Here is a 115,343-nt window from a genome sequence, read left to right as displayed (position 1 = left end):
CCAGTGTCGTGGGTTTTCTCCTCACCGATTATCAGGCCGATTAAGTTGCTCGCCAAAGAAAATGAAAAAATCAGAAACCGCCAATATGATGATGTGATTAAAGTCGATTCCAATATTACCGAGCTTGATGAATTAGCCCACTCTATGATGGATATGTCATGTTCAATTAAAGAGTATGAAGAGAATCAAAAGGAGCTAATGGAGTCCTTTATCAAGCTTATTGCACAAGCGATTGATGATAAGTCTCCCTATACTGCAGGGCACTGTAATCGAGTACCAGAGCTAGGTTTAATGTTGGCCGATGCTGTTGAAGAGTCAGATTTGGCGCCATTTAAAGACTTTAAGTTTAATTCTGCAGATGAACATCGTGAGTTCAGAATTGCGGCCTGGTTACATGATTGCGGCAAGATCACCACGCCTGAGTATATTGTGGACAAAGGCACTAAGCTCGAAGCCGTATATAACCGTATTCATGAAGTGAGAATGCGCTTTGAGGTCTTGTTACGTGATGCCGAAATATATCATTTGAAGCAGATAACTAAAGATGCTGGGGCGCTAGACTTTCATACTGCAGAGTTGGCGAAAAAGCAGCAGCAGCTTAGAGAAGATTTTGAATTTATTGCCAAGGCTAATATCGGCGGTGAATTTATGGGGCAAGAGGCTAAAGATCGTTTGGCTGAACTGGCGAATATTACTTGGCAGCGTCATTTTGACGATAGATTAGGTTTGTCGCCTGTTGAAGAACTCAATCTGAGTGAGCGAGAACCACAGGAAACTTACCCGGTTACAGAGCCGCTTTTACGTGACAAGCCAGAGCACATAATTAAACGCATTAATGAAGTTAAATTTGACCCTAAATTTGGCATTAAGATGACGATCCCAGAAGATCAATATAACCATGGTGAGTTGTATAATTTATCTATTTCACGAGGGACGTTAACTGCTGAGGATAGATTTAAGATCAACGAGCACATCACCAGCACCATTAAGATGCTGGAGAATCTACCATTTCCACCAGAACTTGCTCGAGTGCCACGTTACGCATCGACTCACCATGAAACCTTAAAGGGCACAGGTTATCCACGTAAGCTTAGTGCGGAAGACTTATCGATCCCTGAGAGGATCTTGGTTATCGCCGATATTTTTGAGGCGTTAACCGCTGCTGATAGACCATATAAAAAGGCGAAGCCGCTAAGCGTTGCGATTGATATTTTATATAAGATGGCACTTGATGAGCACTTAGATATGGATCTTTTTAAGTTGTTTCTATCAAGCGGAATTTATTTGCAATATGCCAATAAATTCCTCGACCCGGCGCAGATTAATGAAGTGGATATTGCTAAATATATAAACTGTAAAGCGATGGAAAAAAGAGCATAAGTTATTCTAGTCATAACAGTAGAGCTGGCTGGAATCCTAGGATACACAAGTGAGTCAACTCGTCGCATTTTTGCATAGCTTAACAGATAGTTGTTTAGCTGAAGGTCGCAATAGCGACTGTTTAACGCCTTGGATCCCCCTAGATCCAGATGGTCTGCGTCTTGAAGCGGTTATGCAATAAGCCATGCTGCCTATGCTAAAGAGTAAACCAATCGGTTTACTCCTTTTTCTTTGTACATGACACAAAGTCATTGTTGAATAGTGCTCAAATGGTAGAATGCGCAGCTCGGTGAGCAGCAGGCAGAATTATCACTTTTCTTTCACAGCATATCGCCTACAACACTCCATTATTCTTCACTATTAATTCGAGCATTTATGAAACGGATTTTACTGTTAACCTTCTTAGCACTTTCTAATCAGGCGATTGCCGTTGAGCCACTGTTTGAAACACCAAAAGATATGCAGCCGACTTGGGTTGATGAGATCTTGTCAGTGTTTGGCGCCGATGGTGAGTTTGATGAAACTAAGCCTATCGATATGAGCTACCTACCTACGGCGTATTACACACCAGAGAAGAAGTTTGGTGTGGGCTTACTTATGGTTGGCCTATATAAAACCGATGGTTCATCGGGTGAAGAGCAGCCTTCATCTATCGTGCTTAATTCGTTTGTGTCGATGAATAATTCTTACGGCGTTGAAGTGGAAAATATGACATTTTTCAACGGTGGTAAGCAGCGTCTGCAACTTGGTCTAGAGCTGCATAATGAGGCGGCAGTGTATTATGGTCAAGGCATTGAGCAGGGCAACATTGATGCCAACCATCATGAGTTTGAAGAGCAAGTTTATAGCTTTAAACCCGTTTATATGACTGAAGTTGCTGATAACTACTTTCTGGGGATCGGAGCAGACTTAACCTATGCCAGTGCTGAAAAACTTGAGCTAGTGGAAACTGGTTTGCCGATTGATTCTACAGATATTCTGCCAAATAACTTCAGTACCGGTGTGAAGCTAACTAGCATCTATGATTCGCGCGATTATCGCTTGAATGCCACCAAAGGTTGGTTATTTCAAATCGATGCCGGTCTTTATCACAATAGTGAGTATTCATCGTTTTCGACTTACGATGTCGAGCTCGCTAACTATATCGATTTAAGCTCAACGTCTTTGTTAAGTAATGCACCAGGCCTTATTGCATGGCAGGTGCAAGGTCACTTTACTGAAGGGGATGTGCCATGGAATATGCTGCCCGATTTAGGCGGTTCAGGTGCGATGCGCGGTTACATTAAAGGGCGTTACCGTGATAAGCAAATGATGATGGGGCAGGTTGAATATCGTCTGCCTATTTTCCAGCGTTATGGCATGGTGTTTTGGGGCGGCGTTGGCAGTGTTGCCTCTAAGATGAGCGACTTAAATGAAGAGTTGCTGACCTCTTACGGCACAGGCTTTCGCTTTAAAATTAAAGATAACATCAATTTACGTCTCGATATTGGCGTGGGCGAAAATGAAACTAACTTTTACCTCAACGTGAATGAAGTATTCTAATCATGGCTGGTTTATCGCGCGCAGTTGTTAGCCTTGTGGGGCTTGGATTGGCTTTTAGTACAAGTGCTTTAGCAAGTGATGCTGAGCTGGCTAGTGCTGAAACTGTGTCTAGCACTACGTCTCAGCTACAAACGGTTACATCTGAGCGATTAACTGAGCGTCAGTGTCGTCGTAATGCCCAGTACGATATTTACCTAAGCGGTATTCATACTGGCACTATGGATCGCACTGAAATCTGGCAAGGCAACACGGCGGTGGTGACCACTAAGAGTGAGGCGAGTATTTTAGGTATTGGCACTCAGTACCAGCAAACGGCTGAGCTTGCTTGGTCGAATGCGAGCGAGCAATGGTTGACGCAAAAATTTCACCAAAAAGTCACCGGTTTTCGGGCCCGCGATATGTACGCCAGCTTTAGTGACAATGGCTTAGTGTCTCAGGTGGATATTGATGGCGATGTCGAAGATTATCGCTCTGATGATATCCCGTTACGAGATGTAGACACTTTAGCCATTCAAATGCGTGAGTTTTTGCTGCGAGGGCGACAGCAGTTTCGTTTAATTAGGCAGGCATCAGATGCGATTGAGCCTTACCAGTATTATGTGCAACAGCCGATAACTAAAAAGATTGCCCCATGGGGTGAGCTTAATCTTATTCCTGTAGAACAAAGCGGTGCAGAAGAGGTGACCTATTATTTTGCGCCTGAAATGGATTACCAGCTTATTCAAGCGCGCTACCACGGCATTATATTACGCGGACTCATTGAGCTAAATAAATACAGCTCATCTTGTGACTAACACGCTCTTCGGCGACAAATACCTTAGTTTTATGGCGGTGATTAACGGCAAAAACATAAGGCGGTCGCTGCTGGATTAGTTGGATTATGTGTATAGCGAAAAAGATAAATGGGCTCATCTTACCTGTTATTAGGTCGACACTTTCCAAAGTTAAAGTTTAATTAATTATTGTTTTTTGCGATTCTCCAATATAAATGCATTTAACTCTTATTAATGCGTTATATTTTGGAGCTATTGACCAAGCTGATATTAACAATATCGGTATTTGGAAAATGAACACACGATGGAATTTCTGCTTGAACCCCAAATTTGGATTGGTTTAATTACCTTAATTATTATCGAAATCGTACTCGGTATCGATAACCTCGTTTTTATTGCCATTCTAGTTAAAAAGCTTCCGCCAGAACAAAGAGACAAGGCAAGAACCATCGGATTGTCGCTCGCGCTTATTATGCGATTAGGCTTACTGAGTATTGTGTCTTGGTTAGTCACATTAACCCAGCCTCTGTTCAGTATTTACGATCTCAGCTTCTCAACCCGAGATCTGATTTTAATCACAGGTGGTCTATTCCTATTATTTAAAGCGACTCATGAATTGCATGAACGCTTTGAAGGCGATATGAATCAACAGCAAGGCACTAATGTTTATGCCAGTTTTGGTGTGATCATCGCGCAGATCTTAGCGCTAGATGCTGTATTCTCACTCGATTCAATTATTACCGCTGTAGGTATGGTCGATAGTTTAACTGTGATGATGATTGCGGTTATCGTGTCTATGATTGTGATGCTATTAGCGTCTAAGTCGATCACTAACTTCGTTAACGCGCACCCAACCGTTATCGTATTGTGTTTAAGCTTCTTGTTGATGATTGGCTTTATTCTGGTAGCAGAAGGCTTTGGGGTCCATATTCCTAAAGGCTACTTATACGCAGCAATTGGTTTCTCAATTTTAATTGAAATGTTTAACCAAATGATCAGCTCAAGCCATGCAAAGCATGCTGAGCGAGTGCCACTGCGCCAACGTACTACAGAAGCTATTTTCCGCTTGATGGGAAATAAGCATTACAACGTCCATGATGACGAAGGCGCAGAGCCTGCGCCAGTCAGCTTTGGAGATGCAGAGCGTGAGATGGTCACCGGTGTATTATCACTATCAGAGCGTAATGTGCGCACTGTGATGACTCAAAGAAGTGAGACGGTTTGGTTAAATACAGAGGACTGCACTGATAAGATTAAACAAACGATTAAAGACAGTCGCCACCAAAACTTCCCAGTATGCAGTGGCTCGTTAGATAATTTAGTCGGTATCGTGCGTAGTAAAGATTTACTACTAGGCATTGAAGCGGGTGAAAACCTAGCGGATATCGCAGCGGCTTATCCTGCCTATATCGTGCCAGATAGCATTAACGTGATTCGTTTACTCGATGGCTTTAGAGAATCAAGAGCAGGCATGGCAGTGCTTGCTGATGAGTTTGGTAGCATTCAAGGTATTGTCACTTTACATGACTTGCTTGAGTCGATTGTGGGTGAGTTCCCTGATATTGGTGAGATCCCTGAGATCAGTGTGTGTCACGATGGCTGGTTAGTTAAAGGCTCGACTTCACTGCATGACTTAGAGTCGCGTTTAGAGACCATAGGCTTAATCGATAAGCAGCAAGAGTACATTACTGTTGCTGGTCTATTGTTAGCGGTGAACTCAACCATTCCTAAGGTGAGTGATGTGGTTGAGTTTGCTAAGCTAAAATTTGAAATCGTCGAAGCTGATGACTTCAAAGTATCAATGGTCAAAGTGAGTCATATTCAAGCGAACTAATCAGTTTTACCTAAAGAAAAGGGTCTGCATTGCAGACCCTTTTTATTGGCTGTAACAAGCTTAAAGCATCAACAAGTAAGCGATAAAGATCAGTGATAGGGCATAGATGATCGGGTGTACTTCACGGCCTTTGCCAGCCACTACCATAGCAAATGCATAGCTGATAAAGCCCATCGCCATACCGTTAGCCGGTGAGAAGCTTAAAATGGTGAACATAATGGTAAAGAAGGCGGCGATACACGAAGGCTTATGGTCCCAATTGATATGACCTAAGCGGCCAACCATGTATATACCGACCACTATCATCGCTGGCGCGACAATAGCGGTAGAAAACATCGAGAACACTGGGTAGCAAAATAGTGCCAGCAAGAATAAACAGGCAGTTGCCACCGCGGCTAAACCGGTTTTAGCCCCTTGGGCTGAGGCAATACCCGACTCAGAAAACGCAGTAATGGAAGTTGTGCCTAATACGCTACCAATCACGGTGCCGCCCGCATCAGCAACCAGTGCTGAACGTGCGTTTGGTACCTTGCCATCTTTATCGATAATACCTGCGTCTTTACCCACACCCACAATGGTCGATAAACCATCGAAGAAGTCGACGATAAAGAAAATGATCACGATAAATAGCAGATCAAATAGCTTATCGACGGTGAGAAACTCAAAGTTAAATACCTTACCAAAGCTCGGCTCAATGCTTGGTGGTACGCTAAACCAGTTTTCAGGAATTGGCGCATATTGGGTACCTAGCACCGCATCGCTAATAAGCGTTAAGGTAATTGAAGTCATAAAGGCGATAAAAGTGGCGAGCTTAATATTGCGCACCATGCAGCCTACTGCGACAAATAAACTGATAAAGGCAATGGCAACTTGCGGTTGGCTAATATCTCCCATGCTCACCAGCACCACTGGGTTCGCAACAATAATCCCGGCATTCTTTAAACCTAAAAAGGCGATAAACAGGCCTAAAGACACTGTGATAGCGAGTTTAAGATCCTCTGGGATCGACTCAATCATCTGCTTGCGAATTTTGGTCATCGAGAAGATTAAATACACGATACCCGACAAGAAAATGCCGAATAGTGCCTCGTGCCAAATCAGCGCCACAGAGCTTGATGCTAGCATGCCTTTGAAGAAACCATTCATGCTCATGCCAGGGGCTAGCATCACTGGGTAGTTGCCGAAAAAGCCCATTATCAAGGTGGCGAGTGCTGCGGCTAATGCTGTGGAGGTAAAGATGGCGCCTTTATCCATGCCATCAATGCTACCTAAAATCGCCGGGTTCACCGCCAAAATATAGCTCATAGCCAAAAAGGTAATAAAGCCTGCGTAAAGCTCGGTGCCAACATTGGCATTGCGCTTAGAAAGTTGGAAAGTGTTTTCCATAAAGCGGGACTGTCCCGCACGTCGAAGTAAGCTAGAGATTGCCACAGTGGTGCCTTATTAATGTTTATTGATGCGCTTATTTTTAAGCGCAGAGAGTTCAATACATTTATTGGCAGATACCACTGGGCTGCCAAGTGTTGTAGACGTTTGGCAACAGACGGTGATTGGGCTGTAGTCACAAGATTAGGTCTTGTGGTAGAGACTTCTGGACCAAATTTCCAGCGATATACAGCACAATAAATTGTTGGCGCGGATTGTACGCAAGCACGGAGGTTGCGCAAACAATTACAAGAGAAGTGTGCTGTGGATCAATGTTTTGCGTTGACTGAAAAGCATTAATTTGGCTCAGTCGATATAGACTGAGCCGGAGTTGTAAGAGGTCGCTTTAGCACACTTAGTCTAGGCGTTGGCGTATAAGCTGGATAAGCGCTGGCGTAACAGAAGCTAAGATCATGCCTGCCATTAGCAGGTATTGCTGCGCTGTAAATGATTCGCCGAGTAAAATCATACCGCTGATGATCCCGGCTATAGGGTTTGCAATACCGCCAAAGGCAAAGTCGACCACACTCATCCGCTGCAATAACCATACATATAGGCCGTAACCCAGTGCCGTATTGAGTAGGACGATCCAAGCGATCCCCATCGCATTGCGCCAGTCAATGTGCTGCACTGCTGCCACATATGCCTCGGGGGCGTAGCTAGCGTGGATCCCTGCAACTACCAGTAACAAGCTGCCACCTATAATCAGTTGCCAAGTGAGCACTGTCCACCAGTGAATGCGGCTGCCTAGTGCTTTTGTCATGGTACTGCCAACAATAATGCAGCTAATTGCAGCGAGCATAGCGGCTAAGCCAAGCGGATTTAAGCTGATCGATTTTGGATCAAACAATAACCAAGCAAGGGCAATAATGACCGCACCTGATATTGCTTGCAGCGAGTTGGGGCGCTTTTTACTGACAACCCAATGAAACAACATGGCAAACACGGGGACGGAAACCATACCGACGCCAGAGATCGCTGATGGTAGCGTTAATGCCATAACAAAAATCAGGCTGAAGAAGATGGCGATATTGATCGCACCAAGTTTAATTAGAATCGGCCAGTCAGCTTTATTCGGCAAACTTGGTTTAATCGCCAATAAAATTAACCCCGCCGGTAACGCGCGGATCGCACCTAATAGCATTGGTGGCCAGTCAGGTAAGCTGAACTGAGTAACCGCGTAGGTGGTGCCCCAAAAAAATGCAGTGATCATGGCGAGGAAAATATTCATAAACTACCTTGCTGTTAAGTATCTTTACGTGAAGATAGATTTTATTGTTGATCGATAATTTATTTTTGTAAAGTATCTTTCTGTGAAGTATCTTTACATTAAGTTTATTGCTGGTGGGTTAGCTTGAGGCAAAATAAAGGTGACAAATGGAAGATATTGATAAGGTTATAGCGCAGTGGGGGCGAGAAAAGCCGCATCTGGATACCCTGCCAATGGCTATTTTTGGGCGGATTATGCGTTTGCAAAAACATGTTGAAGCGCAGATTGCTGCCTGCCATAAACAATATGGCCTAACCATGGGCGAGTTTGATGTACTAGCAACATTAAGGCGTTCAGGTGAGCCGTTTAATCTTACGCCATCAGCATTGTTGTCATCGATGATGTTAACGTCTGGGGCAATGACTAATCGTTTAGATAAGCTAGAGTCCAAAGGCTTAATTGAGCGAGTGCACAGTAAAGAAGATCGCCGCAGTGTCTCGGTGGGCTTAACTGATGCAGGTTTTAATACCATAGATAAAGCGATCGAAGATCATGTGCGTATTCAGCATCAACTGGTTGAGCAACTATCTGCTACTGAGAAACCGGAGTTGAACCAATTACTCAAAACCTGGTTAGCAGGTTTTGAGGGGGAATCTAGTATTTTGAGCTAGCCTAGCATTTTCGATCTAGCTTGGTCACTCATAGTGTAAATCAGTCATTAAGGGTCAGCAGTTTGCTGGCCCTTTTTATTTTGGTTTTGTGGCAGTTGAAAATAATGGCTTCCATAGCTGCTGTTGAGCTTCTCACGGTTTGGAATTGATTCCTAGCGTATAAGTCTAAGCATATATTGCAATCTTGCTCGATGAGTTAAATGACTGCATAGGACATTTAGACAAGGAATTAGCCACCATGAAAGCGCTTGGATTTAAACACACTATTACATTGGCAATCATTGCATTGGTATCGTGCAGCTTATTGATTGCAAATTGGATTTCATATCAGTCACTAAAGCAAGACACCATTGATTATGTGCAAGCCAGCTCGAAAGCAATGACTCACAATGAAGCCAATACAATATCGCAATGGTTTAATAATAAGGCTACGGCGATAGTGACATTAGCGCAGCAATATAAGCGAGGAGAGGTGCATCAATATGTCGATTTTGCACGCTTTACCAAGCAAGCGAGTGTTCTGTACTCTGTGTTTTGGGGATTTGAAGACGGTAGTTCCTACGCTAGTGTTAGTGACAGTGATGTTTGGCGCGATGGTGTTGCAGACCCTTTGCAATATGATCCTAGACCGCGTGGCTGGTATCAGCTCGCTCGTGCTAATTCTGAAGCTGTGCTGACGGATATTTATACCGATGTTGTGACAAAACAGCCTGTGATTTCGGTTGTTACCAACATCGGAGATGGTGTGCTGTCGGGTGATATTGGGTTAGAAATCTTAGCCAGTACGGTTGAACAGGTTGAATTTCCTGGAGCCGTTGCCGCGATTATTGATCAGCAAGGTAAAGTGCTTGCTTCGTCATCAAAGTTATTCAATGTCGGTCAAACATTAGCTGATTCAGGGCTCAGTGAGTTGCAGCGCAATATTGTGGCAAACCAAACATTTAGTGGTGATTATTATAGTGACGGCCAACAAAATCTAGTATTCAGTGAGTCGATCCCTTTACTGGGTGAGCAAAATTGGTATCTATTTATTAGCGTGGATGAAAGTGTTGCTTATGCTGGATTAAACGAATCGCTGCAAGATTCTATTTTGGTCTCGATAGTGATGTTATTAGCGAGTATCGCTTTCGCTTTAGCTATTTTGAATCGATTATATCGTCCAATTTTAAGCCTCAAAGATGTCGTGATTGCATTATCGCAAGGTCAGGCTGATTTAACTCATCGCTTACCGGTAACAAGCAAAGATGATTTAGGAGAAATCGCAGCAGGGATCAACCGCTTTGTCGGCAATCTGCAGACATTAATGCAAGAGGTTTCCGTTGGCTCACAAGAAATTGGTCAAAGTATTGTGCATTTACATCAACGTACAGATGAAAACAGCCATGTTTTGCAGCAACACGTTATGGAAACAGAGCAAGTCGTCACCGCTGTTGAAGAGATGAGTGCCACAGCGATTGATGTTGCTAATAATACCTCTAATGCATCTCATGCAGCAGTAGTCACCAACAATCAAGTTACTGATACCAATGATATTGTAGCTAGTACTAAGCAAACGGTTGATAGACTTATCCAAGATGTAGAAGAGACCGAGACAAACATCAGTAATGTGGCGCAGGATGCTGTCAGTATTACTAAAGTTTTACAGGTGATTGGCGAAATAGCTGAGCAGACTAACTTGTTAGCCTTAAACGCAGCGATTGAGGCTGCTAGAGCTGGAGAGCAAGGGCGAGGTTTTGCTGTTGTTGCAGACGAAGTACGGGCATTAGCTGCAAGAACACAAATAAGTACTACAGAAATTGAGCAGACTTTAGATAAATTACAGCAGGGAGTGCATAGCGCGGTAAATGCTATGAAGCAAACTAAGCTAACCTGTGAGCAAGCTAGTCAGGCAACCATTAAAGTGACTGATAATTTAGAGAAGGTGGTGACTTCTATAACTGAAGTTAACGATCTTAATACTCAGATAGCAACTGCTGCCGAAGAGCAAAGTGCAGTATCAGAAGAGGTCAGCCGTAATATGAATGCTATTCGCGATATGGTGGTCGTGTTAGATGATAATGGTAAATCGACCCAGGAAGAAGCCAATAGACTCACGACTGCGAATCAAAAACTGATAGCGGTTGTTGATAAATTTACCATTGCTTAAAATTAGTTAATTTTATTTAATACAACCTTTTAGCTGGTTATCTTGATTGTTTTACGTTGCCGGTTTCTGCGTTGAATAGCGTTATAAGGGAGCAATCATTCTTTCAGTCATTTGAGTTCTGACTAGATCAATGTCTTACACTGATGGGTAATAAGTCCACAGATATCAAAATTCAGATAAAAAAATGCCTTATAGCTGTGTTGCTACAAGGCATTTAGGTATGCGGAAAAGCGGTGGCTTTGCTGGGATTGAGTCGCTATCTACTTCTGTAGTTGGGCTTTAGCCGCTTCAACTTTAGAAAAGTCTAAACCTAGCTCTTCAACCGCTTCTTTAATCAATGCAGGGTTTTGCATCACAAGACCCATAAGTTGCTGTAGCTTCTCTGGTGGAATGCCCAGCTGACCAATAACAGCCATCGCCATCATTGGGTTTTCAGTTAGCGTTTGGAACAGCTCTTTAGCTTGTTCATCACTGACGTTGTGTTCTTTTAAGATCGCAAGAATCGGGTTCATTGCCTTACCTTTGTGAGTATGTAAATTTTCAATAGTGACTAATTCTAACACTCATCCCTGCCCAAGGTGGAGTGAGTTTTATTGTTGTGTGTGCTGTAGGCATACCTGTAACTGACAGTTGTTAACCTTAGAATAGGTTTAGCTTAAAATGTAGTCATTTAACTCTCTGTTTATTGACGAGTTTTGCAAAATTAGCTTTTAGTGATGTAGCCGAATTTAAACCTTAGTTAAGCTGCGCAACAGTTGGCGTGTAACGTCGTATTATTGCTAGGAAATAGCTTACATGGAAAAGTCACAAGCAGGCCTGAGTCATTACTTATCTGGGCTGTTTTTAAAAGATAGGCAGGTTAGCAAACGGGTATTCAACTTAGTGATTGGTTTAGTGCTAATTTGGGGATTTAGTCTTAATTATCTAGCTGTTGCGTATTTTCCGGTTGAAATACTGCATTGGATAAATCCATGGGTTTTGCTAGTAGTTGTGTTTGGCTCATTAATGGGCGGCTGCTTGATTATGCTGCAGTATCCGCTGCCGCTGGTGAGCTTTTTGGGCTACAACCTGATGACTTTGAGCCTTTGCATTACTTTAAGCCTACTGCTACAAGGGTTTAGGGCGGCTGAGGTCGCGTTAGCCGTGGAATATACCGCTGGCATTACCTTGTTAATGATCATTACTTCAACCTTAGTACCTAAGCTTTTTTTGAGCTTTGGCAAGGTGTTATGTGTGATTGGTGGATGGATAGTGCTGGTTGAGTTTACTTGGCTGCTGCTCTTCGGTCATAGTCACGATATGATCCATTTACTTGTTGCAATGAGTAGCTGTGGTTACATTGGTTATACTTGGGCAGTTGCTTGTGAGTATGGTGAAACCTTAGATGAAGCGATCGATTTTGGTGGTATGTTGTATATCCATATCATGAATTTATTTATGCGTATTCTTAATCTTATTTCATCGCTGCGATCGTAATTGATAGCCAATGAGATGAAGCAAAAGCACAGCCTAGGCTATGCTTTTTTCGTTTAGGCGTTATTACTTAGTAGAAACACTAAAATGCAAAAACTAAAAAGTTATAGCGGATTAAGGTAGGCTTTTACTGCCGTTAATCTTACCGTCGCGCCGCCGATAATATCTAGAAAGCCTAATATCGACATTGGCTTGTCGGCACTGACCCATGCTGAGCCAGTTGCGCCAATGGGGAGCATCTCCATTGTGGCTTCATCCACCTCTAGCACCACGGTTCGGCCTACTGGCATAGCCCCTAAGTTGATATGACGCGACACCATTTGCTCGCGTGGTAAGATATCGCCCTGAGCTTCACCTGTGGCTTCGACCTTACTGTGCACTCTGGCTCTAAATATCTGCCCTGGATAAGCATCAATATAAAACTCGGCAAATTGACCCGGTTGAATATAGGCAAATGATTGATCGGGGATACGCATTTCGACAAATTTGCGCTTGATATCCCATAGGTGCATGGCACCGACACGTGAGCCATCGGCGATATAAACATGGGTTACCATACCGTCAAACGGTGCGCGCACCTCTAGACGTTTGAGCTCAAACTCTTGTTTACGCAGCTGCGCATATTGCACCTCAAGTTGTGCGTGTTGTACCTTGAGTTCAGCTTTGATGATCTCAACGTTATCTTCAGCGTTTTCTAAGTCACGCTCACTAACATGCTGACCTAGTTCGGCTTTACGTTTATGGGTGCGCTTAGCTTGGGCAAGCTTTACTTCAGTTGCCTCGATGCTGCGCTCAACCTCGTTAATGCGCGCATTGATCTCATCAATGGCACTGCTCACCTTGTCATCGACCAAGGTGTAGATAAGCTCTCCCTTTTTGACTTGTTGATTATGATCGACTTTGATTGATTCTATCTGCTGACCAATGGCGGGTGACAGAATCGCATGGGGTGCTCTGACTGTGGTGGAGTTGGTTAAATCCGCAGGTGAATAAAAGCGGTGAGCCAAAAACAGCGCACTAGCAATTAAACAACCGACAAATACGCTAATAAAATAATTGCGCGGTCTGGTTTTTATCACTTTGAATTTAAACAGTAACCAAACGATAAAAATGTACGGCAGCATGATCTCTTTCATTAGCGTGTCCCCCTAATCCATTCTTGCGCTCTGTCCCAGTCGGTGACGATGGCGATAACGGCCAGTACCCATAAAGGTTTCCAAAATAGACCTAACATACATAGCCAAAACACCAGTTTTGCTTGCTGCATGCCTTGTTCTTTAGCGAGGTACTTAGGCAAAGAGTGCAGGTGCCAAAGTTTTAGAGCGACCCAACTGAAGATGCCGATAGTGATTAAGGTGACGACCCACATAAAGGCCACGGAATCGAGCAGTACCATCACACTAGGTAAGTGTTCATAAACTAGGTCTGTATTGTGGATTTTCATTCAACTCTCTTAATCAATGTTTGATCACTTAAGGCTTAAAACACATGCAATATTAGCGTTTGCTAGCTGAACCAAAGTTGAACTCCTTATTCAGTTATTTGTTAGATAACGTCAATAAACTGTGTTTTGAGACAAGCACTGCAAAAAGTCGACTAATTTGATTTTATGTAAGTTTTTTGGCATTTCTTTTTAAAAATATATTTTGTTGGTTGTTTTTATTGGTTAGAAAAGGGTTTTACTGGTGTTAGTGCTAGTTAGATTTTAATTTTGTTTATTTTTATCTGTTTTTTATCAATATGTTGGTTGTCAATATTTTGTCTTTGATGGTTTTGTGTTTTTTATATTTATAAGTTGGTGATTAATCGATATATTTCGATTTACAATATTAGGATTGTAGATAATAATCCGCAAGATCTTACAAGTTGCACTATGTGCACTTGATGATAAAGGCAAAGCCTGTGAAAGCAGGTGACGCAAAGCATCCAGTCTAAGGGGCAACCTATGGCAGTGGCGCTACCACAAGTGACACAGACTGCAGCCTCTGCATGCCTGTTTGTTGCTTTTCGATATCTAATGAAAAGGGATAAATACATGAAATCAATAAAAATAAACCTATTAGGTGCCAGTGTTGCGTTAGCTATGGGCGCGTTATCTACTCCAACTATGGCTAACGGTAGCGATATGGTTAATCCACAAGCGGGTGTTGTTGTGGGCTATTGGCATAACTGGTGTGCGGGTGGTGGTTACAAAGGTGGCGTAGCGCCATGTGTGACATTAGCAGAAGTCGATCCGCAATATAACGTTGTTGATGTGTCATTTATGAAGGTTTATGGCGCTGTAGGCACAATTCCTACCTTTAAATTAGATCCTGCAGTGGGCTTGTCGGAAGCGCAGTTTATTGAGCAAATCAGTGAGCTAAACCGTCAAGGACGTTCTGTATTAATCGCATTGGGCGGCGCAGATGCGCACATTGAGCTGCGTAATGGTCAAGAGCAAGCATTGGCTGATGAAATCATTCGTTTAGTCGAAATATATGGCTTTGATGGTTTGGATATCGACCTTGAGCAAGCGGCTGTTACCGCTGCAGACAATCAAACTGTTATTCCTGCTGCGCTGCGTATCGTTAAGGATTACTACCGTGAGCAAGGTAAAAACTTCTTGATCACTATGGCACCAGAATTCCCATACCTAACAACCGGTGGCAAGTACGTGCCTTATATCACGGCACTAGAAGGTTACTACGATTGGATTAACCCACAGTTTTATAACCAAGGCGGTGACGGTATTTATATCGAAGGCCTAGGTTGGATTGCCCAAAACAACGATAACTTAAAGCAAGAGTTTATTTATCATATCGCTGACGCGCTAGCGAACGGCAACAATGGTTTTACCAAAATCCCGCATGACAAACTTGTGTTTGGTATTCCTACTAACATCGATGCCGCAGCAACGGGCTATGTTAAAGATCCACAAAAACTGTACGCGGCTTTTGAACAACTAAAAGCACAAGGTCAGCCACTACGTGGTGTGATGACTTGGTCAGTTAACTGGGATATGGGGCAAAACTCAGCGGGTCAGGCTTACAATGAGTCATTCATTAAGGCATACGGTCCGTTTATTCATGGCCAAGATATTTTGCCGCCAGAGCCTGATAACGGTAAACCCATTTTTAGTGGGATCAGTAATACTCGGGTTAAGTTAGGCGGTGAATTTAACTCACTAGCTGGCGTAACCGCCAATGATATGGAAGATGGTGACTTAACATCGTCAATTGAAGTTGAAGGTAACGTAAACACTGACGCTCTGGGTTTGTATCCACTAACCTACCGCGTGTCTGATAGCGATGATAATCTGACTGAACAAGTGCGTAGTGTTGAAGTGTATAACACCAAGCCAGAAATCAAAGGCGTAACTAACGCCAGTGTATTCGTTGGTAGTGAGTTTTACCCTATGGCAGGTGTTAGCGCACTTGATGCCGAAGATGGTGACTTAACTGACCATATCGTTATTGAAGGTGATGTTGATACAGATACATTAGGTCAGTATTCACTCACTTACCGGGTAACAGACAGTGCGGGGCAGCAAACCGTTGCATTGCGTAAAGTTACTGTTAAAGAGCAAGGCGCTGTGTGTGAAAACGCATGGGATAAAACCACTGTTTATCTAGGCGGAGAGACAGTAAGCCATGGCGGAAAAAGTTGGTTAGCTGGCTGGTGGACTCAAGGTGATGAGCCTGGTACTACTGGCGAGTGGGGCGTTTGGAAAGCACAAGGCGATAGCGACTGTGACGGTGGCTTGCCACCAGTGGTTAAACCTACTCTTGATGTAACAGGTATTGCACCACGTTATGTGCTTGATCAAGGTAGTGTCACTATCGAGTTTAGCGCTAGCGTTAACCAAACTATGGTGATTAAAGCTAGCTTAGTGCAAGGCAATAACGTATTTGCGAGCACTGAAGTTAATAGCGCAAACACGGCAGCTATGGCTCTGACTGCGACAGATTTAGTCGCGGGTAGCTATGAAGTCGTGGTTAGCGCACCAGAGCAAGAGCTAACTCGCCGTACTAGCGTGAGCTTAGTTGAAGAAGATGAAGGTGGTGACTACCCAGCTTACGCTGCAGGCACTCAGTACCAAGCTGGTGATGTTGTGACTAACGCCGGTGGTGTTTATGAGTGTCTACCATGGCCAAACAGCGGCTGGTGTAGCGGTTCAGCAAGTCATTATGCTCCAGGTGTGGGCAGCGCTTGGGCAGATGCCTGGTTCGCTCGTTAATGTTCTTAATACATTAAGCTAATCGGCTAACCTTATATCGATAAGCTTTAAAGCCCTATCAATTTGATAGGGCTTTTTTGTATCAGTTGTCTGATGTTTGATCTCAATTGCCTCTAGGCTAATTTATGCTTTATTTATATACGCTTACGGCTATATTTAAATGTGATCTAGTTAGCAAATCAGCTTTGAAACACTAGCGATAGTGAGCAATTAATATGAATATCTATTCATATTAATTCAATAACTATAAATGAATATGCAATCAAATTCTGTTGAGTCAAACTCTTTCAAGTTAAGCCGTCGTCAATTTCTTTATGCTGGTGCGGCTGCATCGAGTTTAGCCACTCTAGGTTGTAGCTCAAACTCGTTGTCTACAGCCTCTACGACGGCGAGCCCTTTAGCATCGCTCGCTAATAATCCTGCAGAGGCGATACCGCTTAACTTTAATGAAAATCCACTTGGATTAGCACCTAAAGCACAGCAAGCGGTGCTTGATGCACTACCTAACGCTTGGCGTTATCCCGATGCGGCACGTAGCGATTTGATGGGGGCTATTGCGGCAAACTTATCGGTTGCGGAGTCACAGCTTATCTACGGTAATGGTTCATCAGAAGTGCTAAAAATGGCATTAGATGCACTAGTGCAAACCAATACCCAGTTAGTGATGCCAGATCCTAGCTATGGTGTGATTATTGATTACGCTATGGCACGTGGTGTACCTGTGGTGAAGGTAAAGCTTGATGGCAATTGGCAAACTGATCTTGGCGCGATGAAAGCCAAAGTCGCAGCCCATAATGGTCCGTCAATCGTGTATCTGTGCAATCCGAATAATCCAACTGGAGTGTTATTGCCGCAAAGCCAACTCAATCAGTGGTTAGATCAAGCATCGAGCCAATTAAGCTTTATTGTTGATGAAGCGTACGTGGAATATGTGGCACAAGCTGGCTTTGTGTCAGCAGTTGCGAGAGTTAAGCAAGGGCAAAAGCATATTGTGGTGTGTCGTACTTTCTCAAAAATCTATGCTCTAGCGGGTTTACGTGTGGGTTATGGTGTGGCGCATGCTGAGTTAATCAAACAGATGCAGGCGCAAGCGAGTATTGATAACGCTAATTTAATTGGTTGTGTGGCGGCTAAAGCTAGTCTTGAAAGTCAGCAATGGCTGGAGTTGAGTCTTAAGTCAAATAGCCAAGCTAAAGAGTTAGTTTATAAGCAGCTCGAAGCGCTAGGTTTAGATTATCTACCAAGTGAAACAAACTTTATCTTCCATAAAGTTAATGGCGACAGCGAGCTGTATATGCAGCGTATGGGCAAGGCAGGGATCTTAGTTGGCCGTCCATTTAATCACGGCGAGGGTTGGAACCGTCTCTCAATCGGCACGCCTGCACAAATGCAGTATTTTTGTAAGACTTTAGCCAAGTTTAGAGAGCTTGGCTGGGTGTAAAGGAATATTAAAAATTGCATCCCATTAGTTAGACTCGCTTATGGGCTTGCTTCACTCTTGCCGAGGCTTGGCTTTAGTGTTTTCTGTGGCTACTATTGTAGAAATTAATATTGTAAAAATTAAGACCATAAAGAGTCCATTCCTATGCCTACTGTAACTAAATCCAATCCTAGCGTTCCAACAAGCCCACCGGTTATTTCTAATCATGTTACCGATCTTATTGGCAATACCGATCTGCTTAAGATCAATAGTTTAAGTGAGATTAGTGGCTGTGAGATCTTACTTAAGTGTGAGCAGCAAAATCCTGGCGGTTCGATTAAAGATCGCGCGGCGCTGCAGATGGTACAAGATGCGATCGCCAGTGGTAAATTAACAGCGGGAATGACAATAGTTGAAGGGACGGCTGGCAACACGGGCATAGGTTTAGTCTTAGTGGCTAAAGCATTAGGTTTTAAGATGCTAGTGGTGATGCCAAGAGGTCAAGCTATTGAAAAAGAGCAGATGATCTCCCTTTATGGTGCTGAGCTTAAATTGGTTGATGCTTGTCCTTTTGCTAATCCGGATCATTTTTATCACACTGCTAAACGTTTAGGCGCGACGAATGAGGACTATTGGTGGGCAGATCAGTTTGAGAACACCAGTAACTTTAACGCCCACTATCTTAATACCGGCCCTGAGATCTGGCAGCAGACTCAAGGGAGAATCGATGCTCTGGTCTCTGTCGCGGGTACAGGTGGCACCATTGCAGGGAATTCACGTTATTTGTCAGAACAAAATCCGCAATTACAAACTTGGGTCGTTGATCCCGATGGCTCTGGGATCTATTCCTATTTAAAAACCGGTCAGTACAGCGCCTCAGGGAACTCGTTTACTGAGGGGATCGGAATTATGCGTTTAGTGGAAAACTTTAATCAGGCGAAGATCGATAAAGCGATCACCTTGCCGGATGTTGATTTGGTGGCTATTGCCCGCCATGTTAAAGAGCACGATGGCATAGTACTTGGCAGCAGCGCCGCGTTAAATGTGGCTGGCGCACTCTATGCCGCAGCTAAAATGGGCCAAGGCAAAAGGATTGTGACTTTTTATTGCGATCAGCCTGAGCGATCCTCGTCAAAGCTCTACAGTGAATCCTTTTTACAAGACAAAGGCTTTAGTCGTGAGAGTGAGTCTATTGAAGCCATGTTTAATCGTTATCAACAGCAGTCGCCGGCAGAGGTTGTTGCTGTAAAAGCCAAAGACTGAATGTTGTGGCTTAAGTGATGAGGAATTGGTTTTTTATATGAAAGCTTAATACGCAACGCATTTTTAAACGTGTTATCGGTGGAGTTTGAGAGCTGAGTTTTATTTTTACTGTGACGTTATTGATTATTGGCTTGCGGGGTTAGATAGTTCACTAAAGTAGTTATTAGTGTTTTATTGCCTCGCGAGTCAAGCAGAGGTTAAGTGGCAGGCATAAAATAGATGAACAGTGTTCCAAATGTCGAATATAGAGCCCCAAATATCCATAAGTCGGGTGTAGAAATATTAGATTTAGACCACTTTTATAGCAAACTTGGCAAGTGTCGCTTTTGTCCGTCAAAGCCCCACCGAATTAACTATTTTTGCTTTATCTATATTACAGAGGGGCAAGGTGGCCATTTTGTGGATTTTAAATATCATCCATTTAAAAGCGGCAGCTTTATTTTTATTAACAAGCATCAGGTACATGCTTTCGATCTACAAAGTCGTCCTAAAGGTATATTGATTAATATTACCGAAGACTTTTTAAATACTATTTTAACCAATATTCGCATTCCATTCTTTACGCCTACCCATTTGGTCAGTTCGCAGCAGCCGCTGTTGAGCTTGAGTACTAGCCTTGTCGATACTTGTGATAACTTACTATTTGAAATCAACAAGGCTCAGGAAAGTGCTACAGAAAGTCAGTTGTTAGTACAGTTATTATTCTCGTCTTTATTGGTGGCTTTAGCGGCAGAAAGAAAGACAGAAGCTTTGCATTTGAATGAGTCACAAGCTTATCGGTTTCAACAGTTTTTGCTGTTGATTGAAAGTAAAGCTGCGCATACTCGTGAGGCTTCTGAATATGCGCAGATGCTGCATGTTTCTTATAAGTCACTTAATCTGCTTTGTAAGCTGGCAAGTGGGCAAACGGCAAAGCAGCTGATTGATGCCCATGCTATTTTAGAAATCAAACGCCGGCTAATTATCGGTAGCGCGAAAATTCAAGAGATTGCTTATGATTTAGGCTTCGATGACGTGACTTATTTTGTGAAGTTTTTTAAGCGTCATACCCAGCTCACTCCCTCCCAGTTTAAGGAACAAAGCAGGTTAAAAGAACTTTGCTGACTATACATTAGTGCAGCTTGCAGTCTTAGGTTAGGCTTGGTAAAAGCCTTCGAGCTCACATTGTTATTACTCGGTACGAAAATCACCATTTTTGGGTTGATAACTCCATTACTACTCTTGCGTTATTTGACTACTTTCTGCTTTGTAAAATATAGCCTCAATAATGACTAAACCTAACGTGGTTTTTTAAGCATATCAATTCATCTGATGAGCTGCTTTTTTGCACCTTAAATTTAGCGGTGATGAATTTTTATCATTGATTGGGGAAGCAATATTCTAATTAAGATTCTGGCTTATAGAGCAAAAGAATCATGGCCAATAAGTAAGCCAATATACATTTTACATATAAGAAGAATGATGACTTTGCAGGGAATATCATGATGAACAGCGTAAATGTTCCATATAAGAAAATGCTGCTAGCTAGCATGGTGACTTTATTGGTTGCCTGTGGCTCCGACAATGATGAAGTCGTGCCACCACTACCGCCAAGTGATAATAATCCTCCTATTGCTAACCCAACAAGCGTAACAGCCATTGTCGGAACTGCTGTGATGATTGATGCACTTGCCAACGATAGCGATCCAGATGGTGATGCATTAACTCTGAATAAGATTGAGCTTATTGAGGGCAGCGGTGAAGGCGAGATAAAGGACAACCAATTGTTATTCACGCCGACTCAGGTTGGTACAGCTGTGTTTAGTTATACGATTGCTGATCCTGATGGGGCTACTGACAGCGCTACGGTTACCATCGAGGTGAGTGACAGCGTTGAAACCTTGAGCTATGTAGGTAGCCAAACTTGTTTAAGTTGTCATAGCGATAAAGCGAGCTTTTTAGAAACTGGCCACAATTTTAAGTTAAATAAAGTGATTGATGGAGAGCGTCCTGAGTATCCTTTTACAACTCTTGATGGTGGTTTAGAGTTTCTTTTCGGTGCTGAAAACTCTATTGGCACTCCAACCAGTTATGAAGACATTAGTTATATCATTGGCGGGTATACTCGCCGTGCCATGTTTGTTGATAAAAATGGTTTTATTCTTACTGGTACTGGTGTGATGCTAGATATTCCGGGTGAAGGTGAAACATACGGACCAGAATCAGCATTAGGTTTTGGTGCTGGCGGGGGAGTGGATTCACGTGAATTCTCATATTGTGGCCGTTGTCATACGACTGGCTGGAAAGATTACACTGCGGTAGACGGTGATAACCGCAACTTGCATCGCCAGGATGATCTGCCTGGAATGGGCGGTACGTTTAGCCAAACAGGTATTCAATGTGAAAGCTGTCATGGCGCTGGCAGTAAGCATATCCAAACAAGCTCAAAGAATGACATTTCACGTGTGGCAGAAGGACGAAATACGTCAGATTTTCTCCAAGAGGATATGGCTTACGGTTTAGCTGTTGCTTGTGAAGAGTGCCATACCAAAGATGGCGAACGTCCTTATCCAAGTTTCAAAGGTAAATTCAATACTCACTTTGGTGGAGATAGTTTAGGGGGACGTAGCGTAGCGTATGAGCAGGGGGCTCGCTTTGCAGCTGACGCAATATTGGGTATGGACGCAGATACAGGTGAAATCACCGGTAAGAAAGCAGATATGGCTTGTCACACGTGCCATAACCCGCATCAGTCTAAGGTAAATGACGACCAGCCAGGTCATGAAAATGCCATGGTAAAACAGTGTATCGATTGTCATGGCGATAAGGAATTTACTGAATATCTTGAAATGCATAGCTTTGTTGCTAAATGTGAAAGCTGTCATATGCCTAAAGATAAGCATTTCTTTAGAATTAACCTAGACTATGCCGCAGATAGTCCTGAGAACTTCTCGAAAGATGGCAAGTATGTGCAACCTTGGAATACCTCGAAAGACAGTTGTTCAAGCTGCCATGAGCTAGACTATGATGAACGTGCTGCTTGGGCTAAGAAGATGCACAAGTAATTTTTAGCGATCAAATGCAGTCTTAGCCATAAAGCCCCAAACTTGTTTTGGGGCTTTTTATTGCCCATTAATCGCCATTCTCCTTACGTAATACAATATTCTTTCCTAGGCTAATACTGCTGGAAACTACAGGACTTCTATGGTTCTGAGTGCAATATTAGCTAAGGGATTCGTTAGCTTCTCCGTTAGCAACAAATAGCTTGATTGATACGCTGGAGCCTCTCTTTAGCCAGCTTTGCTGACATTTTTTATGGAGTAACTAGCGTATGATTTTTTACTGACACTAGCCACTTTTTTGACAGATGTAAGAACGATTTAACTTGAATAAAACTCTTGATAATTAACAGTTTATGTATTTGTTTTAACGTGCTAATTTGATGTGGAATAACCGCGAGCTAATTAATACTTACACGATTGCTAAAATTGCTATCTAGCTCGCGGACTTTACATTGACGAGTTGTATACTCCACGCTCTAAATTTTGACCTTAGATAGTCGATACGTCATGTGGTTTTTATGATGGAGGTTCAAGTGAAATCAAAGTTTATAACCCGGTTACTGATCATTTTACTTGGCTTTATGTCAGTGACACATGTTATGGCAAGGGACTTAGCCGACATTAAAGAAGAAGGGGTATTACGCCATTTGGGGGTGCCTTATGCCAACTTTGTTTCTCAGTATGAAGAGGGAAATAAGGTTAACCATAGTGGGCTTGATATCGAATTAATGCAGAACTTTGCTAAGTACCTTGGGGTTGAATATGAGTTTGTACCTGCTCAATGGAACTCGGTATTTGGCATGTTAACGGGTCGAAACGGATTATTTGTTGATAACCAAGTGGTGTATGGCGAGCCTGAGCCGATTGTCGGTGATGTGATTGCCAATGGGTTAACCATTCTAGATTGGCGCGGTGAGATGGTCGCTTTTTCAGATGATTACTTCCCCTCAGCCGTTTGGCTTGTGGCTAGAACTGATTCAGAGTTAGCCCCAATTACACCAAGTGGTTTTATTTTTGATGACATTAAGATGGTAAAAGGTTTGCTGAAAGACCGAGATATTTTGGCAATGAAGCAGTCTTGTTTGGACCCAGACCTCTACGATCTTTATGCGACCAAGGCGAATGTCATTTTGCCAAATAAACAATTACAGCTTAATGAAATGGTGCCATTTTTATTAAGCATAGGCGCTGAAGCGACGCTATTAGATGTCGCTGATTCGCTTATTGCGATAGATAAGTGGCCGAATGCGATAAAGATTATTGGACCTATTTCTGAAGAGCAAAGGATGGCGATGGGTTTTCGTAAAGATTCGCCTGAGCTAAGAGAAAGCTTTAATCAGTATTTAAAGATGATCCGCGCAGATGGCAGCTATAACCGCTTAGTTAAGAAGTACTACCCAACCGTTTTCCATTATTACCAGGACTACTTTAATCAGGCTGTCGCTAGACACTAGATACTAGACATTAAACATAACATGAAATATCTAAAGTGGTTTAACAGCAAAACCGTCATCATTATTGCTGGGATTGTATTGAGTGGTTATTTAGTTCTTATTTTAACTGTGGCTAACTTAGGTCAGAGCCGTTTAAAAGAGTCGCAGAATAGTGCGTTAAATCTCAGGGTGAGTAATTACACGGAGAACTTAAGCTTCTTTTTTGATGCGAATGAGAAAAATATTGCCAACCTTAGTCAGGTTCGGGATGTGAACACTTATTTTTCAAATTTAGCCGCGGGAATGTCGTTAAGATATGGCTTAAGTTCAAGTTTGTTTAGTTTAACCAGAACAATAGATGAGTTTTCCCAGTCTAATAAAATGGATGGTCAGCTTATCTACTCTAGAATAACCATTGTAGGCTTAGGTGAAACGGTTATTGTCGATACTCAACCTGACAAGCCTTTTGATGTGAGCCAATTGCCTTTTAAGGAGATGGAAAGTTCGAGTAATAGGATCCATTTAGCTAAAAGCCAAGATGGTTTGCATATCCAACTATTGCAGACTATTTACCATCAAAATGCACCAGTAGCGATTTTGGTTGCCAGCTTAAATAGTGAATTACTGACTAATATGCTTTCAACGCAAGAACATAGCGATACTGGCAGTTGTCTGAAATTGCTTACCCCAAAAGGGGACTTGCTGATATGGAACTCACAAGCGCTCTGTGTTGATAATACTGAGGCTGGAGTCGCAACCGATCTAAATCACTCTTCTAGAATAATCTATTTTAAAAAGAACATATTAGCTACACCCTTTGAATTGGAGAGCTGGTTTGAACCTGTTGGTGAGCAAGATATTTTTACATCGGCTTGGTTTATTGCCGCGATTTCTTTATTAGCGTTGCCAGTGCTCATTGGTTTGTTTTATTTAATGCGGGTTAATAACAAGAACTTGGTACTAAAAACACAAGTTGAGTTGGCCGCAGATCAACAACAAAAGTTGGCAAAGCAAAATAGTCTACTTCATAAAGAGATCTCTAAACGTAGGGCTTCAGAGCAAAAGTTGGCGCATCAAGCCACCCATGATGAACTTACTAACTTGGCGAATCGTACCTACGGTATGGAGCGACTGCAACAAGCAATACGTAATGCACAGGCTAATAATAATCAAGTATTAGTGCTGTTTATTGATATCGATAATTTTAAACAGATTAACGATACCATTGGTCATCATGCTGGTGATGAGCTGCTGAAGCAAACCAGTGAGCGTTTATTAAAATCAGTACGTAGTACCGATATTGTGGCGCGTTTAGGTGGTGATGAGTTTTTGGTAATTGTTCCAGATATTCAGCATCAAGAAGCGGCAAAACTGGTGGCAACCAGTATTTTGTCAGTATTTGAGAAACCATTTAATATTGAGCAGCAAGAATTTTTTGTTTCAACCAGTATTGGTATGTCTACGTACCCTAAAGACGGCCATAACGCGACAACCTTACTTAAACTGGCTGACACCGCTTTATATCGCGTAAAAGATATGGGGCGTAACGGCTTTAGTTTTTATGACACCAGTATGAATTTTGATGTTGAACGTAATTTAGCACTGAATGTTCGTTTGCATCAGGCTGTTTTACAGAATGATATTGAAGTTTATTACCAGCCTATTCTAGATCTTAATAGTCGTAAAATTGTTGCAGCTGAAGCACTGGTGCGTTGGACTGATAGTGAGTTAGGTTTTGTATCGCCAGCAGATTTTATTCCTATGGCTGAAAAGAATGGTTTGATTCATCGTCTTGGCGATATGGTGTTATTAGAAGCCTGTACACAGGCATCAGCTTGGCAGGCTATTAGCCCTATCAAAATTGCAATTAACTTTTCTAGTGTGCAGTTTAGGTATTGCGAGCAGCTCCAGGCTCGCATTATTGCCGTGTTAGTTGCAACAGGTTTGCCTGCGTCTCAACTTGATATGGAAGTGACTGAAAGTTTGTTAATCGATCAAGGGCGAAGCTTAATGAAAATGCTGTCTTACTTGAAGCAGCTAGGAATTGGCTTGTCGATTGATGATTTTGGTACAGGTTATTCAGCATTAAGTTACTTACAGCGATTTTCGTTTACTAAACTTAAAATTGATCGTGCTTTTATTAATAAAATGACTACCAGTTCATCTGATGAATCGCTAGTGTCGGCCATTTTAGCCATGGCAAAGTCGCTTAAGCTGAAAGTGGTTGCAGAAGGGATTGAAGATGAGCAGCAAGCCAGCTTCTTGCAGCAACATAATTGTGAATTTGGCCAAGGATACTTATTTAGTCGTCCAATCCCAGCAGCCGAGTTTACTCAGTTGTTATTAGATGAACAGCGCAGAGAGTCTGTTGAGCTAAAGCAACCAGCCTAAGTGGTTTATCACTCTACTTACTGCAAAACGAAATGGCCACACTTGGAATTGTGTGGCCATTTTTTATGGGCTTGGTGAGAATGATTACTTCATCTCACGATAGAGTTGCTTCATTGCTTGAACTAAGCCTTTCACATCGTCTTCGTCATGGAATAAATGAGTTGATACTCGTAGCGAATAGGTCTTAGAGATATCACTTGGATCGATATTGAATGACGTGGTTCTAACTATGTAGCCATATTCTTCATGTAAGCGATCGCGAAACTCTGTCAGCAACTCAATATCATGTACATCTTCAAATGGATTAAAGGTGGTTAAGCCACTTGAAAGTTGACGAACATTTGGTGCGAAGATCATGGCCTCTGGAAACTTCTTAGCCAGTTCACGCTTACATAGTGCGCTTAAGTCAAGAATACGTTCTTCAATAGCATCACGACCGATTTCATCCCATAGAGTACAAGCATCTGCTAGTGCACGTTTTGCAGGGTAGTTATCTTGACCAACAGATTGCAGCCTAGACTGTACTGCCGTGGCTGAAGAAGAGCTATTGATAAACCAAAGTGGTGTTTCTCTATCACTCCAAAACTCATATAAACGGCTGGCATTGTCGCGAACATACAAGAAGCCTGTCGCTCCTGGGCCGCACTGCCATTTATGACCTGCACCAGAGTAGAAGTCACAGTCGATGTCGTGGAAGTCGAGGTTGAACATACCTGGAGTATGAGCGCCGTCGATTAAGGTAATAATACCGTTTGGAATCGCGACCTTTTTACAAATTTTCTTAGCAGGTAATGTTGTACCCGTTGTGTAAGTTACATGTGAGAAAGCGATTAAACGTACACGATTACCATAGAGGTTAACCGCGTCGTTGAATACATTGACAAAATCATCAGCGCAGACTTCATTATCAGGTGTATAAACAGGGAGAGTTAACTCTATGACTTCAGCACCATAACGTTCGGCAACGTGCTTTAACGGCACGGTGATCGCTGGGTGCTCGTGGTTGGTGGTTAAGATGATATCGCCGTATTCAAATTGTAGGCCATTAATAATGGTAGAAACACCGTCAGTAGTGTTGCGTGACAAGACTAATTCGTGTTCGTCAGCACCAAAGCTTGGGGCTATTTGCTTAGCATAATCCAATGTTGGAACGTTGCTGTTCCAAGGATTGATAGATATTTGTTCATTAGCTTTATTATACTGTTTAAGTACTCTTTTGGGCATGCTGCCAGAGGTACCGATATTCATATAAGTGGTGCGCTTGTTTAATACAAACTCTTTGCGCACTTTATTCCAAAAGCCATGATCAGAATGATTACCGTGAAATGCTTCAGTAAACTCGGCATTACCTGCCTGTGCACTGGCTGGTAATAAGCTGACACCGGCAGCTGTGATGGCTAGACCTGTGGTGGTTTTTAGGAAGCGACGACGATCGTTATTTTGTAAACAGCTGTTTTGTTGATTAGTCATGTTTTGCTCTTAAAGGAAGACTATTTTAGTCAAAGTTGTCGTTTTTTTATTTGTTGATAAAAGCGTGTGCTAGATCATATTTTATAAGCTAAACCGGTAACTTAATGTGACTAATACCGCATAAGACTATTTAGGGTTGCGACATAAAAACTTTAAAATCAATAGCTAAGGCAAAATTTTGACGTTTATTGTTATGATTTAGTGTTTTTGTATTTAGATTGCAGTATTTGAGCGTTGTTTTTGGTTTTTAATGGCATTGATAGCGGCTAAAAATCAAAAATACTGCTTAATACTGCTTAATACTGCTTAATACTGCTTAATACTGCTTAATACAGCTTAATACTGCTTAATACAGCGATATATCGAGATTTTGATAAACTAAGCTAATTAATTGAAGCGATGACAATGTGTACGCTGACCCAGTGACATACTAGAATTAGCCACAGGCTTTAATTTTTGCAGTCAACGAACGCTAAAGGTGATACCTTCGCGCTAATTTTTGATAAGGGGTTACCTCCATGATTATATTTACCACTAACTTAGGCGATATTGAGATCACGCTGGATTTTGATAAAGCGCCTGTCAGCGCTAAAAACTTTCTGAAATATTGCCAAGATGGTTTTTTCGAAGGCACGATTTTTCATCGCGTAATTAAAGGGTTTATGATCCAAGGCGGTGGTTTTACTGCTGAGATGGAAGAGAAACCGACTCGTGCCGCTATCGTTAACGAAGCTAACCGTGGTCTTAAGAATGTGCGTGGTAGCATCGCTATGGCGCGCACCGATGCGCCGCATTCTGCGACGGGTCAGTTCTTTATCAACTTAGCGGATAATAGCTTTTTGGATCACACTGCTACCACTAATGCTGGCTGGGGTTATGCTGTGTTTGGTCAAGTGACCAGTGGTATGGATGTGGTCACAAAAATTGGCCGCGCTAAAACAACTTCTAAAGGCGATCATGATGATGTGCCAAGAGAAGTTATAGTGGTAGAAAAAGTGACGATTAACCAGTAATGGTTTTAAGTAAAGTAAAAGCGCCGTTAGGCGCTTTTTTGTATTTGTTGTACCGGGCTGAGTCATTGATATAGAACTCTGGAATATAGCCTTTACTCGCTTAGTTTTTTTGTTCTTGTCGTTATTTTAAATAGTCGATAACTCATGGCTAACGCAATACAAATTGCAGCGGGTGCCAATAGGGCAAAAAATTGCAACTTACTGAAAAGCAGGGCACCTAATGTGCCGCCAGAAATAAAACCTGCAATGATAAGCATAAATAGAATCGCTTTACGTTTATCGAATTTCTCGCCTTTAAAAGTGCCCCCGAGCATGATGCCTAAGTCTGTAAATATGCCTGTTACATGGGTCGTCCGGACGATCGCGCCACTATAGGTGGTCGCGAGCGCGTTTTGCAATCCACAGGCGGCAGATGCCATATAGTGCCCATAGTAAGTGCCATCCTGCAGTAGATAAATAGCAATCAGCAGAAAGCCAGCCTCGATAAGTAACAGGGTGTCATAATGGCGGCCGAGCTTGACGCTGCTACCCGATAAAAAAGCCCCTGATAGAGTAGCGCCAAACACAAAGCTAATTAAAATTCCCAGTAAATGAAACAATACAGTTGGCGATGAACTGAGTAACTGGGTACCCACTAACGTTGCCGTGCCTGATAGGTGAGAAACAGACTGGTGCTCAAATCCTAGTAAGCCAATCGCGTTAACGTTGCCTGCAGTAAAAGCGAGAATGAAAGCGCCATACTCAACCCATTTTGGTAGTTTAGAGATCACTGAAATGCCTTAGTTGCAGCCAATAGATAGCCTTACTTACAAGTATAAAGTACGTCGCTAATAGAGCGATGGAGCCATAGGTAATATTGATGTTAACACCTTATGCGGTAAGCGTTCGGGTTAAGGTGCATATTTTGCCTTTGTTCAACATACTAAACTGCCGTTTTGATCGCAAAAGTCTGGGATGTTTGTCGTTATTTAGGCTGAGAAATAAGTTGAATTACCGCTTGCGGAGCCAGCTTGGCAATTGGACGTCACGGCTCTTATGTAGCGGGTGATTATTTAGGCTTGATGAATGTTTTTGAGTGTGATTACTCTCTCTGTTTGCTGTAACAACATATTTAATAATGTGAGTTATTGGCGTACGCCAGTAATGATAATTGCAGCTATTTGCTGCATGAACAGATAAAAGCGCAATTTATTGAGCACTTCGAGTTTATTTTAACAGCATTATCAGGGGGCAGAACGTATGTCTAGACCTAAAAAATCCCGTCATCTATCGAGCTGCGTCCCTTGTAGTTTATTTAAACCTAATGGGATCCCATCAACTGAGCTTGAGAAAATTCAGTTAGAAGCTGATGAGTTTGAAGCGTTAAATTTGGGTGACGTGCTGAAAATGAGTCAACTAGACGCGGCTGCGTCAATGGGGATCTCTAGGCAAACATTTGGTTATTTATTAGCGAGTGCACGTAAGAAAGTTGCTACAGCAGTGACTCAAGGTAAGGCGCTTATACTCCCCCAGAACATGAAGAAGGATTTACCATGATTATTGCAATTCCCATGAGCCGAGACCGATTAGCGACTCACTTCACCAAGGCGCCTGAAATCGCTTTTTATGATGAACATCAGCAGTTAATTACTCGCGTTGCGAATCCCGCTCAGGATGGCGGTTGTAGTGCTAAAAAGGCGATGTTAAACCTAATCACCGATCATAAGGCCGATATCGTAATCGTGCAGTTTATCGGAGAGCGCATGCTAGGTAAGTTACTTGATGCAGGAGTCAGCGTGAGTCAGGCTGATAACTCGTTAAGTATTGATGAGTTGATGAAAAATGCACAAGATTTAAGCTGCCGTTTAGTGGATGCTAGCCAAGGGCGAAGATCGATTAATCATGAAAAAAAAGGCGGCTGTTGTGGTGGTGCCAGTGGTGGCTGTGGATGTGGTGGCAAAAAAACAGCGTCGAGTATACTCGAGCCAAGGTTGCTACATGTGCCTCAGCAAGCACTATCGAGCGATGCGCCTATACAATATGCTGGATTTAGAAGCCTTAAGTAAACATCTCGCTTGAGTACCCAAGAGTCGGGGCTTTACATTTTTTGCCAAATATTTCATGTTAGTACATGTGTGTACAAAAAAACGTCAATGGAGGGCGTCATGCTAGTGTTAGCAGTAGGAGCGGGGTTGATACTTTTAGGGCTTGCCTTTATGGGGCTGCCAGAGCTTAACCGCACGCTAAAACAACATGATAGAGCGCAATGGGAAGTGTTTGCTAAGCAAGGTAGAGGGCGTATGAGCTTATTTTCTTGGACCTTGAGCAGAGGCTTTGAGAGCTCAGAAAATATTGATATCCAATATGCAGGTTTAATTGCCTATAAGTACGCAACGCGGATTAAGTACATTATTTTGCTAGGCGTTTCTTTAGTGATTATTGGGGCGATTATGTTTTTAGTTAATCGCTAATCTCGACTTTTGAAAACAAAAAAGCCGCAACCACGATAGTGTTTGCGGCTTTTTCATTAAGCATATGCTTAGTCTACAGCAACCATTACGTTGCTTGCTTTGATGATCGCGTAAGCTTGACCACCAACAACTAGACCTAGTTGCTCGCAAGATTTCTTAGTTACAACAGAAGTGATTTCAACACCTGGTGCTAGTTCGATAACAACTTCGTTGTTTACTGAACCTTCGTCGATTGACTTGATAGTACCGTTTAGTGTGTTGCGTGCGCTGATTTTCATAAGTATATCCTTAATGGTTAAGTCATTATTATAATTGGCTTATTTATATAATGATATCCAAGGAAGGACAATATGTCGCGTTATCTTGGTTGTGATCACATTTAGTGGTTTCAAAGCGATGTTTTTGTGACTTTAATCATATTTTGCTGGTTGGTTGTTCATATGTTACTAATTTAAAGGAAGTTAATAATGCTGGGTTTTAGAGCTTACAGGTGGAAAGTTGAGGGGAGAACGGTGCAATACAGAACTAAGAAAATGCGCAGGCTTAGCGCTTTGTCGAAGTAAGCCTGCTGCACTGATGATTATACTTGGCTGATTATTGCTTAATTAGCATCACTAACACTTCAAAATGATCTGTGTGCGGGAACATATCAAATAACTGTACTTTCTGGACTCGATAGCCTTGAATGTTGGCTAAGTCTTTCGCTAAAGAGTGCGGGTTACAGCTTGAATATAAAATGGCTTTAGGCGCAAATGCCGACAGTGATTCACATAAGTCTTTGCCAATGCCGCGACGTGGTGGGTTAACAATGACCACATCAGGTTTATCGGTTGCATTACAGCCTTGTGCAAAGCCTGTTGAATCCAGTGCGGTAAAGCTTACTTGAGTGAGTCCCATGGCTTCAGCCGAAATTTTGGCGCAGGCAATGGCTTCGCTAGAGATTTCAATTCCTGTTAGTGGAATACTTTTTGATGCGCAGTGCAGCCCAAAACCACCTACACCACAGAAAAGGTCCCATAAGGAGCTCGGCTGTAGTTCAGCAACCCACTCGCGAGCCGTTTGGTAAAGTTTGGCTGCGATCTCTGGATGAGTTTGAAAGAAGCTCTTTGGGCGAATAAACAGCGGCACATCGTTAAACTGTTCAGATAAACGTGTTTCTTCGGTTAAGAATATCTCTTCTTCACCTTCCAAAATCGCCATATGCACAGGCTGAATATTGACTGATACCACTTTAATTTGTGGGTACTCACTCAGTAACTGCGGCAGTTCGCGCTCAATGCGTGCAATCGATTTATGGGATTTAAGCACAAAGCGAAGTAAGTACTCGCCTTTAATTTGGCTGCGGGTCAACAGAATAAATTTCAGCTCACCTTTGGCTTTATCAACATTGTATGGCGGGATGCCAGCTTGACGAACAAACAGCTCTAAGCGATGCAATAGTTGTTGCATATCGGCTGGATAAAGCTGGCAATCACATAAGCTAACTGGTTCGCCTGTGGGGGACACTATGCCTAAAATAGGTTGGTGTGCAGCACCGAGAACCACCATTTTAGCTTTATTCCTAAAACCGCTATCTGGCCCAAATACAGGTTGGTGCCATTGCTCAACACTGAAGTTATTCAGCAGTTGGGTTAATACCTGCGACTTGGCATCGACTTGTTCTGGCATTGGTTGCTGAATATGACGACAAGAAAGACACTGCTGTTGATCAAAGTGGGCACATTTCACTAATTGGGTTCTCTAAAGCGTTGGCTGGATAATTGTTGCTGACCATTTCTGACGATTAAGTATGTTAGATATGGTCTGGTCTGCGATAAAGCGAGTCATCTCGACATATTTTAGTGGTTTTTTTATAAAAAATCGCCCCTAAAAATTATGGTTATCTATCAGCGGCGCAAAAACTAAAAGCGCAGCTGTCGCTGCGCTTTTACGGTGTGGGTTATCTATTAAATTGATTAGCCAATAGCAGGAGTGTGGCCGCTACGAGTATTTTGTAGGCTTTTAATCAACATATAAATTGATGTTGTCGTTAACACCACTGCTAAGTAGGTGATAAGCGAATGCGCAGAGGTACTGCTGTGCTCAGCAATCACAGGACCAAATACAGAACCGACACTGTAGCTCAGGAGCATAAGCTCTGTTGCAGCAACGATCTTCTCCAGTGCCATTGTCTCACAAGCGAGAGTAATAGCGATTGGGTAAAGCGCAAAGCAGCTTGCACCCAGTAAGAAATAGCAAGTCGTCACGAACGCGACAGAAGTGCCGTCAGCGATCCCCACGATACCAATTGTGCCTAATAAGCAAAATAGTGCCATTAGCAAGCTTTTGCTAATGCGAGTTGATAAATAACTCACCAAAGGTTGCACTAACATACCGCCTAAAATAATAATCGCCATCAAGAAGGCAGTGCGCTCGTTACTGGCAAATTGACCATTAATATAGCTTGGCATAAGGCCATAAATGGGGCCTAACAACATACCTGAAACTAAGCAGCCAATGACCGCTGGCAAGCTGATTTTCTTGACTTCTTTTAAGCTAATCTTTTGATGTGCTAACGCTTCTGGCTGGCCTTTTTTCACTAGCAGAGGTGGCAAGATAGCGAGCATTAATAAGCCGATTACCCAGTAGAATGGACCGTTGCCATTAACACCTAGTGGACCAATCGCTAGCTGCCCTAATGCGCTACCGCCATAAAGCGATGTCATATATAGACCCAAACGCTTGGCTCTTTGCTTAGCACTGTCAGCCATAAGCAACCAAGACTCGACCACCACAAATACGCCAGCAACAGCAAAACCTGCCACAAAGCGAGATACTAACCAAACCGGACCGGTAGGCATCGCAAGCATGGCCACAATTGTTAGCGTTAGCATGGTTAAGAATAAGATCAACGAAAATCGGTGGCCGACTTTGGCCACGATATTCTGAATACAGGTCGTACCGACTAAAATACCCAAATAGAAGATGCTCGCTAACCATGCGACCAACGAGCTATCCATGCCAAATGATGCCAATGACAGTGGAATTAGACTCATTAAGAAGCCTGAGGCAATTGCGAAAAATGATAAACCAGCAACAGGTACGAACGTACTGTTTTTGTATGGTTTGCAGGCAGAATTTTCCACCTCTATCTCCTATAGGTTGATACTTTTTAAGGTTTGACTGTTGATTTGAGGAAGCGGATTTTATGCTTTTAATATAGAAAGTAAAGCTTAATTTATATACAAGGTGATAAAAAACAAATTTTTAGCGAATATTTATTTTATCTTGCTGATATTAAGGGGTTTAATTTTATTTGTGTGAGTAGTTGATGATACATTTAAAGGCTTGTTAATTGCGTTTTGTAGCGGATGTGTTTTTTGCGGAAACTGGGCTTATTATTGCTTATTAAACTGATGTTTATGGCGGTTAGGAAAGAAGGTTTGCTTGGGGTGGTTAAAAGTGCAGGTTTGTCGCCTGCATTTTTAACCATATAAGTTGAGTAATTAGCTAAGCTGTAATGCAACGATTTTTAATGGATGGTTACCATCAAATGAAGGGAAGTCTTCATGGCAATCTAACCAAGTGTGCTCAGTCACTTCACGCCCTTGCTTTTCGACACAGCGTACAAGGCTGGCAAACCATTCATCACGGTCAACTTTAGCAACGTTATTGCAGCACACAATCGTGCCGCCTGCTTTGGTGGTTAACAGTGCTGGCTTAAATAGGCTCTGGTAGTCGTTAATTAAGTCGACAATACCAAATGGGCTTTTAGCGTATCTTGGTGGGTCAAGGAACACTAGATCAAACTGGGTTGCTGAGAGTTTCGGATAAGCGGGCAGCTTTTGATTGCGTCGACCACCGACTTTAAGGCCTGCTAGCTGTCTAAGTGCTGGGAAGGCATCGCTTTGAATAAACTCACATACATTCTCTGCTTGGTTTAGCGCTGCGTTTTTGCGGCCTGCTGCTAAAGCAAATGATGAGAAGTCGACGTTAACCACACGTGTTGCGCCGCCAACGGCAGCTGCAGTACCAATGCCACAGGTATAAGAGAACAGGTTAAGTACGCTTTTGCCTTGGCTATTCGCTGCGACATATTCGCGGCCAATGCGCATATCTAAAAACAGTAATGGGTCTTGGCCTTCATGGCGTAACTTACTGGTGAAATTAATGCCATTTTCCTGCATGAGCTGTTCACTCGTCGCAATCTCTTGCAATGCTCCAGCAAGTGGGTTTAATACGCGTGAGTTTTTGTCTGAGCGGTCATTATAGATAACTGGCAACTCGGCAAGCAGGCTTAGTTGCTCAGTGATATCTGTTAATTCGGTTTCAGTTAGCGATTGGTGAAAGCTTTGGATAAGCCAAGCACTACCATAACGATCGATATTGAGCCCATTGCAACCTTCAACTGTGCCATGGAAGATGCGATAGCAATCAGTTTGCTGTGTCTTTGCTTGTTGCAGAAACTCTGCACGCTTGGCAATGGCTTGGCTTAATGCTTCAGAAACAGCTAAAACAGCTGGGTTCGATGGTAAGGTCGACATAAATATGGGCTCATTTGAAAGATTGTCAGAGGTGACGGACTAATGATAGCAAAAATGCATTAATAAATACCCCAATCTTATTGGAAGCACCCGGAAGAATAGAGCTTAACAGTCATAATTTTGGCTGCTACAGGGTATTTTCTGGTTTGGTATAAAAGTTAGCTAAAGCTGTGTATGGTTGATGGAGCTATATATTAAATATTGAGCATGTTTGCGAATTTGCTAAGGAGTGGCATATGAAAGTGGTATTGGTGCACGGCATATTTAATACGGGCCATGTGATGGGGGTATTGAAAAGGCGGATCCAGCAAGCAGGGCATGAATGTTTCTCACCAACACTAGCCTCTTTTGACGGACGTCATGGTATCGAAATCGCTGCAGTAAGCTTAGCTAAGCAAATTGATGCTCAATTTGGTACCAATGCTAAGATAGTACTGGTGGGGTTTAGTATGGGCGGCATTGTTGGCCGTTATTACATGCAATATTTGGGCGGTGCGGCGCGAGTTGAGCAATTTTTTGGTTTATCTGTTCCGCATAATGGCAGTTACTGGGCTTATTTACCTTACCCTTCAAAGGGGGTTAAGCAGTTACGACCCAAAAGTGATTTTTTGCTTGAGCTAGCGAAAACTGAAACAGTGTTAGAAAAAGTCAAGTTATACTCTTTTTGGACGCCGTTTGATTTTTCAGTTGTGCCAAGTAGCAGCTCTATTTGGCCGATAGCCGAGAACAAACGTTTTATCGTTATTCTACATCTTTCGGTGATATTCAGTCGCCGTATCGCTAATGAAATCTGTAATAGACTGCGATTAGCCACTTAAATGTTATTTTAATACCAATCAGTACAATGCCTGTTGTAGCTTGGTGAGCTGAGTACTAATTGCTTAACTATTAGGCCTTTCATTGGGAAAGGTTAGCCGCGCTCGACAGCCTTTTGGCTCTATATCTACCAGACTAAATTGCCATTGATAGCGTTGACATAGATTATCGACAATTAACAACCCCAATCCATGGCTATTTTCATCGCGGGTTTCTAATGCGCTAAGTCCGCGACCTTTATCTGTAATATCGATTTGTTGTGCATCTACAGTAATGATAATTTCCCCTGAATCACTGGCATTAATGGCATTGTTAATGATATTGCTGAGTAACATTCTTAGTACCGAAGGGGTGGGTTTGATCTTTGGTGCCTGCACAAACTTCAATGTTAAGCTGATATTTTTTGTGGTTGCAGCAATAAGTAATGGCGCAATAATTTGTTCGACTTCGGCGCTCTCTAAGGTTCTAGCGTCATTATTTGCCGTGCCTTTTTCTTGTTTGACGATGCTGAGCAGCGCATCAACGGTATTTTGCATTTCATAAGCGGCTCTTTGGATTCTGTCGCGCTGCCGAGCTTGAAACTCTGGCGTATTATTTTGCTCCTGTAACTTAGCTGCGCCGCTGATTACCGTTATAGGTGTGCGCAGTTCATGACTGGCATATCGAGCAAAAGCTTGCTCTTGTTTGATCATCATTTCATTTTGTTGACGATAATCATTAAGACTATGAGTTAGTTGGCTAAACTCTGTTGCTGATTGCTTTGGTACATAAAATGTTTTGTGTTCTTCTGGGGATTTGAGCTGCTTAACTAACTGCTCTACAGGTTCAACTAAACGCCGGCTTAACTTGTGAATGGCAAAACCAAATAATAAAAATAGTGATCCAATAAAGAAAAGTACAAACCAGTTAATTGATTGCCATTCCTCAGCGCTGAGTTCTACATTTTCAGCCGGCATGATTAAATAGAGTTGCTCAATATCACCATCAAGCTCAAATTCACTGCGATATAAAAAGAGTTCTTTTTCACTACTTTGATTATCATCTTCAAATAACTTAAAGCTAACTATTTCGTGCAGCATACCTGCTTGGCCACGATCTACTACCTCACCGGAGAAGCCGCTAGGAAATTGACTTAAGTCGCCGTAGGCTTCAGGTATGTAGTCGTGAGAGTAAAATGCTTGAACATGTAACCCTATCTGCAGCGGTTGTTTTGCTCCTTGCTGAAATAAGCTAATCGCAAATGGTGCACTGGCCTCTAATTCATGTTGATTCACTTCATCTTCAATCCACTGCATTAAGCTAAGCATAAAGATGTAAATGGTTAGACCGATCATTAGGGCGATTGCACTAAAATAAATAAGCAGCTTTTGTGGCAGACTGACGGCTGATGATGTGCGGTTGAACAAGCCGTTTAGCACGCTTTATCTCCAAGTTGTAATCTAAAGCCAACCTTCGGCACGGTCGCAAGCATAGGTTGTTTGAAAGGTTTATCTAACTGATTGCGTAGTTGATACATGTGGCTGCGTAATATGTCACTGCTAGGTGGAGACTGTCCCCATATCTCATCAATAATCTGTTCACGTTTTACAATATTCGGTGCGTTTTTGATTAACAGTAATAGGATTTGATAGGTTATTGGTGTGAGCGCGAGCTGCATATTTTGGCGCGATGCTTGGTGCTTAGCGATATTGATTTCAATATCACCGAATTTAAGTGAACCTTGAGCGACTTCACCCCGGTGGCGTTTGATTAAAGCTTGTATGCGGGCATCAACAACGTCTAAGTCGAAAGGTTTACCAAGGTAGTCATCGGCGCCACAATCAAAACCCATTAATAGGTCAGCTTTATTATCTAATGCCGTTAACATTAAAATTGGCGTGCTGCACCCTAATGAACGCAGGGCTTTGCAGAGACTAAGGCCATCAAGCTTTGGCAACATAAGATCGAGAATAATAGCGTCAAAGTCAAAAGCTTGTGCAAGTGACAGCCCAAGCTCGCCGTTATCGGCAAAATCCAGCTCCATCCCCTTGGCTTCAAAGTAATCGCCAAGGATCCCCGCGACATCACTGTTATCTTCAATTATCAGTAGTTTAATTGTCATTACTTCAAGCTCATCACTGCATTTATAAGGTCGATGTTAGCATTTTTATGTGGAAAAAATGTCAATGACATTTTCTTCACCTATGGCTAGGCATGCTAGTGTCAAATTCGTCGCTGTAGGACAAACTTATGCCTTATTATTCGCCTAGTCAAAGCTCAAATAGCACTGAGATCTGTTTATCTGTTGTTGTACCGTTATTTAATGAATCCCTAATGATAAAGCCGCTAATTGAGCGGTTAACTAAAGTACTATCAACCCTTGATGAGCGTAGTGAAATCGTTTTTGTTGATGATGGTAGTAGTGATGATTCATGGCAGCAGGTTAGTGAACTACCTCTTGTCGACAATGAATATCAGTGTATCAAGTTAAGCCGTAACTTTGGTAAAGAGGCGGCAATGTCGGCAGGACTTGAGCACGCGAGGGGCTTAGCGGTAATTATGCTTGATGCCGATCTACAAGACCCGCCAGAAATGATCCCAGATATGCTAGTTCAATGGCGCGCAGGGTACGATATCGTCAATATGAAGCGCAGAAAACGCTTAGGTGAGACCTGGTTTAAGCGCTTTTCAGCAGCGTGTTTTTATAAGTTAATGAATTGGGTCTCTGATTCACCAGTACCTGAAAATGTCGGTGACTTTCGCCTAATGAGCCGTCAAGTTGTTGATAGTATTAAAGCCTTGCCTGAACGTAATCGCTTTATGAAAGGCCTGTTTAGTTGGCCTGGGTTTTCGCAAAAAACACTTGAGTTTGATCGCGATCCACGCTTTGTTGGTGACACCAAATGGAACTACGGCAAGCTGTTTGGATTAGCAATGGATGGCATCACCTCTTTTAGTTTTAAACCGCTTAGATTAGCGACTTGGTGTGGCGTTATTACCGCTATGAGTGCATTTGCATATGGCGGCTGGATTGTGGCTAATACACTGATTTTTGGTGGCAGTGTTGCCGGTTATCCATCGCTGATGGTCGTACAGTTAGCGCTGGCGGGGATTCAACTTTTAGCACTCGGTTTAATTGGTGAGTACCTAGGTCGCGTGTTTGTTGAAGTGAAACAGCGACCAATCTACCTGATAGAAGAGGTATCCCATAAAGAGTCTTTGTCTCAAGTGCAGCAACGTCATAATCGAAACGCGGGCTTTACTGAAGTAGCGAAAGGCAATGTTAGCTATTTGGGAGCTAAGTAATGCTCAAAACTGCTGAATGCCGCAATAGCCTTGCGGTCCTTTTAATCTTAGTATTGGTGAGAATGTTACTTTTGCCTTGGTATCCGCTTATGGATACCACAGAGGCGCGCTATGGAGAAATGGCGCGGCTGATGGTTGAAACTGGCAACTGGATTACCCCACTGTTTGACTATAACGTACCGTTTTGGGGGAAACCTCCGTTACACACATGGATGAGTGCCAGCTCCATTTTAGCTTTTGGGGTTAACGAGTTTGCTGTGCGTTTTCCCCATTGGTTAGCCGCGGTACTGGTCCTAGCTTGTGTCGGTGCGTTTGCAAAGCGTCTTGGCTTACCTGTGTTGAACATTCTAATTATCTTGGCCTCGACAGTGGTCTTTTCGATTAGTGCTGGCGCAGTAATGACGGATATGGCGCTAACGCTTGGCACCACTTTGAGCATGGTCGGTTTTTACTTATGTTGGCAGGGAGACAAACTTTGGGGTTACGCCGGCTTTATTGGGTTGGCGATTGGCCTACTTGCAAAGGGACCGGTAGCTCTGGTGTTATTTGCCATCGGTACCGGTTTATGGCTACTTTGGCAATATGGCACGATAAAGCTTTGGCGACAATTATGGCAACGGGTGCCACTGCTTAGTGGTTTAGCCCTAATGTTAGCGATTGCATTGCCTTGGTACGTTATTGCAGAGCAAACCACTCCGGGTTTTTTAAATTACTTTATTGTGGGTGAGCATTGGTCTCGGTTTGTTGATAGTGGCTGGGAAGGAGATTTGTACGGTAGTGCGCACGATGAAGTGCGCGGGACGATTTGGTTGTATTTTGTGGTGGCGGCCATGCCTTGGTCACTGTTTCTGCCGCGTGCCTTATATCTGCTTTTTAAGCAGGCAAAGCAAGATGCGGCTCAACAAGTGACTGCTCAACGAGCAATAGTAAAGCGGGAACGAGTCGAGCAAGAAATAGCTCAGCAAGATAGTACCAATGGTTTAGCGAGTTATTTAGTGTGTTGGATGATAGCGCCAATGGTGCTGTTCACTCTTGCTGGCAATATCTTACCCGCCTATGTTCTGCCGGGGATCCCCGCGTTAGCACTCTTGTTGGGGCTTGCCTGGCGTGACAGCAAACTACCAGGGTTAAATGTTATTGCGATCAGCATTGCTGTGTTGCTCATTGCGACTGTTGCAGTGCTGCATTTTGGGCCTGGTAAAGATAAAAGTGAGCGTTGGTTGTTAGCGCAGCGCAGTGATGTATTGCCGACTTATTACTGGCAAAACCAGCCGTTTTCAGCGCGTTTTTATAGTGCCGGTCAAGCAAATAAAATTCATAGTTTAACTGAGGTTAAAGCTAATAATTTCTATTTGGTGATCAGCAATAAGCTAAAGCCTGCAGAGTTTGCTGATTGTCAGCAAGTGGCTAATAACAACAAACGAGGTTTGCTTAAATGTCGTCGAAATTAGCCGCTTCGGCACAGAGTATAGCTAAAGCAAACGGCCCCAATCTAGGTGATAAATACCAAGCATTTGCACGTTTTTTAATTGTGGGTGCGGGTGTATTTGTCGTTGATGCAACGCTGTTTTACCTGCTGTTTCACCTTTTTGGTTTAGGTTTGATGCAGGCTCGCAGTTTGGCTTTCGCGACAGCGGTAATAGTGTCTTGGTTTATTAACCGCAACTGGACCTTTAATCGGCGTCAACATCGGCCAAAAGTAAAACAGCTTAGCGCCTCTATCTTGGTGGCTTGCACAGCTGCAATAGCCAACCTTAGTGTGTTTTACCTTCTGAATTTCTTATTCAAGCCATTGCTGTTTAGCCAGTCTTTGCTTGTGAGTTTGAGCTTTGCTTTAGGAGTATTAGCTGGGCTTGGGGTTAATTGGTTAGGCGCTAATTACTGGACCTTCTCTGCAAAAGTCACGGGGTGAAAATGCCTCGTTATCGGCATATTAGTGCCCTTGTGTTACAAACTGTTAACCAATGGTTTCGTTATGAGTGAAAAACCGTTAGTTTCTTTAGCTCTGCTTTACGGGCGGTAAATGATGAGTTGATGCGTAATACAAGGAGTTATATTGATGAGATTAATACTTAAAGGTCTGCTAGGGACTTGTGCCATTGTTGCTGGAGGCTTGTCATTATCTGCCAATGCAAAGTCTTCGCTTAACTTTACTGAGTTAACGATCAATGCGCCTTTTGAATTAACTCATCCAATTATAGCTGCTGACTTGTTAGCTGTGCCGGGCAAAGAGTTAGTGGCTTTTGGTATTGATGATTTAAATCAACGTTGGATGGCGATTTACCAACTCAATCAAGGACAATATCAGCTGTCTTTTAAGCAGGAGCTACCTCAAGAGTTACACAGTTTCGATATCACTGAGTCGACAGGTAATGAGCTACAACAATTGTACTTTTTATCACAGGATAAATTGCAGTTATTGGTGAATAGCCCTAATAGTGCTGACTGGCAAATTGATACTGTGGCTGAGATCCACTCTTTATCTTTTAAAGATCGACCAGACTTTATTAGTCGTGGCAAATTCATTCAAGATCTTAATGGCGATCAACACGATGACATATTGATCCATGACTTCTCCCAAGCACATTTATTTATAGCAACTGACACGGGGTTTGAGCGGCAAACATTACCGATAAAACCGCAATCACGACTGTTTGATGATGGCGCGACTTATACGCAGTCAAAGCTGTATGTCAGTGACGTTAACCTAGATGGCCTGATGGATATCGTTAAGATTGGTGAAGGTGAGCTTGAAGTCTATAAGCAAAATCAACCGGTGCAAGCAGTAACCAATATTGAAGCGTCACAGAAGCTTAATGAACAGAGCGAAAAAGTCTTCACTTTTAACCCGGTTGCCGAGTTTATTTCAGTGCGCCAACCCATTAGCGGTATCGATTGGTGGAATAAGCGTGATGCTTATGGTGAGCAGTTAGATCAAAGTGAATTGGTTTACCGTAAAGTCGAAGAGCTTAAAGATCTTAATAATGATGGCATTACGGATATGGTGATCCGTTACACCAAGAGCAGTGGTGTGTTTGATAGGGTGAATGATTATGAGATTTATCTAGGTGAAAACCGACAAGGCAAACTTAGCTTCCCAAAGGAGGCGAGTAGTGTGGTTAGAGCCGAAGGTACGCTAACGGGTTTGGAGTTTGTGGATATAGATAATGACAACAAAGATGAAGTTTTAGTGGCGGGTTTTGATATTGGTTTAACCCAGATCATCGGGGCGCTGGTATCAGGCAGTATCGATCAAGATGTACACGTGTTTAAGATGGATAGTGATGGGCGTTTTAGTGACGACTCAAATGTGACTAAAGAGGTTGAGCTGAATTTCAGTTTAAGCTCGGGTCAAGCTGGTAGCCCGGTGGTTAAGCTTGCTGATCTTAATGGTGATGGTTTTAAAGAGCTGATTTTATCTAATGATGAATCTAGCTTGAAGATTTATTTAGGCCAAGCGGGTGAGGCGCCATTTGCTCGCAAGGGTCAAGAACACCAACTGCAGTTGCCCGTTGAAGGTAGCATGCTTAAGACGGAAGATCTGAATGGTGACGGCCGCGAAGACATATTGATAAAATATGGGCGCCAAGATGATGCCGACTTATCTAATTTGTTTAAGGTGTTTCTTGCAAGCTAAGCACTCATTTGCGGTAGTTAGAATAAAAAATGGAACCAGAGGGTTCCATTTTTTAACTGGATAAGCAGATATTGCATCAAGATAGGTTTTATTTATACCTTCATCATGCAATAGGGTGCAGAGGCGAAAATGACATTAAGCGTAATATTATTTTATAGAGTTAGCGCATTAATTTTTTATTTCGTTGGGGCGAAAATGGCCTTTTCCGCCTCTGCTAACAGGGTACAGCCTGTTAAATTAGCGACGACGTAAAAGCTGTTTAATGCGTAAACCGAGTAATTTTGTTTGCTGCATAATAGGTAAACGGGTTCGTTGAGAACCTTGCTCACTTTCATGCACGATTTGATAGACTTTTTTTGTCGATAGACCGTAGTCTTTTGCTACGTCCGACAATAGGCGACCATTGTTTTTTACTTCGTTAATAACGCTAAGGTTGATTGCATCCATCGTATTCTCTCTATCAATTCTAATGTTAAACATCAGTGGCTTGTACGTCTTTGAGTGTGGTGACGGAATTCCCTAGGCTAGGTCGTGCTGCTGACTTTGCCGTTATTCTCTGAGCCTTGTTATTATTTATTTTTATTGTCAGAGGTTACTCAATAATGAGTATGCTTAGGTTGTGCCAACTTAAATGTTTTTTTTAATTCATTACTTTTCATAAGGTTAATTATTTGAGGTGATAAAACAGTGCATGATAAATCCAATTTAACGCACTATTTTGGTGCGTTTGCGCAATTTTGGTGCATTAAAGGCGCGGTGAAAAATTGAGATGAGTGTTTGATTTTTATGCTGTTGGGCATAGAAGTCATTGTCTAATTTACTCGGCTTTATATACTGCTTTCTAAATACAACTTATATGTCGTCGCTTTTGATGCTAATCAAGAGCAGTTAGGAGTAGTAAAATGAGTGTTAAAGCGAGTTCTATGCTTGTGGGGGGCTTAATCGCTGCCATGATGGTCTCTGGTTGCCAAACAACTAATCCATACACCAATGAATCTCAAAATGGCAAAGCAACAAATGGCGCATTGATTGGCGCTATTGCTGGCGCTGCGATTGGCGTCGCTTCATCAAGTAAAAGCGACCGCGGTAAAGGTGCATTAATTGGCGCGGCATCGGGTGCGGCTTTAGGTGGCGGTATTGGCTACTACATGGATGTGCAGGAAGCTGAGCTACGTAAGCAACTCCGTGCATCTGGTGTTAGTGTTACTCGTAGCGGCGACAACATTATTCTCAACATGCCAAATGATGTGACATTTGGTGTCGATCAAACAGATTTAAGCCAACGAGCACAGCAAGTGCTTGATAGCGTAGTGTTGGTCGCACTGGAATATGACGAGACTAAGTTAAATGTAATGGGCCATACCGATAGCTCTGGTGCCGAATCTTATAACTTAAGACTGTCTCAAGTGCGTGCTAGTGAAGTGGCAAATTACTTAACTCAACATAAAGTGCCTGCGATGCGAGTTGCGTCTCATGGTATGGGTGAGTCTAAACCGATTGCATCAAACCAAACCAAGCAAGGCCGCGCTGAAAACCGCCGTGTAGAAATTATTTTAAGCCCAATGCCTAAAGCATAAGCTTTATTGATTTAATTGTTTGTAAGCCACCGCAAGGTGGCTTTTTTGATCTATCGCGTTAGATGAAAGGCTTTAGGTATTGAGCGCATAGCTGGGACTTTTTGTCTTTAATTAGTTGTTAGTGCGTGACTAAGCTCGCGTGGTTACATACTTAAACTGTCGCTATGGGCTCAGGCATTGTGATTTAGTATTAGATGTTTTCTCATTAGCTTAATGTCATGTGCTTGCACATAAATCAATGTTAAAAAGATAAAATGAACGGAAAGAAATGATGAAAAAATGGATCTTAGTATCACTATTAAGCTTACCTTTTGCAGCTAACGCTAACCCGATAGAGTTACGTGCGGCTGGTAGCTTGAAAAATGCCATGAATGATATTGTTGCGGCGTATCAGCAGCAGGGGGATATAAAAGTCGCGGCTGACTTTGGTCCTTCTGGTTTATTGCGTAAGCGCATTGAAAATGGCGAACAAGTGGACCTATTTGCATCGGCCAATATGAAGCACCCAAAAACACTTGCCTCGGCGGGTAAAGGCGAAAACGTCGTCATGTTTGCCCGCAATCAAATGTGCGCATTGGCTCAGCCTAACGTCAACATTGATAGCGATGGGCTATTAAGTGTCATGCTGGACCCGAATATCCGTGTGGGAACGTCAACGCCTAAAGCCGATCCATCAGGTGACTACGCGTGGAAAATATTTGCTAAAGCGGGTGATGTAAAAGCTGGGGCTAAAACTCAGCTTGAACAAAAAGCACTGCAGCTTACCGGTGGTGAGAAAAGCGCAAAGGCACCTAAAGGCCGTAATACTTATGGTTGGGTAATGGAAAATAAGCGCGCGGATGTATTTCTAACCTATTGTACTAATGCAGTATTGGCGCAAAAAGAGGTCAAGGATTTACAAATCGTGCAGATGCCTGCGCCGCTAGCTGTTGGTGCTAATTATGGCTTGATTGTGCTTGATGACGCACAAAAAAATGCGTGGAAATTAGCGATGTTTATTCTGTCAGAGCCTGGACAAACGATACTGGCTGATTACGGTTTTGATGCACCGTTAAAGCAGTAATCGTGACAAATTTTTATCACTAAAAGCAAAAAAGGCCGCAACAGCGGCCTTTTTCGTTTAATCAGGTTTAATTCATTAAATATAAGGTTGCCAGACCAAGGAAAGCAAATAGGCCTATAACATCGGTGACTGTGGTTAACACCATACCGCCAGCCAACGCTGGATCAATATTCATGCGCTTGAGTATTAATGGAATCGTTGCCCCTGCAAGCCCGGCTACTGTCATATTGATAAGCATAGCGCCTGCAATCAAGCCTCCTAAGGCGGTATCACCTTTCCACAGCCAGACTGCGGCAAAAACTAAAATGGACCATAGCAAGCCGTTGAGGAAGCCAATGGCAAGCTCTTTACCGATTAACCAGCGAGAGTTACTTTGACCTATTTGTCCTAGAGCAATACCACGGATCACCAAAGCCAATGTTTGGTTACCGGCTACCCCGCCCATACTAGGGACGATAGTCATTAAGATTGCGATCGTAGCAAATTGCTCAATGGTGCCTTCAAACATGTTACTGACAGACGCTGCCAGCAGCGCGGCAAATAAGTTAACCGTTAGCCAAAGTGAACGACGGAAGGTACTTTTCAGTACTGGACCGAAGGTATCGGTATCGTCATCCATACCAGCCATACCCATCATGGAATGTTCGGCATCTTCACGAATAACATCGACCACATCATCAATGGTGATACGGCCAAGTAACTTATCGTTTTCATCAATAACGGGGGCGGATACCCAGTCATGACGCTCAAACAGTTGTGCGACTTCGCTGTCAGACATACCGACTGGGATCGCTTCGAGATCTGACATCATGATTTCACGCACTGAGGCATTAGGATCACATGTCAGTAGATCGGCAATTCTTACTCCGCCTAATACCCGGTCATGCTTGTCGACCACATACAGCATATCGGTCGCATCTGGCAGTTCACCACGGATCCTTAAATAACGCAGTATCACGTCGATGTTAACGTCAGGGCGTAAGGTGACGGTATCGGTATTCATTAAACTACCGGCAGTGTCATCAGGGTAAGACAGTGCTTGCTCTACACGCACACGATCTTGTTTGCTCATCGACTGCAGTACTTGTTTAAAGACGCTGTCAGGCAGGCTACGTAAAATATAGGCTAAGTCATCGGTATCCATGCTTTGCGCGGCTTTTGCAACACGCTCTGGACCCATTTGTGAAATAAGACTGTCTTTAAGCTCTTCGCCGAGCTCGTCGAGAATTTCACCGGTATGTTCTTGGTCAATCAGTTGCCACAGCACTTGACGCGTTCGTGGCGGCGATGATTCGAGAATAAAAGCGATGTCTGATGCAGCCATGTCTTGCAGCATATTACGGACATGGACAAACATACCGCTGCCTAATGCTTTTGTTAGCTGATTGAGGCGTTGATCAGTTGTTTCATTATCTAGGACTTCAATCGGCATGATTCCCTCGTAGGGTCGTATTAAAGGGCGCTTAGCATAACTTAAGTGCTGGTGGTTTGAGTCTGATTACTAAGATGTTCGGGTGCAGTAGTGGTAATTAACTGTCTTCATCAAACTTAGCATTGATTAATTGGCATATCGCATCGAGTGCGGTTTGAGCATCGGGGCCTGTCGCGAGCAATTGTACCGTTTTACCCATACCGGTTTCTAACATTAATAAGCCTAGTACACTGGTGGCAGAAGCTTGCTTTTCACCTTGGATGATGGTGATCTTAGCATCGAATTCAGATGCTAAAACAACAAGCTTAGTGGCTGCGCGGGCGTGAAGACCAAGTTTATTGCAGATGATGACTTCACGTTCAATGGTCGGCATTTTTTAGCTCGCGGTGACGGGCCTGGACCTTGTGTTTACCATCTTTAAAGTGCGCAGCTAGGCGCTCAGTTATGTATACAGAGCGGTGCTGTCCGCCGGTACAACCTATAGCAATCGTTAAGTAGCTACGGTTGTTACGCTCAAGGTCAGGTAACCAGCTTTCAAGTAGATCTTCGATCTGTTGAATGAACTGATTGACACGTGGGCGTTCATTTAAAAAGTCTTGTACAGGTTTATCTAGTCCTGTCATTGGGCGTAAATCTGGCTCCCAATGCGGGTTCGGCAAGAAGCGTACATCAAACATAAAGTCAGCTTCTGTTGGCATACCATGTTTGAAACCAAATGATTCAAAGTTGATCATCAGTTGTTTATCGACATTACCGATCAATATCTCACGAACTTGATCGTTAAGATCGTAGATATTCAAACTTGATGTGTCGATGTAATGATCAACGATATTGGCTAAAGGTTCAAGTAAGCGCGACTCTAATTCAATGGCTTCTTTTAAAGACACATTATCGTGCGAGAGCGGGTGTAAACGTCGTGTTTCGTTATAGCGCTTTAGTAGTACTTCATCACTAGAATTTAAGAAAAAGCTAAGCAGCTCTACACCTTCAGGTAAGAAAGTCAGGTGTTTAACCAATTCATCTTTATTTTCAGGCAAGTTACGGATATCAACGCTAATAGCCACAAGCTTAGTATTACCTGATAGCTCATTAAGCAAGGTCCCCATCATAGGCAAAGGGAGATTGTCGACACAGTAATAGCCGAGATCCTCGAGCATCCTGAGTAAGACAGATTTTCCTGAACCGGAACGACCAGAGACTAAAACAAGCTTCATCGTATAACTACCTGAGTGAAATATGGGTTTCGTGGTGATATGTATATGGGTATAGATTAACTTTTTTAAGCGTTAAAGCAAGAATTTAAGCAGATGGTGAAGCAGAAATAATATTGCTGTAATAATTACTTAGGTCTTTAAATTATCAAGCTCTGTTGATAACAAAAAGATAGCTTAAAGACCTGAGTAGTATTTATTGGGTTATGACTTGGTATAGCTCTGATTCATTACTGGTTTTTCTCAATTGTTTTAATACCGCTTTGTCATTGAGTTTTTCAGCCATTGAAGACAGTGTTGCTAAATGCTGCTCACACTGTTCTGATGGTACCAATAAGGCGAATAGAATATCGACAGGCTGCTTATCAATCGCATCAAATGCGATAGGATCTTCACATTTAACTAAAACCGCAACCGGGCGTTCTATATTGGCAAGCCTTCCATGCGGAATAGCAATACCATTACCTATACCCGTGCTACCCATTTTCTCTCTCGCTAAGAGGCTTTCAAAAATCTCTTGCGAAGACAGGGTAGGGTACTGGACAGCGGCAATATCACTGATTAACTCCAGTACCTTTTTCTTACTGCCCGGAGTGGCGCAGGTAGTGCACTCCGGCTGCAGGATGGTACTTAGTTCCATCGTTAGTGTTTAATTAGCTTCTCTTTGTGTTTAATAACCTGACGGTCTAGCTTATCGATCAGGGAGTCTATAGCAGCATACATATCGGCATGTTCCGAAGTGGCAAATACTTCACCTTTTTTAAGGTGGATTTTCGCTTCGGCAATTTGCTGCATTTTTTGTACGTTCAAAATAACTTGCACATTATTGATCTGATCGAAATGTCGTTCAAGCTTTGTGAATTTCTCTTGCACATAACCACGCAATGAATCGGTAATTTCGATGTGATGTCCTGTCAGGTTGATTTGCATGTATTGATCCTCCAAGTGCCTAATTTGAGTTATAAACTCTTACGTTGGTTTGAGGGGGGGATCAGCATTGCTTCTCGATATTTAGCGATCGTACGTCTAGCAACTTTAATCCCTTGTTCAGCCAGAAGTTGCGCCATTTTGCTATCGCTCAATGGTTTTTTCTGGTTTTCAGCTGCGACTAACTTCTTAATAAATGCTCGAATTGCGGTTGAAGAACATTCACCGCCATCGTCTGTACCGACGTGGCTTGAGAAGAAGTATTTTAGTTCAAAGATACCTCTTGGGGTATGCATATATTTTTGCGTTGTAACACGTGAAATCGTGGACTCATGCATTTCGACGGCTTCGGCGATATCATTGAGTACCATAGGCTTCATGGCTTCCTCGCCATATTCAAAAAAGCCTTGTTGGAACTTAACGATGCAGTTTGTCACCTTTAATAAGGTGTCGTTACGACTTTCTAAGCTTTTAATAAACCATTTGGCTTCTTGCAGATGACCACGAATAAATTGGCCATCAGCTTGGTTTGTTGTGCTACGAGCCATTGATGCATAGTGTTGATTTACATTTATTTTTGGCATGTAGTCTGGGTTTAGCTCGACAACCCAGCGTCCTTTCTTCTTACTGACAGACACATCAGGAATAACGTATTCGTCTTTACTGCGAGCAATGGCTAAGCCAGGTCTTGGGTTTAGTGTCTGGATGAGTGTTATCGCTTCACGAAGATCGTCTTCTTTCAGCTTGGTTTTACGCATAAGCTGTCTAAAATCACGGCCTGCGATAAGATCCAAATAGTCTTTTATCAGCAATCTTGCATTGTCAATATGCGGTGTTTCTGCAGCATATTGTGCTAGTTGGATAAGTAAACACTCACTTAAATTACGCGCAGCGACACCGATAGGGTCAAAATGCTGTACACGTTTTAAAACGGCTTCGACTTCATCGAGTTCTGTTTCTGGGTCGCCCATCGCTTCGAGGATCTCTTCGCAGCTTTGGGTTAAGTAACCCCGTTCGTCAATGGCATCAATAATTGCGGTGGCGATAGCAAGGTCGTTATCTGAAAATGGCGTGAGGTTTTTTTGCCATTCAAGGTGCTCATATAAGCCTTCGCTGGTTTCGCCTTGAAATGGCATATCATCTTCACGGCTCACACCTGAGCTAGAGTTTGATGACACTGTGTAGACTTCGTCCCATGTGGTATCCATAGGTAAGTCATCAGGCATAGAGTCTTGTGTTATTGCGTCGGACGTTTCAACACTGGCACTGTCTTTATTGTGGTCACTATTGGCATCGTCAGAAGAACGCTCATCATTGCTGTCCATGTCGCCATCTGATTGCTCTTCATCTAATTCGAGTAATGGATTAGATTCTAATGCTTGTTGGATCTCTTGTTGCAGCTCTAAAGAAGACAATTGCAGTAGACGAATCGCCTGTTGCAACTGTGGAGTCATGGTGAGCTGTTGACCCATTTTGAGCTGGAGTGACGCTTTCATCGTACCGCTATTCCCTACACTGTAGTTAAACGTTATAGCTTTCTGATTTAATCAAGAAAACTTAAAACTCAATACATTGATTCTAGTTGGAATTGTATTCCATATTAAGTTTTACGTTTCTAAACTGTGAATTAACTATAGCCTGAATTGTTCACCTAAGTACACAGCCCGAACCTGTTGGTTGTCTAAGATTTCTGCAGGTGTGCCTTCGGCAATAAGATTTCCGTGACTAACGATATAAGCGTGCTCACAAACGTCGAGTGTTTCACGTACATTGTGGTCGGTAATTAATACCCCTAAGCCACGGCTTTTGAGTTGTTCGATAATCTTTTTGATATCAATAACTGAAATCGGATCTACGCCGGCGAAAGGCTCATCGAGTAAAATAAACTTAGGGTTGGCCGCTAAAGCTCTGGCAATTTCAACTCGACGTCTCTCACCACCAGACAGCGCCATACCTTGGCTGTCGCGAATATGGGTAATATGAAATTCTTCGAGTAAATGTTCAAGCTGCTCTTCACGCTGCTGGTCATTGATATCACTGCGGGTTTGTAATACCGCCATGATGTTGTCACGCACAGATAGCTTTCTAAAAATGCTTGCTTCTTGTGGCAGGTAGCCGATGCCTTTTCTTGCACGTAAATGCATAGGATCTAAAGTGAGATCATCTTCATCAATAAAGATTTTGCCCTTGTCGCTTTGTACTAACCCTACCACCATGTAAAAAGTGGTCGTTTTACCTGCGCCATTAGGACCAAGCAAGCCGACAATCTGCCCGGTTTTAACTGTTAAGCTAACGTCTTGCACTACGGCACGACTCTTATAGCTTTTAGCCAGGTTGGTTGCTTTTAAGGTGATTTGGCTCATTACTGTTCCTGCTTATTGACTGGTTCGTCCGGCTTTTCTTCCTGATAGGCTTCAGGCTGAATGATGGTGATAACTCTGTCATCGCCTTGGCCAGTACTTTCAGCAATTAATTGCTGTAGGCTGATATTGTACTTAATACGATTACCTGTTACTTGGCTGCCGTCTTGCTCAAGTGTCGCTTCACCCATTAAGGTCAAAGTGCGGGTCGCTAATTCATAACGGATCTCTTTGGCGCTCGCCGTTGCTGGGCGTCCATCGTCCATTGTTTGGGTGTAGGTCGCAGGCGATCCTGTTGCGACTAAGGTTTTACCACTTTTATCTTCTTTTGAGAAAACTCGTAGTTTATCAGCATTCATTTTAATCGAACCCTGAGTCACTTCTACAGGACCAAAAAAGATCACCTGATTATTTTTTATGTCTGCCTCTTGGCTTGCGGCCGCGATCTTTACTTCCTGTTCTAAGTCATCAACTTTAGCGATGGTGTTAAAGCTTAGCAGGCAAAGCAAGCCTGCTAGAATAGATTGATTGTATTTCATAATGTCCTTCTACTCAGCTAAAAATGCAGTTTTAGCTGGGGTATAAATTGTGTAATTAACAGTGTATTACTTAGCTTCGTAGGTTCCTTCTACTTGGCTGATAAGTTTGACACTTTGGGCATTAAGGTCGGCGTAAAGGCCCATACCTTGAATGACGAATTCGTTGCCAGTGACATGGATCATTTCATCTGATGTCATGATCATCGTATTGAGATCTAATTCTAAATATTCAGTACTGACCGTCTGGATTGGCTCTTCTGGACTAATAGAGTCGATGATAACATCGTTTTCTAAGGTTACCTTATCTGTGACTTTATTTAAGCTCCCTTTGGCGCCTTTTAGCTGCCATTGAGCCTGCCCATCATCAGGATAGATAAGGTAAACAGGTTCCGTAAAGTAGGTCATGCCAACACTATCAAAGTGCTCCATGTGCTTAGCGGTTACTTCACTATTAACTAAGCCCAGTTCGTTATATTCGATGCTACGTAGATCATCGATAATATAATCAGGGCGCTGACTGACATCGATATCTAGCGCTTGCTCGCTTTTTTTGGACTGAACCTGCCAATACAGGAAAAGAGCGGTACCAAAAAATAGGATTATCGCTAGGGTAACGCGGTTCATACACTCATCCCGTGGGCGGAATCAAACTTATCCTGACTCAGTAGTAATAAGTCAGTTAGCTCACGTAATGCACCATGACCACCCTTTATATGAGTCGTCATCTTGGCGTGCTGCTTAACAAATGGGTGGCCGTCAGCTACGCATACCGACAAGCCAACTTGTTGCATTACGGGCAGATCCACCATGTCATCACCAATGTACGCGACTTCTTCAGGGCTAACGTTATAAAGTGATAATAACTCACGGTAAGGGGCGAGTTTGTCATCAACACCTTGGTATATATGGGTGACACCTAAGGCGGTAAATCTATCTTCAACGATTTGCGATTTTCGGCCAGTAATAATTGCCACCTGGATATCGCTCGATAACACTGAACGCACACCATAACCATCACGGGTATGGAACGTTTTTAGCTCCTCACCACTGTTACTCATGTACACTAGACCATCAGAAAATACGCCGTCGACATCACAAATAAGCAGCTTGATTTTGCTCGCTGCTAACCAGACGTCATCATTAATTGGGCCGTAAAAACCTTGTTTAGCCATCTTTAGATAACTCCTGCTTTAACCATATCAAGCATATTTAATGCACCTACAGGCTGTTGTTGTTCATTGATAACAACGAGGCCGTTGATACTTTTAGTATCCATCACTTTTAGTGCTTCTGCTGCCAAGATATTTTCAGTAATCGTGACGCAACCTTGAGTCATTACATCGGCAATTGACGTGGTACGTAAATTCACGTCGGCATCGATAACGCGGCGTAAGTCACCGTCAGTAAAGATACCCACTAAGGTATTGTTACTATCAACAACCGCAGTCATACCTAAACCCTTTTTAGAGATTTCGTATAATGCTTCGGTGATGCAAATATCGTGTTTTACACTCGGCAATTCGTCGCCTTTGTGCATAACGTCACTTACTTTTAATAGTAGCTTTCGACCTAAACTTCCACCTGGATGTGATAAGGCAAAATCATCTTGAGTAAAACCACGAGCTTGTAATAGTGCGACAGCAAGGGCATCGCCCATCACTAAGGTTGCCGTGGTGCTTGACGTTGGTGCAAGTCCAAGCGGGCATGCCTCTTCTGGGACCTCAATACATAGATGCAATTGTGCAAGTTTAGCCATGCTTGATTCTGGCTTGCCAGTAACCGAAATCAAAGGCAACCCCATACGTTTTATTACAGGTATTAAAGTGAGAATTTCGCTAGCTTCACCAGAGTTTGAAATTGCGAGCACAATATCATTTTCACTTAACACACCTAAATCACCGTGGCTGGCTTCACCTGGGTGGACAAAAAATGCAGGTGTGCCTGTGCTGGCTAATGTGGCTGAAATCTTGTTACCAATATGGCCCGATTTCCCCATCCCCATCACAATCACTTTACCTGTGCATTGCAATATCAGTTGGCAAGCTTGGGCAAATTCTGAAGAGTCGATGTACTGATAAAGATTCTCGAGTGCTTGTTTCTCGATATCGACTACCTTAGTACCCCACTGGCGTAGTTGATTTTCATCTACCATTTCTTGCTCTCTCTTTAAATTGCTTAACGTATTGCACCCATTGCTAAGATAGGAAGAGTAATGCTTGGTATGCAATAAATGTTGTAAGTAATACTACGCCATGCCAGGGTTTTAGCTGCCTAGCGCGACCAGATAATAAGATCAGTATTGCTAGTGCACTGCTTGTGGCAAGCACCATATAAAAGTCTCGAGTACTCGCCGCTGCATCGACTGCGCCAGGCGCTATGATTCCAGGTATAGCAAGTACTGCTAGAATATTGAATAAGTTTGAACCAACTATGTTACCGATAGCAAGATCGTCTTCTTTTTTTAAGACACCGGCAACACATGCTGCTAGCTCTGGAAGGCTTGTTCCTACTGCAATAATCGTCAAGCCTATGACTAAATCTGATAAGTGGTATGCTTTGGCAATACCAACCGCGCCTTGCACCATCCAGTCTGCAGACAGTGGTAAGAGTACCATGCCGACCACAAGCCAGAAAATAGCTTTTGAGGTCGCGACATCAGCAGGGACCTCGCTTTCTGCTTCTTCAGCTAACGCGTCACGGTTTTTACTATGCAGCCCATGCCAAATAAGATACCCCATTAGCGCAATGAATAGCACTAATAGGCTAATACCTTCAATACGCGTTAAAAAGCCATCATAGAGGAAGTAACCTACAATTAAAGTGGCAACTAACATCATTGGGATTTCACGTTTGAGCGTTTGTGAGCTTACTGAAATCGCACCCAGTAATGCTGTAATACCAAGAATTAAGGTGATGTTGGCAATGTTTGAGCCTAAAACGTTACCTATTGCTGTATCGGTCATGCCTTCGAGCGATGCCGTTGCCGCAACAAACATTTCTGGCGCTGAGCTACCCATGGCAACAATCGTTAGTCCGATTAACATTGGTGGTAAACCAAGGTTGCGAGCGAAAGCAGCGGCGCCGTAAACAAACTTATCGGCACTCCAAACTAGGGCACCTAAACCGGCGACTAACAGAAAAATATTAAATAACATCGATTCTTAGTATTTGTGGGTATAGCGGCGTATTTTCGCTGTAATTGAACAAAAATGAAAGTATTGCGGTGAGATAGTCTTGATTTGGTTGTGCCTCTTAAGTCAATTACGTACAATTTCTCCCTTTCCGGTACGGAAAATGGAAGTTTCCATTATTTTAAATGCAGGGTACTTGCATGGCTCATAACCAAAAAACATTGGTTGAAATCCACAATATGGCCTTTAGTCGAGGCGACCACGTCATCTATGAAGATGTGAGTTTGTCGATCCCACAGGGGAAAGTCACAGCGATTATGGGGCCTAGTGGTATCGGAAAAACCACACTCTTAAAGTTAATTGGTGGTCAGTTGACCCCCGATAACGGCACCGTGCTGTTTGATGGCGTAAATGTACACACATGTAATCGTAATGAGCTTTATGCCTTGCGTAAACGTATGAGCATGTTATTTCAAAGCGGTGCGCTTTTTACTGACATGAATGTATTCGATAATGTGGCTTTTGCACTTCGAGAACATTCAGGGCTTCCTGAAGAGATTATTCGCAAAATCGTATTGATGAAGCTTGAAGCAGTAGGCCTGAGAGGCGCAGCCCAGTTAATGCCTACGGAGCTGTCAGGTGGTATGCAGCGCAGAGCCGCATTGGCACGTGCGATAGCCTTAGAGCCGGAAATGGTACTATATGATGAGCCGTTTACGGGGCAAGACCCTATCTCTATGGGGGTACTAGTTAAGCTTATTCGTGAATTATCAGATGCACTTAATTTAACTTCTGTTGTCGTTTCTCATGATGTGACCGAAGTATTGGGGATTGCAGATTATGTCTATGTGCTAGCGGATAAACGAATCATTGCACATGGTACACCAGAAGAATTGCGCTTGGCTGATAACCCGCAGTTAAAACAGTTTATCGGCGGTGAGCCTGATGGGCCTGTACCGTTTCATTATCCGGCAGACGATTATAAAAAGGAATTACTTCGTGAGCTTGATTGATCAGGTTGCTCGACTAGGCAGTGGTGCTATTAATTTAGTGGTTGGTCTAGGCAGAGCTGGCTTAATGCTTTGGGGGGCGGTAGCCCATCGTCCGCGTATACGTAAAGGTACGCCTTTATTGCTGAAGCAATTGTACGTGATTGGCGTACAGTCGATGGTGATTATTTTAGTCTCTGGGTTATTCATCGGCATGGTTTTAGCGCTGCAAGGCTATAATATCTTAGTCGGTTTCGGCACCGAGGAAAGCCTTGGTCCTATGGTCGCCCTTAGTTTGTTGCGGGAGCTTGGCCCTGTGGTCACGGCGCTATTATTTGCGGGGCGCGCGGGTTCGGCATTAACGGCTGAATTAGGATTAATGAAAAGCACCGAGCAGCTCTCTAGCCTCGAGATGATGGCGATTGATCCTTTGCGGCAAATTATTGCGCCGCGTTTTTGGGCTGGCGTGATTAGTTTACCTTTGCTCGCACTTATGTTTACCGCAGTGGGGATTTACGGTGGTCATATTGTTGGTGTTGAGTGGAAAGGCATTGATAGCGGCAGTTTTTGGTCGATTCTTCAAGCTTCGGTAGAATGGCGCCAAGATATCGTAAATTGCATCATTAAAAGTTTACTGTTTGCCGTTGTGGTTACATGGATCGCCTTATATCGAGGTTATCATGTGATCCCAAATCCAGAAGGGATTAGCCGAGCGACGACACAGACTGTAGTGCAGTCAAGTCTTGCTGTATTGGCACTGGATTTTTTACTTACAGCAATGATGTTTGGTCAGTAATCAACACTGCGATGTTGGTTATGTTCAGCTGGTTAATTATTGTTTAGATTTATTGAATAGAGTGGTAAATGAGTTATGTTGACAAGGAAAATTGAGATTCTAGTTGGCCTATTTTTATTATCCGGGTTAGCCGCCTTTTTGGTTTTAGTATTTAACGTTGCCAATGTTGAAGTTAAGTCAGGTGATAGCAGTTATACCCTGTATGCAAAGTTTAGTAATATCGGCGGACTAAAAGTGCGATCGCCAGTAAAAGTCGGCGGCGTGGTAGTTGGTCGAGTTAGCGAAATTAACTTAGATCCTGAAAAACTCGTACCCGTCGTCACTATTGCGATGGACAAGCGTTACCACTATTTTCCTGAAACCAGCACCTTGTCTATTTTGACGTCGGGCTTGTTAGGTGAGCAATTTTTAGGGCTAACTCCCGGTTTTATGGATGATGATATCGAACTGTTAGCCGATGGCGACAGTATTCACGACACCCACTCAGCTTTGGTATTGGAAGAGTTGATTGGGCAGTTCTTATATAGCATGGGTTCAAAGGATTAACCTTTTAGAACGAGTAGTTGGAGTATATAGATATGTTTAAAGGTTTTTATCGTAGTGCTGTTCTAGCCATGATGGCACTGTTAAGTATAGGGGCGCAGGCTGCTGAAACAGCGGCAGATGCCAAGGTAGATCAAAGCAATCCGTTTACCCTTGTTGAGCAAGTAGCGAATAAAACCTTTGCGCGTTTTCATCAAGATGAAAAGTTAATTGCCGCAGACCCTGATCATTTGAAAGTCATTGTTACTGAAGAGCTGATGCCTTACATCGATTATAAGTACGCTTCTTATAAAGTGTTAGGCCAGTACCTACGCGATACGACTAAAGATCAGCGTAATCGCTTCGTTGAAGCATTTAGAGGCTACCTGATTGCCACTTATGCACAAGCTTTTACTGAGTACACTGATCAAACGGTAGAATATGCCAAGCCTGAAGACTTTGCTGGCGAAAAGTTTGTCAACGTAAATGTACAAATTGTCGAGCAAGGACGACCAGCAATTAAGTTGCAGTTTAAAGCACGCCGCCTTAAAGATGGCACTTGGAAAGCATTTGACTTAATTGCTGAAGGCGTTAGCTTGTTGTCATCAAAGCAATCAGAGATCACTAACCTTGTACGTCAACAAGGTATTGAGCCAGTGATTCAAATGCTGAATGAGCGCACACAAAAACACATTGAACTGCAATCGAAAGAGAAGCAGAGCTAGTGACCGAATTTACCCAGCAAGGGAATACTTGTGCTGTATCGGGTCGTTTAGACCAAGAAGCAGTGCGCAGTCTATGGAGTGGCCGCGGCAGTATTTTTCATCCTGACACAGTGTTTTTGCAGCTGTCAGGTATTGAATATTGTGACAGTGCCGGTGTGGCATTTTTGCTTGAGTTAGTCAGCATCGCTGCCAGCAAGGGCGTGAGCCTTAAGTTAGTCTCACCTTCAGAGCAGCTTAAGAAATTTATAATATTATACGATTTAAACGACTTCTTCGTTGAAGAAGCTAAGTAAGGTGAATAGTTCCATGGAATGTAAAGAAATTGAAACCATCCTTTTAGAAGCCCTTTCTTTAGAGGAAGTTAAAGTAACTCAAGAAGGAACTCACTATAAAATTATTGCTGTAGGTGACTGTTTTGACGGCATGGGACGCGTTAAGCAACAACAGACCATTTACGGCCCATTAATGGCTCACATTACCAGTGGTGAGTTACACGCTATTACTATTAATGCATTCACGCCAACACAATGGAAGCGTGAAAAAGTCTTTAATATGTAATTGCGGATTTAGAGAGTTAACGTGGATAAATTAAAAATAGAAGCAAGTGGTGCACTTGCTGGAAACGTGGTTATCTCAGGCGCTAAAAATGCTGCCTTGCCTATTTTAATGGCAGGTGTGCTAGCCGAGACAGACTTCAATGTTTCTAACGTACCAAATCTAAGAGATGTGAACACCAGTTGCGAACTACTGCGCTGCCTGGGCGCTGAAGTGACCCGTTCAGGCACTGATAAAGTGTGTATCTCAACGACTAACCTAAATGAGTTTTGTGCGCCGTATGAGTTGGTTAAAACCATGCGCGCATCAATTCTGATTTTAGGGCCGCTATTGGCTCGCTATGGTAAGGCTGATGTATCGTTACCTGGCGGCTGTGCCATTGGTGCTCGACCAGTGAACTTGCATTTGCAAGGTCTTGAGCAGATGGGCGCTAAGATTGAAGTTAAAGAAGGCTACATTAAAGCCCGCGTTGATGGCCGATTGAAAGGCGCGCATATCTTTATGGATATGATTAGTGTTGGCGCGACTGAAAACTTACTCATGGCTGCTGCGCTTGCTGATGGTGAAACCATTATTGAGAACGCAGCACGTGAGCCTGAAGTGGTTGATTTAGCGAATTGCTTAATTGCAATGGGCGCTAAAATCGAAGGTGCGGGTACTGATACTGTACGTATTCAAGGCGTTGAATCACTTCAAGGTTGTGACTACCAAGTGATGCCAGATCGTATTGAGACTGGTAGCTTCTTAGTTGCGGCTGCAGTAACTCGCGGCAAAATTCGCTGTACTAAAGCCGATCCTAAAACGCTTGAGGCGGTATTGGCGAAACTTGAAGATGCCGGTGCAAACATCACGACCGGTGATGATTGGATTGAGCTTGATATGCAAGGCAAGCGTGCTAAAGCCGTCAACATCAAGACTGTTGCATACCCAGGTTTTCCAACCGATATGCAAGCGCAGTTCTGTGTACTAAATGCTTTGGCAGAAGGTACAGCGACGATTACAGAAACGATTTTTGAAAATCGTTTTATGCACGTTCCAGAGCTAAGCCGTATGGGCGCAACCATGGAGCTTGAAGGCAATACCTGTATTATTCATGGTATTGAAAAGCTAAATGGCGCGCAGGTGATGGCGACAGATTTACGCGCTTCAGCGAGCCTTGTGATTGCAGGCCTAGTGGCTGAGGGTACAACTACTGTTGATCGTATTTACCACTTAGATCGTGGTTACGAGCACATTGAAGACAAGTTTAAAGGGTTAGGCGGACACGTTGTACGTGTGAAGTCTTAATCTTTAAGCTAGTTCTAAAAAGCCATTTAAGTTAACACTTAAGTGGCTTTTTTATGGCGAAAACAAAAATAATCCATACTTTATACTGATTGGTATTAGTGAATAAAGTTTAATCTTAAATAGATGAGTGAACGCCATTGGTTTGTTAGGGTTGGCTTATGTATAGAGTTAGGCTGTATTAAAAGCCGTAACGGAGATCATTATGAGCTTATGGATGAGAGTCGCTATCTTAGCCGCATTAATTTGTGCTGCAATTGGGTGTTATGCGGCGGGAATGGCGAAAGGCGCTAGCGGTCTGGTTATTTTAGGTATGCTTTTTGAACTAGGGTTTTGGATTGGCCTGTTTAAGCAACGTCACAGGTCCTAGGATAGGTATAGAAAGGTTCTAGGTATTAGGAAAAGCAGGGATACTGAGGCGGTAAAGTTAAGACGGTAAAGCGAGGCTGAAGCCATGCTAGATAAGGTCAGTTAAACAACATAGCCCGTATGAAATGAAAAAGGCAAAACAGCTAATACTGTTTTGCCTTTTTGTGTTTTATGATTTGCTAGAACCTAATTATTATGTACAGGTTTCTCAGCTATTACGACAGGTACTTCGTAGGATTTACCTTCACGAATAACCGTCATCATGACTTGTTTTCCTGGCGGTGTTTCAGCAATTCTGTCCATGAGCATTTCTACCCCTGGAATCGATTCACCTTCAAACTTAGTTATCACATCACGTGGACGAAGCTTAGCTTTTGCGGCGGGTCCATTCGGGTCTATTTCGGTGATCATTACACCTGTTAAGTCAGGTATATTTAGGATCTGCGCCATTACAGGGCCAACTGCATCACCACCAATGCCAAGTGCACCACGAATCACCCGTCCATTTTTAATCAGCTTGCCCATAATGCTGTGGGCTAGCTTTATAGGGATCGCAAAGTTAATGCCGTGGCCACCGCCTTCACCACCAATTTGGAATGCTGCGGTGTTGATACCGATTAACTGGCCTGTAGTATCAATTAATGCTCCGCCAGAGTTTCCTGCGTTAATGGCTGCATCAGTCTGCAAGAAGTCTAAGTAACCAGAGCTTAAGCCGTTGCGGCCGGTTGCACTGATAATACCTTGGGTAATTGTTTGTCCGAGGTTATATGGGTTACCGATTGCGAGTACCACATCACCCACTCGAGCTGGAATATTCAAATTCAATGGCACAACAGGTAGGTTGTCACCTTCGACTTTTAAAACCGCTAAATCAGTCTCTGGATCAGAGCCGACAACTTCTGAGGTAAATTTACGTCCGTCCTGTAATGCTACAACAATCTCGTCAGCTCTTTTAATTACATGATAGTTAGTAAGAATGTAGCCTTCTTTACTCATAATAACGCCAGAGCCCAGTCCTTGCAGTGAACCTGGGTTTAATGGCTTGGATTGGTCGATGCTTAGACTATAAATATTAACAACCGCTGGTGCAGCGCGGCGTACAGCCTTGGAAAAAGAGAGTTCGCTATTACTCGATGACACCCGTTCTGTAATGCCATTTGTCAGGCTTTGCCCTGTTATGAGTGGCAAAATGAAAATAATAACAGCAGCCATGATAAGGCCAAATAGAATGGCTTTACCGACATAGATAAGAGCGTCTTTAATGATCATTGTCTGAAAGTCAGTGCTGAAAAGATGAAATATATTAACATGTTTGTATTAACTTGTACTGAGAACGCTAAAGAAAGCATTTTTAATTAAAATAAACAGCCGAGCAATAATGCTCGGCTGTTAGGTTAGATGTGAAGCTAATTTTATCTCAAGATTAGGTATAAACTTGTTTTGTCGCGCTTGATTTTAAGTGCAACGGCACCTTGTTGATCTTCTAGTGCAGATTTAAGCGCTTTTAGGTTGCTAACTTTAGTGCGGTTGACACCAACGATGATGTCTCCTTTTATTAAACCGCTCATGGCTGCAGGTGAACCTTGGGCGACTTCTGTAATCGCAACACCTGAAGAGTTTGCAGTTTCTAGTTTAGCGCCTTGCAACATAGGGTGTACCGAGCCTGCTGCGGCCTCAGCAGCCTGAGTTGACTCGCCTAAAACCGCGGTAACGGTTTCCTTATCCCCATCACGGATAAGGCCAAACTCGACTTTAGAACCTGCACCCATGGTAGCGACTTTTGCTCGTAATTCTTGGAAGCTCTTAATGCTGCGTCCGTTAACGCTAACAATAATATCACCAACCTTTATTCCTGCTTTATCGGCGGCGCTGTCTGGCATAACTTCGTTAATAAAACCACCGTGTTGGGTTTCAATACCAAACCCTTTGGCGAGTTCACTAGTGAGGTCTTGCCCCATTACGCCTAAGACACCTCGGCGTACTTCGCCGTGCTCAATAATTTGTTGTACTAGGTTGTTGGCCATATTAGCTGGGATAGCAAAACCAATCCCCACATTACCGCCACCTGGTGCCACGATAGCGGTGTTAATACCGATTAATTCGCCATTTAAGTTGACTAAAGCGCCGCCGGAGTTACCACTATTGATTGCTGCGTCGGTTTGAATGAAGTTCTCTAGCATCTCAATACCTAGGCCGCTGCGGCCCATAGCGCTGACAATACCTGAGGTCACGGTTTGACCTAAGCCAAATGGATTACCAATAGCTACGGCAAAATCACCGACTTGCAATGCATCTGAATCTGCACGTTTAAGCGCTGTGAGGTTTTTAGCTTTTATTTGTAGTAAAGCAATATCAGATTCAGCATCAGCACCAATCAATTTAGCTTCAATTTCACGGCCGTCGTGTAAGCCTATTAGAATTTCATCCGCACCTTCAATCACATGGTTGTTGGTGACGATATAACCTTCGTCTGCATCAATAATAACCCCTGAGCCTAGGCCTTTAAATGGGCGTTCTTGAACCTGCTCACGTGGAGCATTGGGGCCAAAAAAATAACGAAATGCATCAGGCACTTTTTGCTTGGATACGTGAGTACCTGAGACAGCTACAGCAACCACTGCTGGTGTGGTTTTTTGCAGCATAGGCGCTAGGCTTGGTAGTTCTTGGCCATCAACAGCCAAAGGAATTGCAGCTTGGGATACGATTGGGGTGATGCTAAGTGTTGCCCCTAATAATGCGGCTGAAAGTAAAGATAACTTTGTCTTCATTTATATATTACTCCAATTCTTCAAAATTGATTTGAATAGCGCCATAACATGAGCGCTGCGCTAGGCACTCATCATTAAGGCGCATTTCATTCATTATTAATTCGGACTCAAGTAACTATTAAAAAGTTCATCATTATTAATAAAGGTTAACTTTTCCTCTAGGCTGCTGCCGATTCAGGACTTACGATGACTTTATCATCTTTCTTTACTTTATTTACAGGTGGTACTTTAAGCTCTGGCAGCAGCTTTTCGGTTACCGGTGATGTGAATACTGGCGCTGATGCATTCCACTGCTGATTGACTTTGTTTAGCTGTGCAGTTAATTCTGCAAGCTGCTTGTATTGGTCATCAAAGTGGTCTGAGACTTCTTGCTTATACTGGCTAAGCTCTAGTTGAGTTTGCTCTAGCTGTGCATTGTTGCTTTTATGGTGATTATTTTTAGCTAGTAAAGTATGGCTTACGTAGCCAAATACGCCACCAATGATAAATGCGGCTAAAGTTAATGCCCACTCCATATAGACTCCTAAATATACTTATATGATGCTGATTGAGCCAAATATACATCGCCGTTTTCTAGCGTGGTACTGTTTAGTTCAAAATAAATCGTCAAAGTACTCATATTGCGACGATTTGTATGCGCAATGTCTCTGTCGTCATATTCATTGCTGATTGTCGGCATGTGCGTAGTCAGAATGCTTAGCCAAGGATTAGTCATCCAAAAACTGATATCACTCGTATAGTGCCAATTATCAGTCAGAGGTAACGAAGTCGCGTGCATGACTTATTGTTGGACTCTACGTGCTTCCTGTGGTGAGGGTGCATTGCTGTTTTCTGGCGTGATAGTATTCTTCACTCATTTAAAAATAAGATGTCAGACAGCTATTGATGTAGCTGATTTGGATGAACCCTACAAATAGAGAAGTATTTACGTGTCGCAATTAACTCCATGGCAGCATTATCAACAAGACTTAACGCGAGATGATTTTTCACATGATGCGGCGCAAGAGCAAGCCGTCAAGCAACTGCAGCGGGTTTATGATGAGCTGTTAGCGTTGAACTCTCAGCCAGCCAAAAGTGGCGGCTTGTTTTCATTGTTTAGTAAAAAACATAAACCAACCCTACAAGGTTTGTATTTGTGGGGAGGCGTTGGTCGCGGCAAAACCTATCTGATGGATACATTTTTTGATGCTGTGCCTGGCGATAAAAAGCTGCGGGCGCATTTTCATCGCTTTATGCATCAGCTACATATTGATCTTGCGGAGCTGCAAGGCCAAAGAGATCCGCTAATCATCATCGCTAAAAAAATGGCGGCACAATATCAAGTGATTTGTTTCGATGAGTTTTTTGTATCTGACATCACAGACGCCATGTTGCTCGGAACGTTATTTGAGTCTCTGTTTGCAGAAGGTGTAGCACTGGTTGCAACATCGAATATTATTCCGGATGAGTTATACCGTAACGGTTTGCAGCGTGCGCGTTTTTTACCTGCTATTGCGGCTATTAATAAGCATTGTGAGATTTTAAATGTTGATTCAGGGGTTGATTACCGCTTGAGAACGTTGGAGCAAGCTGAAATCTTTCATTCGCCACTGGATGCTAAAGCCGAGCAAAACCTTCAAGAGTATTTTCAGAAGTTGGCACCAGAGTCTGAAGTCTCAACCGATGGGATTGCCGTTGATGGTCGTAGTATAGCGATTCGCCAGCAGGCTCAAGGTGTTCTGCTTATCGATTTTAGGGCGCTTTGTGATGGTCCGCGTAGCCAACGTGACTACATGGAAGTGGCTCGGCTATACCATACCGTACTGTTGAGTAATGTAGAGCAGATGGGCGATCATCTAACCGGAGATGATATTGCTAGGCGTTTCCTCGCTATGGTGGATGAGTTTTACGAGCGTAATGTAAAACTCATCATTTCATCTGCGGTGCCATTAGAAGGTATCTATACCCAAGGCTTGCTTAGCTTTGAGTTTAGGCGCTGTCGTTCACGCTTAACTGAAATGCAATCGCATGATTATTTGGCGTTAGAGCATATCCCATAGCTTTTCTGGTTAAAAATAATAGAAAACTGCAGCGGAATCGCTTATTGTTCGCGACCGAAATTTTCTCAAGCGACAGTAAAGAGCCTTAACTAGAGGGATCTTTAGTCTGTTTGCTGAGTATTTTTTGAAATGAGCGCACTCTTAGGGGCGGAATAAAATAAAACTGATAAGAATTAAACTAAAATATTAGGTGATTTTTAACTCAGCTTTGTCTATAATCCGCAACCTGCCCTCGTTATCCACCAATTAGGTGGAAGTTGTAAAGCTTATTCTTTGCTCGAAGGGGCGGGGAATGGCACTTTTTGTGTTTTTGCCAATGATGGCATAAGCATGTGAGACAGAATTTTAACATTGGGTTTTTGTAAATGAAGACTACTTTTACTGCTACACCAGAAACAGTCACTCGTGATTGGTTCGTCGTTGACGCCGAAGGTAAAACTTTGGGTCGTATCTCTACTGAAATCGCTGCTCGCCTACGTGGTAAGCACAAGCCAGAGTATACGCCTCATGTAGATACTGGTGACTACATCATCGTTATTAACGCTGATAAAGTTGCTGTGACTGGTAACAAAGCTAAAGGCAAAGTTTACTACTCACACTCAGGTTTCATCGGTGGCATTAAGCAGATCAGTTTTGAGAAGCTACAAGCTCATAAGCCTGAAATGATCATCGAAAAGGCTGTTAAGGGTATGCTACCAAAAGGTCCATTGGGCCGTGCCATGTTCCGTAAGCTTAAAGTTTACGCTGGTACAGAGCATAACCACGCTGCACAACAACCTCAAGTACTTGATATCTAAACGGGATTATAGCAATGGCTGCAACTCAATACTACGGCACTGGCCGTCGCAAAACATCTACTGCTCGCGTATTCGCTAAAGCAGGTACTGGTAACATCATCGTTAACAAGCTACCTCTAGACGAATACTTCGGTCGTGAAACTTCTCGTATGGTTGTTCGTCAGCCACTTGAGCTAGTTGAAATGACTGAGAAGTTAGACATCATGGTAACTGTAAAGGGTGGTGGTAACACTGGCCAAGCAGGTGCTATCCGTCACGGTATTACCCGTGCGTTGATGGAACTTGACGAGTCTCTACGTCCTACTCTACGTGCTGCTGGTTTCGTAACCCGTGATGCTCGTAAAGTTGAGCGTAAGAAAGTTGGTCTACGTAAAGCACGTCGTAAGCCACAGTTCTCTAAGCGTTAATTTTTGCTTTCAGAATTCAAAAAGCCCAGCTATATGCTGGGCTTTTTATTATCTGTAATACAGTGATTTTGCAATCGCCAGAAAGCGAATGGCTTGCTTATACCAATCAGTATAAACATTTAGTCACTCAGCGAGAGTTTAGCGGTTTTGAGGCAAAGGGCATTAAGCGCTCCTCGGTAACTGCTCCTGCGTTACCCTACCTCCTATATCCATATAGTCGTGCTTTAATGACATTCGCTGCATCCATGCAGCTCGCAACGAGCGAAGGGCATAGTTGAACTAGGTTCAAGTTCCCTCTTTGTTTATTAAGAGTTACAGCATCAGAATAGCTAAAACTCGCCAGTCTGGAACGTTTTTGGCTGCCTACTTCTGCGTTGACTAGATTTATAAGAGAATAACCATTATTACAGCTATTCGCCTTGAATTTTTCTGAAAGCATTTGCAGTAGTTTACTTGCTGATATGAATTGCTATCACTTGTAAGTTAGTTGCGATTTAGCATAGCGACGGCTTGAAAGTCGTTGTAATTGCAAGTTAGACCTATCCCTTGATTCAGATATCAGCCTTATCAACCTTACAATCGCTGTGGCTAAACCAAATTAAGGCGACTATCACTAAGGTGGTCATATTTGTGAAAACTAACACTAAGCATCCAGCGCTCTTTTTGAGCTGCTTGAAGGCAAAAATAGCAGATCATCCACTACATTGTTCAGCTTATGGAACACATTGTTATGTCTTTTAAGTTAATCGAACTGTCGTTAGCTTTTGGACTCTTTATTGATGGAATTGCACAAGTTTTGTTTATAAAAAGTTGGTGGGGTCATAGAATAGAAATTTCCAATCAAAATCAGCAGCTTCTACAAGGTTGTGGTGGTTATTTGCTCGCTATCGGTGCGGTGTTGTTGATTATTTTTTCATAAATGACTTGCCTACAGCCCCCATAGATCTGCTAAAATCCCGTTTTAACCACTACCGTGCAGCAAATAATGGGCAAAAACGTTGTAGTTCTCGGCACCCAATGGGGTGACGAAGGAAAGGGTAAGATAGTTGATCTTCTTACCGAACAGGCTAAATATGTCGTTCGTTACCAAGGTGGCCACAATGCTGGTCATACTCTAGTAATCGATGGTGACAAAACCGTTCTTCATCTTATTCCATCAGGGATCTTACGCGATAATGTTAAGTGCATTATTGGTAACGGCGTGGTGTTAGCACCAGACGCACTGATGACTGAAATTAACATGCTTAAAGAGCGTGGCGTACCTGTAGAGGAACGTTTATTAATTTCTGAAGCATGTCCTCTAATCTTACCATTCCATTGTGCTCTTGATATTGCTCGCGAAAAAGCGCGTGGTAATAATGCAATTGGTACAACGGGTCGTGGTATTGGTCCAGCATACGAAGATAAAGTTTCTCGTCGTGGTTTACGTGTAGGCGATCTGTTTGATGCAGAGCTGTTTGCAGTAAAGCTTAAAGAAGTCATGGCTTACCATAACTTCATGCTGACTGAGTACTACAAGTGTGATGCTGTTGATTACGAAGAGACATTGAAAGATGCTCTAGCAATCGCTGATTACCTAAAGAGTATGTGCACAGACGTATCTGAACTACTTGATCAGGCACGTAAAGCTGGTGAACCAATTCTATTTGAAGGTGCTCAAGGCACGTTACTAGATATTGACCACGGTACTTATCCGTTCGTAACCTCTTCTAATACTACTGCCGGTGGTGTTGCAACAGGTTCAGGATTTGGTCCTCGTCATCTAGATTACGTTTTGGGTATCATGAAGGCTTACACTACACGTGTTGGTGCAGGTCCTTTCCCTACAGAATTGAAAAACGAAATCGGCGACTACTTAGGTACTAAGGGTCACGAGTTCGGCGCAACTACTGGTCGTAAACGTCGTCCAGGTTGGTTAGACGTTGTAGCGATGAAGCGTGCAGTGCAAATCAACAGTGTTAGCGGCTTCTGCTTAACTAAACTAGATGTTCTAGATGGTCTAGAAGAAGTTAAGATCTGTGTTGGCTATCAGTACCCTGATGGAACTGTTGCAACAACAACACCATTAGCTGCTGAAGGTTACGAAAAAGTAACGCCAGTACTTGAAACTATGCCTGGTTGGAGCGAATCAACTTTCGGCGCAACTTCTGTAGAGCAATTGCCACAAGCTGCATTGAACTACATTAAGCGTTTAGAAGAGTTGTTAGAAACACCAATCGATATTATCTCAACGGGTCCGGATAGAAACGAGACCATGATTCTAGTGAATCCGTTTAGTTAATAACAAGAGGCCGCAATTAGCGGCCTTTTTATTGTCTTCTCATCTGTGCGCAGTGCTCAAGAAATGCGTTATACTGCCGATGACATAAAATAGAGTATATTCAAGTTATCTTTTAATACTGAGACTTGAACGCGATATTAGATTAATCCTATTTGTCATCGAGAACCCTTATGCTGCGTTATGTATTAGTTATTATCTTGTCGGTATCGGCTATGCCAAGTATGGCAACGCTTAAAGCTGTTGATGTTTATACTCAAGAGCAACTTGTTGAGCTAATCCGCAGTAAGCGTTATTTAAATCAAGTTAAGGGAGATGATTGCCAGATAGTGCAGGATATTGAAGCAAGGGCTGAGGTGTTACAGCAGCCTTTGTATCAGTATCTTTGGGCGGAAATGCTCAATTACGGCATCTGCGTAAAGGCCAATCCGCCACGTGGAATTGCTATGTTAAAAACCTCTGCAGTGCAGGGGAGTGCTGAAGCCATGGTGAGAATGGCTGAATATTACCACGATGGTAAGTTTGTCATCGAAGATAAACAACGCGCTGTGCAATATACATTGCCAGCTGCCGCGACAGGTGATTTACCTGCGCGCATGATGTTGGTTCGGTTATTTGGTGAGGGCTATGGTAGTCCTCGAGATTACGAAGTGGGTTTTCATTGGCTATACAATGAAGTGTTTAGCGATGAAGCCACACAAGCCGAAGCAATTAATTTGTTAAAGGTGTTAGAGGCAAAGATGCCGCCCAGCGCAGTTGCTAGGGCAAAGAAAGAGCACCTTAGAACGCCACAATAAGCATGGCCTAGAAGAGGCCATGTCAATAATTTGGAAAATGAATGATACAAGATCCGCATATTAAGCGTGAGCAAGAAAAGTACGAAAACCCTATCCCAAGCCGCGAGTATATTTTGGAATACTTGCGCTCGCAAAAGTCACCATTAACGCGTGAACATATTGCCACAGCCCTAAAAATTGAAGGTGAAGAGCAATTAGAAGCTATTCGTCGTCGCCTGCGTGCGATGGAGCGAGATGGTGAGCTTGTCTTTACCCGTGGTCAGTCTTATGGCTTGCCAGAGAGAATGGACCTATTAACTGGTACCGTTATTGGTCACCGCGATGGCTTTGGCTTCTTGAAGCTAGAAGAAGGTGGTGACGACCTTTATATTAATAACCGTGACATGTTGATGTATTTCCACGGTGATAAAGTTCTCGCACAAAAAGCCGGTGTAGACCGCAAGGGCCGTCGTGAAGCACGTATTGTACGTCTGGTGGAAGAACGTAGCGCCGCATTAGTGGGCCGTTTTCACTTAGATGCAGGTATGGGCTTTGTGATTGCCGATGACCGCCGCATCACTCAAGAAATCCTGGTTCCTGAAGAAGACCGTAAGGGCGCTCGTCAGGGAGATATCGTGGTACTTGAGCTGACACGTCGTCCAGGGCGTTATGTTAAAGCTGCTGGTAAAGTGACAGAAGTGCTTGGCAAAGAGATGGCGCCAGGTATGGAGATTGAGATTGCACTACGCAATTACGATTTGCCACACACTTGGTCAGGCTTGATTGAAAAGAAATTACGTAAAATCCCTGATGAAGTGACCGAGGCTGACAAAGAAGGTCGCGTTGACTTACGTAACTTACCATTAGTCACCATTGATGGTGAAGATGCTCGTGACTTCGATGATGCCGTATACGCCGAGAAGAAAAAGTCTGGTGGCTGGCGTTTATGGGTGGCGATTGCTGATGTGAGTCATTATGTACGTACAGAGTCTGCGCTTGATAAAGAAGCGCGCGCTCGTGGTAACTCAGTGTATTTCCCATCGCAAGTTATTCCTATGCTACCAGAGAAGATCTCTAATGGTCTGTGCTCTTTGATGCCTAAGGTTGATCGCCTGTGTATGGTTGCTGAAATGACTATTTCAGCCGTTGGTAAGTTATCCGGTTACAAGTTTTACCCTGCAGTGATGCACTCACATGCACGTTTAACTTATACCCAGGTCGCTGACATGCTTGAAGGCGGTGAGGTGAGCGACGGGCTCAAGCCTGTTTTCCCGCATTTACAGACATTGCAGTCATTGTATCTGACATTAGAAGAGACTCGCGCAGAGCGTGGTGCAATTGCGTTTGAAACCACTGAAACGCAATTTATTTTCAATGAACAACGCAAAATCGACAAAATTGTACCGAGTCACCGTAATCAAGCCCACAAGATCATTGAAGAATGTATGATTTTGGCTAACGTTGCGTCAGCTAAGTTTGTTAAAAAGCACAAAGGTGAAGTGTTGTACCGTGTACACGAAGCGCCTTCTGAGCAAAAGCTGACTAACTTTAAGGATTTCCTTAAAGAGCGTGGTTTAACAATGGAAGGGGGCTTAGACCCTGAGCCTAAAGATTACCAAGCAGTGATGGAACAGATTGCTGACAGACCTGATGCAGAGCTAATTCAGGTGATGTTACTGCGCTCTATGCGTCAAGCAACCTATACCCCAGATAACGAAGGTCACTTTGGTTTGGCATTAGAGGAGTATTCACACTTCACATCGCCAATTCGTCGTTATCCTGATTTGATTTTGCACCGAGTTATTCGCTACTTACTGGCTAAGCAAGAAAATATAGCGTTAACGGATCAGTGGACGCCAGATGGCGGCTACCACTATAAGATTGAAGAGCTAGATCAGCTTGGTGAAGAGTGTTCAACCACCGAGCGCCGTGCCGATGAAGCAACGCGTGATGTAAATGACTGGCTAAAATGCGAGTTTATGCAAGATCATGTGGGTGACACCTTTGAGGCGGTCATTGCTTCAGTGACACATTTTGGTATGTTTGTGCGTCTTAATGACCTGTTTATTGACGGCCTAGTGCATATCTCAAGTTTAGGTAGTGATTATTATCAATATGATAATATGCGCCAACGTCTAGTGGGTGAAGCTTCTGGGCAGGTATATCAAATTGGCGATACGGTCACTGTAAAAGTGGCTGGGGTTAATCTTGATGACCGCCAAATTGATTTAATGATGGAAGGCGACTCTGCTGGTGGTAAGCGCCGCAGACCAACCAAGCCAATGACGGCACGTGAACGCGTTAATCGCGAAGGTGCCAAGCTAGGTAATCGACGCGACTCTTCAAGAGGTAAAAGTGCTGAAGCAGGTTCTGAGGAATCTAAATCAGCGGATAAGCGTAAGCCTAGCAAGAGTCGCTCTGGCAGTAAGTCGAGCGGCGGTAAATATAAGAGCGGCAGCAGTGCTGCGGCTAAAAAGACCAAGACCAAAGCTTCGGCTAAAAAATCTTCAGCAAGTAAAGCGAAGTCAGCCAAGCGTAAAGCGAGTAAGAAATAGATGAAAAAGCAAGATATGACCTTTGGACTGCACGCTGTTGAAGCGGTACTGAAAAACAGCCCTGAGCGTGTGATTGAGATGTGGGTACTTCAAGGTCGTGATGACGCAAGACTGACTCCTATCCTTGCAATGGCTGCTGAATGGGGCGTGTCAGTGCAGTATGCTTCGCGTAAAGCATTGGATGAAAAGTCTGATGGCGGTCAACACCAAGGTGTGGTTGCTAAGGTTAAGCCTGCGAAAATACTTAGCGATAATGAATTATCGGCGATGCTAGAAAAGACTGAAGTGCCGTTCTTGCTTATCCTTGATGGCGTGACAGATCCACATAACCTAGGCGCGTGCCTACGTAATGCAGACGCAGCTGGCGTACATGGCGTTATCGTACCAAAAGATAACTCTGTTGGCTTAACGCCAGTCGTGAGCAAAGTCGCTTGTGGCGCGGCAGAAGTCGTGCCTTTATATCAAGTAACTAACCTTGCCCGTACTATGCGTAGTCTGCAAGAAAAAGGTATTTGGATTATTGGTGCAGCCGGTGAAGCAGATTGTGAGCTATACCAAGCGAGCCTAACAGGCCCGTTAGCTATCGCAATGGGCGCTGAAGGCAAAGGTCTGCGCCGCTTGTCACGTGAAGGCTGTGACACTTTAGTGTCTATCCCTATGGCGGGTAGCGTTTCTAGCTTAAACGTATCGGTAGCGACTGGCGTTTGCTTGTTTGAAGCTGTGCGTCAACGTTTAGCCTAATACCGGTTGGTGTAATAACTACGCTAGGCTCTACGCCAAGTAATAAAACAATGCCGATAAGATAAATGCTTATCGGCATTTTTGTATCTGTTATTTGATTGTCCATCATTGACGTTTCAATGGTTTTGAAAGCCTAAAGGAAACCCTTTGTTACACCTTAAAAGGTGCCCGCGTCGATCATCTATTCAATTATTTACCAAAATACAGTAATTTAAGCCCATAAAATCTAATAACAGGATGTTTACATGCGTAATCAACTTTTATCTTTGTGTGTGCTTGGGGCTGTTACTGCCGCCCCGGCTTGCGCTGAAGAGGATAACTACCTTTGGCTAGAAGATGTCGAAGGTAAGAAGCAGATGGAGTGGGTGAAACAGCAAAATGCCATTTCAGCGAAAGAGATCAAAGCCTATGAAGGGTTTGATGGTTTGGTGAGTAATAGTTTAGCTATTCTCAACGATAAAGAGCGCATTCCCTACGCCAGTCGCATTGGTGATTACCTGTATAACTTTTGGAAAGATGAGAACCATGTTCGCGGGATCTATCGCCGTACAACCATGGAGGAATACCAGAAGGCTTCTCCTAAGTGGCAAACCGTACTCGATATCGACAAACTGGGTAAAGATGAAGGCGTAAACTGGGTTTATAAAGGCTTTAATTGTCGTTACCCTGAAAATGACCGTTGTTTTGTGTCGCTTTCTCGTGGCGGCGCTGATGCTACTGAAGTGCGAGAGTTTGACTTAAATACGTTGGAGTTTGTCGCAGAGGCAAAGCAGCCATTTTTCTTACCAGAAGCAAAATCAAATCTAAGCTGGATTGATAAAAATAATGTTTTTGTTGGCACTGATTTTGGTGACAACAGTATGACAGATTCTGGCTACCCTAAGATCGTAAAACAGTGGCAACGCGGCACCCCGTTATCGAGTGCCAGAACGGTGTTTAGCGGTGCTCAGAGCTCAGTTGCTGTATCAGGCTATGTATTGTTTGATGGTGATAATTCGCTTGAAATCGTTACCGAATCATTAACGTTTTATACCGCGGATCACTACGTATATCGTGATGGCAAACTTACTCAGCTACCACTGCCTCAAGATGCAGATATTAAAGGTTTCTTTAATGGTCAGTTGTATGTTGAGCTAAAGAGCGACTTACAACATAAGGGTAAGCAGTTTAAGCAAGGCAGCATCATCTATACGCCTATTGAGCAACTGATTGCACAACAGCCAACATTTACTACCTTGGTAGAGCCGTCAGCTACGGCGTCTATTTCACAGGTGAGCTTTACTAAAAGTGCAATTTTAGTGACTTGGTTAGATAACGTTAAAGGTAAGCTGATTCGTTACACTCAAGCGAAAGATGACCAATGGAAAAGTATGCAAGCGCCGTTTGACGCTAATGGCACCATTAGCGTGTTCGATGTTGAACGTGATAGTGATGAGTTCTTTGTTAACTTCACCAGTTTCTTGGAGCCTTCAAGCTTATATAGTTTTAATGCGGTGACCATGAAAGCTGACAAGGTTAAAGGCATGAAGCAGCAATTCGCTGCTGATAAATTTGAAACCAAGCAATACTTTGCCACATCAAAGGACGGGACTAAGGTGCCTTACTTTGTGGTGATGGCAAAAGATTTAAAGCTTGATGGTAGTAATCCTACTTTGCTTTATGGCTATGGTGGTTTTGAAGTTTCGTTGCGTCCATTTTACTCGGCAACAATCGGTAAAAACTGGTTGGAGCAGGGGGGCGTTTATGTATTAGCCAATATTCGTGGCGGCGGTGAATACGGCCCAGCATGGCATCAAGCTGCGCTTAAGCAAAATCGTCACAAAGCTTATGAAGATTTTGAAGCTATTGCTGAAGACTTAATTGCTAAGAAGATAACCTCAAGTGAGCATTTAGGGATCCAAGGTGGCAGTAACGGTGGCTTATTAATGGGCGCAGCATTTACCCGTCGACCAGAACTCTACAATGCAGTTGTTTGCCAAGTACCTTTACTTGATATGAAGCGTTATAGCCAGCTTTTAGCGGGGGCTAGCTGGATGGGTGAATACGGTAACCCTGAAGTGCCTGCGCAGTGGGAGTACATCAAAACTTTCTCGCCATATCATAACCTGAAAGCCAATACCGCTTATCCAAAGGTCTTTTTCACGACATCTACTCGTGACGACCGAGTGCATCCAGGTCATGCTCGTAAAATGGTGGCTAAGATGGAAGGCATGGGAATCGATGTTCTATATTACGAAAACATCGAGGGCGGACATGCAGGCGCTGCTGATAATAATCAAGCAGCCGAGCTAAGCTCCATGGTTTATGCTTACTTGATGCAACAGTTGAAATAGACGTTTGTCAGCTATATGCTGATTGAATAACCGTAAAAGCCTGCAACTGTTTGCAGGCTTTTTTGTGTTACTGGAACGTATAAAGCAGATTGAAGGTGGTAATCGTATCGGTTTGTTTTGAGCCTTCTGGTACCACTTCAGTGTATTTGACGTTAACGCCAATCTTAAATGCCCAATCTTGAAATAGGGTGTTTTTATAGCTCATGTCTAACGCAAGAGTGTTATTATCTTCGCCAGTCTCAGCGGTCAAATCGGCGTTAAGACTGGTATATTCTTGCAGTTTCATCTCAAACTTTGCTGCAGTACGTAAGATGACATCTTTGTTCGCTTCAGGAATGGGGTCGTCGTCCGTCGCTATCGGTAGGTTATAACGATAACCGGGACCAATTTCTAAACTTAGTTTAGTTTTTGAGGTGCTGACAGCATCGAAACCGTAACCACCAGAGACCGTTGATATGCGGGTATAACTACCAAATTGATCCCAAGTGAAATCACCACGACCGAAAAAGTAGCCGCCGTTGATTTTGTAGCTCGACTGCAATTGTAAGTCGTACTTTTCCGCAGTTGTTTTCTCATCATCAGCAGCGAAGTAGGCTTTAACCGTACCTTCTTGACGAGTCTGGTTAGTGTCGTAAACCAGTTTAGTTCTGCCGTTAAAACTGCTGGATTCGGTGTTACCCGTATTGAGCTGAAAGCCCGCTTCAATTTCAGCGGTTAGATCACTAGGTGGCTCTTGGTAGTCCGGCGGCACGAGCGCAAAAGCTGCCTGCGGAAACAATAGCGCAAATACAACAGTGAGTTTTTTTAGCATTATTCTTATTCTTGGTGTTGTTTCGATTCAAATATCGTCATTTTATCCCTGCCACATAATACCTAGAATCAGTCTGCACGCAAACTAGATTACTTTGGCTTTTCAGCCTATAGCGTTCAGCATGACAAACCGTTGCAGTTAGGTTTATCTGAACTTAGGTGCAGCCATCTTTGGGGCGTAAAAATAAGACGCGACATATTACTTGAATTATTGCTCTGGTTTATGTAATATTCCGCGGCTTAATTCAGTCACTTTAATTAGTTCCTTGCCTCTATTAGGTTTGACTGAGCCAACAACGAGGCTAGATAACCGTAAGGAGCAAAAAATGCGTCATTATGAAATCGTATTTTTAGTTCACCCTGATCAGAGTGAACAAGTGCCAGGTATGATCGAACGTTACACGGGTATTCTTACCCAAGCTGGCGGTCAAATCCACCGTTTAGAAGACTGGGGCCGTCGTCAATTGGCTTACCCAATCATCGAATTGCATAAAGCTCACTATGTTCTATTGAACGTAGAGACTACTGCAGAAGCGGTTGAAGAACTTGAAACAGCTTTCCGTTTCAACGACGCTGTTTTGCGTAGCATGGTTATGCGTACTAAAGCTGCCATCACTGAAGCATCTCCAATGGCTAAAGCTAAAGACGAGCGCGACACACGTCGTTCATCTGAAGAGCGTGCACCACGTGCAGAAGCTGCTGAAGAAGTAGAAGAAAGCGCTGAAAACACAGCTGAGTAAGTTTTTTTGACCACGAACAATTTGGTATTAGCAGGAACCATTACGCGTTCTAGGCAGTTTGATAGCCCAGCAGGTATTGCCCATACGGTAATCATGTTGGAACACAAATCGCAGCGTTATGAAGCAGAAATGCTCCGCAACGTTTATTGCCAAATCCAAGTTGTATTAAGTGGTGAACGCTTTAATAGCGTTGCAAAAAACTTAACAGCCGGCGTTGAAATACAGGTCGAAGGCTTCATTAATCTGCAACAGAGCAGAAATGGTCAAAATCGTCTGGTTTTACACGCTGAAAATGTCGAATTGAAAACTTAGGAGACTGTCACATGGCACGTTATTTCCGTCGTCGCAAGTTCTGCCGTTTCACTGCAGAAGGCGTTACCGAGATCGATTACAAAGATATCGTAACTTTGAAGAACTACATCACTGAAAGTGGTAAAATTGTTCCTAGTCGTATCACTGGTACAAATGCTAAATATCAACGTCAACTAGCTCGCGCTATTAAGCGTGCTCGTTATCTTTCTCTACTGCCGTACACTGATTTACATCAGTAATACTGCATTAATTCAGAGGAATATATAATGAACGTTATTTTACTTGATAAAATCGCTAACCTAGGCAACTTGGGTGACCAAGTTTCTGTAAAAGCTGGTTACGCTCGTAACTTCCTTTTACCACAAGGTAAAGCTGTTGTTGCTAATGCTGCTAACACTGAAGTTTTTGAAGCACGTCGTGCTGATCTAGAAGCTAAGTTAGCTGCTGACCTAGCTGCTGCAACTCAACGCGCTGAGAAAATCTCTGCACTTGAGTCTGTTGTTATCGCTTCTAAAGCTGGTGACGAAGGCAAGCTATTCGGTTCAATTGGTAACCGTGATATCGCTGATGCAGTTACAGCTGCTGGTGTTGAACTAGCTAAGAGCGAAGTTCGTCTTCCACTAGGTGCTATCCGCACTACTGGTGAATTCGAAGTTGAAGTTCAAGTTCACACTGAAGTTAAAGCAATCGTTAAAGTTTCTGTAGTTGCAGAAGCTTAATAATTTGCGCTAAGCAAATGCTTTAATTTGAAACGCCGTATTAATTTATTAATACGGCGTTTTTTTATGCCTGAAATTTAGCATTGTAGGAAAGTAGGAAAGTAGGAAAGTAGGAAAGCGCAAATTAATGTCATGTTGGTTTAAGCACAACTAGAGCAAACTTTCTGTAGGTCGGGCTTTAGCCCGTCAGCATTGTTACTAATACCAATCAGTATAAGAATAATAAATAAGCTCATTACCGATCTAGATATCAAGATGAAGACAATAGGGCTGACTGACTCATTTAAAAGCAAATAAAAAGGCATATAAACGAGCTTATATGCCTTTTTGCAAACGATAGATTTGAATTAGTTATTCACTAAATCCAGCTCTTCAATGAGGTTTTGTGCATTATCAACTTCATCCATCATCCAAAGGATGTAACGAATATCCACGTGCACCGCACGAGTAATGGTAGGGTTAAAGAACCAATCTTTAGTAATCGCTTCGTAAGTCGAGTCGAAGTTAAGCCCCACTAATTCGCCTTTACCGTTAAATACTGGCGAGCCAGAGTTACCACCAGTGGTATCAACGCTCGATAGGAAGTTAACCGGTACAGAGCCAAACTCTTCAGGCTTGTCTAAACAAGAGAATAGACGGCATAACCAAGATGCAGGATCTTGATATACGCTATCAACTGCATGAGTGCCATAACGCTTAGCTTCAATGGCTGCTAATAGCTTAGCGGGGGCGTTAAACGGCTCAACACCAGTATGCTTAGCGGTAATGCCTTCTAAGCGCGTAAAAGGCTGCTTATAAAGCGCATCTGTAGATTGATAACCATCGACCATACCGTAGGTAATACGCAAAGTGCCGTTAGCATCCGGGTATACTGGCCAGCCATTGGCTTTGTTGTAGGCGATAATCGCTTTCATGTAGTCAGGGCGCGCTTTAGATAACTTACCTGCTAGCGTCTTGGCATCTTTCTCTGCTTGCATATTTTGCGGGTAAAGCGCTACCGCAAGGCGAATGAAAGGATCGGCGCTGGTTTCAAATGCGTTAGCATCGGCGTCCATCCAGGCTAAACGCTTTTGTTTATCGGTAAGCGAGCTAAGCGCATACAGTGCATCAAGCTTGTCGCTAAGCGCTATTTCACTGTCGCCTTCGTTAAGCATGGCATCAAGTTCAGCAACGCGGTTATCTTGGGCAAGGTATGCTTCTAGGTCTTGCATCCACAGGGTTTTATCAACGCTAATAGCAAAGCTTGAATCTAGGCGTTTAAGGCGAGCCTTAAACATCTTCATGTCGCGTTGTTGATAACCTTCTTCGCGCTCAGCATCGGGTTTTTGCTTCTCTTTGGCTAAGCGGTAAAGCTTATTTGCCGTTGCTAGCAATTCACTGCTTTGCGCATTATTAAAGTAGTAACGACCTTGACGTTGTTTGCGCTGTCCAACCAATAGTGTTTCTAGCTCATTAAACTGTGCTTGGAATGATTGATACTCAGTATCCTTTGCTAGCCAAGCGAGGAAGTCATCTTCACGGCTTTGTTTGATACCGGTAATATCAGTTGCTTTAAAACCATCTAGCAAACCGTTGTACTTTTTCATGCGGTTTGCCATGCCCGCTAGCGTGCCAGCATATTTGATTTTAACGTCTTTATCGTTAGCGCTCATGGCCTCGATAGTATCGATACGTAGCTGGTAACGCGTGGCAAGGGTAGGATATAACCAGTCACTGGCAAACTTAAGCTCGCTGGTTAAACGGTAGCGGCTGGTTGAGCCTGGGTAACCGGCTACAAACACACCGTCGCCAGCTTTAACGCCATCGGCATTAACTTTTAAATAACTCTTCGGTACGTAGGGTACGTTGTCTTCGGCAAAAGCGGCTGGCTTACCGTCTTTACCCACATAAGCGCGCAGGAAGGTAAAGTCAGCTGAGTGACGCGGGTACTCGTAGTTATCGATATCACCGCCAAAAGCACCTGCGCTTTCTGGTGGCGCGTATACTAGGCGTACATCGCGTATAATAAGCTGCTTGATAAGGTAATATTCAAGACCGTTATGGAAGCTTCTTACTGAGCAGCGATAGTTATCATCGCTTTCACACTCTTTAATTAGCGCTTTGCGGTTAGCTTGAATGTTTTCATAACGCTGTAGCGGATCTTCACCGATATCTTTTTTTACTTGTTTTGATACGTCGGTTACCGCTTCAGTGATATATAAGCGCTCATTCGGGCCAGCTGTTGGCTCTTTATCTTTACTGGTTGCTAAAAAGCCATCTGCAAGATAGTTATGCTCTTTTTTGCTGTTATATTGAATAGCACGGTAAGCGCAATGATGGTTTGTGACAACTAAGCCTTGGGGCGAAACAAAACTGGCGGTACAATAGCCCAGTCCAACTACTGCATTCATAGGGTAGCTGGTTAAGTCCGCTAACTGCTTAGCTGGAATATCTATGCCACGTTCAGTGAGCTTATCGGCGATAGACGGCATTTGATAGGGTTGCCATTGTCCTTCATCGGCCAATGCCACAGCTGATGGCAGCATCCCTGTAGAGAGAGCGATGGCGGCGATCAATGCATTGCGCATGTGCTTTCCTTAATATTGTTATAGTATTTTTTTAGGTGCAGGTCGTTAGATGTTAAATACCTGCTTTGCTTGACCCCAGTTTTATACCACATTTTGCTTAAACGTTGGAATTTTGGAGATTTAATGTCACAACAACGCGCCTTTAAGGGCAAAGAGAAACCAAGAGATCTTCAGATGGACGCGCTGAAGATGCCGCCGCATTCAATTGAAGCTGAGCAATCGGTTCTCGGTGGTTTGATGTTGGACTCTGACGCTTGGGACAGAGTGGCAGAAGCTGTCGTAAAAGAAGACTTCTATTCGCGTGCCCATGGCACCATTTTTACAGCGATGGAGTCTTTGATCAGTGCGGGTCAACCAATCGACTTAATTACCGTATCTGAGCAGCTTGAGCTTGAAGATCAGCTCGAAGATGTGGGTGGCTTCGCTTATATCGGTGAAATCGCTAAAAACACCCCGAGTGCGGGTAACATCCACTCATACGCTAACATCGTACGCGAACGTGCGGTTGTGCGCGATATGATTAAAGTGGCTAACGAAATTGCTGATGCAGGTTTTAATCCGGAAGGGCGTAATTCAAGTGAATTGCTTGATTTAGCCGAAACCAAAGTCTTTAAAATCGCTGAGCAGCGTGCCAATGCTAACGAAGGCCCTGAAGGCATTAAAGCGATTCTCGAAAAGACCGTTGATAAAATTGAAGAGTTATATAACAACCCAACCAGTGGTGTCACCGGTGTGTCGAGTGGCTTTGGCGACTTAGATAAAATGACCGCAGGCTTCCAGTCTGGTGACTTGATTATTGTTGCCGCGCGTCCATCGATGGGTAAAACCACCTTTGCGATGAACTTGTGTGAGCAAGCGGCACTGCACGAAGACAAACCCGTGCTTATTTTCAGCTTGGAGATGCCTTCAGAACAGATCATGATGCGTATGTTGGCCTCACTTGGCCGCGTCGATCAAACCAAAATTCGTACTGGTCAGCTAGATGATGACGATTGGGCGCGCGTATCTTCAACCATGGGCATTATGCTTGAGCAAGGTAAGATGTACATCGATGATGGCTCAGGTCTTACACCGACTGAAGTTCGAAGCCGAGCACGACGTATCGCGCGTGAATATGGCGGTCTATCGATGATTATGATCGATTACCTTCAGTTAATGCAGGTACCAGCGCTTAAAGATAACCGTACCTTGGAGATCTCGGAGATTTCACGCTCGCTTAAGGCCTTGGCGAAAGAGCTGGAAATTCCGGTTGTTGCACTGTCACAGCTTAACCGCTCGCTTGAGCAACGTGCTGATAAACGACCGGTTAACTCGGATTTGCGTGAATCGGGCGCGATTGAGCAGGATGCCGATTTGATCATGTTTATTTATCGTGATGAAGTGTATAACAACGATTCTGAAGATAAAGGTACCGCAGAGATCATTATTGGTAAGCAACGTAACGGCCCAATCGGGCGTGTGCGTTTAACCTTCCAAGGCCAATTCTCACGTTTTGATAACTACGCTGGTCCACAATTCGAAGAGGATTAATTATTGTCCATAAAGTCATTTACGGACCATGATTAATTACAATAGAGCCTCATAGAGGCTCTTACTTTTTAATAGAGATAACAAGGTTACTTGTGAAACCATTTCCACGAGCAGAGATCAGTCGCCAAGCATTGAAGAATAATCTGGCTCGGCTGCATGAATTAGCCCCATCAAGCAAGGTGATGGCGGTTGTAAAAGCCAATGGCTATGGCCATGGCTTGCTTAATGTCGCTCAGTGTTTAGATAATGCCGACGGTTTTGGCTTAGCGCGTTTAGAAGAGGCGCTTGCGCTTCGTGTCGGTGGCGTTACTGCAAAACTGCTTTTATTGGAAGGCTTCTTCCGCGCGACAGATCTTGCCACGCTAGTTGAACACGATATCGAAACCGTAGTGCACCATGAGTCGCAAATCGAGATGCTGGAGCAAGCTGAGCTCGATAAGCCTGTTAACGTGTGGATGAAAATAGACTCTGGTATGCATCGCTTAGGTTTTGTGCCAGATGAATTTGATGCGGTTTATCAGCGCTTAGTGGCGTGTAAAAACATCGCTAAACCGATTAATTTGATGACCCATTTTGCTTGTGCCGATGAGCCAGATAATAATTACACTGCCACGCAATTAGCGACATTTGAGCAGTTAACCAAAGACTTACCTGGAGAGCGCACCTTAGCGAACTCAGCTGGCGCGCTGTTTTGGCAGCAAAGCCAAGCAAATTGGATCCGCCCGGGGATCGCGTTATACGGTGTATCGCCAGTTGTAGGCGATCTTGGCATTAAGCACGGACTTGTTCCTGCCATGGAGCTAGTTTCGCAACTCATTGCGATACGTGATCATAAAGCCGGTCAACCGGTGGGCTATGGTAGCCACTGGCTAGCAGATAAAGATACTAAGCTAGGTGTGGTTGCCATAGGTTATGGCGATGGTTATCCACGTAATGCACCACTAGGCACACCGGTATTAATTAACGGCCGTTTAGCGCCGATTGTTGGCCGAGTGTCGATGGATATGTTAACTGTCGATCTTGGTGCTGATGCGAGTGATAATGTGGGCGATAAAGCCGTACTTTGGGGTAAAGACCTTCCAGTAGAGGAGGTGGCAGAGCACATTGGCACTATCGCGTACGAGCTTGTAACTAAATTGACTCCACGAGTCGCTGTTTGCCTAGATTGAGCAAATAAACAACTTATTTATGTTGATACTGCAATTTGAGGCGGGATGCCCGTTGCAGTTGAAGATGTCTTAAATTGAAAATAAATCCATTAACTATATTTGTCGCTTTGGGCTTAATGTCTCCCTTTGCGAGTGCAGAGTCATCAGCAGAACAACTAGATGGTAAGCCGTCTGGTGAAGAGCAAGTCATTATTGAATCAGTTGAGTCTAGTGCTAACAAGCAGAAAAAAAACAACGATAACCAACTGCCCGATTATGAGTCTGAATTTGTTGCTGTGCCTTTTGCGTTTTCAAGTGAGAGCTTAAGTACTGCTTTTGGTGGCGCCGGTGTGCTTAAACATGCTGGGCAAATTCAATCCTCTATATTGGGTATTGGCGTGTATAGCACCAATAATAGTTGGGTTAGCTATTTGCGTTTTAACGACTATCAAATTCCTACTCTTGATCAATGGTTGTTCTCAGTCGAAACCTATAACGCCCGCTTTAAAGAAGGCGTTTATTATGTGCCTAATCAGGCAGATATCAACGGTGACAGCGAGCGAGTGGTTACTTTAGGTGATGAGTCCTTTACCAAGTTTCATGCTCGATACGTACTGCCGATTGGCCGTGGTAGTCAAGGGGCGGCTCGTAGTTTAGGCCGCGCAAGAACCGATATTAGTTGGAATCCGCTAGAGTCAGGTGTTACCAGTGTTAAATTTAGTCCTTTTACTCAGAGTAGAGAGCTCGAAGGATTTGAGTTTTTAGAGGATGAAGCCAAAGGTTTAGCCGTTGAGCTTGAGTGGGATAACCGCGATAACGGTAAAAACAGCACTCAAGGTGGGCAAACAAGCTTTAAGGTCACCCGCGACTTTGGTAGTGACTCACGCAATAGCTGGACCACCTGGGAGTTTGATCAAAGCACGTTTGTTTCTATCGACTCTAATGAATGGTTTGGTCAGCAAATTATGGCGTTTAACTTTTACTTAGCCGATACACCAACGTGGACTTCAGACTCTAATGATGATGCTCATCGTCCGCCAAGCTTTGCAGGTGTTAGCTTAGGTGGCTTCGAGCGTCTTCGCGGTTACACCAGCAAGCGTTTCACTGGTCGCTCTGCAGTGCTATATAGCGCAGAGTATCGTGTGCAACCAAGATGGCAACCATTGCAAGAGTGGCCAGTATTTAACTTATACGATATTCCGTGGTGGCAGTGGGTAGCGTTTGCAGAAGCTGGACAAGTTAGCGATGAATTTAGCGCAAGTGCACTGCACGATGACCTGAAATGGTCTGCAGGTATTGGTGCGCGCTTTGAAGTTGAAAGTGTGGTAGTACGCGCAGAGCTAGCCTTTAGTGAAGAGTCAAATCAGTTTTGGATCATGGTGAATCAGCCGTTTTAGTTAGTGTTTTAATTGGATTAGCTAAAGCTAAATAAAGGCGCCTTCCGGTGCCTTTAGTTTTGTTGGGGTGGAGAACTTATTGACCTCAGAGAGAAGTAAGTTGCTCACTTCTCACTGTTACAAGTTATCGAATGGGCGCGTTGCTGTATGAGCCTTAAGTTTGCCATTTCAATTTTCATTTAGTTTGAGGCGAGCTTGAGCTAAATGATTGGAGAGCTAGAGGTGGTAATTTATTCTAAACACTCAACCAGAAAGAGTCGTTGTCAAAATCAATTATTTAGTATCGAGGTGGTTAGCTTATTACTCGAGACGGACTTCTTATTCTGCCAACGGCATATTTTTGGTTAAAGTTTGCATAATAAGGGAAGGTATTTGCGCCTTCAAAAGCGTTGTTTTTAATAGGGGTGGGATTCTGGTAAGTGTCTGATTTTATGAAGTTTAATGTGCAGTGGCAACCTGCGCCACTGCATTAATGTTATTGATTTTTTATTGCTAGTGAGCGAGCTAAGATCCCCAAGGTTGTACCATTATGCAACAGTGCACTCATGGCTGGGTTAAGCCAACCAAGCGCCGCAGCAAGCATAATGCCGCTGTTTACATATTCAGCTATTTTTATATTGTTATTAATCATACCCATAGCAATTTTAGCCAAGTGATAAGTTTCAGACACGCCTGCTAACCTATCTTGAAGCAGCACCACATCAGCAGCTTGCCTAGCTAATTCAGTACCATTACACATCGCTATACCAACATTGGCTTTGGTTAAGGCTGGTGCATCATTAACACCATCGCCAACAAACATCACCTTGTGGCCTTGCTGTTGCAGAGAATCGATAATAGTGGATTTAGATTCTGGGGTTGCTTCAGCAAATACGCGATCTAACTTTAGATCCTCACCTAGCATGTTAGCTTTATATACACTATCACCAGAGATCATCATGATTTGTTTGATCCCCAACTCTCGGAGTTGATTTAAGGTTTGCTGTACGTCTTCACGTAAATGATCACGTAAGCCAATCATTCCCATTAACTCGCCTTTATGAGAGATAAAAATGAGGTGACGACCTAAATCTTCATAGTGACGTATTTCAGATTCAAATTCAGTAAAACTGACCTTTTCATGAGCTTCTAAAAAGTGGCGACTGCCCATAACAAGACAATGCTCATTAACTGTACTCTTTAAACCATGAGCAATAACATACTCCACTTCACCGTGATCTATATGCGGCAGTTGGTGCTGTTTGGCTGCGTTAACAATTGCTTGGGATAGTGGATGATTACTGTGTTCTTCAACAGAGGCGGCAATGGCTAATAGATCTCTAGCGCAGCTGACTCCAGAGCAATTAAAAGGGATAACATCAGTCACTTCCATATCGCCGTATGTAAGTGTGCCGGTTTTATCAAATACACAGATATCGATTTCCGCAAGCTTTTCTATAGCGCTACCGCCTTTAAGCAAGATGCCTTGTTGGGCTGCACGATACATAATTGACTTAAACGTTACTGGCGTGCTGAGTTTGAGCGCGCACGAGTAATCGACCAGAAAAACAGATGCAACTCGGTTTATATCTTGGGTAAGGGCAAATACAGCGGCACCCATAGCAAGGGTAATTTTTACCCTTCGATTTGCCATATCTTGAGTAACTTGCTGGATTTCACTTTTTTCACTAAGAGAGTCGTAAATCAGCTGGGCAATTTTGGCCGTTGTAGCTTCACTACCAACTTTTTCTACACGTACTTTTATCGTGCCTTCATGTACGCTGGTTCCTGAGTAGACATAAGCATCGAGTTCTCTGCGAATGGGTACACTTTCACCTGTTAGGCTAGATTGATTAATAAGGGCGGCACCAGCAATAACGATACCATCAACCGGAATAGCGCTTCCCGGTGTTAACTCAATAATATCGTCAACAACTAAAGTCTCAGAGTTGACTTGTTGTTTACTGCCGTCGGCATTGATGCGCCACACAATAGATGCTTGTGGCAGCATGAGTTCGGCGAGTAATTTATCGCTCTTACGGCAGGTTTCTTGCTCCATGTATTCGCCAAGGCTAATCAGCGATTGCGTTATCATTGCAGTACGATAGTCACCGCGGTACGCAGATAAACCAACGGCAATAGCGTCCAGAGCTTCAACGGTGACTTGTTTGTTTTTTAGATCTGTAATGCCCTCAAAGATTGTTGGCGCAATTAAGGTTGCTGTTGATATCGCGCTCCACTTACCAGGCAGCAGCGCAGCAGATAAAGTGCCGATAATATTCATGGCGATGTCGCCACGAGTGAATTGGTGTTCAGCAGGAGTAAGCTCGGCTTCAGCGAGATTGAGCTCTGTGAGCCTTTCCTCAATTATACTTGGGTCGATTAAGCTATCATCATAGTCAATGACGATAGAGTAAGCGTCTTCATTAACTCTTACTGCTCTAAGGCCCTGTATTGCCATGAGGCTGTGTTTTATCCACTCACCACAATCAGTTAGCGTTTGCGAACGATCCAGTTTAAAGCGGATCCGTCCTGGAATATGATGCTTAATTCGCAATGAAAGCATTAATCACCTTTTTGTAAATTACGGTAATAATCGAGTTCGGCTTGGGTGTCTTCTAAGCGCTCTTTTAACTCTTCTAGCTCGCCCTGTACTGACGACCAGGCTTTTTCTCCCGTTGAAGCAACACTCTGTTGGATTTTTTTGTTGGTTAACAGATACGCCACGGCAGCACCTGCAGCTAAGCCCATTGCAAAGTGGGTTTTGCTATTTTGCGTCTTGTACTGAGGTTGCTGGTTTTCAGGCGGAACATGAAAATGCCCGTAGCCATAATGAGGGTGGTTATTCATGATTATGTTTCTCTGATAGTTGATCGACTAGATAAAGGCTAGCCGCGCCAGCAGCAAGAATAGTGAGTAGCGACAATGCAGAGCGACCAGCCATTTTCTCTGCTGCATATGTTGTCAGGCCGCTAATCGCAGCTGCTTGCACAGCAGATTTTGTGGTGTGCCAGACTAATTCGTTAATTGCTAGCTGACCTTCTTTATAGGACTGCCAGCGTGTCGCTACCGCGGCACCACCGCCAACCATGGCGCCAACGAGTGAAGCTCGACTCGCTGGGCACAATAGATTTCTTGAGTTACTCATGCAGGGGTAACTTCTTTAGTGGTAAGGGGAGCAGGTTCAACAGGCTCTTGTTCGGCAGCTGGTATCGCCTCTGCGGGTTGATAATGACGCTCGACTGACTCATTAAAACCTTGCTTGCCTGCGCTATAAGTATCTTTGAAAATCTCACCACTGTTAGTGACATTTTCTTTTACGTTTTGTGCAGTATGACTTGCAGCATCTTTCACTTTTCCGCCACCAGTTTTCAACATATCTCCGGCACCAGAAACAACATCAAACAGCTTACCGCGGACTTTATCGTTACTTAGTAATAAAGCTGCTGCAGCGCCAATCATTGCACCTTTCCAAAATTCTTTATCGTTCATACCTAAACTCCCTAAAATATCTTTAAACATACCTGCATCTTCACCCAGAGCTTGTTCAAGCATTGCTTGTGCTTGCTCCATAAACTGACCGTTATCTTCAGCCGGAGGGTTGGGTTGTGCCGGTGGTACTTGGTGTGGAACATAAGGTGGATGCATCATATGTGGGTGATGACACATAGGATGGTAGCCATGTTGAGCAGCATAGAAGTGCGGTGGGTAATACTGCGGTGGATATGGGTATTGCCCATGACTTGGTGTCATGTGTGGCGGATAAAAGTTGGGAGGAGCTGCGTGGTTACTCGCTCCATAAGGCTGACCATAATAAGCAGGGGGAACATAGCCTGGTGGATATTGCTGGTTATGCGCTGTAAATTCCGGTTGCTGTTGTGGTTCTGTCGAGGGCTCATTGTTTGAAGTCGCCTGATGTTGCGGCTGGTACCCCTCTGGTGAATAATAATGGCTCATTGGGTAATTCCTTCAGCTTGTAAATATTCAGAAAGCAGGTAATAAGCGTCTGCGACTCGATCATCTGACTCACCAAAAAGATCATTTATGGTGGCAGCTGATACGAGTTCTGAGTTGTACTCAATGACTATACTGCCAGTTGACTTATTGAGTTTATAGCTTAAAAAGGCAGGGATTTGAGCAACCACCTCATCAAAATCTTTTAAGTTATATTGCATGAGTTGGGCCATTAACCCGACTTTATATTTGAGACGAATACGCCCTGGTATGTGGTGTGCTATTTCCACCCAGCGTCTCATCTTCAGCACTTTTGTGAGATATTTGTCCATCCAACCATTATACGAATGTGACACGAGTATATTTTGTTTGAGATCACGTTTCTGCCGAGTTATTTACAGCATTGATACCGAGTTATAATTAATTTAGTAGTTTGATAACATTAGTGGTTTCTTATTTTAATTGCAGAGTCACTTATCTTAGGTGTTTTTGTTTATTAAGCGATTTGTATACTTTACGTGCACTATAAAGCGGTGATAACATCTATTGGAATGATAATGATTATCAATTAAAAAGGCTGCGCTAATGAGTGTATATGTCCACAAGACAAAGCAAAGATTAAGGGTTCGCTCTGCTTTTATTCGTACTAACAGACAAGCAGTAGAGACATTGTTGGAACAATTACAGTTGATTGAGGCTGTTAAGCATATCAAGCATCAATTGCACGCTGGATCGGTTGCAATCACTTTTGATGATAAAGAGATTAGCTGTGAGGATTTACTCGGTATTCTCGAGAGTCATGGATGGTTGGAGCAAGATCAGCCACGTTCTTTTATAGAAAATGCAGCCATTGTTGGCACCAAAACGTTAGTAAAAGGCATGGCCGGCATTGCACTGTCACGACTGGTTGGCCCTTCTTTTAGTAGAGTAATCTTGAACGCCTAAGTTTGAACTAATTAGCAACTAGATTGACATTAAAGGTTGATATTGAGTTTCTTGGCGGCGCACTTACAATTGCCTCCCATTTTTGCTGGACAGCGTTTACAGGGGGGAGATTTTAGTGGGATTTGCAAGATAGACACTGACTTTTTCGGCATCATCTTTATCGACGTTACCGCTGGTAAATTAGCATCCGTGGCAGGTTGAATAGCAGGCCTTATAGATCCCCTAGCTTGATTGACAGCAATGCCATCATTTAGCCACGAAAGGATAGGCGACAAAGGTGGAGTGAGCTCTTGAACAACATTTCCAATGACTTTGTATGACAGTTGATTGAGCTCTGCGGCCAAATTCGGGGAGATGTGCTGCTTTTTATCGTTATTGGCTGCGAGTGAGTTAAGTTGTTTCAGTGAACGACTACTGACTTTTTGGCTTTTCTTCATCAGTTTTTTTAGCGCACTTTTAGAGCCCATTACGACCACCAATTTGATTATGTTGTAGACATAAAATAGCAAATTTTTCCTTCTAAATAAATACCATTCTCATTTGTCTATTTGTCTATTTGTCTATTTGGCTAGCCTTGATTTTCTTGCGGAAATTTTCGGTTGCATAGCGTTTGTATGGAGTTTTTGGAAAAGAAGCATACGGGTGTATAATGCACGTCCATTTTTCTATGCGAATATCCCATAACTTTTAAAGCTAACTCTTCATTGAGTAATGAGCTCATCAAATGATTTGACCTTGCTAGACTGAGTATACAGCTAGCTTGCAGTTAAATATTGAGGAAAAGCATCGCTAGACTGAATTTAATATTGAAATGAAGAGTTAAATGAAATCACAAGTAAGTCAAAAGGTTGATTCAAATATTATGCCGATTAATCGCACATTTTCCATTGCGCCCATGCTGGATTGGACGGATAAGCATTACCGCTATTTTGCCCGCCTAATGTCTTCGCAAACATTGTTATATACAGAGATGGTCACTACCGGTGCGATTTTGCATGGTCGTGGTGATTACCTTGGTTATAATCAAGAAGAGCATCCATTAGCATTACAACTTGGCGGATCTAACCCGACTGATTTAGCGGCTTGTGCCAAGTTAGCTGCTGAGCGTGGTTATGATGAGGTTAACTTAAACGTAGGTTGTCCATCAGATCGAGTACAAAACGGCCGCTTTGGTGCATGCTTAATGGCTGAGCCTGAGTTAGTCGCTGAGTGTGTCTCTGCGATGAAGCAGGTGGTTGATATCCCTGTTACTGTAAAAACACGTATTGGCATCGATGAGCAAGATAGCTATGAGTTTTTGACTCAGCTTATTGATACTGTCCATGCTGCAGGTTGTGAAGAATTTACTATTCATGCCCGTAAAGCATGGCTGCAAGGTTTGAGTCCGAAAGAAAACCGTGAGATCCCACCGCTAGATTATGAACGTGTATATCAGCTTAAGCGTGATTACCCTAGGCTAAACATTTCAATTAACGGTGGCGTAAAGACGCTGGACGAATGTAAAACACACTTGCAGCAGCTTGATGGTGTGATGGTTGGGCGTGAAGCTTATCAAAATCCCTATATTATCGCTGAGGTAGATCAGCAGTTGTGTGGCATTGATGCACCCATTCTTAGCCGTGATGAAGTGCTAGAAAAGTTGTTACCTTATATTGAGGCTCACCTGAAGCAAGGTGGTCGCCTTAATCATATCTCTCGCCATATTATCGGCCTTTATCAAGGTGAGGTTGGCTCACGTATATGGCGCCGCTATATCAGCGAAAATGCGCATAAACAAGGCGCTGGTATAGAGGTTATCACTCAAGCTCGTGCAGCGATGGACGATATCGTTAGCTTGTAATCTGCTCCATTTAGTGAAATTCACCAGTGCTTGGTGAGTTTCACTACTATCTCTTGTTGTTCAAATATCCTTCAATTTAATTCCACTCTAAAATCTCTCCACTTTTTGTTTTTTATTTAATATTTTTAGCTAGTTACAGTTTATATTCAAAGTTGGCACGCTGCTTGTATTAACCTATATGTAATTAAGAAATGTGTAATTAAGAACCCTGTGAATCAGACCTCTTTAATGCACATACATACAATTAAGTTAACTCGAAAAGGAAGCCATTATGTTTAATTCAACTGTATCTAAAACCATTAAAGCGTCTTTACTAACAGCGGTAATCTTAGGCGTAAGCGCAACAGCTCAAGCAGATAACTCGCTTATCTCTGATGTTGCTAGCAACATCGAGCAGAATATCTCTTCACAGATGCAAGAGATGATGAGCAAAGCACAAACGGAATTGAGTCTTTCTATTCAATCACAAATGTCTGAAATGATGTTTGATATGGACTCTGAGCAAGAGCTGGCAAATAAGCAAGGCGCTGCTACGCTAAATGAGCAACCGCTAGTAACGACTGCGGTAAGTAAGGACTAATTATGTGGTTCTTTGCTCAATTTATCGCATTATTATTATTGCCCGTTATTAGCCTAGTGATGTTTGCATGTTTAATTTGTTCGCTAGAGTGGCACAAATTAGAAGACTAAATTAGAAGACTGGATTTCCAGTCCGAGTTTGAAACCTAAATAAAAGACTAAAATGACGAGCTGCAAAGTTAGCGTTGAAGTCTATTAGAGACAACGAAAGGGAGTTTAAAATGAACAGTTTTGTTGAACGCTTAAAAGATCCTCGCTCAATCGTATGTGGTGTTACCGCTGCAATGGCTGATAAATTTGAGTGGTCTTGCATGTGGACCCGAGTGGTATGTGCAGTAGCAATTTTCTGTAATCCAGCAATGGGATTGCTCACCTATTTTGTATTAGCCTTAGTGCTACCAAAATGGCAAAACCATGTTAATTAGCCGTTTTGATTAATGCTTCAGAGGAATTTTAGATGAGAGTGCTAACCACCTTGAAAAACATCGCCTCAAGCCATTATCAAATGCATACAACTAGTGTGGTGATAATTCTAATCAAACGCGGATGCTGAAATCTATAACTAGCATCCGCATTTAAAACTAGATTAGCGTTTTAAAAATGCCGCAAATCGAGCTTTAGCTTCATCACTGGCAAGTCTTGCCTCAAACTCAATCAGTTCTTTTTCCATCTGTGCGCGCACTTCTTCCTTGTTGTAGCGGAGCAGTTTCTTTGTGGATTGCAGTGAGATAGGCGGTAGAGCCGCTAATTGGTGAGCACGTTGTAGGGCATATTCAAAAATATTCTCGCTTTCTATAATGTCATTAATCAACCCGTAAGCGTGAGCTTGGCTGGCATTAAAGCTTTCACCTAGCATAAGTAATTCGCTGGCTTTTGTTTGGCCGACGACTTGCGGTAATAATAGGCTCGCCCCAGCTTCTGGCACGAGTGCAAGCTGGACAAATGGCAGCTGAAATTTAGCACTATTATTGGCATAAACTAAATCACAGTGTAGCAACATGGTTGTGCCAATTCCGACTGCAGCGCCTGTGACAGCTGCAACGACTGGTTTTTTTAGATCGAGTAGACAAAATAGGAATCTAAAAGCTGGATGATCAGCACCTAAGCCACTATTTTGTAAAAAGTCAGCGACATCATTGCCGGAAGTAAAGCACTCTGCTTGTCCGCGAAACATAAAGGCTCGAATTTCGTTGTCCGACTCGCCTTGGATAAGGTATTCTGTTAGCTGTGTATACATTTGTAGGTTAAGCGCATTGCGTTTATCCGGGCGATTAAACGTAATGACCCTTACGCCATTATCGTCCCTAACTTGAATCGTGCTCATTCGTTATGTCCTCATTCTGCGAATTGGGTTTTACATGGAGTTTATGACATTGAAGCTAATATTCAAACAACTGTTTAACATCTGTCTGTTAAGTTGCCTATCGTTCACTGCTATGGCGCAAATAGTGCTGGTAGATGGATATGTTCGTGCTTTGCCTGCAACAGTGCCAAATAGCGCGGCCTATATCACGATTGAGAACCATGGCGATGCAACTCGTTTAGTTGCGGTAGATGCGTCTTTTGCTGCTGAAGCACAATTACACACCCTTATTGAAGAGAATGGCATGATTAAAATGCGCCAAGTGGAGGGCTTTGACATAGACTCTCATGGTAGTCTCGTGCTGTCTGAATCCGGTAACCACATTATGTTGATGGGGCTTACTGAACCGCTAGTGGTCGACTCTGAAGTAGAGATGACTCTTGAGTTTGCTGACGGAACAGTGCAGGAAATTAGTCTGCCTGTAAAAAAACAAGCACCGCAAAGTGATGATGCGCACAAGCATCACCATCACCACCATTAAGGAATTAGTACGATGCAAGTGACATGGAAAAAAGTCTTAGCTGCTCTTATTGCAGTTTGCTTTATTGGTTATCTTATTAGTGTGTGGTGGAGTGTTGAGCCAGACCCTATTGAACAGAATGTTTATAGCCAAGAAAATAGCCGTAATGTAGTTGGTTATGCCACAACCACCTCATTGATTTTGACTGTGGAAGCGCTATTGAATAAGTCTGGCGGTTGGCTGTCTAATGATGTTACGCCACCGTCAATCTTTATGGATAATATGCCTGCATTTGAGTTTGGTGCGATTGAACAAGCGCGAGATCTCGCGTTGATCATGCGTAAAGAGTTTAGTCGTTCGCAATCACAATCTACAGCAGATAAAGACCTGCTTGCAGCCCATTCTAAGTTGAATATCGAACATACTAGTTGGCTAGTACCCAGTGCTGAAAGTGAATATGAAGACGCTATTAAGCTATTGAAGCTATATCGCGCTCGTATGATGGCTACAGAAAACCCTGATGCGCAGTTTTATGCTCGCGCCGATAACCTCAATGAGTGGCTTAAAGAGGTGCAAAAGCGTTTAGGTAGTATGTCGCAGCGTCTTTCCGCAAGTGTAGGCCAAGACAGATTGAATACCGACCTATCAGGTGATAGCGCGGCTAGACAGTCAACGCCTGGCTACAATGCACAGCAAATTAAAACTAGTTGGTGGAAGATTGATGACGTGTTTTATGAAACTCGTGGTGCGACATGGGCACTACTGAATTTCATGAAAGCTGTTGAAGTTGATTTTGCCGATGTTTTAAAAAAGAAAAATGCTCAAGTAAGTCTGCGTCAGATTATTCGTGAGCTAGAAGAAACACAACAGCCTGTTTGGAGCCCAATGATCCTAAACGGTTCAGGCTTTGGGGTTGTGGCTAATCACTCGTTGGTGATGGCAAATTATATCTCCCGCGCAAATGCTGCGGTTATCGATTTAACTAACTTATTAACTCAAGGTTAACTATGAAAAAGACGTTATTGGCGTGTGCACTATTAGGTTCATTAGTAGGCACTTCAGCCCAAGCTGCTACAGTTGTCGGTTTTAAAGTCGGCGGCGATTACTGGAAAGCTGATACTAATGGTACTTTTGCTGAGCGCGGTAAATCACAGCAAGAGTTTAACTATGATTCATCTTCTCAAGGTAGCATCTGGGTTGCTGTTGAGCATCCAATTCCGCTAGTGCCAAATGTTAAGATTAGACAAAACAGCTTAGAAGCTGATGGCAAAATGAGTGATGCTGACTTTAACTTCAATGGCCATGATTTCCAAGGCAATGTGAATGCGACTTCAGATCTAAGCAATACTGACTTTGTACTTTACTACGAGATTTTAGATAACGATATCGTAGCACTTGATCTAGGTGCGGCTTATAAGAAGATGGATGGTAAGTTCCGCGTAGCTGATGCTGGCCACCCTGAAACTAAAAATATCGATAGCGGTATTGTTATGGGTTATATCGACGCACAAGTTGGTGTTCCAGGTTTAGGCCTTTACGGTTTTGCTGACATCATGATGGGTGTTGATGAGTCTAGCGTTTATGATTATTCATTAGGACTAGGTTGGAACTTTGATGGTACGGCATTAGATTACCGTATCCGCGCTGGTTACCGTGACTTTAAGTTTGACGTAAATGGTTTTGATGGCGTAACAGCGGATATGCAGTTTAAAGGTTACTTTGCTGGTGTTGAACTCGTATTCTAAGCTAATTATCTCTTCTGTTGTCGCGGTTCAATTAGCTGTGGCGATAAGATTATAAGAATATTAGCCCATAAAAAAACCGCCATTTGGCGGTTTTTTTATGTTTTAACAAGCAGGCTTAGTTTGTTGTTGGAGCAACAAGGCCATTGTTAATTGATGCGATATCATCTTCATTCAATGTCCCCGCAGCTTGCTTAAGCGCTAGGATTGAATTGATATAGCCATAACGCGCATCAGATAGTTTACGCTTTGAATCGTAAAGGTCACGAGTACGGTTTAATACATCAACAATAGTACGTGTACCTACTTCAAAACCAGCTTGAGTTGCTTTAAGCGCACTTTCTGAAGAGATTACAGACTGCTCATAAGCGCGGATTGAGCTGATAGAAGCGCCAACGTTGTTAAAGTTATTACGTACATCTTTAACCACTTTTCGGTGCGTCTGTTCTAGCTTCTCGCTTGCTTCAACATATTGGTACTGAGCTTGATTAACTTTTGAAGACACCTTGAAACCTTCAAAAATAGGAATACTTAGTGTTACGCCAATTGTGCCATTGTCGAAGTCGTTACCAGGCTCTTGCTCTATGCCTTTATTGTAACCTGCATTTAAGCTAAGTGAGGGCATGTGGCCAGCTTTATAAAGGGTAATTGTTTCTTCAGCGATGTCTTTACCAATACGTGTTGTCATTAGGTCAACACTGTTGGTTTCTGCCATTTTTATCCAGTCTGTTGAAGACGCTGGAGCAACAGCAGATGCAGAGAAACGATTGGTATCCAGAATATTGATGTTCTTATGATCAATGCCTGTGATTTCACGCAGTGCTTCGTAGCTATTTGCTAGGGTGTTTTCAGCCAAAATTTCAGTCGCATTAGCTAAGTCATATTGAGCTTGTGCTTCATGTACGTCGGTAATTGCTGTAAGGCCCACTGCAAAGCGTTGTTTAGTCTGCTCAAGCTGACGCTCAATTGCACGCTTTTCAGAGCCTTGGAACTCGTAGTTGTCCTTGGCTGTTAGTACGTCAAAATAAGCGTTGGTTACGCGAATAATAAGGTTTTGTAGCGCTGATGCGTATGCAGAGTCTGCTTGAGATGCCGCTTTTTCAGCAAGGCTTAAACCAACCCATGCACTGTGGTCGTAAATTACCTGATTTAAGGTTACGCCACCGACAATACCGCTTGAATCTTCGCTTGGGTCATTCCATGCTTTGTCGTAACCTACATTAGCACTGATTGTTGGTAGTAATGGAGCACGGTTTTCTTCAATCTGTTCGTACAGAGCATCACGTTGAGCTTTAGCTTGAAGCGCAACAGGATCACTCGTCAATGCTTGTTGATATATTTGAAGAAGGTCATCGGCATGAGCAACTTGCGCTGTCGCTGCAAGGGTCAGTGCGGCACATAGAGAACGGATCTTGAATTTCATTTGCTGTCCTTTTAGACAAAATTCCCCATTGAGGAGCGAATTTAACTTGTTATGTTTAGCTTTGCCTTACATATAATAAAAAGTAAGGCGGTTTGCGCTTCCCGACGCTTCCCAATACATCTAAACTTAGTGGGTTAAATATTAAAAACCTACAAATTCTAAGTCAACTCAGAAGTGTAACAGTTTTTGATGCTTATGATTAGTACTGCATGCATCATAGTATTAATATTTTTATTTGACTTTATTGTGGCATAAATACCTTTATAAACAAGTATATTTAGGACAAGAAATGAACAGCACCTTCAAGCGTGATGATGTAGAGCTATTGAGCAAGAAACCTTTGTATAAAGGCTTCTTTAAAATGGAAGAGTATCGCTTCAAGCATAGGTTGTTTGCTGGTGGCTGGAGTGATGTTGTCACGCGTGAAGTGTTTGAGCGTGGTAATGCCGTGGTTGTTTTACCTTATGATCCTGTTATGGACCAAGTCGTTTTAATAGAACAAATTCGCATTCCTGTACTTGAAAACGCAAAAACACCTTGGTTATTAGAATTAGTGGCCGGAATGATCGATAATGGGCAGACATCAATGGATGTCGCTCATAGGGAACTACTTGAGGAAACGGGATTAACCGCAAAAAGTGTTACTCAAGTTAATCAATACTTTTCTAGCCCTGGCGGCACAAGTGAGCGTTTTGATTTTTATTGGGCTAACGTAACAGCAGCAGATGCTGATGGTGTGCATGGACTTGCTGATGAGCATGAAGATATACGTGTGCATGTTGTTAGTCGTGAGCAAGCTTATCAAATGGTCGTAGATGGTCAAATAGACAATGCGTCAACCGTGATTGGACTTCTTTGGTTGCAACTTAATTATCAAAATATCGTCAAACAATAGGATTAACGGCATCAAGCGGTTACTTTCATTGTTCTTATTCAATACATTTATATAGATAGCGTTGGTTTAATTTGTGTCATATGTCACTTTAGCGAAAAAGAATAAGTATCAGCCTAATGTCAGCCAGTTTCTGGCACTTTGTGGGCGTAATTATATGCATATTCAAAGATGGCTGACTTTAGAGCCAAGTGAAGGCTCACAGTGGCGAGTGAAAGGTGAGTTTGGTCAGTTAGATGTGCAGTTGCTGGAAAATACTAAATATACTCAGTTAGTGCAGATCTCACGCTGCGTTGGTAACCATGAGTTAGTGTCAACACCTAAAGTCTCTGTACGCATTTATCATGATGCTAAATTAGCAGAAGTGTTAACTAGTCAACAGATTTACCAATTGCGACCAGTGTATGATTATCCAAATATGCATATGCATCATCGGGATGAAAAGTACCAAGTCAATGCTTTTCTAGAAGAGTTATTGAAGATTGATAACTTAACTAAATTTGTCAGTTGATCTGATTATTGGGTAACTAATTTGCTAAAAGCAGCTATCTCTTATTCAATTTCTGAAGCTAAGAGTGTGAGAATTGTGCAAGTCACAGATCCTCACCTGTTTGCTGATCCTGAAGCACAGCTACTTGGTGTCAATACTGCTCAAAGTCTAGGCGCAGTGTTAAACACTATCTCTGCGGTTAACTATCCTGCGCACTTTATGCTAGCGACAGGCGATATAAGTCAAGATTACTCTATTGAGTCGTATCATAACTTTGTTAATGCTATTAAGCCTTTAGATATGCCGTGTCATTACTTGCCGGGGAATCATGACGACCCTCGCATCATGAATCTGCACATGCAAGGCTCGCAGGTATTTGGGCAGAAGCGCATTTTAGCCGGTAATTGGCAAATCATTATGTTGGACTCTACGGTACGAGGACGCCCAGGTGGGCATATGTCTGAAGCTGAGCTAGCACTTATTGAAAATGCGATTGCAGAAGAGCCTAATCGTCATACGCTTTTAGTTATGCATCATAATCCAGTTTTAGCAGGCTGTACTTGGCTTGATCAACACTGCATGGATAATGGTGAAACCTTTATTGCCCAAGTTGCGCAATACCCACAAGTAAAAGGGTTACTTTGGGGGCATATCCATCAAAATGTCGAAACAGAACATTTTGGTCCCCATGGAGCAATTAAGCTGATGGCTACGCCATCAACATGTATTCAGTTCAAACCTAAGTCGCCTTATTTTGCACTCGATGCGTTGCAACCGGGATACCGTTTGCTGGAGCTCAAATCCGATGGTAGCATTCTAACCAATGTTTACCGGGTACCGGGTGAGAACTTCTCACCAGATAAAGATGCAGGCGGTTATTAGTAGCTAAGATACGCCGCAGTGTGAGGAAATATGCTGCTATACATACATGGATTTAATAGTTCGCCTTTGTCAGATAAAGGTTTGGTTACCGCCAGCTATATCGCGGAACATCATCCTCAACTCCCATTTTTTCAGCCACAATTGCCCAGCGAACCGCTTGAGGCGATGGCACTGCTAATCGATATTGTAGAAAAAGCGCAAGCTGAGGGTGAGCCGCTGACTTATATTGGTTCTTCATTAGGCGGATATTTCGCAAGTTATTTAGCCGAAACTTACGGTGGACGCGCAGTTTTAGTTAATCCTGCAGTAAAACCTTTCGAACTATTTGATGAATTCATTGGCACTCAGTACAATCCCTACACGGATGAAACCTACCAAGTCGTTGCCGAACATAAACACGACGTCGGGCGCTACAATACGCCCGCAATATTAAATCCTGATCGCTTTTATGTACTGTTACAAACAGGCGATGAAGTGCTCGACTACAAACAGGCCGTGCAGAAATATCACTGTTGTAAGCTGTTAATAGAACCCGATGGCGACCATAGTTTTATCGGTTATAAAGACCAACTTGCTTCTATCTGTGAATATCTGTTTTCTTGACAAATAGACCCGTAGGGCCGCAACATGGCCTGAATAACAAAATAATATGTGTGCCATGACAAACCAATACACCTCAGATGCTATTGAAGTCCTAAATGGACTCGACCCTGTAAAACGTCGCCCCGGTATGTATACCGATACTTCGCGCCCGAACCATTTAGGACAGGAAGTCATTGATAATAGTGTCGATGAGGCATTAGCAGGGCACGCGAGTCGAATCGACGTGATTTTACATGCCGACAACTCTTTGGAAGTTATCGATGACGGCCGTGGTATGCCGGTTGATATCCACCCTGAAGAGGGGATCCCCGGTGTAGAGCTTATTTTAACTAAGCTGCATGCAGGTGGAAAGTTCTCTAATAAAAACTACCAATTCTCTGGTGGTCTTCACGGTGTTGGTATTTCGGTGGTTAACGCGCTTTCAAGCCGTGTTGAAATCACTGTTAGACGTAATGCTGAAGTCTATGAAATGGCTTTTGAGCATGGTGAAAAGGTTGAAGACCTGCACGTTACTGGTACATGTGGCCGCCGTAATACTGGTACAAGCGTACATTTTTGGCCTGATGCAAGCTATTTTGATTCCGGCAACTTCTCTATAACTAAACTGGTTTACCTATTAAAAGCTAAGGCTGTACTTTGCCCTGGTCTGCGCATTAAATTTGTTAATAAGCAAACCAATGAAACCCAAGAATGGTTTTATGAAAGTGGCTTAGAAGATTACCTTAGAACATCAATTAAGGGCGTGCCAACACTTCCTGAAGTGCCATTTGTAGGCAGTTTTGCGGGAAATTTAGAAGCCGCCGACTGGGCGATAACTTGGCTACCTGAAGGTGGTGAATACCTTAACGAAAGTTATGTAAACCTTATTCCTACCCCACTGGGTGGTACTCATGTTAACGGTTTTAGACAAGGTTTACTCGAGTCTATGCGTGAGTTTTGTGAGTTTAGAAACCTAGTGCCTCGCGGTATCAAGTTAACGCCAGAAGATATTTGGGATCGCTGTACCTTTATCTTATCGATTAAGATGCAAGATCCACAGTTTGCCGGTCAAACGAAAGAAAAGCTTTCTAGTAGGCAGTGTGCTGCATTTGTCTCGGGGATTGTTCGCGATGCATTTAGCTTGTGGCTAAATACCAATACTGAGCAAGCAGAAGCCTTAGCAGACATGTGTATTAATAATGCACAAAAGCGTTTGAAAGCGGCTAAGAAAGTGGCGCGTAAGCGTATTACTTCTGGACCAGCGTTACCTGGAAAACTGACCGATTGTAGTGGTCAAGATCCTATGCGTGGCGAACTATTCTTGGTGGAGGGTGACTCTGCGGGAGGCAGTGCTAAGCAGGCTCGTGATCGTGAGTTCCAAGCGATTATGCCGCTACGTGGTAAGATTTTGAATACGTGGGAAGTCGATGCTTCTCAAGTGTTGGCTTCGCAAGAAGTACATGATATCTCGGTTGCGATTGGTTGCGATCCTGATAGTGCTGATATTTCAGAATTACGTTATGGAAAAATTTGTATTCTTGCCGATGCAGACTCGGATGGTCTGCATATTGCGACCTTGTTATGTGCACTATTTATGAAGCACTACAAGGTATTAGTGGAGCAAGGACATATTTATGTGGCTATGCCACCTCTGTTCCGTATCGATATCGGTAAAGAAGTATTCTACGCCTTAGATGAGGCTGAGAAAGACGGCATTCTTGATAGAATTGCCGCAGAAAAGCGGAAAGGAAAAGTCCAAGTAACACGATTCAAGGGATTGGGTGAGATGAATCCGCTACAACTGCGTGAAACAACGATGGATCCAAATACACGTCGACTAGTGCAATTAACCATAGATGATGCTGATGACACTATGGCTCTTATGGATATGTTACTCGCCAAGAAGCGTTCTGGGGACAGAAAAACTTGGTTAGAAACAAAGGGTGATCTTGCCCAGCTCTAATCGGCAGTTTGTGATTATAATCAGACAAAAGAATAATAATGACGTTTGAAAACTATCGAAATCAAATCGCTGCTGGGGTTTCGCTGCTGTGCGCGCAATTAATATTTAGTTTTAGTGCACTTGCAGCGGATCCTATGATGATCACTGTCTCTAAAGGCTTTGGTTTAACCTTATACGCTTCTAACTTAGGTGATGCTAAACAGCTAGCTGTTGGCGATAATGGCACGCTATTTGTTGGCTCCTACCGAGACGGTAAAATCACTGCGCTGGTTGATGGCGATAACGATGGACGAGTCGATAAACGTTATGTGATTGCTAAAGGGTTGGATTACCCAGAAGCGATAGCGTTTTCTAATGGCTCTTTGTATGTTGCCGAAGAAGAACGTATTTTACGTTTTAATCAAATTGAATCCCGCCTAAAGCGTCCTGGACGTCCAAAAGAAGTTTACAACCGTTTGCCTGGCGAAAGTAAAAAGAGTCGTCGGGCAATGCAGTTTGGTCCTGATGGAAGACTCTATATTGCGATTGGCGCACCTTGTAACGTGTGTGAGTCAGAAGCGCCTTATGCCAGCATTATCGCAATTGATGTTGAAACAGGTGCGAGTGAGCAAATTGTTAGTGGCGTAAGAAAAGTATTAGCCTTTGATTGGTCTGTGAATGATAACCAACTTTGGTTTGCAGATAATGGCCGCGATTGGATGGGCGATAACTTACCTCCAGATGAAATTAACAAAGTAGAAGTTAAAGGTAGCCACTATGGCTTTCCTTATATTCATGCTACGAACGTGATTGAGCCAGCATACGATAAGCCTAAAAACCTTAAAGTGGTTGCGCCAAATTATGAGTTGCCAGCTCATGTTGGTGCCAAAGGGATGCACTTTTACCGTGGTAGTCAATTCCCTGAACGTTACCACAATCAAATGTTTGTGGCGGAAAATGGCTCTTGGAACCGCTCAAGTAAAGTGGGTTACCAAGTGGTAATGCTTGAAATTGAAGCAGGCAAAGTAATAAAACGCAGTACAGTTGTTAGCTTTTTAGACGGTGAATTTCCCGTCGCAAGACCATATTCATTGGTCACAGCACCCGATGGTGCCATGTATATATCTGATGATCTAAAAGGCAACGTTTACCGTTTGTTTTATAAAGAGTCAGCAAAGAATCAGTCACAGGATAATGATTAATGAGTGATGCGATAGATTTAAGCCTTGATGGCGTAGAGCAAATGCCGCTACGCCGCTTCACGGAAGAGGCATATCTGAACTATTCCATGTATGTCATCATGGACCGTGCATTGCCACATATTGGTGATGGACTCAAACCGGTTCAGAGACGTATTGTCTACGCCATGAGTGAGCTTGGCTTATCTGCTCAATCTAAGCATAAGAAATCAGCGCGTACCGTTGGTGACGTATTGGGTAAGTACCACCCCCATGGTGACAGTGCCTGTTATGAAGCTATGGTGCTGATGGCACAGCCATTTTCGTATCGTTATCCACTCGTTGATGGTCAAGGTAACTGGGGCGCGCCAGATGATCCTAAGTCATTTGCTGCAATGCGTTATACCGAAGCGAGACTGTCTAAGTTTTCAGAGGTTTTGCTAAGTGAGCTAGGTCAGGGCACTGTTGATTGGGGCGTTAACTTTGACGGTACCATGAAAGAACCCCTGGTTTTACCTGCGCGCTTGCCACACATTCTGCTTAACGGTATTACCGGTATTGCTGTTGGTATGGCTACTGACGTGCCACCACATAACGTAAAAGAGTTGGTTGGGGCTTGTGTAGAACTGCTTGATAATCCTAAAGCTGATTTAGCGCGCATGATGGAATTTATTCCTGGCCCAGATTACCCAACTGAAGCTGAAATCATTACTCCCGCTGCAGATATTACTAAAATCTACCAAACAGGTCGTGGCTCTATTAAAGCCCGCGCTGTATACACAGTGGAAAATGGTGAAGTAGTGATTACTGCACTGCCGCATCAAGCAAGTAGCGGTAAGATTTTAGAGCAAATTGCCAATCAGATGCAGGCGAAGAAGTTACCTATGGTAACGGATTTACGTGATGAGTCTGATCACGAAAGCCCGGTACGCATGGTGATTGTGCCACGTTCAAACCGCGTCGATTGCGACCAAATGATGGCGCATCTATTTGCAACCACGGATTTAGAAAAGAGCTACCGCGTTAACCTTAACGTACTTGGCTTAAATGGTCGTCCACAAGTTAAAGGTTTGCTCCAGCTATTAACGGAATGGCTTGAATTTAGAATGACTACGGTTAAGCGCCGTCTAGAATATCGCTTAGATAAAGTATTATCGCGATTACATATTCTAGATGCGTTGATGGTAGCCTTCTTAAATATTGATGAAGTGATTGAGATCATTCGTTATAACGATGATCCGAAAGCTGAATTAATAAAGCGCTTTAATCTATCAGACAAACAAGCTGACGCGATCTTAGATCTTAAACTGCGTCACTTAGCTAAGCTTGAAGAATTTAAGATCAAAGCTGAGCAAAGTGAATTAGAAGCTGAGCGTGACAAACTACAACTGCTGCTAAGCTCTGAGCGCCGTATGAAGACCTTGATCAAAAAAGAACTGATCAAAGATGGCGAAGACTATGGCGATGCACGTCGTTCCCCATTAGTTGAGCGTAGTGAATCACGAGCGCTGACCGAGCAAGAGTTAGTTCCTGCAGAATCTGTGACTGTTGTGCTATCTGAAAAAGGCTGGGTGCGTAGCGCTAAAGGCCATGATGTTGATGGTCAAAACCTATCTTATAAAGCGGGTGATAGTTTCTTACGTTCGGCGCAGGGCCGCAGTAACCAACCTAGTGTGTTTATTGACACATCGGGTAGGGCATTCGCCACCGAAACCCATACTTTACCGTCTGCGCGATCCCAAGGTGAGCCTATCACTACTCGCTTTAATTTAGCGCCAGGTGCGACGATGGAGCATGTCTTACTGTCTGATGAGGAGCAATGTTACTTATTGGCCTCTGATGCGGGTTACGGCTTTATCTGTGCCAATAAAGACATGGTATCGCGTAATAAGGCGGGTAAGGCGCTGTTGAGCTTGCCTACTAATGCTAAAGTGCTGTTACCCAGAAAGGTCGATAAGACTAAACCAAGCTCAATATTAGCCATTACCAATGAGGGCCGCATGTTGCTGTTCTCGCTTGATGCTTTACCACAATTGTCTAAGGGTAAAGGTAATAAGATTATTGGTATTCCAACTGAACGCGCTAAGAGTCGTGAAGAGTTATTGCTGCACCTTAACGTTATTCCTGAAGATATGTCGGTCACCCTTTGGGCAGGTAAGCGTAAGCTGACACTTAAGCCAAGCGACCTAGAGCATTATCGTGGTGAGCGTGGTCGTCGTGGTGCTAAGTTGCCACGGGGATTACAACGAGTTGATAGTGTTGAACTAGGTGACGGTGAGCCTGTCATTTAGGGCATGTTGAACTAAGCGTTAAACAAAAAATGCAGCCAATTGGCTGCATTTTTTATGTGAAGACATTGCCGAATGTATACTGATGAGTATTAGGCGACTTCATAAAAGTTGGGTTCGATCTCAACTTGTCTTTGGATGATCTGGGTTGCCATTTTTGCACATTTACCACATTGATCCGCCACACCAAGACGCTTTTTAACGTCGGCTAATGAAGCATCGCCTTGGCTAACAGCTTCTTTGATCTGCGTATCAGTAATTGCGTGACAAAGACAAACGTACATGAAATATCATCTCTAAATCGAACATAGCCCGAAGTATAAATGAAAATGATTCTCAATGCTAATAACTGCTAAATATAATTATGGGCTATTTTGCTGTAGCCAGTTATTAAAAAGCGTGCCTATATCACGTTATTGCTGAGGTTGCAGGCAGCTTCATAGAAACAGTAGCACTAAATCTTGGTTTAATAGCCGCGTTCAAAATGGACCCTATGAGATAATTTTTCACCCTTAATCCACTTGTGAAAGTTTTCTGAGAATATCTCAACCACTTGTTCAGGGAAGCTTGGCGCAGCAATATGTGGTGTGATAATGACGTTATCTAATGACCAAATAGGGTGATTATCGGGCAAGGGTTCTTGATTAAATACATCTAATATCGCTTGTTGCTCGGTATGAGTAACCAGCTGCTGATAAAGTGCGTCAAGATCTAATACATCACCGCGACCAAGGTTAAATAACACCACTTCGTCTTTTAATAGCGATAAGGTTTGCGGATTTAATGCGCCTTTGGTTTCAGGTGTACTGGGTAAAATACTCGCTACGGCATCGGCACGGGGAAGATAGTGGGTTAGATTCGCCAGGGTGTCGACTTCATCAAAGCCCCTTGTGGGTTTGGAGCCGCGATTAATGCCAATTACATGCATGCCAAAGTGTTTTGCTGTTTGAGCGATATGCTTAGCAATAGAGCCAGTGCCTAGTAGTAGCAATGTTTGCCCTTGCAGGGTCTTAAAGCTGCCAGGTAACCAGACTTTTTGCTCTTGTTGAGTTTTATATTTTCTATGCTCACGCTGGTATGCAAGCAAATAGCCAAATAGGTACTCACTCATTAACGGTCCAAAAATGCCTCTTACATTGGTAAGCTCATAGTCTTTACGCTGCCTAGGCTTAACTAGTGCATCAACGCCGGCAAAGGTTGACTGCATCCATTTTAAGTTAGCAGCATGAGGCAGCAAAGGCGCAGCAAGCTTAGGTTCGGCTAACCAGATGTCGGCGTTGAATATTCCCTGGGGATCATCATCTAATATGATGGTGTCTGGCAGGTGACACGAATTTAATAGCTGGCGATAGCGCTCATTTTCTCTGGTGAGCAAGAGTAACTTGTGTCCCATACTAACTCCCTATATTCTATGTTTACCTGAGTTTTAACTTGCTGAAAAATGACTGATTTTATTGATAAGCTCATTGCGCTTTTAAACTATTTAGGGGGATTATTCACCCCGTGGCTTACCGAAGTCGCAACAGCCATTATAGCTTGTTGTTTGGTCGTTTTTGGCGCTGATATTAATCGTTTTCTACGTCGTTACCTTGCAGGCCGTTCATTTCTATTGCGCACGTTAATTTTTGTTATTGTTAACGCGTTTGGCTACGGTCTCATTATCATTCATTTAAGCCCATTGCTGGCGCAATATATGGCAAAAATACCGGCCCATTGGTTGTTTGTATTGGTGGTTGCCATTTTCTTTGCTATAGGCAGCTGGGCACAACGTAATCGACAAGTCTAGATTGAATGTAAGCTGTTAATTTAAGTCTAGTTTATATTGCTGGCTTTACGCAAATCTTGCTTTCTATCAGCAGTAAAAACTTAGGCTAAATGCAAAATAGCTTTATCGGGGAAATTGGTAAATATGCCATCTACGCCCATGCTGTTGAGCATATCAAGATCTTCAAGGTTATCGACGGTATACACATAAACTCTGGCGCCACGTTGGTGGGCATCATCAACCATTTGTTGAGTGGTAAAACTTAACCCAAGATGGATTGAGTAGGCACCGAGTTGAGAGACGATGCCCGCCAAATCCAACGGCACCCCCTCTATCAGCGGGGCGATAAAAGACTCTGGGTATTGCTGTTTGAACGTCGCTAAAAATGGATGATTGAAAGACGAGATCAACAGCTTTTCGGCTGGATATTTAAGTTCGTTAATCAGTGTGGGGTAAAGTGCAATAAACGCATCGAGGCAGCCTAGACCTTTTAACTCGATATTGACTAAGGTGTTATGGGGTCTAAGTAATTGCAATACCTGTAATAAGGTCGGTATTGGCTCACCTTCAATTTTAAGCTGACTTAAATCTGCTTTGGTAAACTCTTCTATCAGCCCGTATCCAGAACTTTTGGGCTCTAATCTTCTATCATGAAACACATAGAGTTCATCTTCGACCAGATGAATATCTAGCTCAACCGCTGTTGCGCCTAGTTCTATTGATTTAGCAAAGGCGGCTAAGGTGTTTTCGGCGACGTAACCGCTGGCACCACGGTGAGCAAATATCATCATATTGGTTTTGATCCCTGTCATTAGCTTCTAATTAAGCTCTGTACGTCTTTACTTTGGCTCGAGGATAAGTGCACCTCTAACTGAGGGTAGGCGAGCACAAGGTTGTTTTCATTTAACTTCTTAGTAATTTGTTTATGCAGTTTATGTTTTAGTGGCCAACGCGCACCCATATCTTTAGCGTAAGCTCTTACTTCAAAGTCTTGAGTATGCTGGCCAAACCCTGCAAACCAGACCTCTGGTTCAGGCGATAGCAGAGCATCATCACATTCTTGCACCGCTTGATAAAGTGCTGCTTCTACTCTCGCTGGATCAGAGTCTCTTGCCACTGACACGTAAACAATCACGCGGGTGATAGGATCGGACAGTGACCAGTTGATAAGTTGCTCGGTAATAAATGCCTTGTTGGGCACAATGATCTCTTTACGATCCCAGTCAACGATAGTGGTTGCTCGGATCTGAATTTTACTTACTGTTCCAGTTAGATCGCGGATTGTCACGGTATCGCCAATACGCACTGGTTTTTCAAACAAAATAATCAGGCCGGAAATAAAGTTTGCAAAGATTTCTTGTAAACCAAAGCCTAAACCAACTGATAAGGCAGCCACAAGCCATTGCAACTTAGACCACTCCATTCCTAGGGTGGAAAAGCCCGTTAACACGCCAAATAACACCACTAGATAGCGACTCACGGTAGTCAGTGCAAATCCGGTTCCTTGGCTTAAATCTAGCCTTTGCAGGATGGTTAATTCAATGAGGCCGGGCAGATTAGTGGCGATCATCATAGAGAAACCGACAATAATCAGAGATAGGAGTAGCGACTTTAACGTAATAGGGATCTGCTGCTCAATGCCATTTACCGTGGTATTACTCGACCAAAGGGTGACACCATCAAGTAGAGAGAATAGTGCGGTATGGGTTTGAGTCCATAGGCCAACAATGCTGGCTAAAAAGGCCAGTAGCAATAAAGATCGCACCAAACCTAATGACTGACTTGAAATGGTTTCTAGATCGACAATAGGTTCTTCATAGGTATCACTTTGATCGCCAACGCTGACTTCTCCCTTTTCACGCTGAGCCAGCAGTTCAGCACGTTTTGCTTTAGCGCGTTCAAAGGCAATGCGGCGTCGCTCTATTAGCATCCAGCGTTTGATTAAATTAAATAGCAGTAAGAAACCAAGACCAAATATCATAGACAGCTGTAGCTGCAGGAACATTTGGAATGCGGTGTAATAGTAACCTTGGAAAGCCAGTACAGCACAGGCAAGGGGCATTAATATCAACATTGCCCATAATAGCTTTTGAAGAAGCTTTTTATTCTTGCTGTGCTCTGCGGTATTTTCTTTGTTAGATAAGCTCAGCATATCTTTGTAAAACCAAAACAGCATTAGGCAAAAAATAATAAACGCGCCGCGACCTAAGCTATTTCGCACCAAAGAGGTATCGATAACTTCCGTAAAGGTCATGATGGCTAAAAACGGTGTCGCCATTATGGTGAATTTTTTAAATCGCGCTTGTCCAGAGCGGACAATAGTTTGCGGTGCCTTGAAGTGGTTGATCAACAAACCTCTATCTAACGATAGCAAGAAAATAAAGCGATAAAGTTGGTATAAAATCCCCGAGGCCATAATCCCCATACCCACAGCTGATACGAAATTATGGCTCGATTGATAGAAAATTCCGCCTGCCAAAACGATGGGTAAGGGTTTAAGTAAACTGTAGCCAAATGAGTTGATTAATACATGGAAGGTATAAATAAACTTATCTTGGGTTACGTTACCGACAAAAGGCAGTTCACGACGCATCGCCGATTTAAATTTAGGGGTCAGAATATCTTGAGCGAGCATGCTGACGACAAACAAGATCAACCACCATGACCAAAGTGTACTTTGCTCATTAAAGGAGCTTTGCATTTGGCTCCAAGGTGCTTGTTGCAACATCCACTGAATACTTTGATGTAAGTCAGTTATCCATAACCCCCCAATACTATTGGCGTTGGGAACCCAAAATAGGTGCTCGTTGAGTATGCTCTTTAAGGTCAGGTATTGCTGATTAAGTTGCTCATAGTTAACCCTTAGATCGGCGAGTTCACTAAGATATTGATCATAGCTTTGGATTAACTGTTGTAATAGCAACCCCTGCGCTGCAAGTAACTTGGCTTGCAATGAACTTTCAGCGCCAATATCGGTTACCATTTGGTGATTAAGTGTTTGTGCTTGCTCAACCTGATAACGGCCAAGTCGAGTATTGGCTATCTCACTTTGCACCGGATCTTGGTTAGGCGGCTTAGGCAGTGCCTGTAGCATTTGCAAGAAGCGCTCACCAAAAGCAGAGTTCAGTTTTATCCAACCTATTTGCTGCTGGATAGTTGTTAGTTGCTTGGCTTGTGCTTGATACTGGGCTTCAGCCTGCTCCTGTTGGTTTAGGGTTAGGCTAATTTTGTGGTTAAGTTCTTTTAAACTTTCGCCATAGATACGGTTGCTGTCGCTAAGCTCTTGGGTCACTGGATCGTGCACTTTCCCCTGGGGCAGTAAACTACCCGCTATGGCCGCTTCTGTTTGTGCTTGTCTTTGTTTTACAACGAGTTGATTTAGTTGTTCGATTAGCACCTCTTGCTGTGCAAGTTGTTCACGAACCAGCGTAAGTTGCAACTGGTTTAAATCAATCTCTTTTTGGCTACTAGCAAGCAATGCTTCTAATGTTTTTACATGTTGTTGATAGAGGCGTTTCTGCGCAACCAGGGTCTTATTAGCGATGCTTTGCTCATCAGTAATACGGATTTTCTTATGTTTTTGTAGGGTTGTTCTCGCGCTAATTAGCTCGTCAGGAAGTTCATTGTGAGATTTTATTAACTGGTTAACTTTTTTCCCTAAACTGATCTCTACTTCTTTAAGCTCTGATAATCGCAGATAAGCAAGAGATGCTTGCTGCTGGACATCTTGTTGTTCAGAAATGCTCAAGCCTTGTTTCGCATCTTGAATTTGCGCTAATAGATTTTGTTTATGTTCGCTGTAATTACCAACCAGCTCCTTAGCATTGGTTTCGGCCAGCGCTAAATCATTGGTTCGATCTTGTAATAGAATTAACTGCTCTTGAGGTGTTGATTCTTCATTGTTTGAATTAAGCCCTAAGCGTTTTTCAAGTTGAAGTGGATTAGCATTCGCAGATAACGAAAATACGCATAGGATGAGCAATAAAAAACGATACATGATAAGAATTTGAACAAGCAAAAAAGACTTATTTATAGTAGCCAAGTTAGCGGGATAAATAAATCGCTCTAAGCAGTCTTTTTTACGCTATTTGATCTATGACTTTGTTGAGTTTCAAATAAGGCGGTGGCGACAACTAAAGTCCCACCGATAACAGTTTGTAGGGCTAAATCTTCATTGAGGATAAGCCATGCTAACATGGCGCCATAAAAGGGTTGTAGGCAAGAGACTAAACCTACCGTTTTTGCGCTTAATAATCTTAAGGCTGATGTAAAAAGCGCGTGGGGCGCAGCGGTAAATACCACGCCTAATAAAATAATTAGCCACCAAACATTTTGTTCTATGGTATTGAGCTCGACACTCATCCAAGGAGCGAGGAAAACCACCGCCACCGAAGACTGATAAAACATGGCCTGTTGACCGCTGTAAGCTGAGAAATAGCGCTTATGTAATAGGTTGCGGGCGGTAAATAGCACTGCAGACAAAATACCAATGGCAATGCCTAGAGTAACGTCGTTGCCAAGGCTTGCTTCTGGAATGAGCAGCGAAACACCAATTAACACCAATACACCGCTGATAACGTCGGCTAACTTTAGTTTAGTTTTGGTGACTATCGGCTCGACCAGTACCGTCATAACGGGATAGGTGAAAAAGGCAATCATACCTATCGCTACTGATGATAGCTGCATTGAGGCAAAGTAAGTGACCCAGTGCAAGCTAACGAGAATGCCTAGACCAATAGCAATAAAATAGTCTTTGGACGCATTGAGAGATAAAGATTGCTTACTGATTTTAACGATTAAAGCTAAAACTGAGGCGGCAACGACGCAACGTAACAAGGTTATATCGAGTGCGCTTAATGGGATAAGCTTTGAAAACAAAGCGGTACCACCAAATAGTAGTACCGCAAAGTGAAGTTCTAACAGCCCTGTTTTTTTACTGTCCATGCCTGCCTTTAAGAAGTTAATCTTCGATTTTTGCAAAAGCTTGACCCATACGAGTCACGCTTTTTGGTTCTACTCCATCGGCAAATTCATCTAAGGCGTCTTTAGCAAACAGCATTACGACTGTGCTACCTAGTTTGAAACGGCCCATTTCAGCGCCTTTTTCTAGGGTTAATGCGTTAGGGCCTTCAGTTGGGTAATCCCAAGTAAATACCTTTTTGCCGGTTGGTGGTGTTACTGTGCCAGCCCAAACCGTTTCTATGCTCGCCACGATTGTTGCGCCAACTAATACCATGGCCATTGGGCCGATTTCAGTTTCAAAAATAGCCACAACACGTTCGTTACGAGCAAAAAGGCCTGGTACATTTTCGGCTGTTAGTGGATTAACTGAAAATAGCTCGCCTGGCACGTAGGTCATCTTAGACAAGGTGCCTTTAATTGGCATATGAATACGATGGTAGTCCTTTGGTGCAAGGTAGATAGTGGCAAAGTCACCGCCTTCGAAACGCTTGGCATCATCAGCTTGATCGCCTAACAGTGCAAGTGAAGAATAGTCATGACCTTTAGCTTGAAAAATACGGCCTTCTTTAATAGGACCTAATTGGCTTACTGCACCGTCGACTGGATGTACGATGTAGTCATTGTCTTCACAAAGTGGGCGCATGCCTGGCTTTAAGGCGCGAGTGAAAAAGTCATTGAATGTACGGTAAGCAGTTGCTTCTGATTGTGCAGCTTCGCTCATATCAATTTTATATTGTTTAATGAACCAGTTGATTGCTGCTGTAGTGACAGAGCCCATTTCAGCCGCTGCTAGTTTGCCTACAAGACGAGAAAGTAAGTGCTTTGGCATAATATATTGCAAGGCAATTTTAACTTTATCCAATTTCAATATCCTTTAATCTTCCACCTGAAGTTAGGTGCTATCTATTATTTATTGTGCATCTTATCAGCTCCCCCCTTTTGCTATGCTAGATGCCTAGGATGGCGGAGCTGTCGGGTAAATGCTTAATTTATTGTAATGCTTTATTTGCCGAGTATAACTACTCGTCTGGACCCGCTCTAAAGTGACGAGCGTGTCTTTGCTCATCTAGACTGGCGATAATACGATGATAATTATTGTATCTATCTTCAGTAATTTCACCGGCTTTAAATGCTTCGGTAATTGAGCATCCAGGATCGTTTAAGTGTTTGCAGTCTCTAAACTTACAAGTGCCTAAGTAGTCTCTAAACTCAATAAAGCACCAACCGACTCTATCCGCAGGTAGATGCCACAAGGCAAACTCACGTACACCTGGTGAGTCAATTAGGTCACCGCCTGTGGCAATATGTAATAACTTGGCAGTAGTCGTTGTGTGCTGACCTAGACCAGAATTCTGAGAAATATCACCAGTTAACAGTTCTGCGTCAGGCATCATGGCGTTAATCATTGAAGATTTCCCCACACCAGATTGCCCCACAAATACACTGACTTTGCCATCCATTAATGCGTGTAGTTGCTCGACCCCTTCACCAGTAATACTGCTAACGCGGTAAACTTGGTAGCCAATGGATTGGTAACGTTCGAGAGCCGCATCAATTTCTGGTGCGTCTTCAGGTGTAATTAAGTCCACTTTATTTAAGATGATTACAGGTTGGATGCCTGTATCTTCAGCCGCAACTAAATAACGGTCAATGATCTGAGTTGTGAAAGCAGGCTTGACTGAAGTGACGATCAGGATCTGATCAATATTAGAGGCGATAATCTTTACACCATCATAAAGATCGGGGCGCGATAGTTGCGAATGCCTTGGGTGAACGGCCTCCACAATACCTTCAATACGACTCGCACCTGACTCGCTGGTCAGTGCTAAGCGTACGATCACCTTATCGCCAGTCACTAGACTTTTAATATTGCGGCGGATATTACAGCGAGCAAGATGGCCGCCGTCGGTTTCAACGTCAGCATGCTGACCGAAACGGGAAATAATGGTGCCTTGCTGCTCAGGCCCTAACGTACTGTCTTGTAAGTCAGTCGTTTCGCCTGCATCGTGGCTCTGTAATTTCTTTTTTTGGTTGGTCCGCATTCTGCGTAATTGACCATGGCTTAGCGGTTTCTTTTTACTCACGTATTAGTCTTCAATGATAAAGGTGATTTTGTGTTGCTTAAAAAAGCAGTATGATACACGGTCTTAAACAAAAAAGCCTGAATTTAGGCTAACAGGAATAACGGGTCGCATTATGGCTATAGATGAAAACAATCTAATTTGGGTCGATTTAGAAATGACAGGACTAGAGCCTGCCGTTGATAAGATTATAGAAATGGCCACAATCGTCACCGATAAAGAGTTAAATATTATTGCCCAAGGCCCGGTTATTGCGATTCATCAATCGGATGAACAATTAGCTTTAATGGACGATTGGAACCAAAAGCACCACGGTGAATCAGGTCTTGTTGAGCGTGTTAGAGCGAGTACGATCAATGAAGAGCAAGCGATTGCAGAGACAATTGCTTTCTTATCCCAATATGTACCGGCTGGTGCTTCACCTATGTGTGGTAATAGTATTGGTCAAGATCGTCGATTTTTAAACCGCTACATGCCAGAGCTTGAGAATTACTTCCATTATCGAAATATTGATGTAAGTACGATAAAAGAGCTTGTTCGTCGTTGGGAGCCGAAAGCGATGGAAGGGTTTAAGAAGAAGAATACTCACCAAGCTTTGCAAGATATCGAAGAATCTATCGCCGAATTGCAGTTTTATCGAGCTAAAGCATTTACTATTTAACCAATCAGTCAGATTATTTGAAAGAAAGGGTTGCAGAGTAGGGAAATTTTCATATAATGCGGCCTCAACTTTTCGCTAAGGACCAAACTTAGTGACTATGTAAAAAAGTTGAAATGCGACATTAGCTCAGTTGGTAGAGCGATACCTTGCCAAGGTATAGGTCATCGGTTCGAACCCGATATGTCGCTCCAAATTAAAGCTTATGGGAACACCAAGTCCGGTAAGTAAAAAGATTTATGCGACATTAGCTCAGTTGGTAGAGCGATACCTTGCCAAGGTATAGGTCATCGGTTCGAACCCGATATGTCGCTCCAATTTAAAAGGTTTACGCGACATTAGCTCAGTTGACTCTTTATGAGAGCAAAAGGGCGATACCTTACCAAGGTATAAGTCATCGGTTTTTGTTTCGAATCCGATATGTCGTTTCAATCAAGTAAAGATTTATGCGACATTAGCTCAGTTGGTAGAGCGATACCTTGCCAAGGTATAGGTCATCGGTTCGAACCCGATATGTCGCTCCAATTTA

The 115,343-nt window shown here is 43.1% G+C and carries 112 protein-coding genes, 4 tRNA genes and 2 riboswitches (1 of these 118 running past the window's edge); of the genes, 70 read left to right on the top strand and 46 right to left on the bottom strand.

From position 1 onward, the window contains the following. The 5 genes from L2748_RS03505 to L2748_RS03490 form a co-directional block, all read left to right on the top strand. A protein-coding gene (locus tag L2748_RS03505) for an HD domain-containing phosphohydrolase (protein WP_220782472.1) crosses the window boundary here: on the top strand, positions 1 to 1,380 show its end. 1,824 nt of this gene lie to the left of the window's left edge; only the last 1,380 of its 3,204 coding nucleotides appear in the window; its start codon lies beyond the left edge, outside the window; the stop codon is at positions 1,378 to 1,380. A 49-nt stretch (positions 1,381 to 1,429) separates the two neighbouring features. After that, positions 1,430 to 1,561, top strand: coding sequence for a hypothetical protein (locus tag L2748_RS24410; protein WP_276516325.1), 132 nt, complete (start codon positions 1,430 to 1,432; stop codon positions 1,559 to 1,561). 194 nt (positions 1,562 to 1,755) lie between these two features. Continuing rightward, on the top strand, positions 1,756 to 2,922 hold the full coding sequence (locus L2748_RS03500) for a BamA/TamA family outer membrane protein (RefSeq protein ID WP_220782474.1): 1,167 nt from the start codon (positions 1,756 to 1,758) through the stop codon (positions 2,920 to 2,922). Between the two features lie 2 nt (positions 2,923 to 2,924). Further along, complete coding sequence (locus L2748_RS03495; RefSeq protein ID WP_220782476.1) at positions 2,925 to 3,716, top strand: hypothetical protein; 792 nt, start codon at positions 2,925 to 2,927, stop codon at positions 3,714 to 3,716. Positions 3,717 to 3,999: 283 nt separating this feature from the next. Next, positions 4,000 to 5,529 carry a TerC family protein gene (locus L2748_RS03490; protein ID WP_220782477.1) on the top strand — a complete coding sequence of 510 codons (1,530 nt, stop codon included), beginning with the start codon at positions 4,000 to 4,002 and terminating at the stop codon, positions 5,527 to 5,529. A gap of 60 nt (positions 5,530 to 5,589) precedes the next feature. On the opposite strand, the gene L2748_RS03485 is transcribed toward L2748_RS03490, so the two are convergent. Further along, a complete protein-coding gene (locus L2748_RS03485; RefSeq protein WP_220782478.1) occupies positions 5,590 to 6,960 on the bottom strand; it encodes an NCS2 family permease in 1,371 nt (456 codons plus the stop codon). A gap of 107 nt (positions 6,961 to 7,067) precedes the next feature. Beyond that, positions 7,068 to 7,167, bottom strand: a riboswitch (purine riboswitch). A 142-nt stretch (positions 7,168 to 7,309) separates the two neighbouring features. Further along, positions 7,310 to 8,185: a DMT family transporter gene (locus tag L2748_RS03480; protein ID WP_220782479.1), complete on the bottom strand. Its 876-nt coding sequence runs from the start codon at positions 8,183 to 8,185 to the stop codon at positions 7,310 to 7,312. Between the two features lie 146 nt (positions 8,186 to 8,331). Between L2748_RS03480 and L2748_RS03475 the strand changes: the two genes are divergently transcribed. Together L2748_RS03475 and L2748_RS03470 are read left to right on the top strand one after the other, a co-directional pair. Beyond that, on the top strand, positions 8,332 to 8,835 hold the full coding sequence (locus tag L2748_RS03475) for a MarR family winged helix-turn-helix transcriptional regulator (RefSeq protein WP_220782480.1): 504 nt from the start codon (positions 8,332 to 8,334) through the stop codon (positions 8,833 to 8,835). Between the two features lie 238 nt (positions 8,836 to 9,073). Next, positions 9,074 to 10,981, top strand: a complete 1,908-nt coding sequence (locus L2748_RS03470; protein WP_220782481.1) for a methyl-accepting chemotaxis protein — start codon at positions 9,074 to 9,076, stop codon at positions 10,979 to 10,981. A 260-nt stretch (positions 10,982 to 11,241) separates the two neighbouring features. Here L2748_RS03470 and L2748_RS03465 read toward each other — a convergent pair whose 3' ends face one another. Continuing rightward, on the bottom strand, positions 11,242 to 11,493 hold the full coding sequence (locus L2748_RS03465) for a DUF2999 family protein (RefSeq protein ID WP_220765371.1): 252 nt from the start codon (positions 11,491 to 11,493) through the stop codon (positions 11,242 to 11,244). A gap of 283 nt (positions 11,494 to 11,776) precedes the next feature. Here L2748_RS03465 and L2748_RS03460 point away from each other — a divergent pair, with 283 nt between their 5' ends. Further along, positions 11,777 to 12,457, top strand: a complete 681-nt coding sequence (locus L2748_RS03460; RefSeq protein ID WP_220782482.1) for a Bax inhibitor-1 family protein — start codon at positions 11,777 to 11,779, stop codon at positions 12,455 to 12,457. 101 nt (positions 12,458 to 12,558) lie between these two features. Here L2748_RS03460 and L2748_RS03455 read toward each other — a convergent pair whose 3' ends face one another. After that, positions 12,559 to 13,590 carry an HlyD family secretion protein gene (locus L2748_RS03455; protein WP_220782483.1) on the bottom strand — a complete coding sequence of 344 codons (1,032 nt, stop codon included), beginning with the start codon at positions 13,588 to 13,590 and terminating at the stop codon, positions 12,559 to 12,561. After that, on the bottom strand, positions 13,590 to 13,898 hold the full coding sequence (locus L2748_RS03450) for an Mg2+ and Co2+ transporter (protein WP_220782484.1): 309 nt from the start codon (positions 13,896 to 13,898) through the stop codon (positions 13,590 to 13,592). Before L2748_RS03450 ends, L2748_RS03455 begins: the two co-directional genes overlap by 1 nt. Positions 13,899 to 14,336: 438 nt before the next feature. After that, a riboswitch (cyclic di-GMP riboswitch) is annotated at positions 14,337 to 14,419 on the top strand. A 70-nt stretch (positions 14,420 to 14,489) separates the two neighbouring features. On the opposite strand from L2748_RS03450, the gene L2748_RS24405 reads away from it, so the two are divergent. From L2748_RS24405 to L2748_RS24605, 7 genes are all read left to right on the top strand, one after another. Next, entirely contained in the window at positions 14,490 to 16,670 is a 2,181-nt protein-coding gene (locus tag L2748_RS24405) for an immunoglobulin-like domain-containing protein (RefSeq protein ID WP_220778919.1), read from the top strand. Positions 16,671 to 16,920: 250 nt separating this feature from the next. Further along, on the top strand, positions 16,921 to 18,111 hold the full coding sequence (locus L2748_RS03440) for a pyridoxal phosphate-dependent aminotransferase (RefSeq protein ID WP_246616073.1): 1,191 nt from the start codon (positions 16,921 to 16,923) through the stop codon (positions 18,109 to 18,111). Positions 18,112 to 18,255: 144 nt separating this feature from the next. Further along, positions 18,256 to 19,353, top strand: a complete 1,098-nt coding sequence (locus tag L2748_RS03435) for a cysteine synthase A (protein ID WP_220778921.1) — start codon at positions 18,256 to 18,258, stop codon at positions 19,351 to 19,353. Positions 19,354 to 19,572: 219 nt separating this feature from the next. Then, positions 19,573 to 20,457, top strand: coding sequence for an AraC family transcriptional regulator (locus L2748_RS03430; protein WP_220778922.1), 885 nt, complete (start codon positions 19,573 to 19,575; stop codon positions 20,455 to 20,457). A 377-nt stretch (positions 20,458 to 20,834) separates the two neighbouring features. Then, positions 20,835 to 22,397, top strand: a complete 1,563-nt coding sequence (locus tag L2748_RS03425; RefSeq protein ID WP_220778924.1) for an Ig-like domain-containing protein — start codon at positions 20,835 to 20,837, stop codon at positions 22,395 to 22,397. A gap of 530 nt (positions 22,398 to 22,927) precedes the next feature. Then, the gene (locus L2748_RS03420; RefSeq protein WP_246616074.1) at positions 22,928 to 23,848 is read left to right on the top strand and encodes a transporter substrate-binding domain-containing protein; all 921 of its coding nucleotides are present in this window, start codon (positions 22,928 to 22,930) and stop codon (positions 23,846 to 23,848) included. A 912-nt stretch (positions 23,849 to 24,760) separates the two neighbouring features. Then, on the top strand, positions 24,761 to 26,218 hold the full coding sequence (locus tag L2748_RS24605) for a putative bifunctional diguanylate cyclase/phosphodiesterase (protein ID WP_373317173.1): 1,458 nt from the start codon (positions 24,761 to 24,763) through the stop codon (positions 26,216 to 26,218). Between the two features lie 84 nt (positions 26,219 to 26,302). On the opposite strand, the gene L2748_RS03410 is transcribed toward L2748_RS24605, so the two are convergent. After that, on the bottom strand, positions 26,303 to 27,688 hold the full coding sequence (locus tag L2748_RS03410) for an aminotransferase class V-fold PLP-dependent enzyme (RefSeq protein WP_220778928.1): 1,386 nt from the start codon (positions 27,686 to 27,688) through the stop codon (positions 26,303 to 26,305). Positions 27,689 to 28,206: 518 nt separating this feature from the next. On the opposite strand from L2748_RS03410, the gene L2748_RS03405 reads away from it, so the two are divergent. After that, the gene (locus L2748_RS03405; protein WP_220778929.1) at positions 28,207 to 28,701 is read left to right on the top strand and encodes a peptidylprolyl isomerase; all 495 of its coding nucleotides are present in this window, start codon (positions 28,207 to 28,209) and stop codon (positions 28,699 to 28,701) included. A gap of 92 nt (positions 28,702 to 28,793) precedes the next feature. Here L2748_RS03405 and L2748_RS03400 read toward each other — a convergent pair whose 3' ends face one another. Then, the gene (locus tag L2748_RS03400) at positions 28,794 to 29,471 is read right to left on the bottom strand and encodes a YoaK family protein (protein WP_220778931.1); all 678 of its coding nucleotides are present in this window, start codon (positions 29,469 to 29,471) and stop codon (positions 28,794 to 28,796) included. A gap of 469 nt (positions 29,472 to 29,940) precedes the next feature. Here L2748_RS03400 and L2748_RS03395 point away from each other — a divergent pair, with 469 nt between their 5' ends. From L2748_RS03395 to L2748_RS03385, 3 genes are all read left to right on the top strand, one after another. After that, positions 29,941 to 30,237, top strand: a complete 297-nt coding sequence (locus L2748_RS03395) for a DUF134 domain-containing protein (protein WP_220778933.1) — start codon at positions 29,941 to 29,943, stop codon at positions 30,235 to 30,237. Further along, a complete protein-coding gene (locus tag L2748_RS03390; protein WP_220778934.1) occupies positions 30,234 to 30,746 on the top strand; it encodes a NifB/NifX family molybdenum-iron cluster-binding protein in 513 nt (170 codons plus the stop codon). The genes L2748_RS03395 and L2748_RS03390 overlap by 4 nt, the downstream gene beginning before the upstream one ends. Before the next feature lie 99 nt (positions 30,747 to 30,845). Continuing rightward, a complete protein-coding gene (locus L2748_RS03385) occupies positions 30,846 to 31,151 on the top strand; it encodes a hypothetical protein (protein ID WP_220778935.1) in 306 nt (101 codons plus the stop codon). Positions 31,152 to 31,219: 68 nt separating this feature from the next. Here the strand turns inward: L2748_RS03385 and L2748_RS03380 are convergent, their stop codons facing one another. The 4 genes from L2748_RS03380 to L2748_RS03365 all read right to left on the bottom strand — a co-directional run bounded on the left by L2748_RS03380 (position 31,220) and on the right by L2748_RS03365 (position 35,674). Further along, positions 31,220 to 31,429: a TOBE domain-containing protein gene (locus L2748_RS03380; protein WP_012278778.1), complete on the bottom strand. Its 210-nt coding sequence runs from the start codon at positions 31,427 to 31,429 to the stop codon at positions 31,220 to 31,222. Between the two features lie 316 nt (positions 31,430 to 31,745). After that, entirely contained in the window at positions 31,746 to 32,879 is a 1,134-nt protein-coding gene (gene rlmC / locus L2748_RS03375) for a 23S rRNA (uracil(747)-C(5))-methyltransferase RlmC (protein WP_220778937.1), read from the bottom strand. 227 nt (positions 32,880 to 33,106) lie between these two features. After that, positions 33,107 to 34,276: an MFS transporter gene (locus L2748_RS03370; protein WP_220778939.1), complete on the bottom strand. Its 1,170-nt coding sequence runs from the start codon at positions 34,274 to 34,276 to the stop codon at positions 33,107 to 33,109. Positions 34,277 to 34,636: 360 nt separating this feature from the next. After that, entirely contained in the window at positions 34,637 to 35,674 is a 1,038-nt protein-coding gene (locus L2748_RS03365) for a class I SAM-dependent rRNA methyltransferase (protein WP_220778940.1), read from the bottom strand. A gap of 236 nt (positions 35,675 to 35,910) precedes the next feature. Here L2748_RS03365 and L2748_RS03360 point away from each other — a divergent pair, with 236 nt between their 5' ends. Next, positions 35,911 to 36,492 (top strand): esterase/lipase family protein, encoded by a 582-nt coding sequence (locus L2748_RS03360; RefSeq protein ID WP_220778941.1) that lies wholly within the window; start codon positions 35,911 to 35,913, stop codon positions 36,490 to 36,492. A gap of 63 nt (positions 36,493 to 36,555) precedes the next feature. On the opposite strand, the gene L2748_RS03355 is transcribed toward L2748_RS03360, so the two are convergent. Together L2748_RS03355 and L2748_RS03350 are read right to left on the bottom strand one after the other, a co-directional pair. After that, on the bottom strand, positions 36,556 to 37,908 hold the full coding sequence (locus L2748_RS03355) for a sensor histidine kinase (RefSeq protein WP_246616075.1): 1,353 nt from the start codon (positions 37,906 to 37,908) through the stop codon (positions 36,556 to 36,558). Beyond that, complete coding sequence (locus L2748_RS03350; protein WP_220778942.1) at positions 37,902 to 38,591, bottom strand: response regulator transcription factor; 690 nt, start codon at positions 38,589 to 38,591, stop codon at positions 37,902 to 37,904. Before L2748_RS03350 ends, L2748_RS03355 begins: the two co-directional genes overlap by 7 nt. A 128-nt stretch (positions 38,592 to 38,719) precedes the next feature. Between L2748_RS03350 and L2748_RS03345 the strand changes: the two genes are divergently transcribed. The 4 genes from L2748_RS03345 to L2748_RS03330 all read left to right on the top strand — a co-directional run bounded on the left by L2748_RS03345 (position 38,720) and on the right by L2748_RS03330 (position 43,412). After that, the gene (locus L2748_RS03345) at positions 38,720 to 39,775 is read left to right on the top strand and encodes a glycosyltransferase family 2 protein (RefSeq protein ID WP_220778947.1); all 1,056 of its coding nucleotides are present in this window, start codon (positions 38,720 to 38,722) and stop codon (positions 39,773 to 39,775) included. Then, positions 39,775 to 41,226 carry an ArnT family glycosyltransferase gene (locus L2748_RS03340; protein WP_220778949.1) on the top strand — a complete coding sequence of 484 codons (1,452 nt, stop codon included), beginning with the start codon at positions 39,775 to 39,777 and terminating at the stop codon, positions 41,224 to 41,226. Before L2748_RS03345 ends, L2748_RS03340 begins: the two co-directional genes overlap by 1 nt. Further along, positions 41,211 to 41,687, top strand: a complete 477-nt coding sequence (locus L2748_RS03335; protein WP_220778951.1) for a GtrA family protein — start codon at positions 41,211 to 41,213, stop codon at positions 41,685 to 41,687. Before L2748_RS03340 ends, L2748_RS03335 begins: the two co-directional genes overlap by 16 nt. Positions 41,688 to 41,834: 147 nt before the next feature. After that, a complete protein-coding gene (locus L2748_RS03330) occupies positions 41,835 to 43,412 on the top strand; it encodes an FG-GAP repeat domain-containing protein (RefSeq protein WP_220778953.1) in 1,578 nt (525 codons plus the stop codon). Positions 43,413 to 43,649: 237 nt separating this feature from the next. Here L2748_RS03330 and L2748_RS03325 read toward each other — a convergent pair whose 3' ends face one another. Then, a complete protein-coding gene (locus tag L2748_RS03325) occupies positions 43,650 to 43,859 on the bottom strand; it encodes a transposase (protein ID WP_220778961.1) in 210 nt (69 codons plus the stop codon). Between the two features lie 455 nt (positions 43,860 to 44,314). Between L2748_RS03325 and L2748_RS03320 the strand changes: the two genes are divergently transcribed. Both L2748_RS03320 and L2748_RS03315 read left to right on the top strand, forming a co-directional pair. Then, positions 44,315 to 44,989 carry a YiaD family glycine zipper/OmpA-like lipoprotein gene (locus L2748_RS03320; protein WP_220778963.1) on the top strand — a complete coding sequence of 225 codons (675 nt, stop codon included), beginning with the start codon at positions 44,315 to 44,317 and terminating at the stop codon, positions 44,987 to 44,989. 268 nt (positions 44,990 to 45,257) lie between these two features. Continuing rightward, a complete protein-coding gene (locus L2748_RS03315; RefSeq protein ID WP_373317174.1) occupies positions 45,258 to 46,052 on the top strand; it encodes a molybdate ABC transporter substrate-binding protein in 795 nt (264 codons plus the stop codon). 67 nt (positions 46,053 to 46,119) lie between these two features. Here L2748_RS03315 and mgtE read toward each other — a convergent pair whose 3' ends face one another. From mgtE to L2748_RS03255, 12 genes are all read right to left on the bottom strand, one after another. Next, positions 46,120 to 47,484 carry a magnesium transporter gene (gene mgtE, locus L2748_RS03310; protein WP_220778966.1) on the bottom strand — a complete coding sequence of 455 codons (1,365 nt, stop codon included), beginning with the start codon at positions 47,482 to 47,484 and terminating at the stop codon, positions 46,120 to 46,122. Positions 47,485 to 47,581: 97 nt separating this feature from the next. Next, positions 47,582 to 47,857, bottom strand: coding sequence for an HPr family phosphocarrier protein (locus tag L2748_RS03305; RefSeq protein ID WP_220778969.1), 276 nt, complete (start codon positions 47,855 to 47,857; stop codon positions 47,582 to 47,584). Beyond that, positions 47,844 to 48,698 (bottom strand): RNase adapter RapZ, encoded by an 855-nt coding sequence (gene rapZ / locus L2748_RS03300; RefSeq protein ID WP_220778971.1) that lies wholly within the window; start codon positions 48,696 to 48,698, stop codon positions 47,844 to 47,846. The genes L2748_RS03305 and rapZ overlap by 14 nt, the downstream gene beginning before the upstream one ends. A 193-nt stretch (positions 48,699 to 48,891) precedes the next feature. Further along, positions 48,892 to 49,335, bottom strand: coding sequence for a PTS IIA-like nitrogen regulatory protein PtsN (gene ptsN / locus L2748_RS03295; protein ID WP_220778973.1), 444 nt, complete (start codon positions 49,333 to 49,335; stop codon positions 48,892 to 48,894). Between the two features lie 2 nt (positions 49,336 to 49,337). Next, positions 49,338 to 49,625, bottom strand: coding sequence for a ribosome hibernation promoting factor (hpf, locus tag L2748_RS03290; protein WP_220778974.1), 288 nt, complete (start codon positions 49,623 to 49,625; stop codon positions 49,338 to 49,340). A 29-nt stretch (positions 49,626 to 49,654) separates the two neighbouring features. Next, positions 49,655 to 51,118, bottom strand: a complete 1,464-nt coding sequence (locus L2748_RS03285) for an RNA polymerase factor sigma-54 (RefSeq protein ID WP_220778976.1) — start codon at positions 51,116 to 51,118, stop codon at positions 49,655 to 49,657. Positions 51,119 to 51,253: 135 nt separating this feature from the next. Continuing rightward, positions 51,254 to 51,985: an LPS export ABC transporter ATP-binding protein gene (lptB, locus tag L2748_RS03280; protein ID WP_220778978.1), complete on the bottom strand. Its 732-nt coding sequence runs from the start codon at positions 51,983 to 51,985 to the stop codon at positions 51,254 to 51,256. Continuing rightward, positions 51,985 to 52,521, bottom strand: coding sequence for a lipopolysaccharide transport periplasmic protein LptA (lptA, locus tag L2748_RS03275; RefSeq protein ID WP_220778982.1), 537 nt, complete (start codon positions 52,519 to 52,521; stop codon positions 51,985 to 51,987). The genes lptB and lptA overlap by 1 nt, the downstream gene beginning before the upstream one ends. A gap of 66 nt (positions 52,522 to 52,587) precedes the next feature. Then, on the bottom strand, positions 52,588 to 53,145 hold the full coding sequence (gene lptC, locus L2748_RS03270; protein WP_220778984.1) for an LPS export ABC transporter periplasmic protein LptC: 558 nt from the start codon (positions 53,143 to 53,145) through the stop codon (positions 52,588 to 52,590). Next, positions 53,142 to 53,693 (bottom strand): 3-deoxy-manno-octulosonate-8-phosphatase KdsC, encoded by a 552-nt coding sequence (kdsC, locus tag L2748_RS03265; protein ID WP_220778986.1) that lies wholly within the window; start codon positions 53,691 to 53,693, stop codon positions 53,142 to 53,144. Before kdsC ends, lptC begins: the two co-directional genes overlap by 4 nt. A gap of 2 nt (positions 53,694 to 53,695) precedes the next feature. Further along, positions 53,696 to 54,673: a KpsF/GutQ family sugar-phosphate isomerase gene (locus L2748_RS03260; RefSeq protein ID WP_220778994.1), complete on the bottom strand. Its 978-nt coding sequence runs from the start codon at positions 54,671 to 54,673 to the stop codon at positions 53,696 to 53,698. A 43-nt stretch (positions 54,674 to 54,716) separates the two neighbouring features. Further along, the gene (locus tag L2748_RS03255; RefSeq protein WP_220778996.1) at positions 54,717 to 55,676 is read right to left on the bottom strand and encodes a calcium/sodium antiporter; all 960 of its coding nucleotides are present in this window, start codon (positions 55,674 to 55,676) and stop codon (positions 54,717 to 54,719) included. A 176-nt stretch (positions 55,677 to 55,852) separates the two neighbouring features. On the opposite strand from L2748_RS03255, the gene mlaF reads away from it, so the two are divergent. The 8 genes from mlaF to L2748_RS03215 all read left to right on the top strand — a co-directional run bounded on the left by mlaF (position 55,853) and on the right by L2748_RS03215 (position 60,893). Next, positions 55,853 to 56,665, top strand: coding sequence for a phospholipid ABC transporter ATP-binding protein MlaF (mlaF, locus tag L2748_RS03250; protein WP_220778998.1), 813 nt, complete (start codon positions 55,853 to 55,855; stop codon positions 56,663 to 56,665). Beyond that, positions 56,652 to 57,437, top strand: a complete 786-nt coding sequence (gene mlaE, locus L2748_RS03245; RefSeq protein WP_220779000.1) for a lipid asymmetry maintenance ABC transporter permease subunit MlaE — start codon at positions 56,652 to 56,654, stop codon at positions 57,435 to 57,437. The genes mlaF and mlaE overlap by 14 nt, the downstream gene beginning before the upstream one ends. A 75-nt stretch (positions 57,438 to 57,512) precedes the next feature. Continuing rightward, a complete protein-coding gene (gene mlaD / locus L2748_RS03240; protein ID WP_220779006.1) occupies positions 57,513 to 57,983 on the top strand; it encodes an outer membrane lipid asymmetry maintenance protein MlaD in 471 nt (156 codons plus the stop codon). A 32-nt stretch (positions 57,984 to 58,015) separates the two neighbouring features. Next, a complete protein-coding gene (locus L2748_RS03235; protein ID WP_220779007.1) occupies positions 58,016 to 58,684 on the top strand; it encodes an MlaC/ttg2D family ABC transporter substrate-binding protein in 669 nt (222 codons plus the stop codon). Then, a complete protein-coding gene (locus tag L2748_RS03230; RefSeq protein WP_220779008.1) occupies positions 58,684 to 58,977 on the top strand; it encodes an STAS domain-containing protein in 294 nt (97 codons plus the stop codon). Before L2748_RS03235 ends, L2748_RS03230 begins: the two co-directional genes overlap by 1 nt. 13 nt (positions 58,978 to 58,990) lie before the next feature. After that, entirely contained in the window at positions 58,991 to 59,242 is a 252-nt protein-coding gene (locus L2748_RS03225) for a BolA family protein (protein WP_220779009.1), read from the top strand. A 21-nt stretch (positions 59,243 to 59,263) separates the two neighbouring features. Next, a complete protein-coding gene (gene murA / locus L2748_RS03220; protein ID WP_220779010.1) occupies positions 59,264 to 60,526 on the top strand; it encodes a UDP-N-acetylglucosamine 1-carboxyvinyltransferase in 1,263 nt (420 codons plus the stop codon). Positions 60,527 to 60,728: 202 nt separating this feature from the next. Further along, on the top strand, positions 60,729 to 60,893 hold the full coding sequence (locus L2748_RS03215; protein ID WP_220779011.1) for a hypothetical protein: 165 nt from the start codon (positions 60,729 to 60,731) through the stop codon (positions 60,891 to 60,893). 185 nt (positions 60,894 to 61,078) lie between these two features. On the opposite strand, the gene degS is transcribed toward L2748_RS03215, so the two are convergent. The 3 genes from degS to L2748_RS03200 all read right to left on the bottom strand — a co-directional run bounded on the left by degS (position 61,079) and on the right by L2748_RS03200 (position 64,175). After that, positions 61,079 to 62,161 (bottom strand): outer membrane-stress sensor serine endopeptidase DegS, encoded by a 1,083-nt coding sequence (gene degS, locus L2748_RS03210; protein ID WP_220779013.1) that lies wholly within the window; start codon positions 62,159 to 62,161, stop codon positions 61,079 to 61,081. Positions 62,162 to 62,304: 143 nt separating this feature from the next. After that, on the bottom strand, positions 62,305 to 63,660 hold the full coding sequence (locus L2748_RS03205; protein ID WP_220779015.1) for a DegQ family serine endoprotease: 1,356 nt from the start codon (positions 63,658 to 63,660) through the stop codon (positions 62,305 to 62,307). Between the two features lie 158 nt (positions 63,661 to 63,818). Beyond that, entirely contained in the window at positions 63,819 to 64,175 is a 357-nt protein-coding gene (locus tag L2748_RS03200; protein WP_220779017.1) for a ZapG family protein, read from the bottom strand. Positions 64,176 to 64,589: 414 nt separating this feature from the next. Between L2748_RS03200 and zapE the strand changes: the two genes are divergently transcribed. From zapE to L2748_RS03155, 9 genes are all read left to right on the top strand, one after another. Beyond that, complete coding sequence (gene zapE / locus L2748_RS03195) at positions 64,590 to 65,699, top strand: cell division protein ZapE (protein WP_220779018.1); 1,110 nt, start codon at positions 64,590 to 64,592, stop codon at positions 65,697 to 65,699. Positions 65,700 to 66,064: 365 nt separating this feature from the next. Next, positions 66,065 to 66,496, top strand: a complete 432-nt coding sequence (gene rplM, locus L2748_RS03190; RefSeq protein WP_220779019.1) for a 50S ribosomal protein L13 — start codon at positions 66,065 to 66,067, stop codon at positions 66,494 to 66,496. Positions 66,497 to 66,510: 14 nt separating this feature from the next. Next, entirely contained in the window at positions 66,511 to 66,903 is a 393-nt protein-coding gene (gene rpsI / locus L2748_RS03185; RefSeq protein ID WP_220779020.1) for a 30S ribosomal protein S9, read from the top strand. Positions 66,904 to 67,633: 730 nt separating this feature from the next. Further along, a complete protein-coding gene (locus L2748_RS03180) occupies positions 67,634 to 67,822 on the top strand; it encodes a DUF2065 domain-containing protein (RefSeq protein WP_220779021.1) in 189 nt (62 codons plus the stop codon). Positions 67,823 to 67,888: 66 nt separating this feature from the next. Continuing rightward, positions 67,889 to 69,184 carry an adenylosuccinate synthase gene (locus tag L2748_RS03175; RefSeq protein ID WP_220779022.1) on the top strand — a complete coding sequence of 432 codons (1,296 nt, stop codon included), beginning with the start codon at positions 67,889 to 67,891 and terminating at the stop codon, positions 69,182 to 69,184. Between the two features lie 170 nt (positions 69,185 to 69,354). Continuing rightward, positions 69,355 to 69,978: a tetratricopeptide repeat protein gene (locus L2748_RS03170; protein WP_220779023.1), complete on the top strand. Its 624-nt coding sequence runs from the start codon at positions 69,355 to 69,357 to the stop codon at positions 69,976 to 69,978. 41 nt (positions 69,979 to 70,019) lie between these two features. After that, positions 70,020 to 72,512, top strand: a complete 2,493-nt coding sequence (gene rnr / locus L2748_RS03165) for a ribonuclease R (RefSeq protein WP_220779024.1) — start codon at positions 70,020 to 70,022, stop codon at positions 72,510 to 72,512. Further along, positions 72,513 to 73,253, top strand: coding sequence for a 23S rRNA (guanosine(2251)-2'-O)-methyltransferase RlmB (gene rlmB, locus L2748_RS03160; protein WP_220779026.1), 741 nt, complete (start codon positions 72,513 to 72,515; stop codon positions 73,251 to 73,253). It abuts the gene before it with no gap. A 245-nt stretch (positions 73,254 to 73,498) separates the two neighbouring features. Further along, complete coding sequence (locus L2748_RS03155) at positions 73,499 to 75,586, top strand: prolyl oligopeptidase family serine peptidase (RefSeq protein ID WP_220779028.1); 2,088 nt, start codon at positions 73,499 to 73,501, stop codon at positions 75,584 to 75,586. 67 nt (positions 75,587 to 75,653) lie between these two features. On the opposite strand, the gene L2748_RS03150 is transcribed toward L2748_RS03155, so the two are convergent. Next, positions 75,654 to 76,397, bottom strand: coding sequence for a DUF481 domain-containing protein (locus L2748_RS03150; protein ID WP_220779029.1), 744 nt, complete (start codon positions 76,395 to 76,397; stop codon positions 75,654 to 75,656). 325 nt (positions 76,398 to 76,722) lie between these two features. On the opposite strand from L2748_RS03150, the gene rpsF reads away from it, so the two are divergent. The 4 genes from rpsF to rplI are packed head-to-tail and all read left to right on the top strand — an operon-like array spanning position 76,723 to position 78,167. Beyond that, positions 76,723 to 77,136, top strand: a complete 414-nt coding sequence (gene rpsF / locus L2748_RS03145; protein WP_012278734.1) for a 30S ribosomal protein S6 — start codon at positions 76,723 to 76,725, stop codon at positions 77,134 to 77,136. 6 nt (positions 77,137 to 77,142) lie between these two features. Beyond that, a complete protein-coding gene (priB, locus tag L2748_RS03140; protein ID WP_220765216.1) occupies positions 77,143 to 77,448 on the top strand; it encodes a primosomal replication protein N in 306 nt (101 codons plus the stop codon). Between the two features lie 11 nt (positions 77,449 to 77,459). Further along, the gene (gene rpsR, locus L2748_RS03135; protein ID WP_005497284.1) at positions 77,460 to 77,687 is read left to right on the top strand and encodes a 30S ribosomal protein S18; all 228 of its coding nucleotides are present in this window, start codon (positions 77,460 to 77,462) and stop codon (positions 77,685 to 77,687) included. Positions 77,688 to 77,714: 27 nt separating this feature from the next. Further along, positions 77,715 to 78,167, top strand: a complete 453-nt coding sequence (gene rplI / locus L2748_RS03130) for a 50S ribosomal protein L9 (protein ID WP_220779031.1) — start codon at positions 77,715 to 77,717, stop codon at positions 78,165 to 78,167. A gap of 347 nt (positions 78,168 to 78,514) precedes the next feature. On the opposite strand, the gene L2748_RS03125 is transcribed toward rplI, so the two are convergent. Next, the gene (locus L2748_RS03125) at positions 78,515 to 80,734 is read right to left on the bottom strand and encodes a S46 family peptidase (protein ID WP_220779033.1); all 2,220 of its coding nucleotides are present in this window, start codon (positions 80,732 to 80,734) and stop codon (positions 78,515 to 78,517) included. A gap of 123 nt (positions 80,735 to 80,857) precedes the next feature. On the opposite strand from L2748_RS03125, the gene dnaB reads away from it, so the two are divergent. The 3 genes from dnaB (at position 80,858) to L2748_RS03110 (ending at position 84,809) form a co-directional block, all read left to right on the top strand. Beyond that, positions 80,858 to 82,264 (top strand): replicative DNA helicase, encoded by a 1,407-nt coding sequence (dnaB, locus tag L2748_RS03120; protein ID WP_220765214.1) that lies wholly within the window; start codon positions 80,858 to 80,860, stop codon positions 82,262 to 82,264. A gap of 92 nt (positions 82,265 to 82,356) precedes the next feature. After that, the gene (alr, locus tag L2748_RS03115; protein ID WP_220779034.1) at positions 82,357 to 83,433 is read left to right on the top strand and encodes an alanine racemase; all 1,077 of its coding nucleotides are present in this window, start codon (positions 82,357 to 82,359) and stop codon (positions 83,431 to 83,433) included. Between the two features lie 116 nt (positions 83,434 to 83,549). Then, complete coding sequence (locus L2748_RS03110; protein WP_220779095.1) at positions 83,550 to 84,809, top strand: BamA/TamA family outer membrane protein; 1,260 nt, start codon at positions 83,550 to 83,552, stop codon at positions 84,807 to 84,809. A gap of 475 nt (positions 84,810 to 85,284) precedes the next feature. Here L2748_RS03110 and L2748_RS03105 read toward each other — a convergent pair whose 3' ends face one another. The 5 genes from L2748_RS03105 to L2748_RS03085 are packed head-to-tail and all read right to left on the bottom strand — an operon-like array spanning position 85,285 to position 89,044. Next, entirely contained in the window at positions 85,285 to 87,354 is a 2,070-nt protein-coding gene (locus tag L2748_RS03105; protein ID WP_220779036.1) for a heavy metal translocating P-type ATPase, read from the bottom strand. Continuing rightward, positions 87,354 to 87,638: a YtxH domain-containing protein gene (locus L2748_RS03100; protein ID WP_220779037.1), complete on the bottom strand. Its 285-nt coding sequence runs from the start codon at positions 87,636 to 87,638 to the stop codon at positions 87,354 to 87,356. Before L2748_RS03100 ends, L2748_RS03105 begins: the two co-directional genes overlap by 1 nt. After that, positions 87,631 to 87,936, bottom strand: coding sequence for a magnetosome protein MamC family protein (locus tag L2748_RS03095; RefSeq protein WP_220779038.1), 306 nt, complete (start codon positions 87,934 to 87,936; stop codon positions 87,631 to 87,633). Before L2748_RS03095 ends, L2748_RS03100 begins: the two co-directional genes overlap by 8 nt. Next, the gene (locus L2748_RS03090; protein ID WP_220779039.1) at positions 87,933 to 88,745 is read right to left on the bottom strand and encodes a YtxH domain-containing protein; all 813 of its coding nucleotides are present in this window, start codon (positions 88,743 to 88,745) and stop codon (positions 87,933 to 87,935) included. Before L2748_RS03090 ends, L2748_RS03095 begins: the two co-directional genes overlap by 4 nt. After that, entirely contained in the window at positions 88,742 to 89,044 is a 303-nt protein-coding gene (locus L2748_RS03085; RefSeq protein WP_220779040.1) for an HMA2 domain-containing protein, read from the bottom strand. The genes L2748_RS03090 and L2748_RS03085 overlap by 4 nt, the downstream gene beginning before the upstream one ends. A 283-nt stretch (positions 89,045 to 89,327) precedes the next feature. Here L2748_RS03085 and L2748_RS03080 point away from each other — a divergent pair, with 283 nt between their 5' ends. Continuing rightward, positions 89,328 to 89,687 (top strand): HMA2 domain-containing protein, encoded by a 360-nt coding sequence (locus L2748_RS03080; protein ID WP_220779041.1) that lies wholly within the window; start codon positions 89,328 to 89,330, stop codon positions 89,685 to 89,687. A gap of 29 nt (positions 89,688 to 89,716) precedes the next feature. Here the strand turns inward: L2748_RS03080 and L2748_RS03075 are convergent, their stop codons facing one another. After that, complete coding sequence (locus L2748_RS03075) at positions 89,717 to 90,154, bottom strand: hypothetical protein (RefSeq protein ID WP_220779043.1); 438 nt, start codon at positions 90,152 to 90,154, stop codon at positions 89,717 to 89,719. A gap of 356 nt (positions 90,155 to 90,510) precedes the next feature. Here L2748_RS03075 and dusA point away from each other — a divergent pair, with 356 nt between their 5' ends. The 3 genes from dusA to L2748_RS03060 all read left to right on the top strand — a co-directional run bounded on the left by dusA (position 90,511) and on the right by L2748_RS03060 (position 92,531). Then, on the top strand, positions 90,511 to 91,527 hold the full coding sequence (dusA, locus tag L2748_RS03070) for a tRNA dihydrouridine(20/20a) synthase DusA (protein ID WP_220779045.1): 1,017 nt from the start codon (positions 90,511 to 90,513) through the stop codon (positions 91,525 to 91,527). Positions 91,528 to 91,798: 271 nt separating this feature from the next. Further along, on the top strand, positions 91,799 to 92,107 hold the full coding sequence (locus L2748_RS03065; RefSeq protein ID WP_220779047.1) for a hypothetical protein: 309 nt from the start codon (positions 91,799 to 91,801) through the stop codon (positions 92,105 to 92,107). Positions 92,108 to 92,327: 220 nt separating this feature from the next. Then, a complete protein-coding gene (locus L2748_RS03060; RefSeq protein ID WP_220779049.1) occupies positions 92,328 to 92,531 on the top strand; it encodes a PspC domain-containing protein in 204 nt (67 codons plus the stop codon). A gap of 161 nt (positions 92,532 to 92,692) precedes the next feature. Here L2748_RS03060 and L2748_RS03055 read toward each other — a convergent pair whose 3' ends face one another. Further along, positions 92,693 to 93,430, bottom strand: a complete 738-nt coding sequence (locus L2748_RS03055) for an enoyl-CoA hydratase-related protein (protein WP_220779051.1) — start codon at positions 93,428 to 93,430, stop codon at positions 92,693 to 92,695. A 34-nt stretch (positions 93,431 to 93,464) separates the two neighbouring features. Between L2748_RS03055 and L2748_RS03050 the strand changes: the two genes are divergently transcribed. From L2748_RS03050 to L2748_RS03040, 3 genes are read left to right on the top strand one after another with little or no spacing between them, the layout of a single operon-like run. Continuing rightward, positions 93,465 to 93,950: a copper chaperone PCu(A)C gene (locus L2748_RS03050; protein ID WP_220779052.1), complete on the top strand. Its 486-nt coding sequence runs from the start codon at positions 93,465 to 93,467 to the stop codon at positions 93,948 to 93,950. Positions 93,951 to 93,962: 12 nt separating this feature from the next. Continuing rightward, entirely contained in the window at positions 93,963 to 94,934 is a 972-nt protein-coding gene (locus L2748_RS03045) for a DUF2333 family protein (RefSeq protein ID WP_220779054.1), read from the top strand. A gap of 2 nt (positions 94,935 to 94,936) precedes the next feature. Then, positions 94,937 to 95,674 carry a TIGR04219 family outer membrane beta-barrel protein gene (locus tag L2748_RS03040; protein ID WP_220779061.1) on the top strand — a complete coding sequence of 246 codons (738 nt, stop codon included), beginning with the start codon at positions 94,937 to 94,939 and terminating at the stop codon, positions 95,672 to 95,674. A 115-nt stretch (positions 95,675 to 95,789) separates the two neighbouring features. On the opposite strand, the gene tolC is transcribed toward L2748_RS03040, so the two are convergent. After that, the gene (tolC, locus tag L2748_RS03035) at positions 95,790 to 97,094 is read right to left on the bottom strand and encodes an outer membrane channel protein TolC (protein ID WP_220779062.1); all 1,305 of its coding nucleotides are present in this window, start codon (positions 97,092 to 97,094) and stop codon (positions 95,790 to 95,792) included. Between the two features lie 289 nt (positions 97,095 to 97,383). Here tolC and nudF point away from each other — a divergent pair, with 289 nt between their 5' ends. The 7 genes from nudF to parC all read left to right on the top strand — a co-directional run bounded on the left by nudF (position 97,384) and on the right by parC (position 105,351). Further along, positions 97,384 to 97,989 carry an ADP-ribose diphosphatase gene (gene nudF / locus L2748_RS03030; RefSeq protein ID WP_220779063.1) on the top strand — a complete coding sequence of 202 codons (606 nt, stop codon included), beginning with the start codon at positions 97,384 to 97,386 and terminating at the stop codon, positions 97,987 to 97,989. A 73-nt stretch (positions 97,990 to 98,062) separates the two neighbouring features. Next, positions 98,063 to 98,497, top strand: a complete 435-nt coding sequence (locus L2748_RS03025; protein ID WP_220779064.1) for a DUF1249 domain-containing protein — start codon at positions 98,063 to 98,065, stop codon at positions 98,495 to 98,497. Positions 98,498 to 98,518: 21 nt separating this feature from the next. Continuing rightward, positions 98,519 to 99,358 carry a 3',5'-cyclic-AMP phosphodiesterase gene (cpdA, locus tag L2748_RS03020; protein WP_220779066.1) on the top strand — a complete coding sequence of 280 codons (840 nt, stop codon included), beginning with the start codon at positions 98,519 to 98,521 and terminating at the stop codon, positions 99,356 to 99,358. Positions 99,359 to 99,388: 30 nt separating this feature from the next. Continuing rightward, positions 99,389 to 99,961, top strand: coding sequence for a YqiA/YcfP family alpha/beta fold hydrolase (locus L2748_RS03015; RefSeq protein WP_220779068.1), 573 nt, complete (start codon positions 99,389 to 99,391; stop codon positions 99,959 to 99,961). A 55-nt stretch (positions 99,962 to 100,016) separates the two neighbouring features. Next, positions 100,017 to 101,903 (top strand): DNA topoisomerase IV subunit B, encoded by a 1,887-nt coding sequence (gene parE / locus L2748_RS03010; protein WP_220779072.1) that lies wholly within the window; start codon positions 100,017 to 100,019, stop codon positions 101,901 to 101,903. 38 nt (positions 101,904 to 101,941) lie between these two features. After that, the gene (locus L2748_RS03005; RefSeq protein ID WP_220779073.1) at positions 101,942 to 103,084 is read left to right on the top strand and encodes a PQQ-dependent sugar dehydrogenase; all 1,143 of its coding nucleotides are present in this window, start codon (positions 101,942 to 101,944) and stop codon (positions 103,082 to 103,084) included. Next, positions 103,084 to 105,351: a DNA topoisomerase IV subunit A gene (gene parC, locus L2748_RS03000; RefSeq protein WP_220779074.1), complete on the top strand. Its 2,268-nt coding sequence runs from the start codon at positions 103,084 to 103,086 to the stop codon at positions 105,349 to 105,351. The genes L2748_RS03005 and parC overlap by 1 nt, the downstream gene beginning before the upstream one ends. A gap of 89 nt (positions 105,352 to 105,440) precedes the next feature. Here the strand turns inward: parC and L2748_RS02995 are convergent, their stop codons facing one another. After that, positions 105,441 to 105,632, bottom strand: a complete 192-nt coding sequence (locus tag L2748_RS02995; RefSeq protein WP_220779076.1) for a bacterioferritin-associated ferredoxin — start codon at positions 105,630 to 105,632, stop codon at positions 105,441 to 105,443. A gap of 182 nt (positions 105,633 to 105,814) precedes the next feature. Then, positions 105,815 to 106,741, bottom strand: coding sequence for a D-2-hydroxyacid dehydrogenase (locus L2748_RS02990; protein WP_220779078.1), 927 nt, complete (start codon positions 106,739 to 106,741; stop codon positions 105,815 to 105,817). A 48-nt stretch (positions 106,742 to 106,789) separates the two neighbouring features. Here L2748_RS02990 and L2748_RS02985 point away from each other — a divergent pair, with 48 nt between their 5' ends. Next, entirely contained in the window at positions 106,790 to 107,134 is a 345-nt protein-coding gene (locus L2748_RS02985) for a DUF3392 domain-containing protein (protein ID WP_220779080.1), read from the top strand. Between the two features lie 80 nt (positions 107,135 to 107,214). Here L2748_RS02985 and L2748_RS02980 read toward each other — a convergent pair whose 3' ends face one another. The 5 genes from L2748_RS02980 to rsgA all read right to left on the bottom strand — a co-directional run bounded on the left by L2748_RS02980 (position 107,215) and on the right by rsgA (position 114,159). Next, a complete protein-coding gene (locus L2748_RS02980) occupies positions 107,215 to 107,904 on the bottom strand; it encodes a glycerophosphodiester phosphodiesterase (protein WP_220779097.1) in 690 nt (229 codons plus the stop codon). Between the two features lie 20 nt (positions 107,905 to 107,924). Then, the gene (locus L2748_RS02975) at positions 107,925 to 111,110 is read right to left on the bottom strand and encodes a mechanosensitive ion channel domain-containing protein (protein ID WP_220779099.1); all 3,186 of its coding nucleotides are present in this window, start codon (positions 111,108 to 111,110) and stop codon (positions 107,925 to 107,927) included. A gap of 68 nt (positions 111,111 to 111,178) precedes the next feature. Beyond that, on the bottom strand, positions 111,179 to 112,057 hold the full coding sequence (locus L2748_RS02970) for a DMT family transporter (protein ID WP_220779100.1): 879 nt from the start codon (positions 112,055 to 112,057) through the stop codon (positions 111,179 to 111,181). A 16-nt stretch (positions 112,058 to 112,073) separates the two neighbouring features. Beyond that, on the bottom strand, positions 112,074 to 112,937 hold the full coding sequence (asd, locus tag L2748_RS02965) for an archaetidylserine decarboxylase (RefSeq protein WP_220779082.1): 864 nt from the start codon (positions 112,935 to 112,937) through the stop codon (positions 112,074 to 112,076). Positions 112,938 to 113,094: 157 nt separating this feature from the next. Further along, on the bottom strand, positions 113,095 to 114,159 hold the full coding sequence (rsgA, locus tag L2748_RS02960; RefSeq protein ID WP_220779083.1) for a small ribosomal subunit biogenesis GTPase RsgA: 1,065 nt from the start codon (positions 114,157 to 114,159) through the stop codon (positions 113,095 to 113,097). 112 nt (positions 114,160 to 114,271) lie between these two features. Between rsgA and orn the strand changes: the two genes are divergently transcribed. The 5 genes from orn (at position 114,272) to L2748_RS02935 (ending at position 115,338) form a co-directional block, all read left to right on the top strand. After that, the gene (gene orn, locus L2748_RS02955; protein WP_220779084.1) at positions 114,272 to 114,817 is read left to right on the top strand and encodes an oligoribonuclease; all 546 of its coding nucleotides are present in this window, start codon (positions 114,272 to 114,274) and stop codon (positions 114,815 to 114,817) included. Positions 114,818 to 114,932: 115 nt separating this feature from the next. Then, a tRNA-Gly gene (locus tag L2748_RS02950) sits at positions 114,933 to 115,008 on the top strand. 47 nt (positions 115,009 to 115,055) lie between these two features. Beyond that, positions 115,056 to 115,131: transfer RNA gene (locus tag L2748_RS02945), tRNA-Gly, on the top strand. A gap of 15 nt (positions 115,132 to 115,146) precedes the next feature. Then, a tRNA-Gly gene (locus L2748_RS02940) sits at positions 115,147 to 115,242 on the top strand. Between the two features lie 20 nt (positions 115,243 to 115,262). Then, positions 115,263 to 115,338 (top strand) — tRNA-Gly (locus L2748_RS02935). The last annotated feature ends 5 nt before the right edge of the window (positions 115,339 to 115,343 follow it).

Origin of the sequence: Shewanella sairae, from assembly GCF_023283535.1 — a bacterium.
Lineage (GTDB): Bacteria > Pseudomonadota > Gammaproteobacteria > Enterobacterales > Shewanellaceae > Shewanella > Shewanella sairae.
This window is presented reverse-complemented; position numbering and strand designations above follow the sequence as displayed.

Excerpts from the sequence above, each read along its gene's own strand:
- L2748_RS03215 (WP_220779011.1), top strand. The coding sequence starts at position 60,729 with ATGAGCTTATGGATGAGAGTCGCTATCTTAGCCGCATTAATTTGTGCT.
- parC (WP_220779074.1), top strand. The coding sequence starts at position 103,084 with ATGAGTGATGCGATAGATTTAAGCCTTGATGGCGTAGAGCAAATGCCG.
- L2748_RS03390 (WP_220778934.1), top strand. The coding sequence starts at position 30,234 with ATGATTATTGCAATTCCCATGAGCCGAGACCGATTAGCGACTCACTTC.
- hpf (WP_220778974.1), bottom strand. The coding sequence starts at position 49,625 with ATGCAAATCAACCTGACAGGACATCACATCGAAATTACCGATTCATTG.
- dusA (WP_220779045.1), top strand. The coding sequence starts at position 90,511 with ATGAAATCACAAGTAAGTCAAAAGGTTGATTCAAATATTATGCCGATT.
- rnr (WP_220779024.1), top strand. The coding sequence starts at position 70,020 with ATGATACAAGATCCGCATATTAAGCGTGAGCAAGAAAAGTACGAAAAC.
- L2748_RS03315 (WP_373317174.1), top strand. The coding sequence starts at position 45,258 with ATGATGAAAAAATGGATCTTAGTATCACTATTAAGCTTACCTTTTGCA.
- L2748_RS03350 (WP_220778942.1), bottom strand. The coding sequence starts at position 38,591 with ATGACAATTAAACTACTGATAATTGAAGATAACAGTGATGTCGCGGGG.
- L2748_RS03080 (WP_220779041.1), top strand. The coding sequence starts at position 89,328 with ATGAGTGTATATGTCCACAAGACAAAGCAAAGATTAAGGGTTCGCTCT.
- L2748_RS03085 (WP_220779040.1), bottom strand. The coding sequence starts at position 89,044 with ATGAGACGCTGGGTGGAAATAGCACACCACATACCAGGGCGTATTCGT.
- nudF (WP_220779063.1), top strand. The coding sequence starts at position 97,384 with ATGAACAGCACCTTCAAGCGTGATGATGTAGAGCTATTGAGCAAGAAA.
- L2748_RS03305 (WP_220778969.1), bottom strand. The coding sequence starts at position 47,857 with ATGCCGACCATTGAACGTGAAGTCATCATCTGCAATAAACTTGGTCTT.
- L2748_RS03470 (WP_220782481.1), top strand. The coding sequence starts at position 9,074 with ATGAAAGCGCTTGGATTTAAACACACTATTACATTGGCAATCATTGCA.
- L2748_RS03055 (WP_220779051.1), bottom strand. The coding sequence starts at position 93,430 with ATGAGCACGATTCAAGTTAGGGACGATAATGGCGTAAGGGTCATTACG.
- L2748_RS03395 (WP_220778933.1), top strand. The coding sequence starts at position 29,941 with ATGTCTAGACCTAAAAAATCCCGTCATCTATCGAGCTGCGTCCCTTGT.
- L2748_RS03460 (WP_220782482.1), top strand. The coding sequence starts at position 11,777 with ATGGAAAAGTCACAAGCAGGCCTGAGTCATTACTTATCTGGGCTGTTT.
- mgtE (WP_220778966.1), bottom strand. The coding sequence starts at position 47,484 with ATGCCGATTGAAGTCCTAGATAATGAAACAACTGATCAACGCCTCAAT.
- L2748_RS03325 (WP_220778961.1), bottom strand. The coding sequence starts at position 43,859 with ATGGATGCAATCAACCTTAGCGTTATTAACGAAGTAAAAAACAATGGT.
- L2748_RS02970 (WP_220779100.1), bottom strand. The coding sequence starts at position 112,057 with ATGGACAGTAAAAAAACAGGGCTGTTAGAACTTCACTTTGCGGTACTA.
- L2748_RS02990 (WP_220779078.1), bottom strand. The coding sequence starts at position 106,741 with ATGGGACACAAGTTACTCTTGCTCACCAGAGAAAATGAGCGCTATCGC.
- rlmB (WP_220779026.1), top strand. The coding sequence starts at position 72,513 with ATGAAAAAGCAAGATATGACCTTTGGACTGCACGCTGTTGAAGCGGTA.
- rpsF (WP_012278734.1), top strand. The coding sequence starts at position 76,723 with ATGCGTCATTATGAAATCGTATTTTTAGTTCACCCTGATCAGAGTGAA.
- L2748_RS03480 (WP_220782479.1), bottom strand. The coding sequence starts at position 8,185 with ATGAATATTTTCCTCGCCATGATCACTGCATTTTTTTGGGGCACCACC.
- lptC (WP_220778984.1), bottom strand. The coding sequence starts at position 53,145 with ATGAACCGCGTTACCCTAGCGATAATCCTATTTTTTGGTACCGCTCTT.
- parE (WP_220779072.1), top strand. The coding sequence starts at position 100,017 with ATGACAAACCAATACACCTCAGATGCTATTGAAGTCCTAAATGGACTC.
- mlaF (WP_220778998.1), top strand. The coding sequence starts at position 55,853 with ATGGCTCATAACCAAAAAACATTGGTTGAAATCCACAATATGGCCTTT.
- L2748_RS03360 (WP_220778941.1), top strand. The coding sequence starts at position 35,911 with ATGAAAGTGGTATTGGTGCACGGCATATTTAATACGGGCCATGTGATG.
- mlaD (WP_220779006.1), top strand. The coding sequence starts at position 57,513 with ATGTTGACAAGGAAAATTGAGATTCTAGTTGGCCTATTTTTATTATCC.
- L2748_RS03005 (WP_220779073.1), top strand. The coding sequence starts at position 101,942 with ATGACGTTTGAAAACTATCGAAATCAAATCGCTGCTGGGGTTTCGCTG.
- L2748_RS03100 (WP_220779037.1), bottom strand. The coding sequence starts at position 87,638 with ATGAATAACCACCCTCATTATGGCTACGGGCATTTTCATGTTCCGCCT.
- L2748_RS03110 (WP_220779095.1), top strand. The coding sequence starts at position 83,550 with ATGTCTCCCTTTGCGAGTGCAGAGTCATCAGCAGAACAACTAGATGGT.
- rpsI (WP_220779020.1), top strand. The coding sequence starts at position 66,511 with ATGGCTGCAACTCAATACTACGGCACTGGCCGTCGCAAAACATCTACT.
- rplI (WP_220779031.1), top strand. The coding sequence starts at position 77,715 with ATGAACGTTATTTTACTTGATAAAATCGCTAACCTAGGCAACTTGGGT.
- L2748_RS03345 (WP_220778947.1), top strand. The coding sequence starts at position 38,720 with ATGCCTTATTATTCGCCTAGTCAAAGCTCAAATAGCACTGAGATCTGT.
- orn (WP_220779084.1), top strand. The coding sequence starts at position 114,272 with ATGGCTATAGATGAAAACAATCTAATTTGGGTCGATTTAGAAATGACA.
- L2748_RS03410 (WP_220778928.1), bottom strand. The coding sequence starts at position 27,688 with ATGACTAATCAACAAAACAGCTGTTTACAAAATAACGATCGTCGTCGC.
- L2748_RS03260 (WP_220778994.1), bottom strand. The coding sequence starts at position 54,673 with ATGGTAGATGAAAATCAACTACGCCAGTGGGGTACTAAGGTAGTCGAT.
- L2748_RS03095 (WP_220779038.1), bottom strand. The coding sequence starts at position 87,936 with ATGAGTAACTCAAGAAATCTATTGTGCCCAGCGAGTCGAGCTTCACTC.
- L2748_RS03440 (WP_246616073.1), top strand. The coding sequence starts at position 16,921 with ATGAATATGCAATCAAATTCTGTTGAGTCAAACTCTTTCAAGTTAAGC.
- lptB (WP_220778978.1), bottom strand. The coding sequence starts at position 51,985 with ATGAGCCAAATCACCTTAAAAGCAACCAACCTGGCTAAAAGCTATAAG.
- L2748_RS03285 (WP_220778976.1), bottom strand. The coding sequence starts at position 51,118 with ATGAAAGCGTCACTCCAGCTCAAAATGGGTCAACAGCTCACCATGACT.
- L2748_RS03500 (WP_220782474.1), top strand. The coding sequence starts at position 1,756 with ATGAAACGGATTTTACTGTTAACCTTCTTAGCACTTTCTAATCAGGCG.
- L2748_RS03380 (WP_012278778.1), bottom strand. The coding sequence starts at position 31,429 with ATGAAAATCAGCGCACGCAACACACTAAACGGTACTATCAAGTCAATC.
- L2748_RS03170 (WP_220779023.1), top strand. The coding sequence starts at position 69,355 with ATGCTGCGTTATGTATTAGTTATTATCTTGTCGGTATCGGCTATGCCA.
- lptA (WP_220778982.1), bottom strand. The coding sequence starts at position 52,521 with ATGAAATACAATCAATCTATTCTAGCAGGCTTGCTTTGCCTGCTAAGC.
- L2748_RS03150 (WP_220779029.1), bottom strand. The coding sequence starts at position 76,397 with ATGCTAAAAAAACTCACTGTTGTATTTGCGCTATTGTTTCCGCAGGCA.
- L2748_RS03435 (WP_220778921.1), top strand. The coding sequence starts at position 18,256 with ATGCCTACTGTAACTAAATCCAATCCTAGCGTTCCAACAAGCCCACCG.
- L2748_RS02995 (WP_220779076.1), bottom strand. The coding sequence starts at position 105,632 with ATGTACGTTTGTCTTTGTCACGCAATTACTGATACGCAGATCAAAGAA.
- L2748_RS03235 (WP_220779007.1), top strand. The coding sequence starts at position 58,016 with ATGTTTAAAGGTTTTTATCGTAGTGCTGTTCTAGCCATGATGGCACTG.
- L2748_RS02975 (WP_220779099.1), bottom strand. The coding sequence starts at position 111,110 with ATGTATCGTTTTTTATTGCTCATCCTATGCGTATTTTCGTTATCTGCG.
- L2748_RS03180 (WP_220779021.1), top strand. The coding sequence starts at position 67,634 with ATGTCTTTTAAGTTAATCGAACTGTCGTTAGCTTTTGGACTCTTTATT.
- L2748_RS03335 (WP_220778951.1), top strand. The coding sequence starts at position 41,211 with ATGTCGTCGAAATTAGCCGCTTCGGCACAGAGTATAGCTAAAGCAAAC.
- L2748_RS02985 (WP_220779080.1), top strand. The coding sequence starts at position 106,790 with ATGACTGATTTTATTGATAAGCTCATTGCGCTTTTAAACTATTTAGGG.
- L2748_RS03340 (WP_220778949.1), top strand. The coding sequence starts at position 39,775 with ATGCTCAAAACTGCTGAATGCCGCAATAGCCTTGCGGTCCTTTTAATC.
- rapZ (WP_220778971.1), bottom strand. The coding sequence starts at position 48,698 with ATGAAGCTTGTTTTAGTCTCTGGTCGTTCCGGTTCAGGAAAATCTGTC.
- dnaB (WP_220765214.1), top strand. The coding sequence starts at position 80,858 with ATGTCACAACAACGCGCCTTTAAGGGCAAAGAGAAACCAAGAGATCTT.
- L2748_RS03365 (WP_220778940.1), bottom strand. The coding sequence starts at position 35,674 with ATGTCGACCTTACCATCGAACCCAGCTGTTTTAGCTGTTTCTGAAGCA.
- L2748_RS24405 (WP_220778919.1), top strand. The coding sequence starts at position 14,490 with ATGAAATCAATAAAAATAAACCTATTAGGTGCCAGTGTTGCGTTAGCT.
- L2748_RS03175 (WP_220779022.1), top strand. The coding sequence starts at position 67,889 with ATGGGCAAAAACGTTGTAGTTCTCGGCACCCAATGGGGTGACGAAGGA.
- L2748_RS03200 (WP_220779017.1), bottom strand. The coding sequence starts at position 64,175 with ATGGAGTGGGCATTAACTTTAGCCGCATTTATCATTGGTGGCGTATTT.
- rplM (WP_220779019.1), top strand. The coding sequence starts at position 66,065 with ATGAAGACTACTTTTACTGCTACACCAGAAACAGTCACTCGTGATTGG.
- kdsC (WP_220778986.1), bottom strand. The coding sequence starts at position 53,693 with ATGGCTAAACAAGGTTTTTACGGCCCAATTAATGATGACGTCTGGTTA.
- L2748_RS03455 (WP_220782483.1), bottom strand. The coding sequence starts at position 13,590 with ATGAAAGAGATCATGCTGCCGTACATTTTTATCGTTTGGTTACTGTTT.
- L2748_RS03490 (WP_220782477.1), top strand. The coding sequence starts at position 4,000 with ATGGAATTTCTGCTTGAACCCCAAATTTGGATTGGTTTAATTACCTTA.
- rpsR (WP_005497284.1), top strand. The coding sequence starts at position 77,460 with ATGGCACGTTATTTCCGTCGTCGCAAGTTCTGCCGTTTCACTGCAGAA.
- ptsN (WP_220778973.1), bottom strand. The coding sequence starts at position 49,335 with ATGGAACTAAGTACCATCCTGCAGCCGGAGTGCACTACCTGCGCCACT.
- L2748_RS03495 (WP_220782476.1), top strand. The coding sequence starts at position 2,925 with ATGGCTGGTTTATCGCGCGCAGTTGTTAGCCTTGTGGGGCTTGGATTG.
- L2748_RS03090 (WP_220779039.1), bottom strand. The coding sequence starts at position 88,745 with ATGAGCCATTATTATTCACCAGAGGGGTACCAGCCGCAACATCAGGCG.
- L2748_RS03060 (WP_220779049.1), top strand. The coding sequence starts at position 92,328 with ATGAACAGTTTTGTTGAACGCTTAAAAGATCCTCGCTCAATCGTATGT.
- L2748_RS03065 (WP_220779047.1), top strand. The coding sequence starts at position 91,799 with ATGTTTAATTCAACTGTATCTAAAACCATTAAAGCGTCTTTACTAACA.
- L2748_RS03385 (WP_220778935.1), top strand. The coding sequence starts at position 30,846 with ATGCTAGTGTTAGCAGTAGGAGCGGGGTTGATACTTTTAGGGCTTGCC.
- L2748_RS03105 (WP_220779036.1), bottom strand. The coding sequence starts at position 87,354 with ATGCTTTCATTGCGAATTAAGCATCATATTCCAGGACGGATCCGCTTT.
- L2748_RS03015 (WP_220779068.1), top strand. The coding sequence starts at position 99,389 with ATGCTGCTATACATACATGGATTTAATAGTTCGCCTTTGTCAGATAAA.
- L2748_RS02980 (WP_220779097.1), bottom strand. The coding sequence starts at position 107,904 with ATGATGATATTTGCTCACCGTGGTGCCAGCGGTTACGTCGCCGAAAAC.
- L2748_RS03125 (WP_220779033.1), bottom strand. The coding sequence starts at position 80,734 with ATGCGCAATGCATTGATCGCCGCCATCGCTCTCTCTACAGGGATGCTG.
- L2748_RS03205 (WP_220779015.1), bottom strand. The coding sequence starts at position 63,660 with ATGAAGACAAAGTTATCTTTACTTTCAGCCGCATTATTAGGGGCAACA.
- L2748_RS03045 (WP_220779054.1), top strand. The coding sequence starts at position 93,963 with ATGCAAGTGACATGGAAAAAAGTCTTAGCTGCTCTTATTGCAGTTTGC.
- L2748_RS03320 (WP_220778963.1), top strand. The coding sequence starts at position 44,315 with ATGAGTGTTAAAGCGAGTTCTATGCTTGTGGGGGGCTTAATCGCTGCC.
- L2748_RS24605 (WP_373317173.1), top strand. The coding sequence starts at position 24,761 with ATGCGGGTTAATAACAAGAACTTGGTACTAAAAACACAAGTTGAGTTG.
- L2748_RS03155 (WP_220779028.1), top strand. The coding sequence starts at position 73,499 with ATGCGTAATCAACTTTTATCTTTGTGTGTGCTTGGGGCTGTTACTGCC.
- L2748_RS03075 (WP_220779043.1), bottom strand. The coding sequence starts at position 90,154 with ATGGGCTCTAAAAGTGCGCTAAAAAAACTGATGAAGAAAAGCCAAAAA.
- L2748_RS03405 (WP_220778929.1), top strand. The coding sequence starts at position 28,207 with ATGATTATATTTACCACTAACTTAGGCGATATTGAGATCACGCTGGAT.
- L2748_RS03255 (WP_220778996.1), bottom strand. The coding sequence starts at position 55,676 with ATGTTATTTAATATTTTTCTGTTAGTCGCCGGTTTAGGTGCCCTAGTT.
- L2748_RS03225 (WP_220779009.1), top strand. The coding sequence starts at position 58,991 with ATGGAATGTAAAGAAATTGAAACCATCCTTTTAGAAGCCCTTTCTTTA.
- L2748_RS03475 (WP_220782480.1), top strand. The coding sequence starts at position 8,332 with ATGGAAGATATTGATAAGGTTATAGCGCAGTGGGGGCGAGAAAAGCCG.
- L2748_RS03330 (WP_220778953.1), top strand. The coding sequence starts at position 41,835 with ATGAGATTAATACTTAAAGGTCTGCTAGGGACTTGTGCCATTGTTGCT.
- degS (WP_220779013.1), bottom strand. The coding sequence starts at position 62,161 with ATGATCATTAAAGACGCTCTTATCTATGTCGGTAAAGCCATTCTATTT.
- tolC (WP_220779062.1), bottom strand. The coding sequence starts at position 97,094 with ATGAAATTCAAGATCCGTTCTCTATGTGCCGCACTGACCCTTGCAGCG.
- L2748_RS03450 (WP_220782484.1), bottom strand. The coding sequence starts at position 13,898 with ATGAAAATCCACAATACAGACCTAGTTTATGAACACTTACCTAGTGTG.
- L2748_RS03050 (WP_220779052.1), top strand. The coding sequence starts at position 93,465 with ATGGAGTTTATGACATTGAAGCTAATATTCAAACAACTGTTTAACATC.
- L2748_RS03425 (WP_220778924.1), top strand. The coding sequence starts at position 20,835 with ATGATGAACAGCGTAAATGTTCCATATAAGAAAATGCTGCTAGCTAGC.
- L2748_RS03465 (WP_220765371.1), bottom strand. The coding sequence starts at position 11,493 with ATGAACCCGATTCTTGCGATCTTAAAAGAACACAACGTCAGTGATGAA.
- L2748_RS03430 (WP_220778922.1), top strand. The coding sequence starts at position 19,573 with ATGAACAGTGTTCCAAATGTCGAATATAGAGCCCCAAATATCCATAAG.
- L2748_RS03040 (WP_220779061.1), top strand. The coding sequence starts at position 94,937 with ATGAAAAAGACGTTATTGGCGTGTGCACTATTAGGTTCATTAGTAGGC.